Here is a 115,343-nt window from a genome sequence, read left to right as displayed (position 1 = left end):
GGGCTCAAGCCGGTGCAGCGCCGGATCCTGTACATGATGACCGAGATGGGCCTGCGCCCGGATCGCGGACACGTGAAGTCCGCGCGCGTCACCGGTGAGGTCATGGGCAAGCTCCATCCGCACGGCGACTCGTCGATCTACGACGCGATGGTGCGCCTCACCCAGAACTTCATCATGCGCGTGCCGCTCATCGACGGTCACGGCAACTTCGGTTCGCTCGATGACGGGGCGGCCGCCGCGCGGTACACCGAAGCACGCCTTGCTCCCCCGGCGATGGCACTGACCGAGAACCTCGACGAAGACGTCGTGGACTTCGTGCCGAACTACGACAACCAGCTGACGCAACCGGATGTCCTGCCCGCCGCCTTCCCGAACCTGCTCGTCAACGGGGCCAGCGGCATCGCCGTGGGCATGGCGACCAACATGCCGCCCCACAACCTCGTCGAGGTGGTCGGGGCAGCCAGGCACCTGCTGGAGAACCCGGGCGCCTCGCTCGACGAGCTCATGGCGTACGTGCCCGGTCCGGACCTGCCCACCGGGGGCACGATCATCGGCTTGGCGGGGATCCGCGACGCGTACGAGTCCGGTCGCGGGGCCTTTCGCACCCGGGCGAGAGTGTCGATCGAGAGCATCACCGCGCGCAAGAACGGCCTGATCATCACGGAGTTGCCGTTCATGGTCGGCACCGAGAAGGTCATCGAGAAGATCAAGGACGGGGTGAACTCCAAGAAGCTCAGCGGGATCACCGATGTCACGGACCTGACCGATCGGAAGCACGGCGTTCGGCTCGTCGTCGGCATCAAGACCGGGTTCAGCCCGGAGGCCGTGCTCGAGCAGCTCTACAAGCACACACCACTCGAGGACTCCTTCAACATCAACAACGTCGCGCTCGTGGACGGACGGCCGAAGACCCTGGGCCTGCGCGAACTGCTGCAGGTCTATGTCGACCACCGCATCCAGGTCGTCACGCGGCGCAGTGCCTACCGCCTCGCCCGGCGCAAGGAACGGCTGCACCTCGTCGAGGGACTCCTGATCGCGATCCTCGACATCGACGAGGTCATCCAGGTCATTCGCTCCAGCGACGACTCGGAGCAGGCCAGGACGCGCCTGCGCGAGGTGTTCGACCTGAGCGAGTTGCAGGCCGAATACATCCTCGAGCTGCGGCTGCGGCGGCTCACGAAGTTCAGTCGGATCGAGCTGGAGACGGAGCGCGACCAGTTGCTCGCCGAGATCGCTGAGCTCGAGGCGCTGCTGGCCGACCCGGCGAAGCTGCGCGAACGGGTCTCGGACGAGCTCGCGGAGGTCGCGGAGCGCTTCGGCACTCCGCGACGCACGCTTCTCACCGAAGCCTCACCGTCGCTGGCGACATCCTCGGCCTCCTCCAGGAAGGCCGCTCCCGTACTCGAGATCGCGGACACGCCCTGCAGGGTCTATCTGTCCACCACCGGGCGCGCCATCCGCGTCGACACGAGCGACGAGAGCACCACATCGGGCGTGGCTCGCCGTCGCACGAAGCACGATGCGATCCTCTCGGCCCTCGACACGACGAGCCGCACGGAGATCGGGGCCGTCACCAACCGCGGCAGGCTCATCCGCTTCACCGCGGTCGACCTGCCCAGCGTGCCGGGCAATTCCATCCAGCTCGCCGCAGGGGCGAAGATCGTCGACTACCTCGCTCTCGCCGACAAGAAGGAACGCGTCCTCGGACTCGTCTCTCTGGAGTCGGATCGTCCGATCGTGCTCGGCACAGCGCATGGCGTGGTCAAGCGGGTCTCCCCCGGATACGCCTCCAAGCCGAGCCTCGACATCATCTCGCTCAAGCCGGGCGACGAGGTGGTCGGCGTCGGGCAGGGATCGGACGACGACGAACTGGTGTTCCTCACCTCTGACGCCAGGCTGCTCCGGTTCACAGCCTCCTCCGTGCGGCCGCAGGGTGCCTCCGCGGGAGGAATGGCCGGAATCACCCTGTCGGCCGATGCGAGTGTCATCTTCTTCGGAAACGTGGACGGCCCGAGCGATGCGGTCGTCGCGACCGTGTCCTCGTCGAGCCAGACCATCGCCGGTACGGATCCCGGGCGCGCAAAGGTGTCACAGTTCTCCGAGTTCCCGGCCAAGGGGCGCGCGACCGGCGGTGTGCGCGCTCACGCCTTCCTCAAGGGGGAAGACGTGCTCGCGCTCGCCTGGGTCGGCGCCTCCCCGGCCGTGGCCAGCGGTGCGGACGGGTCGGTCCGCACGCTGCCGGATGCCGGAGCCAGGCGCGATGCGTCCGGTACGCCACTCGAGGCGGTCATCGGGTCGATCGGCGCCGCGCTCGGCTCGGAGTGATCACGACGCGGTGGTCTACGCATCCCGTCGCTTCAGGAGCAGTGCCGCGCCCGCCAAACTCACCACGACCCAGGCGAGGATGACGAGCACGTCCTGCCAGGGCTCGAGTCCGCTCGTCCCTTCGCCGGGGCGCGTACCGTACAGGTGGTTGCCGGCATTAGAAAGCAGGTAGCCGAAGGCGTCCCGTGCCCAGTCCCAGGGAATCAGGCTCCACAGCGTGGGCAGAAGCAGGATGACGCCCAACGCGGCCGCGATGCCGCCGGCGCTGTTGCGCAGGATGGCTCCAATGCCCAGCGAGAACACGGCGAGTACGGCCAGGTAGAACGCGCTGCCGAGCAGCACGAGATACACGCGCGGATCGAACAGCTTCGCCTCGACGCCGTCGGGGGCAAAGATCGCGAGCGAAGCAAAGAACGCCAGAACGGTGCTCACGACACCGATCACGAAGGTCGCGATGAACAGCACGACGGCCTTGGCCCAGAGCGCGGGCAGCCGTCTGGGCACCGCGGTGAGCGTTGACCGGATCATGCCCGTGGAGTATTCACCGCTGATGACGAGGACGCCGAGCACGGCGACCACCAGCTGTCCGAAGGTGAGCCCAACCGTCGATGACTGGGCCAGAAGGCTTGCCTGACCTGCTGCGTCGAGCTGATCCGCTCCGGTGTGTGGAGTCGACGCCATGAGCGCGGACAGGCCGACGGCCATCACGATGACGATGAGGTACGACCAGACGGTCGAACGCAGCGTGCGGAGCTTGATCCACTCGGAGCGGACGACGCGATGAAATGCCAGACGCGGTGCGGACGCGGGGAGAGTCTGCTGGGGCGCGGTCGCGCTCATCGGGTCGCCTCCGTCTTGTACTCGATATCGTCCTGTGTGAGAGCCATGTAGGCCTCTTCGAGAGATGCGCCGACGGGTGTGAGCTCGTGCAGCACGATTCCTGCCCTGGCCGCGGCTTCGCCGACCCGCGGTGAGTCGAGGCCGACGACCTGCAGCAGATCTTCCTCCTCGAGCGTGACCGTGACGTCCGGGCTCGCGACGAGACGCATCAGGTCTTGGGCCTGCGGCGTGCGCACGCGGACCACGGTTCCCGTCGCCGCAGCGAGGATCTCTCCCACCGGAGCGTCGGCGATGATGCGACCGCGCCCGAGCACGATGATGTGGTCGGCCGTCTGGGCCATCTCACTCATCAGGTGCGAGGAGAGAAAGACCGTGCGGCCCTCCGAGGCGAGGCCTCTCACGAGCTTGCGGACCCAGAGCACGCCCTCGGGGTCGAGTCCATTGACAGGTTCGTCGAGGATGAGCGTTGCCGGGTCCCCGAGCATCGCAGCGGCGATTCCAAGCCGTTGCCCCATGCCGAGTGAGAAGCCGCCGACGCGCTTGCCCGCGACCGACTCGAGGCCGGTCATCGAGATGACCTCGCGCACGCGTTTCGCGCCGATCCCGTGGGTCGCAGCCATGGCGAGCAGATGGTTGTACGCCGAGCGACCGGTGTGGATCGCTTTGGCGTCAAGAAGCACGCCGACCTCGTGCAGCGGGGCACGGTGATCCGCGTAGCGCTTCCCGTTGACGGTGACCGCGCCGGAGGTCGGCCGATCGAGACCCACCACAGTGCGCATCGTCGTGGACTTGCCCGCGCCGTTCGGGCCCAGGAATCCCGTCACTCGACCCGGCTCGATCGTGCAGCTGATGTCGTCGACGGCGATCTTCGCGCCGTACCTCTTCGTGAGTTGTTCGATCCGGATCATCTTTAGAGCCTAGGGACGACGGAGTGATATTGCGTCATCCTCGCGGCCCGTTCCCGACTTCGTTTTGTCATACCGCGGTATGACAGCACGGCCGTCAGATGTCGATGCGTTCCCGCGCAAGCCCGTCGGAGCCGGCGATGATGAACTCCTTGCGGGGAGCGACGTCGTTGCCCATGAGCAGTTCGAACACGTGGTCGGCTTTGGCCGCATCCGTGATCTGCACTCGCCTGAGCGTGCGATGCTTGCGGTCCATGGTGGTGGTCGCGAGCTGGTCCGCGTCCATCTCGCCGAGTCCCTTGTAGCGCTGGATCGGATCCTGGTACCGCTTGTTCGACCGCTTGAGCGCGGTGAGTACGCCGTTCAGCTCTGCCTCGGAGTAGGTGTAGATCGTCTCGTTCGGTTTGCTGCCGGGGTTCACCACGATCACTCTGTGGAGGGGGGGGACGGCTGCGTAGATGCGACCGTCCCTGATCATGTCGGGCATGTAGCGGAAGAACAGTGTGAGCAGAAGGGTGCGGATGTGCGCACCGTCGACATCCGCGTCACTCATGATGATGACCTTGCCGTAACGGGCGACGGAGAGATCAAAGCTCCGGCCGGACCCCGCACCGATCACCTGGATGATCGAGGCGCACTCCGCGTTCGACAGCATGTCGGCGACGGACGCCTTCTGCACGTTGAGGATCTTGCCTCGAATCGGAAGCAGCGCCTGGTATTCGCTGTCACGCGCGAGCTTGGCGGTTCCCAGTGCGGAATCTCCCTCGACGATGAACAGCTCGCTGTTCGCGACATCGCTGCTGCGACAGTCGACGAGCTTCGCCGGGAGCGAGGAGTTCTCGAGCGCGTTCTTGCGGCGCTGCGTCTCCTTGTGGGCGCGAGCAGAGACACGCGACTTCATCTCCGCTACGATCTTGTCGAGCAGCAGCGAGACCTGCGTCTTGTCGTCGCGCTTGCTCGAGGAGAACCGCTCCCCCAGACACTTCGCAACCACGCTCGCGACGATGTTCTTCACTGCCGGGGTTCCGAGGATCTCCTTGGTCTGGCCCTCGAACTGCGGCTCGGGCAGACGCACCGTCAGCACGGCGGTGAGGCCGGCCAGGATGTCGTCTTTGTCGAGTTTGTCGTTGCCGACCTTGAGCCTCCGGGCGTTCTGCTCGATCTGTGCCCGCAGGAACTTCATCATGCCCTGCTCGAAGCCGGTCTGGTGCGTGCCACCCTTCGGCGTTGCAATGATGTTCACGTAGCTTCTGAACACGGTGTCGTACCCGGTGCCCCAGCGCAGCGCGATGTCGACATGGCACTCGCGGCTGAGCTCCGTCGGCACCATCGCTCCGTGCTCCGAGAGCACGGGGACGGTCTCGGTGAAGGTTCCGGATCCGGTCATGCGCCAGGTGTCGGTCAGCGCGGTGTCCGGGGCGAGGAAGTCGACGTACTCCGAGATGCCCCCGTCGAAGCGGAACACCTCGCGGGTGGGCTCCTCCGGACGGTTGTCGGCGATGTCCAGGGCGAGACCGCGCACGAGGAAAGCGGTCTGTCGCGCCCGGACAGTCAGTTCCTCGGTCTGGAAGGTCGCACCGCGCGTGAAGATCTGTGGGTCCGCCCAGTAGCGCACGCGGGTGCCCGTGACGGACTTGCCAACCTTGCCGACCACCCGGAGTTCGCTCTTCTTGTCGAACGGCGTGAACGGGGCATCCGGTCGTGGCTCACCGTCGTCGGCGAAGCTCCCGGGCTCACCGCGATGGAACGACATCGCCCAGGTCTTGCCGTCGCGGTCGACCTCGACGTCGAGCCGCTCGGAAAGAGCGTTGACCACGGAGGCACCGACGCCGTGCAGGCCGCCGGACGCGGAGTACGAACCGCTGCCGAACTTGCCACCGGCGTGCAGCTTCGTGAACACGACCTCCACACCGGACAGACCCGTCTTGGGCTCTATGTCAACCGGAACGCCGCGGGCGCGATCCCGCACCTCGACGCTGTTGTCCGGATGCAGGATGACGCTGATCTCATTGCCGTAACCGCCGAGTGCCTCATCGACAGAGTTGTCGATGATCTCCCAGAGACAGTGCATGAGGCCGCGGGAGTCGGTGGAACCGATATACATACCAGGGCGCTTGCGCACCGCCTCAAGACCCTCGAGCACCGAGAGATGTCTGGCCGAGTAGTCCGAGCTGGCCACTGTGGTCTCCGTTCGTGCGCCCTTGCTCGTGGTGCGAAAGTGCTGTGTGGAAGGGCCGCGTTCAAGCCTAGCCAGCGGATGCGTCCACCCGGCGCTTCGACACTCATGGTCCGTACGGCGTACGCGTTGAGCGAAATACGGGCTCTCTGCGCCCGTCGATGGTGCTCGGCATGTTTGTATAGAGACATCGACGAAATGCCGTCGCCGTACCTGTAGGGAGCATCGGATGTCTCAGAGCGCACCACTAACGACAGCAGTCGACGAGCGACCCCACGAATTGACGGCGTCGGATCGGTGCGACAGCTGCGGCGCCCAGGCGTACATTCGTGTCTCGATCGGGAGCAGCGAGTTGCTGTTCTGCGCTCACCACGGCAAGAAATACCAGGAGAAGCTCTCCGCGCTGGCCACGGAGTGGCACGACGAGTCGAGCAGGTTGCTCGATCACGACCAGGCCTGAGGCCCGCGCCGAGGCTGACGCTCGCTAGTTCTCTCCGAGATAGCGTCGCGGCAGTTCGTGGAGCCGCGTGACGATCTCCTCGCCGATGGTGCCCGTGGCGTCCGCCCACTGCTGGAGCGTCCATTCTCCGCTCGCGCCCGAGCCGAACAGGACCGCCTCTGTCCCGGGGCGGACGGGTTCGCCCACGACGATCATGCGATCCGGCTCCAGTTCGCCAATCAGGCGAAGTGCGCCGTCGACCAAGACGCTCACTCTGCCTGTCGCGCGGCTCGAGATGCCGTCACCAAAACCGAGCGGGATGACCGCGGTCCCGTCATCTGTCGCGAGCACTTTCGAGCGCAGCGACATCACGGGTTCCAGTCCGAGCTCCGCAGCGGTGACTCCGCCTCCGGGCGAGATCCCGTAACCGAACGCGCCGAAACGTACGAGATCGAACCTGCAATCAGCGCGCTCGAAGCCGGCGGCGCTGGCCGCGAGATGGCGCAGGGTGAATGTGGCGCCGAGGGACTCAGCGGCAGTGATGGCGTTCGTGAAACGTCGGATGGCCGCACTGTCTTCCTCATATGAGGCCTCGGCGATGTGCGTCCACACACCATAGAGTTCGATGGTGCCGTCGCTCTCCAGCTCGAGTGCGCGACGCACGAGACCGGGCCAGTCCTGGACGGATGCGCCATTGCGGTGTAGCCCCGTGTCGATCTTGAGATGCACCCTGGCTGTCGTGGACGCGTGCGACCGTGCGATTCCCTCGAGCTGGTCGAGGGTGGACACTCCGAGATCGATCGCGGAGTCGATGACGGCCCGATAATCCTCGTCTGGCGCGAGATGCCAGGCAAAGACCCCGGTCGTGGAGTCGATGCCAGCAGCGCGCAGCTCACGAGCCGTGTCCGTGTCGAGGGCTCCGAGCCAGCCGATCCCGGCATCCACTGCGGCCTTCGCAATCGGGAGAAGACCGTGCCCATAGGCGTCGGCCTTCACCACGGCCATCACCTGCGATGGCGTAATTCTTGTGCACAGGAGCGCGAGATTCCTCCGGTACGCGCGGAGGTCGATGACCAGCTCGCTCACCGGAGCCGCGACGTCGGTGATGCCGGGCGTCACGCGTAGATCCTGTGAAGAGAGCGGCCGAAGTTCGTGACGGCCTCGTCTTCGGAGATGCCGAGCGCAGTGGACCACTCGTTCGCGGAAGGCTCTCCCGCCGTTCCGAAGAGCACTGCCTCGTCGCCCGGAGCGACAGAGTGCTGCCCGATCTCCACCACGGCAGCGTTCATGGCGACGCGACCAACGATCGGCCGAGCTTCTCCGGCGAGAAGCATAGAGGCGACATTGCCCGCGGCGCGGTCGAGGCCGTCCGCGTAGCCGATTGCGACCATCGCCACCCCGGTTCTGGCCGGTGCACGGTAGGTGTAGCCGTAGGAGACACCGTCACCCCGTTCGATCTCCTTGACGATGAGAACACGAGCGCTCACTCGCATTGCGGCCGTGAGACCGAGCTCTCTCGCGGGCGAGCCGAGCCCGTACAGGGCGATTCCCGGCTCGTAGAATTGCGGCAGTGCGTGGCCTGAGTCCCGGAAGGTCACGCCGAGGGACTCGGCCAGTGCGCCATCGGACTCATGCAACGAGACGAGAATCGGGGCGCGAATGCCCGCGTCGCGCAGCGGCACAGTATCTCGAGTGGTGCGAACCGACAGCCACGCTGCACCAGCGTCGAGGGCGATGAGGGCCGTCTGGACAGCGCCGTGACCGTGACCATCCGCCCGCACGTCGGCGACCAGCGCTCTGCGCCCCGCGGCGCTCACGAGTGCACGTGTATTGCTCGCGATGGCCTCGGTGTCGATTCTCGCGGCGCACATCCCCGATTCAGACAGGGTCAACACCTCGCAGCGTTCGAACGACGGAATGCGCGCATATCTCGTGGTCAGTCATGCGGCTCTCGAAAACTATATGCGCGAAAACACGTGGTCGGCGTGATCGACGATCACCTCGCGCGCCTTGAGCGCGTAGTGGTCGAGGTCTGCATGCGCTGCGCCCACGACGTAGTCGATACCGAGCCGGTCCACAACGGAGCGGATGATCGCGTCCGTGAGCGCTGGATTCAGCGGGAGGATGGGCCCACCCACCTGGGTCGCAACGGAGTTTGCCACGCGCACGCCCTCCTGCTTGCTGTCGCTGTTGCCGTTGCCCGCGACGAGCCGCCCGAGGGGATGAGCTCCGGCGTCGAGATGCCAGAGCGAGGCATTGTCCTCGAATCCGGCAAGCTGCCCGAACTCCGAGTCGACGATCGTGTAGCCGACCCTGTGGCGCTCAATGCGTACGGTGGTGAACGGGAAAAGGCGCACTCCGGCGAGCTCGGCGCCGTCGAGGAGCCGAATGGAGCGCCCGAGGAGTTCGGCGCCGGCTCCGTAGGCGAAGAACGGAACTCCAGCGTCACTCAGGGAGCGGAGCGCGCCAGCGTTCGAGAGAAGATCGGCATGGATGTTGCGGATCGCGGACACCGGACCGCTCCCCACGACAACGAGGTCGACGTCGTTCGGCAGCGCGTCACCGGCGGTGTGCTGCACAACTGAGGTCTGCACACCCGCACGGTTCAGCCTGGCGGTGATCGCCATGACGTTCCCGCGATCCCCGGCGACACCGAGCTCGTTCGGATACAGCTGGAGCAGCTTCACGGGGCCCGTCATCGCTGGTTCTCCAATTCGAGGAAGCCGATCTGCTTGCGCGCGAGCATCATGATCTCGTAGTTGACGATCCAGGTCTTCATGCCGGAGGCGGGCGCGGGAAGTGCCCGCATGAGATCGATCGCCTTCCTCAGGTCAGGCTCGACGGCACCGATACGCATTCCCTCGTGTTCCAGCCGCGCCGCGAGCTGCCAGGCCTTTGCACCGGTGATGACGTCGATGTGGTCCACGGCCGAGAAGTCGATGTCGTAGACCCAGGAGATATCCGGCGTGCCCTCGTCGATGGCGAGGAGCACCTGCTCGGGTGGCTCGGGGATGGCATCCAGGTTCAGCTGCAGGCTCGCCGCGTTCTTGAACATCACGAACTCGACCAGTTCGTCGCCGAAGTCGAGCAGCTCGCCGCGACCGTAGGCCGGCTTCATGCCGGCAAACGCCGCGATCGCAGAGTCGGCGGAGAAGTCTTCGCCGAGGATGACCGCGGCGCTCGCCAGCGCGGCCGCAGCGTCAATGCCGTAGTGCAGACCCTTCGCCGGAAGGACTATGTCGATCTTCGTACCGGCGACAAAGACCGAGGCACCCGTCCGGTCGGTGCCGACGAGTTCCGCCAGCGCGGTATGTGCTGCCTCCGGGGCGTCAGCGTCGCGGTAGTCCGCGGCGTTGAAGAGCCCATGCGGCGAGCTCGCGATCACCTCGTCCGAGGCACCGAAGTAGGTGATGTCGGGACCCTGCGCGGCATCCCCCGCCGCGTAGCGGCTCGCAATCTTGCTGAGGTACGGATCCTCGCGGTTCGTCACGATGTGAGTACTCGCCCGCATCGCGGTGTCGAGCATCATGTCGGCGACACGCTCGGTCTCGTAGAAGCGATAGAGCTGGTCCACCTGGGTATTGAGCACGAGCACGGTCGACGGTGGAACGGTCGCGGCGAACTCCAGCGCGAAGGCCTCATCCACCTCGAGCACGCCGATGTCCGCATCCAGCTTTCCCAGCAGGGACGACTCCCCCAGAATCGACGATGCGATCCCCTGGGGAAGGTTTGCCCCGGAGGGATTCGTGAACACGCGAAGTCCGTGAGCCCGCAACACCTCGGTGAGCATGTGCGTCGTCGTGGACTTGCCGTTGGACCCGAGCACGTACACGATGCCGTGGGCGAACTGTGCCGTCACGTCTTCGAGGAACCGAGGCGCGAGCTTCGTCGTCACATACCCGGGGAAGGCCGATCCTCCGCCGCGCACGCGCGCAAGCACCCGAACCAGCTTCCCCAGGGCGACGGGAAAGAAGTACTTCAGTCCGAACGGCTTACTCAAGGTAATCGCGCAGCGACTGGGACCGGGACGGGTGACGAAGTTTCGCCATGGTCTTGGACTCAATCTGGCGGATGCGCTCGCGAGTGACCCCGAAGGTGTCGCCGATCTGGTCGAGCGTCTTCGGCATTCCGTCACCCAGCCCGAAGCGCATCCGGATGACACCGGCTTCGCGCTCGGACAGCGAGTCGAGCAGGCTCTCGAGTTGCTTCTGCAGCATGGTGAAACCGACCGCATCGGCGGGGACCACGGCCTCGGTGTCCTCGATCAGGTCACCGAACTCGCTGTCTCCGTCTTCACCGAGCGGCGTGTGCAGGGAGATGGGCTCTCGCCCGTACTTCTGGACCTCGACGACCTTCTCGGGTGTCATGTCCAGCTCGCGACTGAGCTCCTCAGGGGTTGGCTCGCGACCCAGGTCCTGGAGCATCTGGCGCTGCACGCGGGCCAGCTTGTTGATGACCTCGACCATGTGCACCGGGATGCGGATGGTGCGGGCCTGGTCTGCCATCGCGCGGGTGATCGCCTGCCGAATCCACCAGGTGGCGTAGGTGGAGAACTTGAAGCCCTTCGTGTAGTCGAACTTCTCGACCGCACGGATGAGCCCCAGGTTTCCCTCCTGGATCAGGTCGAGGAACTGCATGCCCCGGCCCGTGTAACGCTTTGCCAGCGAGACGACCAGACGAAGGTTTGCGCCGAGCAGGTGACTCTTGGCACGCTGTCCGTCCTTGGCGACCCAGCGAAGTTCGCGCTCGGCCTCCTTGGAGAGGTTGGTCGTGGTGGCCAGCTTGTCTTCTGCAAAGAGCCCGGCTTCGATGCGCATCGCGAGCTCGACTTCTTCGGCCGCGTTCAGAAGCGCGACCTTCCCGATCTGCTTGAGGTAGTCCTTGACGGGGTCGGCGGTCGCACCGGTGATCGCTGACGAATAGACGGGAACCTCGTCTTCGTCATCGACCAGGGACAGCACAAGGGCACCGCTGGGAAGCACTTCGTCCTTGGTGGAACTCGTGCCCTCGTCGTCGTCGTCCTTTGCACCGGTGGCGGTGTTGCTCGTGTCGTCATCGTCGACGACTTCCTCGACCTCGACGTCTTCGTCTACGATCTCGTCGTCATCGACCTTCTTGGCCTTCGCGCCGCGCTTCACCGCGGCAGCAGTCTCCGTTGTCGTGGCCTTCTTCTTTGCAGCGGCCTTCTTCACCGGGGCGGTCTTCTTGGCGGCGGCGGTCTTCGTCGCCGTCGCGGTCTTTGTCTTGGGCGAACTCTTCGTCGTGCGCACTGCGGCGAGATCCGCTTCGATCGCGTCATCCTTGGCTGTCGCCGTGGATGCTGCCTTGCTTCGGGTAACCATTGGGCACCTTTCAATTGGGAACGAGCCGTCCGACCGGTCTTGGATGCCGTTCAGCCCCGTGGCGTGGAGCCGACCCAGGCCTTTCCGGGCAGCACTAAGACCCATGTCAAGTCCGGTACGTTCGCGCACTGAAGCGCGACCGATCCGTGAACATCGAACGGGTCTTGGAACTAATTATTGCATGCTTTCATGAGCACTCTTGCCAACATCACGTCGCACTGCTATGGATCACGCCGCGTCCGGCGTCAGGGTATGTTGCGACCGTATGCGCCGTACAACCGAAGCCTTACCCCATATATTCCGCGGGTACACGGCTTCACCGCTGTGGGTCGTCTTCTCCGTTGCGCCGGATGGCCAGGAAGTTCTCCAGTTCGGCGGCGATCTCGTCGGCCGTCGGCAGTGCGCCGCCCTCATCGGTCAGTGGAGACCGCAGCGGATTGCCCGCCATGTAGGAATCGTGCCTCTCCTCCAGCGCCCCGACGAGGCGGGCCAGTTCCTGGTTGGTCTCGACCTGGGCGTCGATCTTCGTGATGAACTCCCTGCCCTCTTCGCGCAGCGCGTCGGTGGGGAAGATCAGTCCGGTCGCAGCGCTGATGACCTCGAGCGCCTTGAGCGCCGCATCCGGGTATTCCGTGTCGCCGAGGTAATGAGGGATGAGCAGCACGAATCCGGTAGTCGGGTGCCCGAGTTCAGACAGCCTGTATTCGACGAGGTGAAGCACGTTGGCCGGTGCCTGGGTGTTCGGCTTCCAGATGGACATCGAATCGATGAGCTCGATGCGGTTGCCGCTCACTGTCACGCCGATGGGCCGCGTGTGCGGTACGGGCATGGGAATCGCGTGCACCCAGGTGGTCGACTTCACCTTGAACCTGTTGATCAGTTGCAGCACCGCTGCGGAGAATGTGTCCCACTTGAAGTCAGGCTCGAACCCCGTGAGCAGGAGGAACTGCTGCCCGATCTCGTCGGTGGCAAGGTACAGCGCGAGCGTCGACGGTGAGTAATCACTGAGGTGATCCTGGTCGAAATGCACGAGCGGCCTGCGGGCGCGGTAGTCGAACAGCGCATCGGTGTCGAAGCGCGCGACGATGCGGTGATCGAGGGTGTCCAGGAGGTAGTCGGTGAACTGAGTCACGGCAGACCCGGAGTCGGAGAAACCGGTCAGCCCGGCAACGAGGTTCAGGCCCTCGGGGACGTCGCCGATGTCGGGGTTGACTTCGTAGAGTTCAGCAGGATCACGCATCAATCCACTCTAACCGCGGCGCGTGCGGCGCACCGGCGAGACCGGGCAGTTCCATGATGCCCAGAGCGAACAGGCCACGATCCGGTGGCGAGGCGCCGAAGATAGCATGGCTGGATGACCGTCCCCCAGCTGCAGATCTCGTCCACTTCACCTCATGCACTCGCCGCCGATGTCCTCGCCTTCGCGGTATCTCACAGCGATGCGGGCCCGGTCCTGTTGGCCGACCCCGGGGTGGCGGCGTCGCTCCTCCCGGGCGGCGGGTCGGCGGCGGTGCTCGCGGCCCTGGGAGTGACCGGCGTGGAGGATGAGGTACTCAGACTGCAATCCAACGGCTTCGCGGCGAAGAGTATTGCCCTCGTCGGCGTGGGAAAGGGCGAGGTGTCGCCGGACTCACTGCGCTATGCGGCAGGGTCGGCGACGCGGCAACTCAGGGGCGTCCAATCGATTGCCTTCGATTTCCCGGCTGCCGACGACGATGCCCTGCTGGCAGTGCTCGAGGGTGCGGCGATCGGTGCCTATGTATACGCGGACTACAGGGTCATGTCGAAAGACCCGTCGCGGTTGCCTGCGACCACCATCACGCTCATCAGTGATCGCACGGATACTGCCGCAATCGTCCATCGCGCGACCGTGACGGCGGAGGCGATCCACCGGGTCCGCGACCTCGTGACGATGCCGGCATCCGACCTGTATCCGGCGACCTTCGCGGATGCGGTGCGCGAGCTCGCGTCGAACGTGCCGGTAGATGTGACCGTCTTCGGCCAAGACGAGCTCGTCGCCGGAGGATTCGGTGGCATCCTGGGCGTCGGCCAGGGATCCGTACGCGGGCCGCGCCTCGTGAAGATCAGCTACAGCCCTCCCACCGCACGGCGGCATCTCGCGCTCGTCGGGAAGGGAATCACCTTCGACACCGGTGGCCTCTCGCTCAAGCAGCCAGCGGGGATGGTCGGAATGAAGTACGACATGACGGGCGCGGCGACCGTCATGGCCGTGACGCTCGCGGCAGCCAGCCTGGGAGTCGACACCCGTATCACGGCCTGGTTGTGCATCGCGGAGAACATGCCCTCGGGATCCGCGACTCGCCCGGGCGACGTCCTCCGCATCCACGGTGGTCGCACCGTCGAGGTTTTGAACACGGACGCGGAGGGGCGCCTCGTCATGGCCGATGGGCTGGCCGCAGCGAGCGAGGAATATCCCGACGCGATCGTCGACGTGGCCACCCTCACCGGTGCGGCACGCGTCGCCCTCGGAAACCGCTACGCGGGACTCATGGGAGACACGGGGCTCGTGGCAAGCATTGCAGACGCCGCACGGCGCACGGGTGAACTGGTCTGGCCGATGCCGCTCCCCGGCGAGTTGCGCGCGTCGATCAACTCCGACATCGCAGACATCGCCAACGCGAAGATCGGGAGCACGGCGGGCGGAATGTTGCTGGCCGGGCTCTTCCTGCAGGAGTTCGTCGGGCCCCGCAGGGACGACAAGAACAGTCGCATTCCGTGGGCCCATCTCGACATCGCCGGGCCAGCGAACAACGCTGCCGGTGGGTACGGGTTCACGGGTAAGGGCGCGACCGGAGTGACCGTGCGGGCACTGCTGCGTCTTGCAGAGGATATTTCCCTCGCGTAGTAAGGTCGTTGTGGCAAGAAAACCTCTCGCCGCAGCGGCCTTTCGCCGATCGAGTGTCCGTGCCACGACACACATCCTGAGAACCTAGGGAGCAAGCCTGGTGTCCGAACAGAACTTTGACATTGTGATTCTCGGAGCAGGGAGTGGTGGCTACGCTGCCGCCCTCCGTGCGAGCCAATTGGGCTTCTCCGTCGGTCTCGTCGAGAAGGGCAAGCTCGGGGGCACCTGCCTCCACGTCGGCTGCATCCCGACCAAGGCCCTCCTGCACTCCGCCGAGGTCGCGGATGTCACGCGCGAGTCCGCGAAGTACGGCGTCACCTCCAGCTTCGATGGCATCGACATCTCCGCGGTGACCACGTATCGCGAGTCGATCGTCTCCAGCAAGTTCAAGGGTCTCGTCGGGCTGATCAAGTCGCGCGGTATCACGGTCATCGAGGGTGAAGGCAAGCTCGTCTCCCCCACGACCGTGCAGGTCGGCGACGACACGATCGTCGGCAAGAACGTCATCCTCGCCACGGGCTCGTACTCGCGCTCGCTGCCCGGTCTCGAGATCGGTGGCCGCGTGATCACCTCGGAGCAGGCCCTCGAGCTCGACTTCGTCCCGAAGAAGGTCGCCGTGCTCGGCGGTGGCGTCATCGGCGTCGAGTTCTCGAGCGTCTGGAAGTCCTGGGGCGCGGATGTCCAGATCATCGAGGCTCTCCCCCACCTGGTCCCGAACGAGGACGAGGCGATCAGCAAGCAGTTCGAGCGTGCCTTCCGCAAGCGAGGCATCAACTTCAGCCTCGGTGTGCGGTTCAAGAGCGTGACGCAGAACGACGACGGCGTCGTCGTGACTCTCGAAGACGGCCAGACGTTCGAGGCCGAGTTGCTGCTCGTTGCTGTCGGGCGCGGCCCGTCGACCGCTAACCTCGGCTTCGAAGAGGTCGGCATCGCGATGGATCGCGGTTTCGTGCTTGCTAACGAGCGCCTCGCTACCAACGTCCCCGGCGTGTACGCCGTCGGCGACATCGTCCCTGGCCTGCAGCTCGCGCACCGCGGCTTCCAGCAGGGCATCTTCGTCGCGGAAGAGATCGCCGGACTGAACCCGCAGGTGATCGCGGATGTCAACATCCCCAAGGTCACGTACTCCGACCCCGAGGTGGCCTCCATCGGTCTCAGCGAGGCGAAGGCCAGGGACCAGTACGGCGAAGACCAGGTCACGAGCTACGACTACAACCTCGCCGGTAACGGCAAGAGCCACATCATCGGCACGTCCGGAATGGTCAAGGTCGTCCGGGTCAACGACGGCCCGGTCGTCGGGGTTCACATGATCGGTGCACGGGTCGGAGAGCTCATCGGTGAGGCACAGCTCGCCGTCAACTGGGAGGCATACCCGGAAGACATCGCCCCGCTCATCCACGCCCACCCCACCCAGGACGAGGCGCTCGGCGAGGCCTTCCTTGCCCTCGCTGGCAAGCCCCTGCACGCCGCCTGAATCGACCCGACTCAACTAAGCTGGAACGACAAGCAAGACTGCTGTAAGGAGCATCACTGATGAGCCAATCCGTCAACCTCCCGGCGCTCGGGGAGAGCGTCACCGAGGGTACGGTCACCCGCTGGTTGAAGCAGGTGGGAGATCGCGTCGAGGTGGACGAGCCTCTGCTCGAAGTGTCAACCGACAAGGTCGACACGGAGATTCCCTCTCCGGTCGCTGGCGTCATCGAGGCGATCCTCGTCGCTGAAGACGAGACCGTCGAGGTGGGCACGGCCCTCGTGACGATCGGCGATGGCTCCGCGCCGCAGGAGGCGCCCGCGGCGCCTGCAGCGGAGGTCCCTGCGGCGGAGGCGTCGGCTGTCGAAGCTCCGGCTGCCGAAACACCCGTCGCCGAGGCTCCGGCGGCAGAGGCGGTTCCCGTGCAGCCCGCACCTGTCGAGCCAGCCCCGGCACAGGAAGCTCCCGCTGCTGCGGCACAGCCGACGACGTCGTTCGCGCCGGCACCCACTGAGGCTCCTGCTCCAGTGCCGGAGGCGCCCCAGCAGGCTGCACCAGTGGAACCTGCACCGGTTCAGGAGGCTCCTGCTCCGGCTGCTCCGCCCGCACCGGCCGCCGCGAACCCGGGTGCGCAGGGCTACGTCACGCCCCTGGTTCGCAAGCTCGCGAACGAGAAGGGGATTGACCTTGCGTCGATCGCCGGTACCGGCGTCGGCGGACGCATCCGCAAGCAGGATGTGCTTTCATCCGGGGCCTCCGCGACGGTCGCCCCGGCGGCCAGCACCACCGTGGCGGCTGCGGCCGAACCGCTCGGAACCTCCCCGCTGCGCGGAACGACCGTACCGATGTCGCGACTGCGCAAGGTCGTCGCTGAGCGCGCCGTGTTCTCGATGCAGACCTCGGCACAGCTGACCTCCGTCGTCGAGGTCGACGTGACGCTCGTCGCCCAGTATCGCGACCGGGTGAAGGCAGAGTTCCAGTCCAAGACGGGGCTCAAGCTCAGCTTCCTCCCGTTCTTCGCGCTAGCTGCTGCCGAGGCGCTACGCGCATACCCCATCATCAATGCGACCATCGACGGCGACAGTGTCGTCTACCCGGGTCACGAAAACATCAGCATCGCGGTCGACACCGAGCGTGGTCTGCTGACGCCGGTGATCCGTGACGCGGGCGACCTCGATATCGCCGGACTCGCGGGCCAGATCGCCGATCTCGCCGTTCGCACTCGCGAGAACAGGCTCAAGCCAGACGAGCTCGCCGGCGGAACCTTCACGCTGACCAACACGGGGTCTCGCGGAGCGCTCTTCGACACCCCCATCGTGTTCCTGCCGCAGTCGGCGATCCTCGGAACGGGCATTGTCACGAAGAAGCCTGTGGTGGTCTCCGACAACGGACTCGATGCGATCGCGATTCGCTCCACCGTGTATCTCGCGCTGTCATACGATCACCGGATCGTCGACGGAGCGGATGCCGCGCGGTTCCTTGTTGCGGTGAAGAACCGCCTCGAGGGTGGCGACTTCGCGCGCAGTCTCGGCATCTGAGCCGCCCACGGGCTCAACGAGGCAGAAAGTCCCTGATCCGCCAACCGGATTTACCCTTCATCACGAGCACGGACTGAGCAGTTTCGCCCGTGGAGGTCTTCGTGGTGAGGAGCGCGGAGTCGCCCAGACGTTCTGTGAGAACGAAGGTCTCGTCGACGAGCGTCGCGTCGCCGGCCGGGGCCGCGCCCTCCTGAAGCGAGCGAATCAGGTGGGAGTCGTTGTCCCAGGAGGATGAGCCGCGCTGGTCTGCACCGTCCAGGCAGGCGATGGAGCGCGTGGCAATGCAGGTGTCACGAGTATGAAGCAGGGGTCGGATCGCGGCAACCGGATCGTCCGCTCTGATGGCTGAACTCTGTGCGCTCTGGGTGGGTGAGGGGGCGTGGACAGGCGGGCTGCCGGATGGGGGTTCAGTGCTGCCGGCACCCGCTGATGGCAATAGCACCACGGCGGCCACGAGAGCGATGAGACCGGCGCCGCCAGCCACCAGGAACGACCTGCGGACGGTCGAGAGCACCGCAACGACCCTGCCCCACAGTGAACGCAGCCTTGTGCCGATGGTACGCAATGTCTCCCCGGGGCGCGGCCACCGCGGTTTCCGACCCGCGGGTTCGGCTGTAACCACCGTCGGCCGGGGAGTTGCACGTGCGCGAGGAACGACCGCACGAACACCGGTCGGTCGGCCCGAGAGGACACCGGGCAGAGCGACGGGAAGTGGCTCGGCGAGATCGAGGAGCCGCTCGCAGAGATCGTGCGCGAACGTCGCAGGTTCTGTGTCCCATTCCGACGCATCCAACCAGTCGAGGAATGCATCGACCGGATGGCTCCCGCGCCCGGGTGACGAACGCCCGAAGAGGACGCCTCCCAAAGCGCGGAGCTGCCGGAGGTCTTCAGCAACCCGGGGCTCGGCGGACCGTCCCGCCGGGCTCACGGATGGCATCCGGCTCTCGTCCTTCGACTCCGCACCACTCAGGCCGCCAGCGAAGGTGGATGCGTGTCCGAACCTGGCGAGCACCGGTGCACCGCTGTCGTCAAAGAACACCGCGCCGGGTGTCACCGCCCCGTGGCAGCACCCCGCATCGTGAAGCTCAGAGACCGCTCGCGCGAGCGGTGCAAGTATGGTCACTGCCTCCCCCGGCGCGAGTGTGGAGCGTTCCGCCAGGAGACGTGCGAGACTTCCACCCAGACGAGGGACGACGAGGCACTGCCGACTGTCCTGCGTGGTTGCAACGTCGTCCAGACGCAACAGGTGCCTGGAACGCCCACGCGAGAGAACTTCGATCTCCTCATCGATACTGCGCCGGCTCACGCCCGGGCGGAAGAGCTTGATGGCCGCGATCCTCCCCCGTGCAGCGCCCGGAGAATCGGCATGCCCGAGGAACACCTCCGCACGCATGCCGGCGCCGAGTCTGCGCACGATTCGGTATCCGCCAATATTCTCCACGTCGAAAGCGTGCCGACAGAGACCCAGCTCCGCGCCTGCTCACTCGTCTTCTGTGGAGGCATCCGCACCTGGGCACGGTGGGGAGGAGGGGAGGCTGACCAAGCTCTGACGAGGCCGTATCCTAGGTAACATGGCACGCGAGAAAACCCCCGCAACAAAGTCCGCGAAGCAGCCCGGCCGTTTGAAGCAGATGTACCAGGTCTTCCAGATGACCAGGCGCAACGATGCGAACGCGATCTGGTGGATGGCGCTCGCCTTCCTCGTCCCCGTCGTGGTGGCGCTCATTCTGGGATTCATCCTCTCGGGAACGAACATGCTGAGCTTCGCGCTCTGGATCGTCACGGGCGTGCTCGGCGGCATCCTCGCGTTTCTCATCGTGCTGGGGCGTCGCGCCGAGAAGGCCGCGTACTCTCAGATCGAAGGTCAGCCCGGTGCGGTCGGTGCCGTGCTCAAGAGTTCCCTCCGCCGCGGCTGGACCGCGAGTGAGATGCCGGTTGCCGTGAGCCCCAGAACGCAGGATGCGGTCTACCGGGCCGTTGGTCCCGGCGGTGTCGTGCTGATCGGAGAGGGCCCGCAGACGCGCACGCAGAAGATGCTGGATGAGGAACGCCGTCGCATCAACCGCGTGCTTCCCAACGTCGTCATCAGTCTCCTGCACGTCGGGCCGGATCCGGAGTCCATCGCCCTGCACAAGCTCGCCGGAAAGATGAGTCGGATCAAGCGCACGCTCTCCAAAGCGGAGGTCTACACCGTGAGCAACAGGCTCAAATCGCTCACGAGCAGCAAGCTCCCGATTCCCAAGGGCATCGACCCGAACAGGGCGAGGGCACAGCGCCGCGCCTGACACGCCCGCGTCTGAGCTCTCGGGCCCTCAGCGGCGGACGAGCACCGTGCCGCTGAACCGGTCGTGCATGCCGCGCTGGTCCCTGTCCCAGATGACCGCGGGGATCACGATGCACAGGAGAAGCGTGCGCAGCAGGGGTCTGCCGAAGCCGACCCAGCCTCCCGTCACGGGGACAACGCGCATCCCGAGGATCAGGTGTCCGATGCTCCCGCTCAAGAGCATGATGAAGAGGTACTGGAGCAGCGCGAAGAGACCGAGCGTGATCCAGACATCGCCATCGAAGAAGGCGTACGAGACGAGATAGACGGGCAACCAGTCAACCAGGAGCGCGGCGACCCTGCGTCCGAAGCGGCCAACCGATCGCGGCCCGGAGCGTGGAAGGCCGAGCCGCTTGCCCGGCCACTCCCCCGTTGCGGTCCGCTGTGCCGACTGGGAAGCTGTCATGTCCCCATCCTAAGATGGGCGTCAGCCGTAACATCCTCGAAACAATAGCGACACCGTGGCGAAATCCCTCACGCCTACCATCGCGAGTGGTTGCGTTCCGCAATTATCCCCGTAGCAAACTCATTTGGAGTTCATTCCATGTTCAGCGATTCATCAGAGGTGCTCAAGTTCATCAAGGACACCGACGTGAAGTTCCTTGATATCCGCTTCACCGATCTTCCCGGTGTTCAGCAGCACTTCAACATTCCGGCATCGACGGTCGACGAGGAGTTCTTCTCCGTCGGCCAGCTGTTCGATGGCTCCTCGATCCGCGGGTTCGCGTCGATCCACGAGTCGGACATGCAGCTGATCCCGGATGTCTCCACCGCGTACATCGACCCATTCCGCATCGAGCGCACGCTGATCATGATCTTCGACATCTACAACCCCCGCAACGGCGAGATCTACGCTCGCGACCCGCGCCAGATCGCCAGGAAGGCCGAGAAGTACCTCGCCTCCACCGGCATCGCCGACACCGCATTCTTCGCCCCCGAGGCCGAGTTCTACATATTCGATGACGTTCGCTACGAGGTGCGCCAGAACGAGAGCTTCTACGCCGTCGACTCCGACGAGGGCGCCTGGAACTCCGGCCGCAAGGAAGAGGGCGGCAACCTCGGCAACAAGACGCCGTTCAAGGGCGGCTACTTCCCGGTGAGTCCCGTCGACAAGCAGGCTGACCTGCGCGACGACATGAGCCTCAAGCTCATCGAGGCCGGACTCGTCCTGGAGCGCGCCCACCACGAGGTCGGCACGGGCGGGCAGGCCGAGATCAACTACCGCTTCGACACCATGGTGCACGCGGCGGATGACCTGCTCAAGTTCAAGTACATCGTCAAGAACACCGCAAGCGAGTGGGGCAAGACAGTCACCTTCATGCCGAAACCGCTGTTCGGCGACAACGGCTCGGGGATGCACACTCACCAGTCGCTGTGGAGCGAGGGCAAGCCGCTGTTCTACGACGAGTCCGGCTACGGCGGGCTGAGCGACATCGCTCGCTGGTACATCGGCGGACTGCTCAAGCACGCTCCGGCCGTGCTCGCGTTCACGAACCCGACACTCAACTCGTATCGCAGGCTGGTTCCGGGCTTCGAGGCGCCGGTCAACCTCGTCTACTCTGCGGGCAACCGCTCGGCGTCCATCCGCATCCCGATCACGGGGACGAACCCGAAGGCGAAGCGCATCGAGTTCCGCGCGCCGGATGCTTCGAGCAACCCGTACCTCGCGTTCGCGGCGCAGCTCATGGCCGGTCTCGACGGAATCAAGAACCGTATCGAGCCGCACGAGCCCGTCGACAAGGACCTGTACGAGCTCCCGCCGGAGGAGGCGAAGAACATCCCCCAGGTTCCCGGATCCCTCGAGGCGGCACTCGATGCGCTGGAGGCCGACAACGACTTCCTCACCGCGGGCAACGTGTTCACTCCCGACCTGATCGAGACCTGGATCGCGTACAAGCGCGAGAAGGAGATCATCCCCAGTGCGCAGCGTCCGCACCCGTTCGAGTATGAACTGTACTTCAGCGTCTGAACGACAGCGCGAAGGGGGCCGCATCCGTGACGGATGCGGCCCCCTTCGCATGTGCGCTCACACGTGTCAGCCGTAGAACCGTTTCTCGAAGACGGCCCGGGCGAGCCGCGTGACGCGAAGGTAGTCGTCGTCCAGTGCGTTGGCCGAACCCGGTGGATAACCCATCAGGCGCGCTATTCCGTCGAGCTGTTGCCGGTCGCCCGGCAGCACGTCGAGGGTCTTCGCCGTCCACAGGGTCACGGCAGACCTGGCCCTCGAGGCGAAGATCCAGGCATCCCGCAGTTTCGCCGCCTCGCCTTCCGGGATGAATCCAGCCTCGACCGCAGCGTCGAGTGCCCGAAGCGTTGAGGTCGTGCGCAATGCCTCGACCTCATGACCGTGCTGCAGTTCGATGAGCTGCACGAACCACTCGACGTCGCTCAGCGACCCGCGGCCGAGCTTGAGATGGCGAGCCGGATCTGCACCCTGGGGAAGACGTTCGGACTCGACCCGAGCCTTGATGCGCTTGACCTCGCGGACGTCGCGCTCCGCTATCTGCTCCGGGAAACGAACCTCGTCTGCCAGTGCCTCGAAGTCGCGCTGGAGCGCGGGATCGCCTGCAACGGCGCGTGCCCGCAGAAGCGCCTGTGCCTCCCAGGTGAGCGACCAGCGCTTGTAGTAGGCGCGGTAGGAGTCGAGCGATCGAGTGACGGCCCCGTTCTTGCCCTCCGGCCTGAGATCGATGTCGAGATCCAGCGGAAGTCGCAGGTCTTCCGTGAGGCGCAGGATTCCGGAGACGATGGCTTCCGCTCTCGTCTGGGCCGCATTGCCGTCCAGCGTCGTCGGCCTGTAGACATAGATCACGTCGGCGTCGGAGCCGAAGCCGAGTTCGGCTCCCCCGTATCGGCCCATGGCGACGATCGCGAACTCGAGTCCGTCGTCCGCCGTGTGCAGGGCCGCGAGGGTGCCGGTGAGCAGCGCCGTGGTCACGTCGGACAGTGAACGTCCGAGCGTCTGGACGTCTATTAAGCCGAGCACGGCCGCGATCGCGAGTCGCAACACCTCTCGGCGACGGGCCGTGCGCAGAGCGGGGGCGGACGCATCCGGGTCAGCGTACCGGGCCACTGTCGCGAGAGCCTCGTCGCGCAGGGCTTCATAGCTGCGAGGCTGGAGTTCTTCCTCGTTCTCGAACCAGGCCGCGGCCTCGGGGATTCGCTCGAGCAACGAGCCGATGAAGCGCGATCCCGCAAGCACGCTCGTGAGACGCTTCGCTGCCCCGGATGAATCGCGAAGCATCCTGAGGAACCAGTACGACTCGCCGAGGTCGTCGCTGAGTCTTCGGAACGCCAGTAGGCCATAGTCGGGGTCTGCTCCCTCCGCAAACCATTGCAGCATGACCGGCAGGAGGTGCCTCTGGATCTCGGCCCGGCGGGACACGCCTGAGGTGAGAGCGGCGATGTGGCTGAGTGCTCCTCGCGCGTCCCGGAACCCGATCGCCGACAGGCGGACGACGGCCTGTTCGCTCGTGAGGGAGAACCCCTCCTCCGGCAGGGCGGCCACCGCGGACAGAAGCGGTCGGTAGAAGAGTCTCTCGTGAAGGCTTCGCACGGCACTCTTCGTGCGGCTCCACAGTTCGGTCAACTCCGCGGCACTCGTCGCCAGGCCGGTCGAACGGGCGAGGACTCGCAGGGACTCCTGGTCACTCGGCATGAGGTGGGTGCGGCGCAGTTCCGTGAGTTGAAGGCGGTGTTCGAGAAGGCGCAGGAACCGGTAGTCCCTGGCGAACTCCGCGGATTCCGCCCGTCCGATGTAGCCGTGTTCGGCCAGGGCGGCCAGGGCTGGCAGCGTGCCCGCCTGGCGGACATCGGGGTCGGTCTGCCCGTGTACGAGCTGCAGGAGCTGCACGGTGAACTCGACGTCACGAAGACCACCGGGACCCAGTTTGAGCTGGAAGTCCAACTCCTCTCTCGGGATGTTCGCTGTCACCCTCTCGCGCATCCTCTGGACGCCCTCAACAAAGTTCTCTCTCGAGGCACTGCTCCACACGCGTGGTGCGATCGCGGCGCAGTATTCCTCGCCCAACTCGAGGTCTCCCGCGAGAGGCCTCGCCTTCAGGAGCGCCTGGAACTCCCAGCTCTTCGCCCAGCGATCGTAGTAGGCGATGTGTGACTCGAGGGTACGTACGAGCGCACCATCCTTGCCCTCCGGACGCAGATTCGCATCGACCTCCCATAGGCCTGGCTCGGTGCCGAAGTCGTGGATGCCGCGCATCGTCAGCTTCGCAAGCTGCGTCGCAATGTCCAGGGCCCGCTCAGTCGCCAACACCGCGGTGCCGCCGGCGACGAAGATCACGTCGACGTCGCTCACGTAGTTCAGTTCCGCAGCACCTGCCTTGCCCATGCCGATGATTGCAAGCCTGGTCTCCACGACTTCGTCGGCGGAGAATGAAACGAGTGAACGGGCTACCGAGAGGGACGCGTCGAGCGCTGCGGCGGCGAGATCAGCGAGAGCCACCGCGACCGTGTCGATTCCCGCAACCGGGTCGGTCTGTTCAAGGTCGAACGAGGTGAGTCTGACCAGGTGCCGTCGGTAGCGCACACGCAGCGCGCCCCACGCGGCGTCCTCGCCGTGCGCCAATTGAGCGAGTGCCGCTGCGGTCATCTCCTCGCGGTACTCGGCGAGGGACAGCGGACGAGGCGTGCCCGACGCGAGGGCAGAGAGCTCCTCCGGGTGTCTCTGAAAGAACTCGCCGAATCCCGACGACGCGCCGAGCACTCGCAGCAGTCGTGCTGCCGCGCTGGGTGAGGCCAGTAGCGCGTGGATTTCCGATGACGCCTGCCTGTGCAGGGCCACGAGGATCCTGAGGGCCTGGTCGGGATTCGCGCACGTCGCGAAGAGGGGCAGCACTGACTCGTCGACCGGGAGACCATCCGTCTCCTCGAGCAGAGCCGAGGCCGTACTGAGTTCAGCGAACCCCAGTCTCGCCAGTTCGGTGAGAGTGGTGCGATGCCTCGTCATGATGCTCCGGCGTGGCCCTAGAGCATCTCCAGATTGCTTCGCAGCTCGAACGGAGTCACCTGGGCCCGGTATTCCTTCCATTCCTGACGCTTGTTGAGCAAGACGTAGTTGAACACCTGCTCACCGAGCGTTGACGCCACGAGTTCTGAGCCCTCCATGATGGATACCGCGTGGTCGAGGCTCGACGGCAGCGAGCTGTACCCGAGGGCACGTCGCTCGGCGTCGCTCAGGCTCCAGACATTGTCTTCGGCCTCCGGCGGCAGTTCGTAGCCCTCTTCGATGCCCTTCAATCCGGCCGCGAGCATGAGCGAGAAGGCGAGATAGGGGTTGGCAGCAGAGTCGATCGCGCGGTACTCCACTCGTGCGCTCTGCCCCTTGTTCGGTTTGTACATCGGGATGCGCACGAGCGCAGAGCGATTGTTGTGGCCCCAGGTGATGAAGCTTGGCGCCTCGTCGCCTCCCCACAGCCGCTTATATGAGTTCACGAACTGGTTGGTCACCGCGGTGATCTCCGGCGCGTGCCGGAGAAGCCCGGCAACGAACTGCCTGCCGATCTTCGAGAGCTGATACTGGGCGCCGGCCTCCGAGAAGGCGTTCGCGTCGCCCTCGAACAGCGACATGTGCGTGTGCATGCCGGAGCCAGGATGCGCGGACATCGGCTTGGGCATGAACGTCGCGTAGACGCCCTGCTCGATCGCCACCTCCTTCACGACGGTGCGGAAGGTCATGATGTTGTCTGCGGTAGTCAGCGCGTCTGCGTAGCGGAGGTCGATCTCGTTCTGACCCGGACCCCCCTCGTGGTGGCTGAACTCGACGGAGATGCCGAGGTCTTCGAGCATCCGCACGGAGCGACGACGGAAGTCATGGGCCGTACCGCCGGGCACGTTGTCGAAGTACCCCGCTGAGTCGACGGGCTGCGGGCCCTTCGCCCCGTACTTGGAGCTCTTCAGGAGGTAGAACTCGATCTCGGGGTGCGTGTAGAAGGTGAAGCCGTGCTCCGCGGCGTGCGCCAGAGTGCGCTTGAGCACGTGGCGAGGATCGGCGACGGCAGGTTGCCCGTCAGGCGTGGTGATGTCGCAGAACATCCTGGCGGTTGGATCGACCTCATTGCGCCACGGCAGGATCTGGAACGTGGTCGGGTCCGGGTGAGCGAGCATGTCCGCCTCGTACGACCGGGTGAGTCCCTCGATGGCGGATCCGTCGAATCCGAGTCCCTCGGAGAACGCACCCTCCACCTCTGCGGGCGCGATCGCCACGGACTTCAGGGTGCCGATGACATCCGTGAACCAGAGCCTGACGAACTTGATTCCGCGCTCCTCGATTGTGCGAAGAACGAAGTCACGCTGCTTGTCCATGGGCTCCTCGGTTTCGAGCACGATACGGCGAATCAATCGGGGCCGAACCCCGCTATTAGGCTAGTGGCTATGCCCCGACTTCGCTTGGCGCTCGCCCAGACAAACCCGATCGTGGGCGACCTCGCAGCCAACTCAGACCAGGTGGTGGCGGCGGCGAGGCGAGCGTTCGACGCCGGAGCCGATCTCATCGCTTTCGGGGAGATGGCGCTCAGCGGCTACCCGATCGAGGATCTGGCGGGCAACGCGGGCTTTCTCGCAGACAACCATGCCGCCGTGCGCGCCCTGGCCAGGCGGCTCGCGGACGCCGGGCTCGGCGAGCTTCCGGTCATCGTCGGTCACGCAGACGGCCCTTTCACCCCTCGACTCATGGGGACGAGCAACGCGCCGACCGCGATCGCCCAGAACCGGGCAAGCGTTTTGCACCGGGGTGAGATCGCCGCGAGCTATACGAAGCACCACCTCCCGAACTACTCGGTCTTCGACGAGTACCGCAACTTCATTCCGGGCGACGAGCTCCTCGTGGTGCGCATCAAGGGCGTCGACGTCGCACTGCTCGTCTGCGAGGACCTGTGGCGCGACGGCGGGCCCGTTGCGAGGGTGCTCGCCGCGGACGCCGGCCTCCTCGTCGTCATCAATGCATCGCCGTTCGAGCGAGACAAAGACGAAGTGCGACTTCCGCTCGTCACGAGGAGGGCGACCGAGACAGACACCATCGTCGCCTACGTGAATCTCGTCGGCGGACAGGACGACCTGGTCTTCGACGGCGACAGCGTTGTCGTCGACGGCAGCGGCGCCATCCTCGCGCGCGCTCCGCAGTTCACAGAGCACCTCCTGATCGTGGACGTCGATCCGGCCGAGGCGACCGATGCGGCGCTTCCAGACCACGTCGTGCGCGTAGCGCTGGATTCCGCGGAGAAGCCGGCCCCACCCATCCCGAGCGACATCGCGCTGCTCCCGGACGACCGTCAACAGCTCTGGGATGCGCTCGTGCTCGGACTCCGTGACTACGTGGGCAAGAACGGATTCCGATCGGTCGTGTTCGGGCTCTCCGGGGGTATCGACTCGGCCGTGTGCGCGGCGCTCGCGGTCGATGCGCTCGGCCCGGACTCCGTGTATGCGGTGTCGCTTCCGAGCCGTTATTCCTCGGACCACTCGCGTTCTGACGCCGACGAACTCGCGGAGCGCGTCGGACTGCACTACAGCGTGGAACCCATTGCCGATCTCGTCCTGCCCTTCGAGCAGCAGCTCGGTCTGGACGGTCTCGCCGCCGAGAACCTGCAGGCGCGGGTGCGGGCCGTCGTACTGATGGGCCTGTCGAACCAGCACGGACACCTGCTTCTCACCACGGGTAACAAGACAGAGATCTCCGTGGGGTACTCGACGATCTACGGTGACTCCGCGGGCGGATTCGCGCCGATCAAGGACGTGCCGAAGACCCTCGTCTGGGAGCTCGCTCGCTGGCGCAACGAGTTCGCCCTGTCGCGCGGCGAGACTCCCCCGATTCCCGTCAACTCGATCGAAAAGCCGCCGAGCGCCGAGTTGCGACCAGACCAGACCGACCAGGATTCACTGCCGCCCTACGAGGTGCTGGACGAGATTCTGGATGCGTACATCACCCGCGCGCTCGGGGCGGGCGAGATCATCGCGGCGGGCTTCGACGCAGACACGGTCGCCCTCGTCACGACGCTCGTCGACCGTTCCGAATGGAAGCGCAGGCAGGGTGCGATCGGTCCGAAGATCAGTGGAATGGCCTTCGGTCGCGACCGCCGTCTTCCGATCACGTCTCATCCGACAAAAGCACACTGACTAGAATCGCTGCATGACTGACCCAGCAGCAGCGGCAGCACAGGCGAATCTCAAGCGGGTTCGCACCAGACACTTCCAGGCCGCGAAAGAGAACGGCATCAAGATCACGGGGCTCACGAGCTACGACCAGCTGAGCGCCGCCATCTTCGACCAGGCGGGCATCGATTTCCTTCTCGTGGGCGACTCGGCGGGCAACAATGTCTTCGGGCACGACACGACGCTTCCCGTGACGGTCGATGAGCTCATCCCGCTCGCCCGAGCCGTCGCGGGGGCCGTGAGCCGTGCCTTCGTGGTCGCGGACATGCCGTTCGGTTCCTACGAATCCGGTCCGGAAGAGGCGCTGCACACGGCGTTCCGATTCATGAAGGAGACACACGCGCACGCGGTGAAGCTGGAAGGCGGTGTGCGCAGCGCCGAGCAGATCCGCAGGATCGTCTCCGCGGGCATCCCGGTCATGGGACACATCGGTTTCACGCCCCAGAGCGAGCACGGACTCGGCGGCCATATCATCCAGGGTCGTGGCTCGGGCGAGGAACAGCTCGTCGCCGACGCACACGCGGTTGAAGGCGCGGGCGCCTTCGCGGTCGTGCTCGAGATGGTGCCTTCGGAGGTCGCGGCACGCGTGACCAGGGAGCTCACGATACCCACAATCGGCGTCGGGGCCGGCCCCCACGTCGACGGCCAACTGCTTGTCTGGACGGACTGGGCAGGCTTCACCACCGGTCGCATCCCCAAGTTCGTCAAGCGCTACGCAAACCTCAGCGGCATACTCACGGACGCGGTCAAGGCCTACCGCGAGGACGTCGCCGACGGGAAATATCCTGCCCCGGAACACGAGTACGAGTAGTCTCTGAATACACAGCCCTCTCACCGTCGCGAGGTGCGCCTTTCCTATTCCCTAGTACGAAAGTTATCCATGCACCCTGCGCTTCCTACTGAAATCCGTGCTGTCTACGAGCGGACGCTGGCGAGAAACCCGGGCGAACCAGAGTTTCACCAGGCCCTTCTCGAGGTGCTGGAGTCCATTGCGCCGGTGCTCGCGAAGCACCCCGAGTACGTCGAGCGCAGTGTCCTCGACCGCCTCGTCGAACCCGAGCGACAGATCATGTTCAGGGTCCCGTGGGTGGATGACCAGGGCACGGTACGGGTCAACCGCGGCTTCAGGGTGCAGTTCAACTCGGCACTCGGGCCGTACAAGGGCGGCCTCCGTTTCCACCCGAGCGTCAACCTCGGAATCATCAAGTTCCTCGGCTTCGAGCAGATCCTCAAGAACGCGCTGACCGGCCAGGGCATCGGAGGAGCCAAAGGCGGCTCGGACTTCGACCCGCACGGCAAGTCCGACTTCGAGATCATGCGTTTCTGCCAGAGCTTCATGAGCGAGCTCTACCGCCACCTCGGCGAGCACACCGACATCCCCGCCGGCGACATCGGCGTCGGCGGTCGTGAGATCGGCTACCTGTTCGGGCAGTACCGTCACCTCACCAACCGGCACGAGTCCGGGATGTTCACGGGCAAGGGCGTGCTCTGGGGCGGCGCGGAGGTGCGCACGGAGGCCACCGGCTACGGTGCGGTCTTCTTCGCCGAGGAGATGCTCGCGACCAAGGGCAACAGCGTCGACGGCAAGACCGCGATCGTGTCCGGTTCGGGCAACGTCGCCATCTACGCGATCGAGAAGATCCAGCAGCTCGGCGGTAGGGCCATCACCGCGTCGGACTCGTCCGGCTATATCGTCGACGAGGCCGGTATCGACGTCGAACTGCTCAAGCAGGTCAAGGAAGTCGAGCGCGCTCGCGTCTCGGAGTACGCCGTTCGCCGCCCGGGCGCACGTTTCATCAATTCCGGTCGGGTGTGGGATGTTCCAGGACAGATCGTGCTTCCGAGCGCGACCCAGAACGAACTCGATGTGGACGACGCTCGCACTCTCGTGAAGAACGGCGCCATTGCCGTCGCTGAGGGCGCAAACATGCCCTGTACTCCGACCGCGGTCGAGGTCTTCCACGAGGCCGGGGTGCTCTTCGGCCCGGGCAAGGCCGCGAACGCCGGCGGCGTCGCGACATCCGCACTCGAGATGAGCCAGAACGCCTCGCGCCAGCGCTGGGGCTTCGATGCGAGTGAGTCCAAGCTGCGCGAGATCATGTGCGACGTGCACAAGGCAGCCTACGAGGCCGCAGAGAAGTACGGTCACCCGGGCGACTACGTCGTCGGCGCCAATGCCGCGGGTTTCGTGCGGGTCGCGGACGCCATGGTCGCGCAGGGACTCATCTAGCAGAAATCAGTCAGACTGCTTGGACTCAGTGAGACGGCCGGGCGTGCCAATCGTCCTGCGCGTCTTCTGCAGCCCACCTGCGGGACCGCTCCGCGATGATCTCGGGCGCGCGGGCCGCATCCTCGCGCGTCGCAAAGGGGCCGTCGAGGTCGGCGGGGAGAGACTGTCGTCCTTCCTCGACCTCGCCGGTGCGGATGTTGTAATACCACTCGGTCATGAGAACCTCCCGACGAACTAGAGTCGATGATATGCCTCGGAACTCAGAAGGACACCTGATACCCGGGCGCGTTTCCCCGCAGAGAGCCGTACCGAAGCATATCGAACGGCCGGAATATGTCGGCAAGGCGGCGCCGTCGCCGCTCCGCGACTCCGACGTGTATGCACCGGAGGCGGTCGAGCGGATCAGGGAGTCCGGGCAGCTCGCGGCGCAGGCAATCGAACTCGTCGGTGCGAGCATCCGACCCGGGATCACGACCGATGAGCTGGATGCGATCGGCCACGACTTCCTGGTTGCGAACGACGCCTACCCATCGACCCTGGGGTACCGCGGCTTTCCCAAGTCGCTGTGCAGTTCCGTCAACGAGGTGATCTGCCACGGCATCCCGGACGACACCGTGATCGAAGACGGCGACATCGTCAACATCGACATCACGGCGTACAAGAACGGCGTGCACGGTGACAGCAATCGCACCTTCCTCGCCGGCACACCGTCCGACGACGCAGTCGCGCTCGTCGAGAGGACGCGAGAGGCGATGAATCGGGGCATCAGGGCGGTCGCGCCCGGCAGGCTCGTCAACGTGATCGGCCGAGCCATCGAGTCGTACGCGCGCCGATTCGGTTATGGAGTGGTGCGGGACTTCACCGGGCACGGCGTCGGCACGTCCTTTCACTCCGGGCTGATCATCCCTCACTATGATTCCCCCGGCTTCGACACGGAGATCCTGCAGGGAATGGTCTTCACGATCGAGCCCATGCTCACTCTCGGGAGCCAGGACTGGGAGATGTGGGACGACGGATGGACGGTCGTCACCCGTGATCGCAGTCTCACCGCGCAATTCGAGCACACACTCGTGGTCACGGAGCGTGGTGCCGAAGTGCTCACCCTTCCCTGACGACAGAATGGACACCATGGGCAACGCAGCAGTGGGCATCGACATCGGCGGCACCGGAATCAAGGGAGCCGTGGTCGACGTAGCGACCGGCGAGTTGCTGAGCGATCGGATCAAGATCCCGACTCCCCAGGGCGGGGAACCTGACGCGATCGTCTCGACGGTGCACAAGCTCATCAAGAAGCTCGGCGGAGCGGCGAAGAAACGGCCCGTGGGCATTTGCTTTCCCGCGATCATCATCAAGGGCAGGACCCTCTCTGCTGCGAACGTCTCGGACAAGTGGATCGGGCTCGAGGCTGAGCAGCTGTTCGTGCACGGACTCAAGCGGGACATCCACTTCGTCAACGACGCGGATGCCGCGGGCTTCGCCGAGAACCAGTACGGCGCAGCGAGGCACGCGACGGGCCTCACCGTCGTGACGACGCTCGGAACCGGCATCGGAACCGCGCTGATCTACAACGGTGTGCTCATTCCGAACGCCGAACTCGGTCACCTCGAGATCGACGGCGTCGACTACGAAACCCGCGCCGCGTACTCGGCCAAAGAACGCGAGAACCTCAGTTGGGCGGAGTGGGCGGAACGCCTGCAGAAGTACTACTCGCGCCTCGAGGCGTATCTCTCACCGGAGTTGTTCGTGGTCGGCGGCGGCGTGTCCAAGCAGTTCGAGGACTTTCTGCCGTTGCTCGATCTCGCCACGCCCATCGTCCCGGCTCAACTCCGCAACAATGCCGGAATCCTGGGCGCCGCAGCACTCGCAACCGGGCGATGACCCGCTGTCCCCACAGACGTGGGCGTCACTGGTGAATGGGCCGACTGATACGCCGGGTTCTGTCCCCATCTTGCGATGCTGGACGGTCATCTATCTACGATGTACGTTGCCGCACACCTCTAGCGGTCTACCCGAAGACTGGGCGAGCAACCCGTAACGCCTTCTGTCTGACCTTGCTCCGGACGAGGTTTACCTAGCCGACTCGCTCACACGAACCGCTGGTGGTCTCTTACACCACCGTTTCACCCTTACCGCCGTGTGTCTCCTCTCGGAAACAGCACAGTGGCGGTCTGCTTTCTGTTGCACTTTCTCGCGGGTCACCCCGGGTGGGCGTTACCCACCATCCTGCTCTGCGGAGCCCGGACGTTCCTCGGCGCCGCACCCTCACCAGGAGAACTACGGCGACGCGACCGTCTTGCCGGCCCATTCGTCTCCAGTCTAGAGGTGCCGCAGGCTAGAGTCCCGATTCGTTTGTGCGTACCAGGATCGCGTTGCTGTCGGGGCAGATCAACACGTCGTCGGGGGCCGCAGCGCGCACCGTCGCCATGTCACTCTCGTTGAGCTTGACGCCGCTCGCGCTCGAGACACCACCGCGCAACAGGGAGGCGCCGAAGCCGTACCGCTCGCGTTGCCGCTCGTACAAGGCCAGCAGTTCCTCCGGCAGCCCCGCGGCGATCGTCGACCGGTTCGCTACAGTGTGGGCGCGTTCGCCGCTGACTGTCTGAAGTGCGGCATCCCGTTCGGCCTCGACCTCCGCGACCCTGGCCCGCGTCTCGTCGAGACTCTGCCGAACGCCATCCGCGGCGAGTTGCAGGTCTTCGACTCGCTGCATGACCTCGAGCTCCGTCTCTTCGAGTTCGAGCTGGCGTCTGCGGAGACCCGCGAGTTCCGCTTCAAAGCCTGCGACATCCTTCAGGGATGACGTCGCCTGCATCCGCTCGGTGTCTCTCGCGATCCTGCCCTCGACCACAGCGACATCCGACTCGATCCTGGAGAGCTCGAGCCGCGCATCCTCGAGGGCGCCCGTGGCCGTCATGAAGTCCTGCTTGAGCGCCTCGGAGTCGGTCGCGAGCACCGCGAGCACCGCGAGCTCGGGCAGCGACTTCGCCTTGTGATCGAGTTGCTGCAGGCGCGTGTCGAGCGTCTGGAGTTCGAGCAGGTGCGCCTGGTCGTCTGGATTGGCTTTCATCGGCATGACACCCTCGCTAGCTGGTTCGTCTACTGGACAACGCTGAAGTCCCACGGATCGGTTCTGGTCTCGCTGACTGTCACCCGCAGTTCCGGCAGAGCGTCACTGAGCTCGGCCGCGGCCGTTTCGAGCCACAGCCATTCGCTCGCCCAGTGGGAGATGTCGATGAGGGCCGGGCCGCCGCGCAGGCGTGCGTTCTCTCGTGCCTCGGAGGCCGGGTGATGCCGCAGGTCTGAGGTGATGTACACGTCGGCGGCGAGGACGGCGGGTTCCGCCAGCAAAGAGTCCCCCGCCCCGCCACACAGGGCGATCGACTGCACGAGTCGGTCGTAGTCTCCGGACACGCGGATCCCGGATGCGGTCGCGGGCAGCAGTTCCGCCAATTGCCTCGCGAGTCTGCCGAGTGTGGTCGGTTCGGCGAGGCGCCCGGTGCGTCCGATGCCTCTGGTCGGGGTCTCGCCCGCCGTGATCGGCGCGAGATCGCGCAGGCCGAGTCGCTCTGCCAGGACGGCCGATATCCCGGTCTCCACGACATCCGCGTTCGTGTGAGCGGCGATCAGCGCACAGCCGCCTCGGATCAGCGATCCGAGTACGGCTCCCTTGTACCTGTCCTCAGCCACTGAGGTGACGCCACGGAGCAGGAGCGGGTGATGGGCGATGATGAGGTCGGCACCCAGGTCGAGGGCCTCGGACACGACGTCCCAGACGACGTCGACCGTGAGCAGGATATGGCTCACGGAGGCAGCGGGATCGCCGGAGAGAAGGCCCGGCGCGTCCCAAACCTCAGCGCCGGTCAGCGGCCACAGGCGCTGGGCGACGGCATCGACCTCCGCGACGGTGTAAGGCATCTGCACAGTCTACTTTCCCGCGAGTGGAGCGAATCGAAGGTTCGCCTCAGTCCACGGCGAGCTCCTGCTGGCGCACCGTCGAGATGCCCGCGGCGAGCGGGGTGAGCAGCCCGAGCACGAGCGCGATGAGCACACCGATGTCACTCGTCGCGACCGCGCCTCCGAGCGGGAAACCGAAGAGAACGAGACCGTAGCCCTGCCACGACAACCAGGCGACATGTGCTGTGGTGAAGCCGAAACCGATGACGGATGCGACGACCAGCATCGCGAGGTTGACCCAGTTCACGCCTGGATAGATGCCGCCGGGGCGCAGCAATGACTCCTCGTGGAATCCCTTCCGGCGGATCATGACCTCAGCCCCGAAAATGCCCGCCCAGGCCGCGATCGGCACCGCGAGGCTGGTCGTGAGATCCCTGAAGACATCCGAGACGCCCGCGCCGGACAGGATCATCAGAAGCGTCGCAGCGAACACGACAACGGCCATGACCACGACAGAGAGATGCCGAGACAGGCTCATGCCGATGGCACGCAGCGCGAATCCACCGGAGTAGAGGCTGAGTGCGACGCCGGCCAGAAGGCTCAGCGCCGTCACGGCGAGAAGCGGAACCGGGTACCAGCCGGGAATCATCGACGCGATGGTCTCGACGGGGTTCGCCACGAGCCCCCGAGCGGCGTCGGGACTCGATGCGGCGAGCAGCGCGCCATAGGCGATGAGCAAGAACGCGGGAAGAGTGGCGCCGAATGACGCCCACAGGGACGCGGATGCGCCGGAACTCGAAGTGCGCTGGTATCGTGCAAGGTCGCCACTGGCATTGGCCCAGACCAGTCCGACAAAGCTGAACACGAGGACCGTGCCCGTGACCACGAGAATCCAGGGGCCGTCGCCCACGGTGAGCGCCGACCGGAAGTCGATCCGTTGCCAGGTGATCGCAAAGAGTCCGAGAATCAGCACTCCGGAGACGATGCTGAGCACGAGTTGCACGCGAGCAAACAGCTGGTAGCCGAAGAAGGCGATCACGAAAGCGAGTGCGACCGCCACGGTCGCCACGATGTAGCCCACCTGAGTTTCATCCAGCGCGCCGCTGAGGGATGCACCCACGAGGATGCGCGCGGTACACATGGCAAGCAGCCACAGCAGCACAGCTCCCCAGAACAGCCTCGTGACGAGAGCGAGGATCGCGGGGACGATGTTCCCCACCACGCCGAAAGTGGCTCGAGAGACCACGATGGTTGGCTGGCCACTCCACTTGCCCGCGAGCGTGCCGAGACCGAGCGGCAGGAATGAGATCGCGACACCGATGAACGCCGCCAGGATCGCCTGGCGCAGGCTCATCCCGAGGCCCAGGAGCGCGGCGCCGAAGGCTATCGAAACCGCGGAGGAATTTGTCGCAAACCACAGCCAGAACATCCGCGCAGCATGCCCGGCACGGAGCGCGACCGGCGTGGCCTCCTCTGCGCTCAACTCGATGCTGAATACCCGAGCTTTCGCCCGCTCCTCACCCGGGGCGCCCGGCTCCTGTTCCTCTGTGCGCGCCCGCTCTCCCGCGGCGACTGGCGTGGGCATCGAGGTGTCTGCGGGAGAGGGCTCGATAGGAGGAACCAATGGCAGCGAGTTCTCGGAAGAAGGTTCGGGCTCATTGCCACCCGCAAGGAGTGTGTCGAACGCATCGGGCACCCGTTCCGTCGGCTGCTCGGCCAGTTGTTCCGCCGGTGGCCCTGCGAGTCCCTCAGCGGGTTGTTCAGAGGGTTGTTCAGCGGGTTGTTCAGCGGGTTCGCCTGCCGACGGCTCTGCTGGGGCGTCTTCGGAGTCGACCGGCGCAGGCTGCGCCACCGCCGACTCTGTGGACCGCGGATCCACAAGTTCATAGACGATCGGAGCGGCTGGCCCAGCGTGCGGGGCAGACGCATCCAATGGTGCGGGTTCGCTCGCGTCGACTGGCGCATCCGGCCCGAGCACATCGTCCGAAGCGGGGTCGGCGTCATCCGGAGCGACGTCGGTTGCGTCCGGCGTGATGTCGGTCGTCTCGCCCGGCGCAGGCTGTGGTGCGGAGTCCGCTTCCGACCCGGTCCCGGCCAACCACGGCGGTACGAACACGATGTGGTCGCTCAGATTCGGTTCACGTTCCGAGGGAACCTCCACGCGCTCCTCCGCGCGAGGAGGTGGGAACTGCTCCGGATGCACGAACGCGTGCGGCGGGGTCGCCTCGGACTCCGGCTGCTGAGCCTGTTCCGCCTGCTGCTGTCCGACCGGAATGATCGGGATCACCCCTGTGAACTCCGGAACCACCTCGGCAATGGTCTCGAGTGCCTCGGGAGTGCCGATCGCTCGCATCCGCTGCTCCCAGGCAGAGAACTCCTGTGCCTCCTTGTCGCGCAACTGCAGTTCTGCCTGCAGCTGTTCGATGGCGCTCAGGGTGTGTGCGGGCTCCTGGATCTCGATGCTGAGCGTACGGACCAGCTCGTCGTCCTGCAGCGATCGCCTCCGCGGTGGATCGGGCAATTCGGCGGCCGGCGCCTCAGTCTCCGCGGGTGATCCCGCGTCGGAGACGGGCGCGATGTCGGCGTGCGGCTCAGAGGCGGGCTCGACGATGGGTTCTGGCGCCGGCTCAGCGTGCTCTTCCGAAGCAGGCGCATCCGTGCGGCCGAACAATGGCGGGTAGTCACCGGTCGGCGGGGTATAGGTCGAGCGCCTCGGTCCGGTCGGAATGTACGGCGTGTCAGCGGAGTCTTCGCCGCTCACCTCGTCGTTATCTGCCATGCCCCAAATGATAGGGGGGTTCAGCGCGGTTTTTCCGCTGACGGGCCGGGAAACCGGCGTCTTGCCGGGCGACACATCCCGACACAGTATTTGTTCAGCAACTTTACTAAAGCGGCGCGGGCGGACGATAATACGCTGGAGTCCACGCGAACCCATTGAAAGGCGACGAGTTGAGCCCCACGAACAACGAACCCGTTCTGAGTAACCTGATGCGCGAGCAGCGTCGGTTCCCTCCGACAGCAGAATTTGCGGCCCAAGCCAACGTGACGGGAACCGCGTACGAGGAGGCGGACGACGACAGGCTCGCGTTCTGGGACAGGCAGGCCGAACGTCTCGACTGGCACACGCACTGGGACCAGACTCTCGACTGGAGCAATCCGCCCTTCGCGAAGTGGTTCGTCGGCGGCAAGCTGAACGTGGCGGTCAACTGTCTCGACCGTCATGTCGCGGCCGGCCGCGGCGACACGGTCGCGTACTACTTCGAGGGCGAACCCGGTGACTCCAGAGAGATCACCTACGCTCAACTGACCGACCAGGTCTGCCAGGCTGCGAACACCCTCATCGATCTCGGCGTGAAGGCGGGCGACCGTGTCGCCATCTACATGCCGGTGATCCCGGAGACCATTGTTGCGATGCTCGCCTGCGCTCGCATCGGCGCCCCGCACACGGTCGTGTTCGGCGGATTCTCGTCTGAGGCGCTGCGCAGCAGAATTCATGACTGCGAGGCAAAAGTCGTCATCACCGCGGACGGAGGGTACCGCAAGGGCAAGCCCTCCGCGCTCAAGCCCGCCGTCGACGAGGCACTCCTGGAGTGCCCGGACGTGCACACCGTGCTCGTCGTGAGGCGCACCGGCCAGGAGATCGAGTGGACCGACGGTCGTGACAAGTGGTGGCATGACACAGTCGAGCGGGCGAGCACCGCTCACGAGCCCGAATTCTTCGACTCCGAGCACCCGCTCTACGTCATGTACACCTCGGGCACGACGGGCAAGCCGAAGGGAATCCTGCACACCTCCGGCGGATACCTCGTCGAGTGCGCGTACACGCAGTGGGCTGTCTTCGACCTCAAGCCGGAGACGGATGTCTACTGGACGGCCGCGGACGTCGGCTGGGTCACCGGCCACAGTTACATCGTCTACGGGCCGCTTGCCAACGGCACCACCTCCGTCATCTACGAGGGAACGCCGGACACGCCTCACCAGGGGCGTTGGTGGGAGATCATCGACAAGTACAAGGTGACGATCCTGTACTGCGCGCCCACGGCCATCCGCACCTACATGAAATGGGGTGCTGAGATCCCCGCGCGCTACGACCTCTCGACACTGCGTGTGATCGGCTCTGTCGGAGAACCGATCAATCCCGAGGCGTACATCTGGTACCGACACCACATCGGCCACGATCGCACGCCGGTCGTGGACACCTGGTGGCAGACCGAGACCGGCTCTGTCATGATCAGCTCGCTGCCCGGCGTGACCAACGCGAAGCCGGGAGCGGCCATGACTCCCCTGCCGGGCATCGCCGCGGATGTCGTGGACGAGTCTGGTGCATCCGTTCCGAACGGCTCGGGTGGCTACCTCGTGCTCACGGAGCCGTGGCCGTCGATGCTACGTACCGTGTGGGGCGACGACAAGCGCTATGTGGACACCTACTGGTCGAAGTTCCCCGGAAGGTACTTCGCCGGAGACGGTGCCAAGCGAGACGAGGACGGCGACATCTGGCTCCTCGGTCGGGTCGACGATGTCATGAACGTCTCAGGCCACCGCCTCTCCACGACGGAGATCGAGTCCGCACTCGTCTCCAACGCCAAGGTCGCTGAAGCCGCCGTCGTGGGCGCGTCAGACCCGGTGTCCGGGCAGGCCGTGGTCGCGTTCGTCATTCTTCGCAGCGAGGCCGGTGACGGTGGAGAGCACGTCGTGCGCGAGTTGCGCGAGCACGTAGCGAACCAGATCGGCAAGATCGCGCAACCGCGGCAGATCATGGTGGTTGCCGAACTCCCCAAGACGCGCTCGGGCAAGATCATGCGGCGACTGCTGCGCGATGTCGCCGAGAACCGTCCCGACGGGGACGTCACAACGCTCGCCGACTCCGGTGTCATGGACCTCATCCGCAGTGGGATGACCTCGGCGACGAGCGCAGAGGACTGACGCCGGGCACTCAGGCCGCTCTGATATTCTCTGGGCTTCACGGACCCCTCCGCGGAACGACTTCACTGCCCAACCACTGTGAGCCCCATTTCTCGTCATCGTTCGTCACCCCGCACGCCGGTGCGGGGTGTTCGTGCACCTCGAAACCTTCGGGCCAAGCGTAAGAAGGTTCCGGTGCTCGCCGCGACAGGGGCGTTCATGCTCATCGCACTCTTCGCTGTCGCTCCTCCGTCGCCTCCGACCGCTGCCGAGCTTCTCGAGGCACAGCTCTCCGTGCACGCACAGTCACTCACCGTGTCGGCCCGTGCCGCTGGCGATCGCGCGAAGCGTGACCACTATTCGGCGACGGCTGGCCCGGCCAGCCTCGCCGCGAAGGGCACGAACTACGCGTGGGCGGCCCTCGTTCTCGTGGACGGCAAGTGGCCCGTCACCGAGAACAACATCACCGTGTTCGTCCGGTGGATGCGGCAGGAGAATGGCGCGAACAACTGGTGGAACCGCAACAACCCGATGAACAACGGCTATGGTTCAGGCGGGGGCGGCGGCACGGGCAGCTATGCCAACCTCACGATCGCCGCGCAGAAGGCGGCAGAGAACCTGAAACGCAATCCGGGGTTCAGCGGGATCGTCGCTGCGCTCGCGTCTTCCGCACCGATGGAAGTCACGGAACAGGCCATCTGGGCGTCACCCTGGGCGAGCGGCCACTACGGCAACGGTTCTCGCTGGCACCGCACCCCGGTCGCCGAAGTCACAGCACCCGCAAGCGCCTGGTAGCACGAAGGCCCCCGTCGCAATGACGAGGGCCTTCGACACGGAGTTCGAGGATCAGGCGAGTTCGAGGATCAGGCCTCGCTCATTGCCGCCTTCTCGGCCTGACCCTTGGCCGCGTAGTACGCGGCGCGAGCGGCGATGCGCCTGGCCTGCTCCGCCTGGCCGGCGTCGAGCACGTCCTGCGGCACCTCGACGTTCGGGACGCGGCTCACGCCGTTGTACTTCGCGATGTAGGCGTCAAGCTCTGGGCCGGACTCCCACGACGTGATGAGGCAATAGCGCGGCTCCGGGCTGTTGAGCGTGGTCGCGTGCCACAGGCGCTGCGTGTCCACGATGAGCTGGGCACCCGCGGGAAGCGCGATCCGGTACTCAACGCTCGGGTCCGTGCGGTTGTCGCGGAGCACGAAGTAGCTGTCTGCGTCATCCGTGAGGTTGAAAAAGCCGCGAACGACCCATCCGGTGCCATCGGGGTTCAGACGGTTGTTGTCGTCCTGGTGAAGGTTGTAGAGGCAGTCAGCATAACTGTTCGGCTGCAACTCGATCACGCGACAGCGACCGACATTTGCTCCGGGCTCCTGAGCACGGCGGGTGAGGTTCGGCGCCTTCTCGACCTGGGACGGGATCCACACGCCGTCCTTGTCCGTGCGCGGTGGTTTGTGGTTCCAGAAGCCATTGACCTCGATCTCACCCTTCGCGCTCGCGAGCGGCGCAAAGCGCGTCTCCCCCGAGGACTTCCAGTCGACGTATTCGATGTCGAGCCATTCCTTGGGATCGAGCGCCTGGTTGTAGCGATCCAAGACGACATAGCCGGTCTCTTCGAGAGCGGCGGACTTGATATAACCCATGATGCGAGTCATGCCCTTTCGTAACGACCAGCACGTTTTAACTGGTCTAGGTAAGGCGAGCCTAACATTTGACTTCGTGCCTTCAGGGACACACGCCCGTGCACCCATACACTGGATGCGCCGACACAGCATTACAGGAGATCACGCAGAACATGGGCACAGCCACGAACATCGACGCGACGGCCGTCAACACGATCGAGTGGCTCTCGGCGGCGGAGCACACGATCGTCGTACCGGTGTATCAACGACAGTATCGCTGGGACATCGGCGGATGCGAACAACTGCTGGCGGACATCCGCGCCGTAGCCGACGCCGCCGACGGCCACATGCACTTCATCGGCTCGATCCTGTCGACCTTGAGCGCCCAAGACGGCGCCCGCGAACTCGTGCTCATCGACGGCCAGCAGCGCATCACGACCCTCATGCTGCTCGTCGCGGCCCTGCACCACAGCGCGAAGCTCACCGACCCCGAACTGGCAGCGGAACTCGAGCGCGTCCTCGTGCTCGCCGATGATCGACACCGAACGAAGCTGCGCCCCCACCACGCCTGGGCGACGGTATTCGAAGACGTCGTTCTCGACCGCCGTGGAGAGCAAGGCGCCCTTCCCGATTCCCGATTCGATGACAACTACGCGTTCTTCCGGAGTCAGGTCCCCGCTGCGGAGGTTCCCCGAATCTGGCGTGGCGTGCAGCGCCTGGAGCACGTGGCCATCACCCTGCGCGCCGACGCGAACGCCCAGCAGATCTTCGAGAGTCTCAATTCGACGGGTGAACCGCTTCGCGATCACGAGCTGATCCACAACTACGTGCTCATGGGGCTCACACACGCGCAGCAGAGCGAGATCGAAGACACCTTCTGGCTCCCGATCGAGCAGAACACGGGCGACGCGATCGGCACCTTCTGGCGTCACTACCTCGTCATGATGACCGGGCGAGAGATCGCGGCGGCGGGCGACCGCGGGGTCTATGACGCGTTCCGTCAGCAGTTTCCCCGGCTCGACTTCGCCACGCTGCGCGAGCACGCGGGCCAGTGGCGGGACTATTCGGAGATCTACCGGATTCTGCTCCAGCCGTCGCTTGCCCCGGATGCCGAGGTCGCCCGCCAACTCGACTACGTCAACACCTTCGGTCGAGGAATGTATCCGCTCGTCATGCGCGCCTATCACGACTACGCCGTCGGCGTCTCAAGCGTCAAGGACCTGGTCGACACGATCGAACAGGTGCAATCGTTGCTACTGCGGCGCACGGTCGTCGCCCTCAGCAACAAGCGGTTGGTCGCGAGACTGTGTCGCGCACGAGAACGAGGCGCGGATGCCCTCGTGCGCGCCATCGTGCGCATCACTCCGTCGGATGAGCGGGTGCGCGTGGGCCTCAAATATGCGGAACTCCCCCACGCCGCCTACGTCCTCGGGCGTCTCTCCGGCGTCACGAGTATGGACGGCCTCGATGTCGAACATGTCTTTCCGCTTGCACCGGCCGACTCCTGGACCGGCGACGGTGAACGAGTCTGGGCCGACTACAGCGAAGACGAGCAGAACAGCCATCGGGCGCTCGCCGAGACTCTCGGCAACCTCGCACTCCTCGAACAATCACTCGCGGAGCGCGCCTTCGACGCCTCGTATCCCGAGAAGCGCGAGCTCTATGCGAAGAGCGCCATCGCCGCGACCAGGCAACTCGACGCCGACGCCTGGGGAACCGCGGCGATCGCCGAGAGGACAGCACGCCTGACCGACGCCTTCCTCGGTATCTGGACACGCAGTGCGATCGCCGCCATCGACGACGACGACCTCACGCCGATTCTCGACGCGCAGAAGCGACGCGGATGGCCGCGCGGCTGGGAACGCGAGTTCGAGTACGTCGAGTACCGCGGCGAGCACTGGGACGTGTTCGACGTGAAATACCTGTTCAACCGCATCTTCAAACGGCTCTGGGCGGATGCGCGTGCGGACGTCGAAACATTCAGTGCCACCCGAGGCGGGCCGATCTTCGAGACGCAGGCCTGGAACGGCCAGTGGGACGCGCTCGACGAGACGCACTTCCTCTACATGGGCTGGGATTCCAAGTACATGCTCACCGCAGTCCAAGGCGTTCTCGACGAAGCGGGGATCGCCTCCGAGATCTTCGTGAAGTACTCCTACATCGGCGCCATCATGTAGCACCGGGCAGCAGAGTTCAGCCCTGCGCCGACACCCAGACGAGGCCCGCGAGGGCGATCGCGACGGCCCAGCTGACCAGGCTGCCCACCAGGAAGTACTCCGCCTTCGAGCCGCCCGCGCTGTCGCGCGAGATCTCCGGGAACCGCACGATCCCCTTTGCTGCCACGAGGGCCGCGACGATGGCGAAGGAGCCGGACAGGGTAAGAGCGGCGATGAGCAGGCGCTCCACCGGGCCGATGAGGCGTCCTCCGCGAAGATCGACGGTGGTGAGGTCCTGCTCCGCGGACCCGGTGTCGGTGTGCCGTCGCATCCCGACGCGGGGGTGCAGTGCCGCCCGCACCACGATGTTGCCGCTCGCGACGAGGAACAGGGCGACCGAGACGCCGAGCAGCAGCGTGGGCAGCGGGACCGCCCGAACGGCGTCGAGGGCGGCATCCGCGTGCCAGTCCACGAGGAATCCCGACAGCGACAGCGCGCTGCGGTCGAACGCGAGGAATGCGAGCACGACGACGCCGAGGCCCACGACGGGCAGGAGGCTGGCCCGGTGCCCGCGGTGCTCGAGCGACGTGGTCGAGACGAGCCAGAGTCCGGCAATAACCAGACAGATCACCGGACCCCAGAACGGGATGCCGAGTCCGGCGGTTGCGACGACGACCGCGGCAATCCACACCACCGCAATCGCGATGAAGGAGGCGATCCTTCCGCGGCCAGATCGGGCAAGATCTGCGGAACCGATCAGGAACAGTGTGAGAGAGGCGAGCATCAGGGACCTCCCTGCCTGAGAACGTCGAGCGTTGCGACGAGGCTAGCGCCCCCCGAGCGTCGCAACGACTGCGACACTGCGGACTGGGAGATGCGTTCCTCTGCGGCCAGCTCCTGTTGGGAGCGACCGATCATGGACCCGAGGGTGATCCGCCTGCTGCGATCGGTCATCGATCCGATGATCTGGTCGCGTGAGAGGAGGTATGCGTTGACGAGAGGCTCCGTGAGCTCACTGTCGACGGTATTGCCATCTTTCCGAAACCAGCTCCGCACGGACGGCGTGCGCGAGTCCTGTCGCTCGTGGGCCTCGTCGATGGCCTCACGCGCGAGCCACCAGGCCGAACCGTCCTGCAGCAGTCCGGCGGCACCGGAACCAATGGTGACGGCGTTGCCAAGGCCGAGTCCGAAGCGGCAGTCAACACCCCCAGGAAGCCCGAGCCGTGCGAGCATCGTGGCCTCGAGCGCCTGTGTGACCGTCGCGTACACGGCCTGGAACTCATCCCCGATCGTTGCCTCGATGGGCTGCTCGTGGTCGATGAGATCGTTCACCCGGGCAAAGGACTGCTCGATTGCCTCCTGGGCGGACGCGCGAGACGGCAACTGGCGAGAATCGACCAGGTCGATGATCACCGCGACGCGAAATTCGTCCATGACATAAGCCTAGAACTTATTTATCTGAAATATAAGCTCTTTCACGGAAAACCCGTCAGCGAGCGAGATCGCGGCGCCGGAAGCCGACGAACCCGATCACGAGAAAGAACCCCGTGACAACGGTGATCCAGACCAGGCCCGTCCAGTCCGCATCCGAGACCGTGACGTTGGGGATGTGCCAGAACGGACTGATCGCCAGAATCCAGTCCCACAGTTTGAATGTCGGTCCGAGCAGGGTGAGGACGAACGAGACCAGAACTCCCAGCCAGGCAGCCAGGGAGACCGCAGGCCGCGCGCCGACGACGGCGACTGACACGGCGATCACGGTCCAGACCGCCGGGATCGTCGCGGCGCCCTGGAGCAGAGCGTCGCCGAATTCGACGCCGATGTCCGCGCTCGACGCCAGGGTCGCGATGACGGTGCCCGCAATCACGATGTAGAGCGCCGGAGCACCGAGCGCGAGGATGACGTTGCTGGCGTAGTACCGAGGCCTGCGAACCTTCGTCGCCATGAGCGGTTCGACGCGATCCTCCAGTTCCTCCGTGCGCAGCTTGAGCATGGTCTGCACGCCGGGGACGGCAGCGATGATACCGACGAGGCTGAGCACCGTGACGAGGAACGCGGAAACGAGCGCATCCGGTGTCGTCGCCCCGGCGGCAAGAACCTGCTTGACGGCGCTGTCGGAACCGAGGATGTCGGTGATGGAGGTGGTGAAATAGCCGAACACCACGCCCAGGGCGAGAAAGGCGATGGTCCAGGTGATGAGCGGCCCACGATTCAGCCGCACCACCAGCTTCCAGGTCGACCGGTCCTTTCCTCGCGCGGGTCCGGGCCGTGGGGCGATGGCGCCCACGCCGAAGTCGCGGCGAGCCTGCAGCGCGAATGCCACACCCAAAAGCACGATTGTGAACGCGAGCGCGTACCAGAGCGGCCACCAATGGTTCCCGGTCGCGGGCCGAGTCTCGGTCATCCATCCGAGCGGATTGATCCAGATGGTCCATTCGGGAGCTGTCACAGAGTACGCGAGACCCCGCAGAATGAACATAACCCCGAGCGCACCCACCGCGATGGAGTTGGCGGTGCGGGAGTCCGACCCGATCTGGGCCGCGACCGCGGCGACCGACGCGAACATCCACCCGGTCGCCGTGAACGTCGAGCCCAGCAGCAGGGACGGTTCCCATTCGCCACCGCACAGGCCGGTGACGACGGCGGCGACGACACCGAGCAGAACCGAGCCGACGAAGGCGAGGCCGACGCCGGCGAGAAGTCGGCTGGCCCGCCCCAAGACGCCGGAGGCGAGCAGTTCGGCCTGGCCGGAGTCCTCCTGGCCGCGAGTGGCCCGGGTGACTGCGAAGATGACGCCGAGGGCAGCCAGAAATCCGCCGAGGGCAAGACTGCGCCAGGCGTTGAACCCGTCGACGGTCGAGAGATCGAAAGCTGGCCCGAAGATCAACCCGATCGCCGGGTTTGCTCCGACCGCCGTTGCGAGCCCCGCGCGATCCTGCTGGTCGGGGAAGATCCACGGATATACCAGAACCGAGGATGCCGACAGAGCGGTCGCGATGACGATCCATGGCGCAAAACCGCGTCCGTCATGCTTCACCGAGGCGCGAAGCAGCGGAATCGTGCCAGCGAGGGCGCTGCTCATCGCGTCGCGTCCGTTGCGGCATCAGAGGAGGCGCCCGTACCGGTGTCCACGTCATAGAGGCGGAGGAACAGGCTCTCCAGCGACGGCGGCTCCACCGTCAACGCGGCGATTCCATAGGGGGTGAGCATGCTCATCGCCTCGCCGATACGGTTCGAGTCGACCGTCGCGCTCAGCCGGTCGCCGTCGAGGTGTACATCGTGGAAGTTCGCGAGTTCCGCTGACGAGGGCAGCCGGTCGAGCACGGCCCGAATCGAGGTGCGGGTGTGCCCGCGCAGCTCGGCCAGTGTGCCATTCTCGACGATCCGTCCATCGCGGATGATGCTCAACCGATCCGCGAGCGACTCCACCTCGGCCAGGATGTGACTGGACAGGAGCACGGTCGTGCCGCGCCGCTTGGCTTCCCCGATCACATCCTGGAAGACGCTCTCCATCAGCGGGTCGAGGCCGCTCGTCGGCTCGTCGAGAATCAACAGTTCCACGTCGGAGGCCAGCGCAGCCACGATCGCCACCTTCTGCCTGTTGCCCTTCGAGTACTGTCTTCCCCGCTTGCTCGGATCCAGTTCGAACCGTTCGAGCAGCTCAGTGCGGCGCTTCTCATCGAGTCCGCCGCGCAGGGCTCCGAGCAGGTCGATCGCCTCGCCGCCGGTCATGCCCGGCCACAAGGAGACATCCCCGGGAACATACGCCAGCCGACGATGCAGGTCGACGACGTCTCGCCACGGATCACCGCCGAGCAGCCGTGCCGTGCCCCCGTCGGCCCGCAGGAGGCCGAGCAACACCCGAACGGTCGTGGACTTGCCTGCCCCGTTCGGGCCGAGGAAGCCGTGCACCTCCCCTCGCTCTACCCGAAGATCGAGGCCCCTCAGCGCCTGGAACCTGCCGTAGGACTTGGTGAGCCCCTCGATCTCAATCACCGCGGTTTCGCCCATCGACTTGTCCCTTCCCGCTGGAGTGCGTGCCATTGCAGCAAACTCTACGCCTGAGGAAATCCTCGTGCGTAGAGTATATTTGCGAGCGTGACCGGAGTCGAGACATCTCGCAAACGACCCACCGGACGTCGCACAGGCGACAGCGGTACCCGCGACGCGATCCTCGACGCCGCCCGCGACCTCTTTGCCGAGCGCGGCTTCGACGGCACCTCCGTGCGCGCGATCGCCGCGGCCGCCGGTGTCGACCCTGCGCTCATCCGTCACTTCTTCGGAGACAAGGACACGCTCTTCACGACGACTGTCGCCGACCGCACGAACATTCCCCGACACCTCGCCGAGTCCCTGGCCGGCGATCCGGCGACCCTTGGCGAACGCGTGACAGACACCTACCTCCGGATGTGGGAGGAGCCGGATTCTCAGCCGATCCTGATGTCTCTCGTGCGTTCGGCCGTGACCTCGGAACACGCGGCGGACATGTTGAAAGAGATGCTCATCTCGCGAGTCCGAAACGACGAGGCCATCGGTCCGGTCGATGACGAACGGATGCGTCGGATCTCGCTTGCCGTCTCACATCTGCTGGGTGTTGCGTTCGCGCGCTTCATCATCAAGATCCCCGCGATCGCAGATCTCAGTCACCAGACGATCGTCGCCGAGGTCGCGCCAGCGGTCCAGCGTTACCTCACCGAAGCGCACGAGAATCACGCGGTCGACAGAGACGGCAGTCACCCCGTCTCGTAGGCTTGTTTGATAGACCACGGACGGGAGGCCCGGATGCCCGAGGCGACGGTGGCGGAGGTTCTGGACGAACTGGCCGCGCTCGACAACCCGAAGGTTCGCGCGGTCAATGACCGGCATGGCGACGACCATGGAGTGAATCTCAGCGAGCTGCGCGCCCTCGCCAAGCGATTGCGGACTCAGCAGGCGCTGGCGCGTGAGCTGTGGGCGACCGGCGATACCGCTGCGCGGCTGGTGGCCATTCTGATCTGCGTTCCCAAGTCATTCGACGCAGACGAACTCGATGCGATGCTGCGGCAGGCGCGAGTTCCCAAGGTGCACGACTGGCTTGTGAACTACGTGGTCAAGAAGAATCCGCACGCGGAAGAGCTTCGTCTGCGCTGGTTCGACGACCCGGATCCGGTGGTTGCGAGTGCAGGCTGGTCGCTCACGACGGACCGCGTGGCAAAGAAACCGGAAGGATTGGATCTCTCGAAGCTGCTCGACATCATCGAGGCGGAGATGCGGGATGCCCCGGATCGCCTGCAATGGGCCATGAACATGTGCCTGGGCACCGTCGGCATCCAGCACCGCAACTATCGCGCGCGTGCGATCGAGATCGGCGAACGCCTGGAGGTCCTGAAGGATTACCCGACGCCACCGAACTGCACTTCGCCGTACGTGCCGCTCTGGATCGCCGAGATGGCGAGGCGAGAGAGCGCCTGAACTGGAGTATCTGGTGGGCCCTACCGGGATCGAACCGATGACATCCACGGTGTAAACGTGGCGCTCTACCAGCTGAGCTAAAGGCCCGCGCATTCGAACGCGTGACGCGTCGAAATAGCGTTTCCACAGCTTACAGGGCAGTCGGTCATACACTGACCGGCATGAGCAACTCTTCCTCAAAAATCGGCCTGGACTGGCACTCCCAGCACAAGGCCGGACTGCGGCGCGGCGACAAGGCTGCTGATGTGGTTCGCAATGGCATGGGCAGTTGGGCGTTCGTCGGTTCGTTCCTGCTGTTCATGGCCGTGTGGGCCTTCGTGAACAGCCTGCATGGCGTGGCGTGGGACCCGTACCCGTTCATCCTTCTGAACCTGTTCCTCAGCCTCCTCGCCGGTTTGCAGGGCGCCATCCTGTTGATCGCCGCGAAACGACAGGACGGCATCGCCGCCGCACTGTCACAGCACGACTACGAGACGAACGTGGCAGCGAAGAAGGACATCGAGAGCCTCATGGAGATCAACAAGCAACAGCTGGTGATCATTCAGGAACTGCAAAAGGTGATTCACCGGCTCGATCCGGAGGCCGAGGCGACGAAGAGCTAAACCGCCGCGGGCGCGAGTTCTGCGAGAGCCGCCTTATAGGCCTCGATCGAGCGGGCTTCGCCCGGTGCGGTGATGAAGCTCGCTCGAATCACCCCGGCGCGATCGATGAGGAAGCTTGCCCGATTCGCGAAGCCCTTGTGCTCCAGGAACACGCCATACTCCTTCGCGACGGCGCCGTGCGGCCAGAAGTCGGCGAGAAGGGTGAAGTCGTACCCCTCCGCCTCAGCGAAGGCACGAAGCGTGGCCTTGGAGTCGACGGAGACCGCGAGCAGCTCGACGTCTGTGTCGCGGAAGAGCGCGAGGTTGTCGCGCAGTTCGCACAGCTCCCCCGTGCACGTACTCGAAAATGCGAGGGGGAAGAAGACCAGTGCCACCGGCTTCTTGCCTCGAAAGTCACTCAGCCGCACGTGCTCGCCGAACTGGTTCGCAAGCTCAAAGTCCGGAGCTGTCGTGTCGTTTTCCAGAGCCATTCTGTCGCTTCCCTTCGGCCACGAGGGCCGTAACGAACCGGGCGGTATCGCCCGGCAAACACGAGTGGCCATGTTACGCCAGAACGCGCGAAATCGCTGGACCGTGGTATTGACGTGCACGACGCGGCGCCCGAGCGCTCACCCCTGTCGCACACGGGACAACTAGAATTGTGCGGGCTTCGCCCTGAGAACGCTGGTCGTAATCCGATCGCGGGCTCGCGAAGCTCTGTCTGTCCGCCAACAAGAGCGAGGTCAAGCATGACGGTCAATGATCAGGATCCCTACTCGGCGCATCACGCTGACCAGGACCCGGGGGAGACTGCCGAATGGCAGGAATCCCTGGACGGACTGGTCGCGACACACGGGCGGCAACGCGCCAGGGAGATCATGCTCAGCCTGCTGAAGCGCTCGAAGGAACTTCAGCTCGGTGTTCCGATGGTGCCGACCACTGACTACATCAACACGATCGCACCGGAGAACGAGCCGGCCTTCCCCGGCGATGAAGACATCGAACGCCGCTATCGCGCCTGGCTCCGGTGGAATGCGGCGATCATGGTGCACCGCGCCCAGCGCCCCGGTATCAGCGTCGGAGGCCACATCTCGACCTATGCGGGTTCCGCAACCCTCTACGAGGTGGGCAGCAACCACTTCTTCCGCGGCCAGGACCACCCGAGCGGCGGAGATCAGGTCTTTTACCAGGGCCACGCCTCCCCCGGCATGTACGCACGGGCCTTCCTCGAGGGTCGGCTCAGCGAGAACCAGCTCGACGGCTTCCGTCAGGAGAAGTCCCACGCGAGCGGCGGCCTCTCCTCATACCCACACCCGCACCTCATGTCGAACTTCTGGCAGTTCCCCACGGTGTCCATGGGCATCGGCCCGATCAACGCGATATATCAAGCCCAGGCCAACCGCTACCTCACCAACCGCGGGATCAAGGATGTCTCCGACAGCCACGTCTGGGCATTCCTCGGCGACGGCGAGATGGATGAGGTGGAAAGTCGTGGCGCCCTGCAATGGGCCGCGAACGACAATCTCGACAACCTGACCTTCGTCATCAACTGCAACCTGCAGCGCCTCGACGGCCCCGTCCGCGGCAACGGCAAGATCATCCAGGAACTGGAGAGCTTCTTCCGCGGAGCGGGCTGGAACGTCATCAAGGTCATCTGGGGTCGCGAGTGGGACAGCCTGCTCTCCCGCGACCACGACGGAGCCCTCGTCAACCTCATGAACGTCACCCCCGACGGTGACTACCAGACCTACAAGGCCGAGAGCGGCGCGTACGTGCGCGAGAACTTCTTCGGCCGAGACCCGCGAGTCGCCGAGATGGTCAAGGACTACACCGACGACGAGCTCTGGAACCTCAAGCGCGGCGGCCACGACTATCGCAAGGTCTATGCGGCATTCAAGGCGGCGACGGAACACAAGGGCCAGCCCACCGTGATCCTTACCAAGACGGTCAAGGGCTATGGCCTCGGACCATCGTTCGAGGGTCGCAACGCGACCCACCAGATGAAGAAGCTCACGCTCGACAACCTCAAGCAGTTCCGTGACGTCATGAACATCCCCGTAACGGATGCGGTGCTCGAGGCCGACCCGTACCGCCCGCCGTTCTACCACCCCGGCCAGAACGACGAGGCCATCCAGTACCTGCAGGAGCGCCGCCGCGAACTGGGCGGATACCTCCCGGAACGCCGCACGAAGTACACGCAGATCGCCCTTCCAGACGAGAGCGCATACGAGGTCGCACGCCGCGGTTCCGGCAAGCAGGAGATCGCCACGACCATGGCGTTCGCCCGGCTGCTGAAGGATCTGCTCCGCTCCAAGGACTTCGGCCACCGCATCGTGCCGATCATTCCGGATGAGGCCCGCACCTTCGGCATGGACGCCTACTTCCCGACGGCGAAGATCTACAACCCCAACGGGCAGCACTACACCTCGGTGGACCGCGAGCTCCTCCTGGCCTACCAGGAGAGCGCGCAAGGACAGATCATCCACGTAGGAATCAATGAGGCCGGCGCGTTCTCGGCCTTCACCGCCGCGGGAACCTCGTACTCCACCCATGGCGAGCCGCTCATCCCCGTCTACATCTTCTACTCGATGTTCGGCTTCCAGCGCACCGGAGACGCCATGTGGGCGGCCGGCGACCAGATGGCGCGCGGCTTCGTCATGGGGGCCACCGCGGGCCGTACCACGCTCACGGGCGAGGGACTGCAGCACGCTGACGGCCACTCTCCGCTGCTCGCGTCCACGAATCCGTCGGTCGTCTCCTATGACCCGGCGTACGGCTACGAGCTCGGCCACATCGTCAAGGCCGGTCTGGAGCGCATGTATGGAGGGTCGCATCCGCACCCGGACGTCATGTACTACATCACCGTCTACAACGAGCCGATGAAGCAGCCGGCCGAGCCGGAGAGCCTGGACCTGAACGGCCTGCTCAAGGGGATCTACCTGCTCAAGCGCGCAGAGAACCTGGGTCCGAAGGCCCAGCTGCTCGCCTCCGGGGTGGCCGTTCCGTGGGCACTCGAAGCACAGCAGCTGCTCGCGGACGATTGGAACGTCGCTGCGGACGTGTGGTCGGTGACCTCGTGGGGCGAGCTCCGCCGGGACGGACTGGAGGCGAACGAGCACAACTTCCTCAATCCGAGCCTCGAGCCGCGCGTGCCCTATCTCACGCGGGTGCTCTCTGGTGCCGAGGGGCCTTTTGTCGCGGTGAGCGATTACATGCACGCCGTACCGGACCAGATCCGACAGTTCGTGCCCGGCGATTACGCAACGCTCGGCGCCGACGGCTACGGATTCTCCGACACCCGGGCAGCGGCGAGGCGGTTCTTCAAGATCGATGGCCCGTCGCTCGTCGTACGCACGCTCGAGTCTCTCGTGGCTCGTGGCCAACTCGACCCGAGTATCCCGCAACAGGCGATAGAGCGGTATCGACTCCACGACGTGACGGCCGGAACCACCGGCTCGGCCGGCGGCGAGAGCTAGTCGGGCGCGTTCGATGGCAGAGGCGAAACGGAGTAAAGAGCAGACGCTCGCGTGGCTCAAGGCCGTCTCGGGCGAGCTGGCGACAGCAACACTCAAGCGGCTCGATGACACCCTGCCTTGGTACGGCGACATGCCTCCGGGGCGGCGCTCCGCAGTCGGTCTTGTCGCACAGGCCGGTATCACCTCATTCATCCACTGGTTCGACGACCCGACCTCGACACCGTGGATCGCTGCGGATGTCTTCGGTGCCGCCCCGAGGGAACTCCTGCGCTCCGTGAGCCTCACCCAGACCCTCCAGCTCATCAAGGTCACGGTCGAGGTCGTCGAGGATCGGGTCAAGGGCCGGGATGAGTCCCTGCGCGAAGCGATCCTGCTCTACTCGCGCGAGATCGCCTTTGCCGCGGCGGACGTCTACGCGCGGGCCGCGGAGGCACGGGGGCTCTGGGATGCGCGCCTGGAGGCCCTCGTCGTCGACTCGATTCTCAGCGGAGAATACGACGACGAACTTCCCTCGCGCATCGCGGCACTGGGCTGGCACGGTCACGGCGAGGTCTCCGTGCTCGTGGGCACTGCTCCCAAGATGCTCGACGTCGACATGCTGCGCCGCACGGCGAGGCATCTGGATGCCGACGTCCTGATCGGCGTGCAGGGCAATCGACTCGTTCTCGTCATCGGTCGCGCAACTCCCTACGATGCGGAGCGCGTCGACAGCACCACGGAGTCCATGGTGTCGTTCCTCGAGATCGCGCGTGCGCTGGAGCCCGGCTTCGGCGACGGCTTTCTCGTGCTCGGACACGAGGTTCCAAGCCTGGTCGACGCGGCAAAGAGTGCGAAGGCAGCGCTTGCCGGCTTCGCTGTCGCCCGGTCCTGCCGTAATGCGACCAGGCCGATGCTCGCCGACGACCTGCTTCCCGAGCGCGCACTCGCCGGCGACGCGCTCGCCAGGGCCACCCTCGTCAACCGCATCTATCGCCCGCTCCAGGCACACTCCATCGAGCTGTTGGCGACCCTGTGGTGCTACCTCGACAACGGGCGGTCACTCGAAGCGACCGCGCGTGAGCTGTTCGTGCACCCCAACACAGTGCGATACCGCCTCAAGCGGATCTCGGAGGTGATCGGATGGGATGCGACAGGGGCGCGCGAGTCACTCATTCTCCAGGCCGCGCTCATCCTCGGCTCCATCGCGGAACCGGACGGACCTCTGCGGCACCGCTAGCACCCTGCCACGGTCACAACGAGCCTGGCGCTGTAGACACACACCAAAGACAGAGGCGTTTATTAGGCACAGTCCCACCACACCCCCATCAAATCCGCAGAGGAGACTTGACCAGTGATAGTTGTCGTATGCCCGGGCCAGGGCTCTCAGACCCCTGGTTTTCTCCAGCCGTGGCTTGCCGAGCCCCGCTTCAAGGAGCACCTCGAAGCCCTCTCAGACGCCGCCGGAATCGATCTCGTCGCGCACGGTACCGTGTCGGATGCCGACACCATCCGCGACACCGCAGTCGCCCAGCCGCTCATCGTCGCCGCTGGCCTCATGACACTCTCCGCGGTGCGTGACGGACGATCAGACCGCATCGGCGGGGTGGCCGGGCACTCGGTCGGCGAGCTGACCGCCGCCGCAGCCGCGGGTATCCTCAGCGAGGCCGACGCCATGACGCTCGTGCGCGAACGCGGCGTCGCAATGGCCCAGGCCGCGGCCCGTGCCGAGACCGGGATGAGCGCGGTGCTCGGCGCCGACGAAGACGAGCTCCTCGCGAAGCTCGTCGAACTCGGACTCCAACCCGCAAACTTCAACGGCGGCGGCCAGATCGTCGTTGCAGGGGCGGTCGATGCTCTCGCCACGCTCAAGGAGAATCCGCCGAGCGGTGCGCGCATCATTCCGCTGCAGGTCGCGGGAGCATTCCACACGCGGTATATGAACTCGGCGGTCGAGCACCTCCGCGAGGTCGCGGCGACACTCGAACAGCACGATCCGTCGCTCCCCATCTGGACCAACCATGACGGCACGGTCGTCACCTCGGGGAGCCGGTTCGTCGAACTGCTCGTCGGTCAGGTGTCGTCCCCGGTACGGTGGGATAGAACAATGGATGCTCTGGCCGCGTCCGGCGTCACGGGTGTGATCGAGGTCGCGCCCGCAGGTGCCCTCGTCGGACTGGCCAGGCGCGGACTCAAGTCAGTGCCCACCGTGGCCATCAAGAGCCCGGACGATCTGGCTGCGGCCCACGAACTGATTGACAGCGAACGATGACCACCCCAACACTCCAGCAGGCACAGGGATCGCAGTACACGCGCATCTACAGCTACGGCGCAGCGCGCGGCGACCTTGTGGTCCCCAACGATGACCTCGTCGGGCCGATTGACTCGAGTGACGAGTGGATTCGCCAGCGCACCGGAATCATCACTCGCACCCGGGCATCTGTCGGCGTGCTCGCCGTCGACCTCGCCACCGAGGCGGCCCGCGAAGCCATCGAGAAGTCAGGCGTCGCGCCGGAAAAGATCGACCTCGTGATCGTCGCGACGGTGAGCAATGTGCAGCAGACGCCGTCCATTGCTGCCGTGGTGGCGGATCGGGTCGGAGCGAACCCCGCTGCCGCCTACGATGCGAATGCCGCGTGTGCCGGCTTCAGCTACGGCGTCACCCAGGCAGACGCACTCATCCGCAGCGGCGCTGCGCACTACGCCCTCGTGATCGGCGCGGAGAAGCTCTCCGACATCGTGGACCCGACGGAGCGCTCAATCTCCTTCCTACTCGGCGATGGCGCTGGGGCCGTGGTGATCGGCCCGAGCGACACGCCCGGCATCGCCGCCCCGGTGTGGGGTTCGGACGGCTCGAAAGCGGATGCCGTGGGCATGAATGCGACCCTCGTCGACTTCCGCGACGGCAAGGCCCCGTGGCCCACCCTGCGCCAGGAGGGCCAGACGGTATTCCGCTGGGCCGTGTGGGACATGGCGAAGGTCGCCAAGAAGGCTCTCGAGGTTGCGGGCATCACCGCAGACGATCTCGCCGCGTTCGTCCCCCACCAGGCCAATATGCGCATCATCGACGAGTTCGCCAAACAACTCGGCCTCCCGCCGACGGTGGCCATTGCGAGAGACATCGCGACGACGGGCAACACCTCGGCGGCGTCCATCCCGCTGGCGACCCACCGGCTGCTCGCCGAGCATCCGGAACTCAGCGGCGGACTCGCACTGCAGATCGGCTTCGGCGCAGGTCTCGTCTTCGGCGCGCAGGTGGTCGTGCTGCCCTAGTGGCCAGCCGAGAGAGCCACCTACCCTAAACTTATTCACGGTCAAACGACACCCCAAGGAGAATCACTATGGCACTGTCCACCGAAGAAGTACTGGCCGGTCTGGCAGAACTCATCAACGACGAGACCGGTATCGCAACCGACACGGTCGAGCTCGGCAAGTCCTTCACCGATGACCTCGACATCGACTCGATCTCGATGATGACCATTGTGGTCAACGCCGAGGAGAAGTTCGACGTGAAGATCCCTGACGAAGAGGTCAAGAACCTGAAGACCGTCGGCGACGCCGTGAACTTCATCACCTCGGCACAGGCCTAAGTACCCGTTCGCCGGCATGACCGGCGTACGCCTTTCAGCCCACGCGCAGAACCCTGTGCTGGACTGCGCAGTTTCATCCATGAGAGAGATGCCATGACCACCAAGAAGATCGTCGTCACCGGGTTGGGAACATCGTCCCCTCTCGGCGGCACCGTCGAAGACACTTGGCGCGCGCTGCTTGCCGGTGAGACGGGAGTCCACACCCTCGAGCACGACTGGGTCGAGCAGTACGGCCTTCCCGTGACGTTCGCCGCAGAAGCGCGCGTTCGCCCGGAAGAGGTGCTGGAGCGGCCCGAGGCCAAGCGACTCGATCCCTCCTCGCAGCTCGCGCTCATCTCTGCGCGTGAGGCGTGGGCGGATGCGGGCAGCCCCGACGTCGCTCCCGAGCGTCTCGGAGTGGATTACGCCACGGGCATCGGCGGTCTCTGGAGCCTGCTCAACGCCTGGGACACACTGCGTGAGAAGGGCCCGCGCCGGGTTCTGCCGATGACGGTGCCGATGCTTATGCCGAACGCGGCATCTGCGGCCATCTCGATGAGCTTCCACGCTCGCGCGTTTGCCCGCACCGTCGCGTCGGCCTGTGCCTCGAGCACGGAGTCGATTGTCAATGCCTACGAGCATCTCCAGCTCGGGCTCGCGGATGTCGTGATCGCGGGAGGCACCGAGTCGGCGATCCACCCCATCACCCTTGCGGCGTTCTCCTCGATGCAGGCATTGTCCAGGCGCAATGACTCGCCGGAGACGGCGTCACGCCCGTACAACGTCGATCGCGATGGCTTCGTGATGGGCGAGGGCGCGGCGAGCATCGTCATGGAGACCGAGGAGCATGCGCTCGCTCGCGGGGCGCGGATCTACGCGGAGGTCGCCGGTGGCGGCGTCACCGCGGACTCGTACCACATCACAGCCAACGATCCGGAGGGAATGGGCGCCTCGCGCGCGATCGCCCTTGCCCTGGAGCACGCAGGCGCCAGCCCCGATGATGTCGCTCACATCAACGCGCACGCGACCAGCACGCCGGTCGGCGACATCGCGGAATATGCGGCGTTGAAGGTCGCGTTCGGCGATCGGCTGCACGACATCCCGGTGTCGGCCACAAAGGGCGCAACCGGCCACCTTCTGGGCGGTACCGGCGCCTTGGAGGCCATCTTCACGATCCTCGCGCTGCGCGACCGCACCGCACCTCCGACGATCAACCTCACCGACCAGGATCCCGAGATCCCGCTGGATGTCGTGACCTCGCCTCGCGCGCTCGGAGACGGCCCGCTGCTGGCGATCAGCAACTCGTTCGGTTTCGGCGGCCACAATGCCGTCGCCGCGTTCAGGAGTGTCTGAGCCGGTAGTACTGGCTTCTCCTCATGCGCATTGCCATCGTCAGCGACTATTTTCTCGACTACGTCGGGGGTGCCCAGACCTCGATGCGCCAGCAGCAGCTCGCGCTCGAGGAGGCGGGGAACACGGTCTTCATGGTGTCCGCGTCTCGCGGAATCTGGTTCGGCGGTACGCGCGTCGTCGGCGACGGCATCCAACTGCATCCCAACTTCACGATCCCGGGCCTGCAGCTGCCCATCATTCCCAACAATCGCCGCACCCGCTCAGCGCTCAGGCGCTTCTTTCGCGAGCAGGCGATCGATGTCGTACACCTGCAGACCGAGTTCTCTCTCGCGCATGCAGCAACGGCGGTCGCCCGCGAACTCGGCATCCGGGTGGTGCACACGGTGCACACCTTCTATTGGGCCAGCGAGGGCGGTCCCCAGGCCTCTATCGCATGGTTTCTGCGCTGGGCCCTCGAACTCGTCTGCAAGACGACGTTTCCGCGCAAGAGCTTCACACCCCGTGCCGCGGACAACCTGCTGCGCAACCTCACGCTGGGGATGACACTCATGGTCGACGAGGTCGTGTCGCCGTCCGCGCACCAGGCGAGGGACCTGGCGGCGGCCGGGGTCACGGGAGAGATCGCCCTCGTGCCGAACCCCGTCACGACCTCGCAGCGGCCATCCCTGCCCCTCTCGCTGGCTGACGGCCGGAAGCCGAACTTTCTCTGGGTTGCGCGCTGCGAACCCGTCAAGCGGCCGCTCGTCTTTGCTCGCGCGGCACTCACGGCGCTCGAGCGCACCGAGAACGGCTTCTCCGTGGACTTCGTCGGCGACGGCGCGGAACTCGCGGAGCTGACCGAGCTCGTCGCCGGTCATCCGGAGATCAGGGTGAACGGCGCACTCCCCCACGAGGCCGTACTCGACCTGATGGATGCATCATCTGCCGTTGTGCTGACGTCCGTGGGCTTCGACAACCAGCCGATGACGATCGCTGAAGCGGTGAGCCGCGAACGCGGCGTGCTCTACTGTGATCCCAAGCTGCGCGAGGGGCTGCTCAACGCGGGATACCTCTCCGAGACGCCGGATGCGGCTGGCCTCGCCGACGCACTCGTCACCCTCGTCACAGAGCCGGAGCGACTGCTCGCGATCTCCCACGGCGCGGCCATCGACCGCACTGCCTTTGCCCCCCAGAGCTACGTTGAACGCATCCTCGCGGTCTACCGGGGCTAGCGGCCGGCGTCAGCCGACCTTGTGGAGCCAGACAACCTGGCTGTCATCGCTCGCGTGCCTGAACGCCTCGAGTTCGTCATCCCAGGCCTGGCCGAGAGCGAGGCGCAGTTCACGGTGCAGTTCGAAGGCATCTGAACCGGCGATCTCCATGGCGTAGCGCACGCGGTCCTCGGAGATCACGACATTGCCCGAGGTGTCTGTCTGCGCGAAGAAGATTCCGAGATCGGGGGTGTGCATCCAACGTCCGCCGTCACTGCCCGGCGTCGGGTCCTCGGTGACCTCGTAGCGCAGGTGCTCCCAGCCGCGCAGAGCCGACGCAAGCGCCGCACCTGTTCCCTGTGCGCCCTCCCAGTAGAACTCCGTGCGCATGGAACCCTTGAGCACCGGCTGGGCAGCCCAAGTGAAGTTGACGGCACGCCCAAGGGCGCGCCCCGCTGCCCACTCAATGTGCGGGCAGAGTGCGCGAGGCGAGGAGTGGACGTACAGCACTCCCCGAGCAGTTGGTGCAGCCACAATAACTCCATTCCGTTGAGGTGCGACTTCCCCATCGACCTCGGAATGTTCTGTGCCTGCGCCAGATACCACGTATTCAGTTAGGCGGCTGACCGCTATGTGAATTATCGCCGATAACACCCCCAAATCACAACCATGTGATTCGCGTGCCGTCAGATGAGACTCTCTCGCCGTATACTCAGTAGAGCTTTCGAGGATGGAGTTGCGGTGTCGGTTCGGGACGGCGTGCTCGCGATCCTGACCCTCGGCCCGGCCTATGGACTGCAGCTCCACGCGGAACTCGCGGCCCGCGCGCCACACCGCAAGCCCGTGAACGTCGGGCAGATCTACGGGACCCTCGAACGACTCGCCAAGCAGGACCTCGTCGCAGCGGCAGGGTCAACGCACGACGGCCTTCCGCTCTATGCGCTCACGCCCACGGGAGACGATGCCGCACGCGCATGGATGCGCACGCCGGCGACCGACGCACTGCCCGAATGGACCGAGATGCTCGACCAGGTGCTCATCACGAGTTCGCTGGATGCCGCCGCAGCGACCGCGGTCGCCCGCGACTTCAGGCGATGGTGGGACGGCGACCTCGGTGCCACTCGCCTCAGCCTCCGGGACGGCGCGCTCAGACATGACCAACGTCTCGCACTCGTGGCGCGGGAGGCCCTTGCTGTTGCAGCTCTCGCCTGGATCGGCGCGGTCACGGCAACACTCTCGGACGGCGACTCACCCCGCGGCTATGCGGAGGTGCGCCCGCGCAGGGGCAGGCGTCCGAAGCGCTGACCCGATGTTATTTCGCCTGACTGTAGTCGTCCACGATGGCGACGCTCAGCGGGAACTCGACTGGCATCGTGCCAAAGAGCAGGCGGCCCGCTGCGGCTGCGGATTCCCGCGCGATTCGCTCGACGTCCTGTGCCACCTCCGCCGGACAGTGGATGACCAGTTCATCGTGCATGAAGAAGACGAGATGCGGTGCGCGCGTGATCCAGGTCGACCCTGAACTCGCACGGAGCGACCGGCGCAGGGTGGCCATCCAACACAGTGCCCACTCCGCCGCGCTGCCCTGGACGACGAAATTGCGCGTGAAGCGTCCCCAGCCACGCGCCTGCGTTCTGGCACGCGTGCGCTCCGCATCGCTCGCTCCTTCGCCATAGGCCTCGGACTGCGCCTCACGCCACTGCTCGCCCGGTCTCGGGGAGCTTCGGCCGAGCCTGGTCGTTACGATCTCGCCGCGCTCGCCCGCGCGTGCCGCCACCTCCACGAAGGCGATTGCTCGCGGGTACGCGCGCGTGAGTTTCGGCATGAGCCGAGCGCTCTCCCCCGTGGTTGCGCCGTACATCGCGCCGAGCATCGCGACCTTCGCCTGGTCGCGACTCGTGACGGCACCGCTTGCCACGATCGCCGCGTACATATCCTTCGAGCGCCCGGCCTCCGCCATCGCGAGATCGCCGGAGAGGGCCGCGAGGATGCGCGGCTCCAGCTGCGAGGCATCAGCCACCACGAGCTTCCAGCCGGGGTCCGCGACCACCGCCCCCCTGATCTGCTTGGGAAGCTGCAGCGCGCCTCCGCCACCCGTGCTCGCCCAGCGCCCTGTGACGACGCCACCGGGAACGTACTCCGGGCGAAAGCGGCCATCGTGCACGTTGGTGTCGAGCCAGTGCCAGCCGTTTGCGCTGAGGAGTCTCGAAAGCTTCTTGTACTCGAGAACGGGCGCGATGGCCGGATGGTCGATCTCCTTGAGCTCCCGCGATCTCGTCGACGTCGCCGCGATTCCCGCGTGCGCAAAGGCCTTCAGGAGCTCCGTCGGGGAGTCGACGTTGAGCTCGGGCGCGCCGAGCGCGGCGCGAACGCGCTCCAGTGCTGCAGCGAGCAGGCGCGGCCGCGCCCCGTTGCTCGGCCGCGGTCCGAGATGGCGGGTGAGGAGTTCGTCATGCAGATCCTCGCGCCAGGGAAGCCCCGCATAGTGAATCTCGGCCGCCACGAGTGCACCGGCCGACTCCGCGGCGAGGAGCAGGCCGATGCGCCCGGGGTCGATCGACGACTCGATGGTGCGACGCTGCATCCGAAATTCGTCGAGCGGGTCCTCTCGTGCGCTCTCGATCGGCACGTCGACCTCGAACAGCGCGTTGTCAGCGGCCACGGCAAGCTCGACCGCGCCGTGGTCCCATGGCCCGGCATCTGCCGCGGCCAACTCAGAGGACGCCGTCAGTTCGGAGGACCGCAGAATGGCGTGACAGAGCCGAAGGTCGACGCAGCGCTCGACACGAACTTCGGCTTCGAGCAATGGCGGGTACCAGCGAGTCGTGTCGTCCCAGACCCAGCGCGGATGCTCGGACTCGAGTCGCGCCACCACCGCGGGCAACTCCGCGCGCGCGAGCACCTGATCCTCTGTGACGACGCCGCTGTCGTCCAGTCGGCTGAGGACGACGCTCCGGTCGGGACCGGAGCTCAGCGCGATGTACACCATTCCAGTCTGCCGCCCCGAGACTCCCGCTCGCTTACTCGTGCAGCAGTCGCCCGTTCTTGTCGAGGGCGTTCTTCTCTCCGGCCTCGATCGGCACCGAGAACCGGTTCTGCTTGGGAGGCATCGGGCAGTTGAATGCGTACGAGAACCCACACGGCGGCACGACTGCCCGGTTGAAGTCCAGGGTGATCGTCCCGTCCGCATTGGGCGCGACGAAGAGGAATCGGCCGACGCTGTAGGTGGTGTCGCCATTGGTCGCGTCTGCGAAGACGAGCTGGAGCGCTCGGCCAGACTTGAACGCGGCAAGGTTGTAGTCGATGCCGTCCTTGGTGAAGGTGATCTCCCCGGGGATCACCATCTCACGCGTCTTGCCGTCGTCCTTGAGGTGCTCGAATCCCAGCACCGTGCCACCGTCGACCTCGGTGAACTTCGCGGTGATCACCCACTCTGGGTTGTACGGGAACACGTCGATGCCGCCGAAGGCCTGGATACCCTCGGACTCCGCGTCCCACACGCGCAGGGCATAGCTGCCGCCCTCGCTCGCGATGACGAAGCCGCTGACCGTATCGCTGAACGTGATCTCGCCCGGTTCCGCAGAGTCCTTGCCCGCGATCGTGACGGTGCCATCGACGAGTTCACCATTCACCCTGATGCCTTCGGACGCCGTCGCCGTGACGCGGAGTCCGGACTCGCCGTTCGGGAGCGGAGCCCAGATCCCCGGCACTCCGTAGATCGTCTGCTCACTGTCAACCCACTGTGTGTTGACGAGTGCAAGGTTGCCCTTGGGCTGCACGACGGCGAGGTTCCTCCGTTCGTGGAATACGGCGAACTGGCCCTCGGGCGTCGTGGTGTCTGCTGAGTTGGTCATGGACGTCATCCTTGTCAAGATCACTGCTGTGGTCGGTTCACGCCGACCTATTATGCAACCAGCCCTGGATCAAATAAATTGCCCGGCCGGCACTCAGGGCTTCCAGACCATGAGCACGACAACGAGCAGGAGCAGAAGAGACGCGATGCCCGAACCAGCCGAGATCTGGGGGTAGCGTGCGGTCTTGCCGCCACCGTCGTTGCCGACCTCCGCGCCCGCCTTCTTCAGTGCGGGCACGACCAGCAGCAGGTTGATCAGCAGCGCGATGGCATAGGCGACGGTGGAGATCCAGATCCACGAGGTCGTAAACGACAGGTTGTACTTCGGGTCGCTCATACCGAGTGCCCCGAAGCCGAAAATGACGACGACAAGCGACACCCAACTGAAGATCTGGACCGAGGTGGCGAGGGTCTTCACCTGGCCGTCATTGCCAGCGCGAATGGCCCGGAGGCCGGTCATGGGCAGGATTGCCATGGGCCCGATGATGAACACTGCAGTTGCCACGTGAAGAACGCTGAAGAGGGTATCCATGGCTAACAGGCTAAGCGATCTTCCGCGCGAAACTGCTCAGGCTCGTCGTACGCCGCAGATACGAAAGAACAGACACGAAAGAGCCGACCCCCGCGGTGCGGAGATCGGCTCTTCTCGGTCAAAGCTGATTACAGCGGACGAATGTTCTCCGCCTGAGGACCCTTGGGGCCCTGCGCCAGGTCGAACTCGACCTTCTGGTTCTCGTCGAGGGACTTGTACCCGCTGGTTGCAATAGCCGAGTAGTGCGCGAACACATCGGGGCTACCGTCCTCGGGGGCGATGAAGCCAAAGCCCTTCTCTGCGTTAAACCACTTTACGGTTCCAACTGCCATTTCATTTCTCCTTCAGGAGGTCTTCGCGTAGCCCCGACTGCCGAGGCCACTCGTCGCGGTGTTCATCGTCCGCTCCCGAAAGAAACATGCGCCGTAAGGCGACAAGCATTCAAGATCTGCGAGGTACAGCAACTGCACGTGCAAGCGTAGCTCATTGTCACGTATTTGGGGGATATTTCCTTGAATGACCGAAATTGCGCGATTATGGGCGGTTCTGAGCGCGCACGCGATCAGCAGCGAGAGGTATCACTCTGCCGCGGCCTCATCCGATATCACCCGAATCGCGGCGCCTCCCGTGAGTCGTCTCAACTCATCGAAAGTCGTCGGAAAGACAGCGTGCGGATGTCCTGCCGCCGCCCAGATCTCGTCGTAGTCGGCCAGCGACACATCGACGACCGTACGAATCTGCTTCGGGTGCCCGATCGGGGCAACGCCGCCGATGGTCTGTCCGGTCGCCTCTTTCACGACGCCTGCGGATGCCCTGCCGAGCGTTCCGCCCAGCTCGGCACCGACGAGCTCTGTGTCGACCCGGTGAACACCGGAAACGAGGACCAGGAGTGGCTCGCCATCCAACAGGAACACGAGGGACTTGACGATCGCACCGAGCGGCGCGCCGAGAGCATCGGCGGCCTGGACCGCGGTTGACGTCGAGTCATCGAACCACCGTGTCCTGGGCTCGATACCGTGCGCAGTGAGAACCTGTTCGACCGCGCTGACCGCGGGGTGAGTCGCTTCATTCATGTCGCGTCCAGTGTATGGCGCCGGCACTGCCCGCGGTCGCCGGTCAGGAGAAGTCGAACAGTGGTGGCACGACTACGACGACGACGGCGACCCAGACGACGAAGACCGGGAGGAAACCGGTCTGCCACCGCTCGAGTCGATGCACGGCAGCACGGCCAGCAATCATCCGGATGGAGATCCACGCGGTGACCACGAGGTTCACGACGAGAATGAGGTTCAGTCCGAGCGCTGCGACTCGATTGGGTGTGAGGCCGAACTCGCCGACGCGCGTCAGCATCGAGACCAGCACGAGCAGATCGAGGATGAGCGCGGCGACGATCGCGACGAGCCTCATGACATCGAGGATCCCCGCTGGCCTCCCCCTGTCGCGCGCGGACAGGGCGTAGAGCACGAGCCCAAAGACGACGATCATGAGCAGGTCGAAGACGGTGACGAGATCGCGGTCGAAGTCGCGCCCGATTCCGCCCGTGGCATAGACCACGACAGCCACGATGAGCATGGCGGCGAACAGGGGCGTGAACACCGCCGCCAATACGGGCGCGATGTTCTCGATGACACTCTTCTTCGCCTCGACCAGCCACGCCGCGACGATGGTGGCCGCGGCAGCGCCGGACGGCAGCACCCAGATCATGACTTCGCCGATGGCGTCCGGTGCGATCGGCTGGAGGATCAGGGTGGTCAGCCCCATGAGCACTCCCCCACCAAGCGCGAGCAGTACCCAGTAGATGACCCACTCACCCGTGAACCGCACGAACTCCATGCGACGACGCCACGTCGCGTCGGCATCGCTGAGGTAGGCCGCTCCGACCGCGAACCAGAGCAGCACGGGGAAATGGATGGCAACCTGCACGAGCGTCTGGCCGTCGGGCGCGAAGGGGTACAGATTGACGATGAGGGCCGCGACGACGACGACAGCGGCAAGGCCCAAGAGGATGCGCCGCGGCATCCGCCTGGACCAGACGAAGTAGGCGATGAGCACGGGGATGACGAACAGGCCGGCGTCGACGAGGAACCAGTTGGGTGGCCCGGAGGTCGGCATCCCGGAATCGCGTATCCCCGCACAGAGCCGCCCAACCTGGATGGCAATTGCCGCTACACCGGCGAACACGATCATTCCGAGGACAGAGTGACTCCGCTCCGCAGGGCTCACCGGCGCCGCGGGTGCGAGCTGTTTCCACAACCGTTCGCCGTGCTCACGGGCGAACTCCGCGGTGAGACGATCCACTCGGCCCAAACGCTGCACGGCGATCTGGAAGGCCTCTGGCCGGGTGAGTCCCGCATCCGCCAGTTCGGCCAGTTGCTCCCGGAGGTGTTCTTCGAGTTCGTCGGCGTCCGCGGCATCCACGGCCGAGTCACGCAGGACTGCGGCGCGCCACCGGGCGATGTCGGTCTCCACCTGGTCCATGCTCACGCCCCCGCCCAGCCCAGGGACGAGGAATTGCGCCAGAGGCCGCCTAGGGTGCGGGTCGCCGCTTCCCACTGGGTGCGCTGGTTCGCCAGCTCCGCCCTTCCCGCGTCGGTGATCTCGTAGTACCGGCGGCGGCGTCCTTCCGGCGAGGAACCCCAGTCCGCCCGGAGATAGCCGAGCCGATCCAGGCGATGGAGCAGCGGGTACAACATCCCGTCTGTCCACTCGAGATCGCCTGCGGAGAGCTCGCGAACGCGCTTGTGGATCGCATAGCCGTAGCTGCGGCCTTCGGCCAGAATCGCCAGCACGAGCGGCGTCGCCATTGCTGCCACCAGGTCTTTGTCGATATTCATCACACCTCCATACCTGATAGCACTATACATTGCACTGCAATGTATAGTGCTACATCGTGAAGGACATCAGCCGCCGAGGGTGTCGAGTTTCTGCAGTGATGGCTGGAGATCCTCCAGCACGTAGGCGAGTTGCGTTTCGGTGAAGAGCCCCGGATGACGAATGGCAACCTTCCCGTTCGGATCGAGGATCACAGTGAAGGGCAGGTCTGCCACCTGGAACGATCCGCTCACCTTCCCGGTCGCATCGTTGCCGACGGGATAGTCGATGCCCGTCGTGGCCGCGAGCTTCCGGCCCAGAGCGGCATTGTCTGCGACATCGACGCCCAGGAAGTCGACGGCGTTCCCATACATCGCGTGAACGGCCTCGAATCCGGGAAGTTCCGTGATGCACGCGGTGCAACTGCTCGACCAGAAATTGAGCACCGTGTAGTGCTTCGGGTCCGCGGCGGTCGAGACCGATCCCGAGGTCATTAGCGCCGGGACCGACATCGGTGCGGGAGACGATCCGAGCCCGCCGCTCACCTCCGCCGGCGGACCGGACGTTCCGCCCACCGCGAATCGCTCCGATCGCGGCAGGAGGGACGCCGCGAGCTGTGCCATGTCGTGCCCGTAGATCTCCGAATTTGCGGAGGTGTTGCCGAACCCGCCGATCCCCGCTTCACGGCCCTGGGGGTCGATGTAGAACACCTCGGCGCCGTGCTCCACCGTCTTCGCCTGGCCATCGTGTGTGATGGGCACTTCGTACGCGTCTGCGGCATCGCCCAGCTGCTTCGGCGTTCCTGTGCCGAAGTACCAATTGGCCGTGTGGGTCAGGCCGTGGCTGTTCGTCCAGGCCTTGACGTCCGAGACCTTCGGATAGTACGAGTTCGCGTTGATCGAAACGAAGGCGACCTTGTTCTGGTGCGCGCCGAGGTCGTGATTCGCCGCGACGACGCTCTCGGCCAGAAGCGTGCAGAGATCTTCGCAGCGATCGTCGTTGAAGGTGAGCACCACGGCACGTCCCCTGAACTCCGCGAGGCTCATGGGTCTCCCGCGCTGGTCCGTGAGGTGGAACTCCGGCATGGCCTGGCCGGATGCGGAGAGCGGGCTGAGCTCGAGCATCGAGGTCACGGAGGCGCTGGCATGGAGTCCGGACACCGCGGAGTTCCCGGCCGCACCCGACGGTGAGTTGCCCGAGAACAGCACGGCGGCGAGAGCCACGACCAGCGCGATCGCGCTCGCCCCATACGCGATCCACATACCGCGGGAGGTCGCGGGCGACTTCCGCGGTGCAGGTGGAGTCGCGCGCGTTCCTACCGGGTCAGGTTCCTGCATCGATCGTGCCCTTCTTGTTGCGATTTCGTGTCGTGCGGCTGACGATCGCGACTGCCGCTGTCGCTGCGACGACCGCGACGCCCAGTATTGCGCCGAGCATCCTCGCGTTGCCGTCGATCATTCCCTGGATGCCGGAGAGCCAGCCATCGATTCCGCTCGACATCGCGGACGCGATGGCGGGGTCGAGCCAGACGCTACCCCAATAGACCACCAGGTATCCGCCGACGAGTATCCCGATGCTGCCGGCCACGATCGGGAAGTACCGAGTCACCCGAGAGAGTCGGCGCAGCACTCCCGTTCCGGCGATGCTCGCGAGCACACTGGCCGCTGTCGTGAACACGCCCATCCCGAGCGCGTATGCACCAAAGGCACCCAGGCCTGCGGCGAACCCGCCACGGGTGAACGCGCCCGCGATTCCCGCGAGGAAGATCGGGAGGGAGCAGCTCAGGGAGCCGACCGCGTATGCGGCGCCGAATCCAAGCATGGCGACGGGGCCATGACCTTCGGCGAACCGCATCACCGGCAGCGGCAGCCGCACCGTTCTACCCGCGACCTCGAGAATGCCCACGGCGAGCAATCCGAGTCCGAACAGGATCATGAACTCGGCCACCCACGGCGCGACAACGGCAGCACCGGCGGCGGCAAGCAGTGCCGCGACCGCGAACACCGCCACGAATCCGACGGTGATCCAGAATCCCGCAGCGAGGGCGCGACCTATTCGAACGACAACGCCGTCCTCGGCTGGACGAAGGAACGACGCGAGGAGCGCGGGAAACAGGGGGAAACCGCAGGGATTGAGGAGAGCGACGAGGCCGAGCGCAAAGGCATACCCCACGACGTCGCTCATCGTATTTGCCGGCCGCCACCATCGCCTGGAACATCGCACACTCGCATCAGGGCACATGCTACGCCGCGATTGCAGAGAACTCGGTGTGAGTGTTCCCCGCCACAGCGGCCCGAGTGCGAGTGGGGCGGACGGGACTTGAACCCGTGACCGACGGATTATGAGAACGGAATTGAACCCCTGCCGACCTACCGCAGAGCCCGCCGCTTAGCGCCGAGTAGGCCCGCTCTACCCAGGCTTTTCGGGCCAACCTGACCCTCCGGCGCAAGGCAGCCCGGTCACCCCCGGTACACCGCGGATCGGCTCGGTCAGGCGTGGTCGGAGTGCTTTCGGAGTGTCACACCAACGGGAGGACTGCGGCTTCGTTCTCGAAGAAGGCCTGCTCCTCGGAATCGAGAAACCACTCTGCCGAGACGAGGATGTAGGCGATCTGGTACGCGTAGACAGCCCCCGTTAGTTGGGTTCCGTCAGAGTACGCGGGTGTCTCGGGTATCCCGATGTAGTGAAGCAATCCTTCTTGGTGTCCAGCCGAGATTATCGCTGCATGCGCCTCAAGCGCTGCGACGCTCCGACCGATACGGAATGAAACGCCTGGACAGCGAGAACTGCCGTTGAGGAAGTCAGCCAGAGCTGGGGGTACAGGTAGGCCCTGCGTCGCGAGCATGCACCCAAGTTGCTTTCCAAAGTATCGAGCGAGCGAGATCGTCTGATTGCGCCATTCGGAGCCGTAGACGCTCGTCCACTCGATCTGATCCAGCGCCCAGACCGTGCAGATATTGGCCTGCACGTACTCAGAGAATCGGTCGTACGCCCGATCGAACGGCTGACTTCGGTGCCCGTTGCACGTCGCACACAAATTCATGCCCCACTTCACCTCGTCACCGCGCTTCAGACTGCGGAGAGAGTCCTCGTAGTAAGGGCTCGACTTGAACACTTCAGATGGAGTTCCACTCGCCCCATTTGCTGTTGAAATGCGGCGAAGTTCGCTGGCCTTGTACTTATGTTCGCGAGTAGTCGCAGTGTCGCCACACCACCAGCAGGCTGCTGACGGAGCGACTCGAAGCGAATCGATCGCGGAGTCACGATACTCAGGCACATTGCCAGTGTGCCCGACATCGACCGCCGCGTCGAACCGGAGGTCGCGCTGGCGACCGTCGCGTGACATGTCGACCGCCCACCATGCCGAACGTGCGGCGGGCGGTCGCTGTCTACGGAGTAGGGAGCGGGTCGTACTCCGCCAGCACCTCCGCGACTGTTGCGAGACAGTCATCGACCTCGGCAGGTGCGGGAGTCCAGCCGGCATGCGCCGCCTTGTTCCGTGGCCCAGCGATCTTGTCGGCAACTCGGCTTACCAGGCTTCGCGAACTCGGAGGCACAAGCTTCTCCATGAGCCTGAGTTTCTCTGCGATACCAGTGAACGGTCGCAGGGTAGCCTCGATCTGATCTGTCGAGAGGTGATGATTACTGAAGAACCGAAAGAGCGCTCGCTCAACAGCGACCTCCGCTGCGGTCGCGGCGTCAATCACTTTCTGCCTGCCGTTGGTCCAAGGCAGGCCACGTGCCCGTCTCAGCATGTCCCAGGACAGTGAGGGGCTCTGGCGACGATTCGCGAAGTCGGCGGCAGCGCGGAGCAGGTCCGAGGAGGCATACGGCCCGGACGTACCATCGCCACGGTGCTCATGCAGAACACCCCAATTGCCCCAGCCGTAGTGCTGCCCAGGTTCGAACTCGCCTCTTCCCTGCGTGCGAATGCCCGTACTCGGCCATTGGTGCTGATTGAGACCCTGGGTCGTCCAGAGTTCAAGCCAGGAGTAAAGCCGCGAGTACCACTGGTCAAATGCGTGACCGAATCTCGCACCGGCGACGTTCATTTCGTGACGGCTCGGACCTGTCGGATTCCACACAATGACGATTTTGTGAATGGCCATGCTGATGACACGGTCGTCGTGGGTCATGCGGTGGGTGCAGGCCCAGGGGTCACGAGGATCCCAAGGCAGGCTCTGCAGGGAAGCGGCAGCCGAAGGATGGGGCAGGAAAACGGCGCTGTTGGGTCGGCCATCAGGAACAGGGAAGCCGATTACGTAGGCCTCACCGTCAATATTCGCCTCGATCTCGATCCCTAGACATTCCGGCTCAACCTCTAGCGCTGGAATAAGTCGGACACTGACTTCGGGTGCGGGCATCGTGAGTCCATTCTGCTCCGAGGATCGCGCGAGGTGGAGTGTTTTCGCTTCTGGACTCTCCAGCCATACACCCAAACTCGCCCGAAATCATTGGTGGGGCGGACGGGACTTGAACCCGTGACCGACGGATTATGAGTCCGCTGCTCTAACCAGCTGAGCTACCGCCCCGTGTCGCGCGTGGAGTCAGGAGACCTGTCAGGAGGCCTGCTCGTCGAGAGACACGTCGGTGACGGGATCCGTCACCGACTCACCACGATACAGGCTCTCGAAGATGCTGATCGTGCGCTGGATGTCGTGTGCCGCGATGTATTTGAGGCTCGACTTCTTCATGCGCTGGAGTTCATCTTCCGGCAGCGTCAGAACGTCCGTGAGTCTGGCAGACAGGTCGCTCGCGTCGCCGGGTTCGAAGAGGTACCCGTTCTCGCCGTGGTGCACCAGGTGCGGCAGTGCCATCGCGTTCGCGGCGACAACGGGAAGCGCAGACGCCATCGCCTCCATTGTCGCGATCGACTGCAGCTCGGCAATCGACGGGATGGCGAAGACGGTCGCGCGCGTGAGCTCCGCGCGGAGCTCCTCATCGGGGACGTGGCCGAGGAAATCAACCCGATCGGCGATGCCGAGCTCCCGCGCGAGCTGCTTGAGCTGGTTCATCAGATCGCCGCCGCCAACGATGTCGAGCTTTGCGTCAAGCTTCGGGTCGAGCGTCGCAAAAGCGCGAAGCAGCACGTCGATGTGCTTCTCCCCCGTCACGCGGCCGACGAAAACCACGCGATTCTCGGTGCGCTTCGCAAAGTTCGGCGTGTAGAGACTCGCGTCGATGCCGCAGGAGATGGCGTGCACCCCGCGAAGGCTGGTCTCGGCCTCGAGGAAGTCCGCTGCCTTGCGGCTCGGGGAGGTCACGGCGTCACACAGCGCAAAGGTCTTCGCCGCGTCGTTCCAGGCGATCTGAATCGCCTTGCGCCTCAGGAACCGGGGAAGCAGGGTGTGCTCAATCATGTTCTCGGGCATGAAGTGGTTCGTCCCGATGACCCGGATCCCGCGCTTGGCCGCCTGGCGTGCGAGGCCCCTGCCCACGACGATATGCGATTGGATGTGCACGACATCCGGCTTGATCGCATCCAGAAGTCGGGCAGCGTGTGCCTGACTGCGCCACGGAAGTACAAACCTCAGCCAGTCGTGAGGAAACCAGCGCCAGGAGTAGATGCGATGCACAGTGAGAGTCGCACCATCGTGCTGCTCCTGAAAGTCGCCGTGGAAGCGATTGAACGCGGGCGCCTCGACGTGAACGTCGTGACCGCGCTCTGTCAGTCCTGCGGCGAGCCGCGATGCAAAGTTCGCGGCACCGTTCACATCCGGTGGAAAAGTATCGGCACCGATCAGTACGCGCAAGGGCTTCGACGACGTCGAAGCGGCACTCTGCGGGGATTCAGGCAAATTCGTGAGTTCCCTTGACGTGGTTGGTTATGGGGGGGGTGAGGTCGAAATTGACTCTCGTCAGTTTAGCCGCGCGACTGGGGATGATGTTTGGCCAACTGGAAAACCCCGTACACGGCGATTGCTCCGGAGACGATGAAAGCCAGGATTGCCCAGAGCGGCGCACCGGCAGCCTCCTGCAGCACCACGACGCCGATGCACACGGCCACGATCGGATCGATCACCGTGAGGCCCGCAATCACGAGATCGGGCGGCCCGGAGGCGTAGGCGCTCTGTACGAAGTATCCGCCGAGTGCGGTCGCAGCCAGGAGCGCAACGATGCAGATCATCGTGAGCCATTCGAAGCCGCCGGCATCGGACCCGAAGACCAGGAGCGTCTTGATCCGGTCGATGACGACCTTGGCGAGCGTCGCGACGAATCCGTAGAGCACGCCCGCGCCGACGATGTAGATGATTGCTTTGAAGCGCTTCCGCAGGAAGCCGAATGCCGCACCGAATGCAATGGTGACCACTCCGAGGATGACCAGGATGATGACGAGCTGGCTCTCGCTCACCGGGCTGGACGTCGCGGTGAATGCCGCAATCGTCACGAACAACGCCACGCCCGCGACACAGAAGGTGATGGCTCGGATGGCCGCCCAGGTGAGCGGGATGTCCGATACCCGCGAGTTCACCATCGCGGTGATCACGAGTGCGGCGGCACCGAGTGGCTGCACGACGATGAGCGGCGCAAGGATCAGGCTGCTGAGCTGGAACACGATCGCCAGGCCGAGCAACAGGGTGCCCATGACCCAGGAGGGACGTTTCAGCAACTGCAGCATCTGGTGGAGACTCAGCGCGTTCGATGCGCCCGCAGCCTCGTTGTGCGCACCGACCTTGCCGACGCCGCGGTGCTGGAACTGGGCACCCAACGACAGGAACATCGCACCGACGAGAGCGATTGGAATACCCAGGGCCTGGTTGGGCGTGAGCGACACCGCGTGGGTCAGCTCCATGAGGTCAGGCGGCACCCAACGACCCTATCGCTGTCGTCACGATAATCTTGGCGAATGGCCGTTCTTCCCATTGTTATCACGGGCGACCCCGTGTTGCACTCGCCCGCTGCCAGGGTCACCGATTTCGGCAAGAGCCTGGTCACTCTCGTCTCGGACATGTACCAGACCATGGCCGCGGCCCCCGGCGTCGGCGTCGCTGCGCCGCAGGTCGGCGTCCCGCTGCGCGTCTTCGTCTACGACTGGACCGACGACAACGACGTGAGGTGGCGCGGAGCCGCCATCAACCCGGAACTCTGGGTGACTCCACCGTCGATCGACGAGCTGGACGAGGAGAGCGAGTCAGAGGGCTGTCTCTCGATCCCGGGCGAACGCTTTGCCCTTCGACGCTCGGATCTCGCCATCCTCCGTGCGGTCGACCTGGATCAGAATCCGTTCGAAATCGAGGCCAGTGGGTGGCTCGCGCGCATCTTCCAGCACGAGTTCGACCACCTCGACGGGCTGTTGTTTGCCGACCGGCTCGCTCCGGCCGAGGCCAAGGCCGCCAACAAGGTGATCCGCAAGAGCGGTTGGGGCGTCCCCGGCCTGAGCTGGCTGCCCGGAGTCGATCACCCCGAGGGCTAGCCCTACACGAACGCCCGGATCAGCGCGGCAGTCGCGGCCGCGGCGATCACCACGAGGATGAACGGCACCCGCAGGGCGAACAGGCCCGCCGCGACGAGAAGCGCGGGGATCCGCGCGTCGACGGCCAGACCCCGACCCTGGCCGAAGGTCTGCACTCCGATGAGCGCCGCGAGCAACGCGACGGTCAGAAGATTCGCCACGCGTGAGGTCACCGGTCGCTCGAGCACGGTCTTTGGTACGAGGTAGCCGCTCACCTTCAGTGCCAGACAGGCGAGCGATGCGATGATCACGATCTGCCACAGGGTCATGGCGCGTCCCCTCCCGCGTGGCTGGCGGGTGCCGGCGCGATGTGCGGCGGGTCGTTCCGGGCGTCGGGAACCTCGTCCGCACGACCGAACCAGTTGAAGATGCCGACCAGGATCGCGACAACGCTCGCGACGAGCACGGGGAGACCGGGCATGAGCACTGGCGTGAGCACAACGGCAATGACGGCGGCTGCCGCCGCGACCGCGATCGGCTGGAGTTGCCGCAGCCGTGGCCACAGCAGGCCGAGGAAGGCGGCCGCGGCAGCGGCATCCAGACCGTATTGCCGCACGTCTCCGAGGGCATCGCCGATCAGCCCGCCGATGAGCGAAGTGAGGTTCCAGCCGACGAAGACCGCGACGGCCGTGACCCAGAATCCGATTCGCTGTGTCCTGAGTGTTGTCTGCGAACTGGCTACCGCTGTCGACTCGTCGATCGTCACCCAGGCTGCCGCCAGCCGCCTCCACCACCGCCCACCGATGATCGGCGCGATCCGGACGCCGTAGATCCCGTTGCGGATGCCGAGGATGGCTGCGCTCGCGATCGCCGCCGGACCAGCGGCCACGCCGCCGGTCGCGATCACCCCGACGAGCGCGAACTGCGATCCCCCGGTGAACATCAGCAGGCTCATCACGCAGGTCTGCCAGATGTCGAGCCCTGCACCCACCGCAAGCGCGCCGTAGGATACACCGTATGCCGCGGCCGCGAGGCCCACGGCGAGGCCGGCACGGATCGCCGCGGCATCCTCTCTACTTCGCGTCACGACCGTGCACGATCGGGAGAGCGGATGCGTCCGGTCGCACTCAGCGCTCCAACTTGACGCCGTGAACGCCATTGTCATAGCGCAGCGCGGGGAACACCGCGGAGACCGAGAATCCGACGCCGGGCACGGAGTAGGCCTTGAAGATGCCGCCGTAGAGCTCTGCACGCTCGCGCATCTCGGTCATACCGGGTCCCGTGATGACCTCTGTGAGCGCGTTGAGGTCCTCTTCGAAGGTGTAGCTGCGCTGTTGTGCGAGAGCGTTGGGGTCGACCCCCTGACGTCTGGCCTCCGCACGAACTCCGTCGTCGTCGACGAGCAGCTGGAGGCCCTGTTCCGTCCAGGTGAACGAGACCTTGACCTCGGTGCCCTCTCCCCCGTATTTGAGCGCGTTGGAGAGCGCCTCCTGCAGGATGCGGTAGACCGCGAGCTCTGCTCCGGCCTGAAGGTCGAACCGGTCACCGCTCTCGACGAAGGTGAGCACGAGACCCGCATCGCGCATAGTCCGGAAGAGTTCCCGAACGGACTTGAGGCGCGGCTGGGGCGAAACATCCGCTTCGCCCTCGCGCACGACGGTCATCACGCGCCGGAGATCGGCGAGGGTACCCCTGGCGGTCTCGGCGATCGTGGCGGCCGTGCGGGCCGCGGCGCTGGGATCGGAGGTCGCGGCGTACCGCGCACCATCGGCCTGCCGGATGATGACGGAGATCGAGTGCACTGCCACTTCGTTGAGCTCGCGCACTATGCGCAGCCGCCCGAGCTGCTCCTGCAGCGCGATCTCGGCGTCGGTCAGTTCGTCTTCGGTGTCGAGGTGGTCGGACCTCAGGTTTCTGCGCCGTTTGCCCGAGAGCAGCCACAGCACGAGAAAGAGCACGGCCAGCACGAGAAGCACCGCCGCAATCGACGCAAACGTCACGGTGAGGAACAGCGAGTTGTCGCGCAACCAGTTGTCCACGCTCTTCCCCTCCCTGAGCGCCGACGGCCGCAGACGCGCCTGTAGAGGATATCGCGAAACGGTGGCACCGGAGGATTCGGGTGCCACCGTCTGCGCTGCCTGTGAGCTAGGCGACAGGAGGCCGCTGCGGGTTGTTCGCCCTGAGCACCTCAAGGCGAGCACGGTATTCCTTCTCGTCGATGTCGCCCTGTGCAAAGCGCTCCGCGAGGGTGGCCTCGGCGGAATGGCTTGGCGTGCCCCAGGCACCAGGATGGCCAAAGCCTCCCATGGCGTTCCAACGCGCTCGACGCCAGCGACGGCCGAAGATGCTGAACAGGACGACGAAGACGATGATCCAGAAGAGCGGGATGAGCAAGAACAGGAATCCGGGTCCACCGCCCCAGGGGCCGCCCCAGTGGGCCATGGTGTCGGCGAAAGCTGCCGCGGGCTGAGTGAGTGACGAAAGCACGATGATTCCTTTCCTTCGCGGTTCCGGCGGAACCTGCACTCATAGCCTCGCGTCAGTGGGCAATCCCGGAATCTGCCCAGGGGAGTCTCATGGCTACGCCGACGGGAGCATCCTGGCGAGGTTCGCTACTCCTGGTAGCCCGCCCGCACGAGCCCCGTCTCGTAGGCGATGACAACGAGCTGCACCCGGTCTCGCGCTGCGAGCTTCGCCATGATGCGCGACACGTGAGTCTTCGCGGTCAGCGGGCTCAGGAACAGGGTACGGCCGATCTCCTCGTTGGTGAGGCCACGACCGACAAGGCCGAGCACCTCCTGCTCACGCTCGGTCAGCACGCCCAGCTGGCTCGCATCCGGTGCCTCCTTGAGTGCGCCCGCGACACGCTCCAGCAGGCGCCTCGTGACGCCCGGCGACAGCAGGGCTTCCCCCGCCGCCACAACGCGGACGGCGCGGATGAGTTCGACCGGCTCTGTGTCTTTGACCAGGAATCCGCTCGCGCCGGCCCTGATCGCTTGCCCGACGTACTCGTCGAGCTCGAAGGTCGTGACGATGACGATGTGGGTGCCGACGAGTGATGCATCGGCGACGATCCGCTCCGTGGCCCACAGCCCGTCCCCGTCCGGCATGCGGATGTCCATGAGTACGACATCCGGCTTCTCGCGCGTCACGAGGGCAAGCGCCTCGGTTCCCGTCCCGGCCTCGCCGACCACCCGGATGTCCGGCTCGGCCTCGAGCAGCGAGCGGAAGCCGCCGCGGATCAGCTGCTGGTCGTCGGCGATCGCGACACGGATCATTGGACTTCCCCCGTCGTGGACACCGGTATCTGGGCGAGCACGCGAAAGCCGCCGCCGGGAACAGGCCCGGCTTCGAGCGTGCCGCCGAGCAGTTCTGCCCGCTCGCGCATGCCGAGCACTCCCCTGCCGCCGGAGTCGTGCTTCGGGGCGGTCGGACCGACGCCATCGTCCTGTACGGCAAGCTCGTAGACGCCGTCTTTCTCGGTCAGTGTGACAGTGGCAGACGACGCGGAGGCGTGGCGCAACACGTTGGTGAGCGATTCCTGGGCAATCCGATACAGGGCCAGCTGCATCGCCGCAGGCGGTGGAGAGGCCAGGTGGTTCCGAACATCCACGCGCGGCCCCTGAGCGGTGACGGATGCCGCCAGTGCGGCGAGTCGAGCGAGGTCGGGCTCCGGAACGAGCGGCGCACTCGGGTCTGCACCGCCTTCCGCGCGCAACACCCCGAGCACCGCGCGCACCTCGTCGAGCGCTGTCTTGCTCGACTCCTTGATGCTCGCGAGTGCCTCTGCTGCCTTTTCCGGCTGCTTGTCCATGAGATGCAGTCCGACTCCGGCCTGCACGTTGATCTGGCTGAGTGAGTGAGCGAGCACGTCGTGCAGCTCGCGCGCGATTCGCACGCGCTCCGCCTGGACCTCGGACTGCTTGCGCCGGGCTATGCGCGCGGAGATCTCGGCGAAGCGTTCTCGCCGGCTTCTGATGCCCTCGCCGATGCCCATCACGAGGAGCACGCCCAGGGTGACCCCGACCATTCGCACCGGCTGCCACGTCACGCCGATGAGCAGGCCGAGTCCGAGCGTGGCCACCCCACCGACCGAGACGGCGATCCAGGCCCAGATCCTCGCCCCGCGCACGATCGCGGACACCAGTGCGAAGGCCAGTGCGATGTACGGGGGCCCGTCACTGCCGAAGTGCACCAGGAGGTCCGCGGATGCCGCAGCAGTGACGAAGGCTACAACGGGGCCGGGGAAGCGGCGCGCGGCGGTGAGCGCGAGCGGGCCGACCACCGCGATGAGCAGGCCGAGGGTCAGCTGAGGCAGGGCGAGATGCGCGAGCACAGGGTGTCGTCCGGCCACACGCCAGACGAAGAACGCGGCGGGCACCTGCACGAGGAACGACACAATGACCGGAAGCCAGAGCCTCGCCGCCCTGGAGAATCGGCCCCGATGCCGTGGTCGCTCGAGGTAGTGTTCCAGCCAGGGATCGCCGTGCCAGTCGTGGCCTCCGCGAGCATCGTCGAGGTACTCACCGTGGCTGGGCATGAGTCGATCGTAATGGCGGGCCTCGCGCGCGGCATCCGCTTCACGGGGTCGTGAGCGTACTCCCGTGGGAGTAGCGACTTCCGCCGAATTTCGCGGGACCACCGGGAACAAGAAAGGTACTTGCTCCCCGACTTGGACTCGAACCAAGAACCTGCCGGTTAACAGCCGGCTGCTCTGCCAATTGAGCTATCGAGGATTGCTTTAACAGCTCTGCTACTTTACCAAAGGTTGCGACCGGCCCAAACCCACCGGCGCCACGATCAGCTCGCTGGCAACAAATAGGTCGGGGTCGGAACCACCTCGGGCGAGCCTACCGGAGTCGGGATGCCCGTGCTGACGTCGACGCGAAAACTCGTCACAGTGCTCGAACGTTCGTTGGCCACGTAGAGCATGTCACCGACGATGCACAGATTGCGCGGCCAGTCGCCGCCGCAGTCGATCGCGGCAATCGGACTGAGCGTGGCGACATCCACGATCGCGATGCGGTTGGAGCCGCGCAGACCGGTGTACAGGTACTTGCCCGAGTGGTGAATGACGAGCCCGGCCCAGTGGTCGCCATCGACTCCCTCGACAACCGACGGCCCGGAGCGCACGGTGCTGCCGTCGTCGGCGAGCTCAAAGATCTCACCGCTCAGCTCGCCGATCAGGTAGATGCGACCGTCGGGTGCGACGACGAAGTCGCGCGGCCCCGTGCCCGGAGGGAACGACACCGAGGCGATGCGGTCGAGCGACCCGCCCTCCCAGCGCTGCACGTGCACCTGGTCCGTGCCGAGGTCAGCACTGAGCACCACGGATGCCGTGACGAGCGTCGAGTGGGCGTGCGGCCCGTCCTGCGCGGGGTGCGGTCCGCTCCCGCTGCCGGCGAGACTCTGGTGGATCGGCCCGATCGTGCCGTCCTCCGCGAGCGGAAAGACATCGACCGTGCCGCTGAAGTAGTTCGCGACGTACAGCCAGTCGTCCGTCGCGCTGATCTGGCAGGGCAGCTCACCACTGGTCGGCTGGCCGCCGAGAGTGACGAGGTCATCGCCTTCGCGCCGAAACGCGTTCACCGCGGCGCCCGCCTCATCCGTGGCATAGACGAGACCGGCGCGAGTGCCGTTCGTGACGAAAGACGGGCAGGAGGTACGTGCCGCAAGCCCGAGGTACTCGAGGCTGCCATCGCTGGAACGTGGCGCGAGTCGCCCGATGCCCTCGCTCGCTCCGTCCATCTCCGCCGTGTATGACCCGGCCCAGAACAGACCTTCTCGTTCGGTGGACATCAGTAGCCTTCCTTGGGGTCGACCACACCGACGAAGCGGCCGTCGCCGAGGAACGCTTCGACGTTGGCACGAATGCGCTCGGCCAACAGCGGCGCTGTCATCTCGGGCGTGTCTGCGCTGTGCGGCGTGATGATGAGGTTGGGGGCATCCCAGAGCGGATGGCCGTCGGGGAGGGGTTCCGGATCGGTGACGTCGAGGCCGGCGCCCGCGATCGTGCCGGACTGGAGCGCGGCGACCAGGGCATCCGTGTCGACGAGGCCACCGCGGGCGATGTTGACGAGCACTGCGGTCGGCTTCATTGCGGCGAACTGATCCGCGCCGATGAGCTGTGCCGTGCCTGGCGTGAAGGCCGCGGCAACAACGACCACATCCGCCTCGGGCAGCACCTCGAGAAGGTGGTCGCTTGTGAGCGTACGCTCGGCACCCGGCATCGGCTCCGCGCTGCGCCGCACGACGGTCACGTGCACGCCGAATGGTTCGAGCAGCCGCAGGAGTTCGACCGTGATGCCGCCCGCACCGATGATGATGACGTTCAGTCCGAAGAGCGAGATGCCCTCCTTGACCGGTGCCCAGCTCCGGGCGACCACGTGCTTCGGAAAGCCCCGCAGGAGCGCGATGGCGAGCCCCAGTGCGTGCTCGGCCACCGGCTGTGAGTACGCCCCCTTCGCGCTGGTCCAGAGCGGGAGATCCCGGCCCGCGTACGAGGAGAGCACCCCGGCAAAGGCATCGACCCCCGCCCACGGCAGTTGCACCCAGCCGATGCCTGGGTGCTCATCGAGAAGGGTTACGAGATCCGTAGCGCTCTTCGAGGAGAGCCAGATGACACCACGCGTCTCGTCGGAGAGCTCCGACACCTCTCCCCCGCCCGCCCGCACCGCATCCGCGAAGACATCCTTGGGTCTCGGGAGCACCGCGATTGGCCCTGGAGCGGGTCTGCGCTCCTCGGCAACGGGGTGGACTGCCGTCCCAAGGACGGCGTGATGCTGTTGATTAGTCGACAAATGAGGCTTTCCTTTTCGCTTCGTCGGGCCGCTGCTCCGTCAGCGCCTGGAGATATGGATGATGCGGACCACCTAGCACTTCGCGCGCTGTGCCCAGTCCCACGATAATGCCCGACTGCATCACGGCGAGCTTCGAGGAGAGTCGCCCGATGTCCGAAAGCGAACTGCTCACGATCACCGCGGCCATCCCGCGCTCCACGCGCCAGCTCTCGAGCGCCTCGAACACTCCGGCACGCACAGCCGGGTCGACGCCGCGAGCGGGTTCGTCTGCGATGAGGAGCTTCGGCTCGAGCACAAGGGCGCGCGCGAGTGCAACTCTCTGGCGCTGCCCGCTGCTCAGCTCGTATGGGAGCTTCTGCATGAGGCCGAGCGACAGGCGCATGGCGTCGACCGCAGCCGCGACCGCGGCGGCAGCCTCCCTGCTGGAGAAGTGCCTGTCTCTCGAAAAGATCGGCTCGGCGACGTTCTCGGCGACGGTCAGCGCGGGGCTGAGCCTCTCCGCGCCGTCCTGCGGCAGATAGCCGATGTTGATCGTGAGCCGGTCGCGCCTGCGTGTCGAGACGTGCCGCAGAGGGGTTCCAAGCACGGTGAGCGATCCGCCGCTGATCCCAGGTGTGCCCTCGCCGTGACGTCCTCCGTGGGCGCGACCGGCGAGGGTCATCGCGAGAGTCGACTTGCCGGATCCCGATTCCCCGATCAGCCCGAGAAACTCACCCTTGGCGACGGTGAAGCTCACGCCGCGCACCGCGACGAAGAGCGACGGGATGCCGTTGGAACGATAGTGAATGGACAGGTCGCGCGCCGCGACGGCGGGTTCGACTCGGGCCACGACGTACCTCCCTAGTCGGCTTCACGCAGCAGGCGGAGCGCCTCGCGGCGCTTCGCCTGCTCTCGAGGGTCCGGAACCGGCAGCGAGGCCAGCAGTCGCTTCGTGTACGGATGCTGGGGGTTGCCGAGCACGTTTGCTCCCGTACCCTCCTCCACCAACTCGCCGTGGTACAGCACCGCGATACGGTCGGCGAGCAGGTCGACGACCGCGAGGTCGTGGCTGATGAACAGCGCAGCGAATCCGAGCTCCTTCTGGAGCTCGGCGAACAGCTCGAGCACCTTGGCCTGCACCGAGACGTCGAGCGCGCTCGTCGGCTCGTCCGCGATCAGGAGCTTCGGCTTCAGCGCGAGCGCCCTCGCGAGGGAGGCGCGCTGCCGCTGTCCGCCGCTCAACTCGTGCGGAAAGCGATCGCCGAAGCTCTTCGGAAGCTGTACAGCCTCGAGCAGTTCATCCACCCTTGCGCGGGCGCCCAGGGCATCCCCGGCCTGGCCGTGCACGAGCAGCGGCTCAGCAACGCACTCTGCGATCGTCAACAGGGGGTTGAAGCTCGTCGCCGGGTCCTGGAACACGAAGCCGATCTGGCTGCGCACCGGGGTGAAGTCGCGTTCGCGGAATCCCCGCATCTCGTGGCCGAGCACGGTCAGGGACCCACCCGTGACCTTCGTGAGTCCGGCGATCGCACGACCGATAGTGGTCTTGCCCGAGCCGCTCTCTCCGACCAGGCCGAGCACCTCGCGCTCCCCGATCTGAAAGTCCACGCCGTTCACGGCCCGGAAGCCACCACGTCCGAGCCTGCCGGGGTACTCGATCTCGAGGCCCCGTGCGGACACGAGGATCTTTGACTCAGTGAGAGCCCGCTGGGCCGCACGCTCCTGGGTGCGTGCGGTGCCTGAGCCGAGATACGGAACCGCGGCGAGCAGGCGCTTGGTGTAGTCGTGCTTCGGGGCGGTGAAGAGACTTTCGGCATCCGCCTCTTCGACGAGTTTGCCCTGGTACATCACCGCGACCCTGTCTGCGAGGTCTGCCACGACGCCCATGTTGTGGGTGATGAGAACGATCGCGGTGTCGAACTCATCACGACAGCGGCGCAGCAGGTCGAGGATCTCCGCCTGCACGGTCACGTCGAGCGCGGTGGTCGGCTCGTCCGCGACGATGAGTTCAGGGTCGAGCACGAGTGCCATGGCGATGACGACGCGCTGCTTCTGTCCACCCGAGAACTGGTGCGGGTAGTAGTCGACGCGCGTGGCCGCATCCGGAACGCCGACCTTGTCGAGCATGTCGATCGCCTTGGCCCTGGCCTCAGCACGCGAATACCTGCCGTGTGCGCGCAGGCCCTCCGCGATCTGCCAGCCGACCGTGTAGACCGGGTTAAGTGCGGTGGACGGCTCCTGGAACACCATCGCGGCGCCGGTGCCACGAATCTCGCGCAGCCGCTTGTGGCCGATCGTGACGACGTTGTCCTTGCCGAAGAACACGGCGCCGGATGCCGTCGCCGTCTCCGGGAGCAGGCCCAGGATCGTCTTCGCGGTCACGGTCTTGCCGCTTCCGCTCTCGCCGACGATGGCGAGGACCTCGCCGGCCCTGACCGCGAGACTCACGCCATCGACGGCGCGGACATCACCGCCGTCGGTCGCAAACGTGACGGAGAGGTCGTCGATCTCGACGGCGAGATCGCCCTTCGTGAGGTTGCTCATGCCCGCGTCTCCAACTCGTCGTTCTCCAACTCGTCGCTTTCGAGCGCGTCGATCGTGCCGGGCGCGCTCGTGGCTGCCGCCCGCCTGCGGGTTCGCAGTCGTGGATCCGCGAGGTCGTTGAGGCTCTCACCGACCAGGGTCATGCCGAGCACGATCAGCACGATCGCGAGCCCGGGGAAGACGGAGGTCCACCATATCCCCGCGGTGACGTCGGAGATCGATTTGTTGAGGTCAAAACCCCACTCCGCCGCCGAGGTCGGTTCGATACCGAAGCCGAGGAACCCGAGACCCGCGAGAGTGAGGATCGCCTCGGATGCGTTGAGCGTGAAGATCAGCGGAAGGGTCCTGGTCGAGTTACGCAGCACGTGCCGGAACATGACCCGCGCGGAACTGGACCCGATGACCTTCGCAGACTCGACGAAGGCCTCCGACTTGATCCTGACCACTTCCGAGCGCACGACCCTGAAGTACTGCGGGATGAAGACGACCGTGATCGAGATCGCCGCAGCGAGGATGCCGCCGAACAGGTTCGACTGCCCACCCGAGATCACGATCGACATCACGATCGCGAGCAGCAGGGACGGGAATGCGTAGACCGCGTCACAGACGACGACGAGCACGCGATCCAGCCAGCCGCCGAAATATCCCGAGACGAGTCCGAGCAGTACACCGGCGAAGATCGAGAGCACGACGGCGACCACGATCACGAGAGCCGCGGTCTGCGCCCCCCAGATCACGCGGGAGAGCACGTCATAGCCTCCGACGGTCGTCCCGAGCAGATGGTGCTCGGACGGCGGCACCTGGGCGCCGAACTGGTGTCCGTTGGCATCCACGAGCTGGTTGAAACTGTACGGGGCAAGCAGGGGCGCGAAGATCGCGGCAATCAGGAAGACGCTGCAGATCACGAGGCCCGTGACGAGCATCCCGCGCTGCAGCCCAACGCTCTGCTGCAGCTGGTGCACGACGGGAAGCCTCGACCAGAGGCTGCGCCTGGGCGTGAGAGTGGTCGCCGTCATCTCAGTACCTCACTCTCGGGTCGATGAGCGCGGCTATGACGTCCACGATGAAGTTGGTCACCGCGACGATCACCGCCAGGAGTGCGACGATGCCCTGCACCGCGACGAAGTCCCGAGCGTTGAGGTACTGCACGAGCATGAAGCCGAGACCCTTCCACTCGAACACCGTCTCGGTGAGCACCGCGCCTCCGAGGAGCAGGGCGACCTGGAGACCGATCACCGTGATGATCGGGACGAGGGCGGGCTTGTAGGCGTGCTTGCGCACGAGCCGCAGCTCGCCTACGCCACGCGAGCGGGCGGCATCCACGTAGTCCATCGAGAGAGTGCCGATCATGTTGAGTCGCACCAGGCGCAGGAACACGCCCGCGGTCAACAGCCCCAACGCGATCCCGGGCAGAACGGCATGGATGAGCACGTCTCCGACGTCGTTCATGTTGCCCGAGTTGATGGCGTCGATGAGATGGATACCCGTGGGGTGCGGGAGAAGTTGGAGATCGAGCTCTGTTCGAGTGGAGGCTCGTCCCGCAACGGGGAGCCAGTCCAGCCAGACTGCGAAGACGAGTTTGAGCAGCAGCCCGGCGAAGAAGACCGGGGTGGCGTAGAACAGGATCGCCAGGACACGCAGCACGGCATCGGGCCACCTGTCGCGAAGGTAGGCGGCAAGCATCCCGAGCGGAATGCCGACGATGAACGCCACGATGAGGGCGTAGAACGCGAGCTCGAGCGTCGCGCCGCCGTAGGTCAGGAGGATCTCGGAGACGGGACGATGATCGCTCAACGTCGTGCCGAAGTTGCCCGTGAAAACCTTGCCGATGTACTCGAAGTACTGGATGAAGATCGGCCGGTCATAGCCTGCCGCATGGATGCGCGCCTGCAGCTGGTCCGGGCTGAGCCGGCCACCGAGCGCGGCGGTGATCGGGTCACCGATCAGGTGCATCAGGAGGAACACCATCGAGACGAGGATGAACACCGTCGGGATGATCAGAACGAGTCGTACGAGGATGTATCGCCCGAGCCTGCCACCCCCCGCGCCGGACTTCGTGCCCTTGCGTCTGGGCCGGACCGCTGCGGGCGGGTCCTGGGTCACGGGTGCAGTCATGGTTGCCAATCTTCAGATGGTGGGCCCGACGAAAGGGGCGATCCGCGTTTCCGTGGACCGCCCCTTCCTCGCAACGGCCACAGTGATTGTAGCCGGTGCTCTTTGAACGGTTACTTGCTCAGGACTCCGAAACGGAACTTGAAGGATGCGTCGAGTGTCTTGTCCACGCCCTTCACGTCCTTGCCGGACACCGCAACCTGCGCGCCCTGCAGCATCGGGAGCGTGGACAGCTGGGCCGCCACCTTCTCCTGGATCTGCTTGAGCTCATCCAGTCGCTTGGCATTGTCCGTCTCGACGGCCTCCTGCTTGATCAGCGTCTCAACTGCCGGGTCGTCGTAGTGGTTCTTCAGGAAGTTGTCCTTGAGGAAGAACGGCGACAGGTAGTTGTCTGCGTCGGAGTAGTCCGGGAACCAGCCGAGCTGGTACATCGGGTACACGTCGGCCGAGCGGTCCTTGGAGTACTGCACCCACTCGGTGGACTGCAGGTTAACCGTGAACAGCTTGCTCGCCTCGAGCTGCGACTTGATCTGCGCGTACTCGTCACCCGAGGATGCACCGTAGTGGTCCGGGTTGTACTGCAGGTTCAGGGTGACCGGGGTGGTGACTCCGGCATCCTTCAGCGCCGCGGTTGCCTTGTCGAGGCTCGGACCGCCGTTGCCATCGCCGTACAGCGACTTCAGGGGCTCGGCCGCTCCGGGCAGACCCTGGGGAACGTAGGAGTAGAGCGGCAGGTAGGTGTCCTTGTAGACCTGCTTGGCGATCGCGTCACGGTCGATCAGGTCGGCCATGGCCTGGCGCACGGCAAGAGCCTTGGCCGGGTCGGCATCCGGAGTCGTCGCACCGTACGGCATCGTGTTGAAGTTGAACACGATGTAACGGATCTCGCCACCGGGGCCGGTGTGGACCTTCACCTTGTCGTCCTTGCTCAGGCTTTCGATGTCGGTCGCCGACAGGCTGCGGGTTGCGACGTCGATGCCGCCCTGCTGCACCTCCAGCTTCATGTTCGACTGGTCCTGGAAGTACTTCAGGTTGACCGTTGAGGTCTTCGGCGTGCCGAGGACGCCCTTATAGCCGTCGAAAGACTTGAACTGCACGAGCTCGTTGAACTTGTAGCTCGCGATCGTGTACGGCCCGGCGAACGCCTTGTCCTTGACGATCGTGGCGTCGCTCGTCACGGAGTCAGGCGAGAACGACTGCTCGTCGACGATCGGGCCGGCGGGGCTGGACAGGATTTGCGGCCAGATCTGGTCGTTCGCCTGCTTGAGGTGGAACACGACAGTGGTCGGGTTCTTCGCCTCGGTGCTGTCGAGGTTGTAGAGCAGGCTCGACGGGCCGTTGTCTGCGGCGATCTTGAGCTGGCGGTCGAAGGAGAACTTGACGTCCGACGAGGTCAGGTCGTGGCCGTTGGCGAACTTCAGGCCCTTCTTCAACACGACGGTGTACTCGGTGGGCGAGGTGAATTTCGCCGACACGGCGATGTCGGGCTCGACCTCTGCGCTGCCGGGCTTCGAGTTCATGAGGAACGGGAAGACGTTGTTCATGATGAAGAACGAGCCGTTGTCGTACGAACCGGCTGGATCGAGCGTCGTCACCTTGTCGGTGGTACCGACGACGAGCGATCCATTCGAGCTGGTGCCGCCGGAATTACCACCGGCGGAGCAACCGGACAGGACGAGCGTCGCGACGGCGACACCTCCCAGAACGGTAAGCGCTCGCTTACGGATTGTGGATGCGGATGTCATATCTGCCTCTCTGATGAATGCGAAGACCACCGCGGCGCACGAAAAAATCGTGCGCCGTGTCGTGCTGTATGAATCCTTGGTAACACAAAGAAGCTTCACTCGGCGAATCCCACGCGATTCCGTTGTGCAATGTTTATGAGCGTCTAGCACACATCTCGCGGAAAAATAGTGCATGTGCGTCGCTTTGCGCGCGCAGATCCACCATCTGGAGTGCCCGGACTGACCGGCGTCACTCCGAGCGCAGGGCGCGGCGTTCGGTCTCGATACGGACCAGCTCACGCTGGATCTCGCGGTACCGCTCGGCGTCGGCCACGGCATCCGTTCGCTGCAGGCGCCCGAGCATCTCCGCCTTTCGCCGAAGGAGGTCCCTGCTGATCAGGTCGGTCGTGACGCCCTGGCAGTAGATCTCGAGCTCGCGGCCGTCACGCTCAGGCAGCGGCGCGACGCCGAGTTCCTTCACGAGGGTCGCGAATGGGCCGGGCACCTCGGAGATCACGCGGTCAAGCCAGCCCGCACTGTCAACGACCTCCATGCTCGCGACGATCGCGTCGCGGACAACGGCGAGCGATGGATTCGCATATGCGACCTGGCCAGCACGGTCGATGAGTTCGCGCCCCACGGCTGCGGGTTGCTGCAGGATGGCCATGGTGGCGTCCCGCTCCAGGCGCGTCACCGGATCGGTCGGCAACTGCATGAGAGACGGGCCGGCTTCGTGGACCGCCTCGGCCTCGGGCGCGCCATCGCGGGCCCAGGACTGCTCGGTGGTGAAGTGCTCCGGCACCTGGCGCTCACCTTGACTGCCGCGCCTTCCCTGCCCTGCCTGCGCCGAGGACCTCGCGGCGGAGACCGCCCGCGACACCTCTGCCGGATCCATGCCGAGCCATCCGGCGAGGTTGCGTACGTAGCCGACGTTCAACGCCTGGTCGCGGATGCCCGCAACCACGGGAGCAGCCGCGCGCAGCGCCGCCACCCTGCCCTCCACTGTGTCGAGATCGTGGTCCGCGAGAAGCCGCCGCACCATGAACTCGAACATCGGCCGCTTGCTCCTGATCAGGCGGCGAACCGCGTCGTCTCCGCGGTGGAGCCTGAGGTCGCAGGGGTCAAGCCCGTCGGGGGCAACGGCCACGAAGGTCTGCGCGGCAAAGCGCTGCTCCTCGCTGAAGGCGCGGCTCGCGGCCTTCTGGCCCGCGGCATCCGGGTCGAAGGTGAAGACGACCTCGCCTGTGCCGGTCGTGTCCGAGTTGGCCACGTCGCCGAGCACGCGGCGGATCACCTTGATGTGGTCCACGCCGAACGCGGTGCCGCAGGTGGCGACCGCGGTGGTGACGCCGGCGAGATGGCAGGCCATGACATCCGTGTAGCCCTCGACCACGACCGCCTGGCGGCCGCGGGAGATGTCACGCTTGGCGAGATCGAGCCCGTAGAGCACCTGCGACTTGTGATAGATCGCGGTCTCCGGGGTGTTGAGATACTTCGGGCCCTTGTCGTCGTCGAGGAGCCTACGCGCCCCGAAGCCGAGGGTCTGCCCGGTGACGTCGCGGATCGGCCAGATGAGCCGACCGCGGAAGCGATCGTACGGACCGCGATCGCCCTCGCCCGTGAGGCCCGCGGCGAGCAGCTCCGCATCAGTGAAGCCGAGGGCACGCAGGTGCTTGCTGAGCGCGTCGTAGCTCTTCGGCGCGAAGCCGATGCCGAAGCGTTTCGCCGCGGACGGATCGAAACCGCGCTCCCCCAGGAAGACGCGACCGGGCTCTGCATCGGGCGTCGCGAGCTGGGCGACGAAGAACTCGGCCGCGGCCTGGTTCGCGGCCAGGAGCCTCGCCCGATTGCCGTGGTCCGCATTGGCCTGGCCGCCATCTTCGTAGTGGAGCTCGAAGCCGATGCGAGCGGCCATCCGCTCAACGGCCTCCGTGAAGGTCATGTGGTCCATCTTCTGCAGGAAGCTGAACACATCGCCGTCTTCTCCACATCCGAAGCAGTGGTACCTGCCCACCTGGGGTCGCACGTGAAAACTCGGGCTTCGCTCGTCGTGGAACGGACAGAGCCCCTTCATGGACCCGACGCCCGCGCCCTTGAGCGTGACGTAGTCCCCGACGATGTCGACGATGTTGACACGCGCCCGCACCTCATCGATGTCGCTTCTGCGAATGAGTCCGGGCATGCTCCGATTCTAGGTTGCCAGGCCCCGCCGCCTCCGTCTGTGCACACCCTCCGGCCGGTCCAGCGCATGCTTTCGGAAATTCAGGACTTTGGTTGCCTGCTGGGCACGGAAGGCCCGACGTCACCGCGGCCGGAGAGTGGGCACCCCGCCACTGTCCTGAATTTCCGAAAGCGCGAGCAGACCGAACGGCAGGCGGGGGTCAGCCGAGCAGTCGGGTGTGCCATGCGATCGCAGACTGGTCCGTCAGGCTCGCGACCTGATCGACGACCGCGCGCTTGCGACCCGCATCCGTCGTTGCCTCGTGCCAGTCCTGCGCAAAACCGGGGTCGAGGGCATCCGGGCCGCGATCGAGCAGCACGTCCGCAAGCCCGGTGAGGATGTCCCTCTGGTTTGCGTAGATCGGCTGGCGGGTGTTCCGCGACATCACGAAGGCCGCGACGATGCCCTTGAGCACCGCGATCTCGGCCCTGATCTCCTGCGGCACCACGATGTGGGCCCCGAAGCGGATGAATGGCCCGCCCTCGTATGTCGCCCGCGTCGCTTCCACCGCGGCACCCGCGAATCGCCCGATGAGCTGGCTGGTCAGGTTCTTCAACCTGCCCTGCGACTGCCTGGTACCGTCCCATTCGTCGATCCAGACCCTGAGCGAGTCGAGCCGGTCGAACGCCGCGATCAATTCATCGTGGCTCAGCTCGCCACCGATCCAGTCGAACATCGAGTCGACCAGTTCGCCGTGGTCGACCCGCGCGCCGAGCGAAGCGACGCTGATGTATCCCGTGGCGATCGCGTCCTCGAAGTCGTGCACCGAATAGGCGATGTCGTCGGAGAGGTCCATCACCTGTGCCTCGATGCACAACGTGCGGTCGGGCGCGCCATCGCGCAGCCACCGGAACGCATCGATATCGTCTTCGTAGAAGCCGAACTTCGCGCGTCCGCTCGGATCGCCGACCGCAGAGCGCGCCGGCCACGGATACTTGCAGCTCGCGTCCAGGCTCGCCCTCGTGAGGTTGAGCCCGTAGGGGCGGCCATCGTCGCCGAAGACCTTCGGCTCGATCCTGGTGAGAAGACGTAGGGTCTGCGCGTTGCCCTCGAATCCGCCGATGTCCGACGCCCAGGCACTGAGCGCGCGTTCCCCGTTGTGACCGAAGGGTGGATGCCCGAGGTCGTGGGCGAGGCAGGCGGTGTCCACGACATCCGGGTCGAGTCCCAACCGCGTGGCCAGCTCGCGGCCCACCTGCGCGACCTCGAGCGAGTGGGTCAGCCGGTTGCGGGCGAAGTCGAACCCGGCGGTGGGACTGAGCACCTGAGTCTTCGCGGCAAGCCGGCGCAGGGCGCTGGAATGCAGCAGCCTCGCGCGATCGCGCGCAAAATCACTCCGTCTGCTGGAATGCTCCTCGGGGAACCATCTGGCAACGTCGCGCTCGTCGTAACCCGACGGCACGACGTCGAAGTCAGCCTCCACTGCTGTCGATCTCTGCGTCGGCCAATTCGACGCGATGGACGTCGCCGAGCTCGTGGCTGTCGAGCCAGTGCTCCGGCAGTGCAGGACGCTTGGGGGTGCCCGCACGCCCGCGCGGCCCCTCCGCCGCCTCGCCCGGATATTCCTGCGACCAGTCGAGTTGCCCGAGAAGGTCGTCCATCTGCTGCAGGCTCTCGACCGTGGCGAGGCTCGCGCGCAGGTCACCACCGACCGGATAGCCCTTGAAATACCACGACACGTGCTTGCGGATGTCTCGGCAGGCCCTGTCTTCGTCACCGTCGAAGAACTCGACGAGCAGCTCGGTGTGCCTCCGGAGGGTCGCGGCGACGGTGCCGAGGCTCGGACGGGCGATATCGGTCTCGCCACGGAACGCAGCGGCAAGGTCACCGAACAGCCATGGGCGCCCGAGGCAACCGCGCCCGACGACGACCCCGTCGCATCCGGTCTCCTCCATCATCCGCACCCCGTCGGCGCCGGACCAGATGTCGCCGTTGCCGAGTACCGGGACGCTCGTGATCGTCTCCTTGAGCTTCGCGATCGCCGACCAGTCCGAGTGGCCGCTGTAGAACTCGGACGCAGTGCGAGCGTGTAGTGCGATCGCGGAGACGCCCGCGCCCTCGGCGGCCTTAGCGGCCTCGAGGTAGGTGAGGTGATCGGAGTCGATGCCCTTGCGCATCTTGATCGTGAGCGGGAGCGGACCCGCGGCCTGCACCGCTCGCTCGACGATCTCGCGGAACAGCCCGAGCTTCCACGGGAGCGCAGCGCCGCCACCCTTGCGCGTAACCTTGGGGACGGGGCATCCGAAGTTCAGGTCGATGTGGTCGGCGCGGTCCTCCGCGACCAGCATCGTCACCGCCTCGGCCACGGTCTTCGGGTCGACCCCATAGAGCTGGATGCTCCGCGTCGTCTCAGACTCGTGATGGCCGATGAGACGCATGGAGATCGCCGTGCGCTCGACCAGGGCGCGGCTCGTGATCATCTCGCTGACGTAGAGGCCCGCGCCGAATTCCCGGCACAGCCGCCGATAGGCCGTGTTCGTGATCCCCGCCATGGGCGCCAGGACGACCGGGACGCTGAGCGGAATCGGTCCGATCTGTAGTCTGGAGTCGGTGGCGGTAATCGGTGTCACTTGTTGATTCTCCCAGAAAGTGACGGTGTTCCGTGTCGGATGCTCCCCGCCAGGCCGAGTCCTCCGCGGCGTCCGGGTCTTCTGGGCTCTTCGGACACGAACGCATGCTCGCCGATGCGGCGGCACGCGGTATCGAGGTGTCGGTCGTCGCCAGGCCTGCCGCCGAATCGCTCGAGGCCGCAGCGGCGCTTCTTGGCATCACGCCAGGGGACATCGCGAAGTCGCTCGTGGTGAAGCGTCACGATGGGACCTTCCTGTTCGCCATCGTGCCGGGCGACAGGCAGATCTCGTGGTCGAAGCTGCGCGCTGTGGTCGGCGTGAACAGGCTCCAACTGCCGTCCGCAGACCTCGCACTCGAGGCCACGGGTTACGAACGCGGTACGATCACGCCGCTGGGGAGCAGCACGGCGTGGCCGGTCTTCGTCGACTCCAGGCTCTCCGGGAGGATCGCGATGGGCGCGGGCGAGCAGGGCTACAGCGCGTTCATGGATGCCCAGGCGTTTGTCGCCGGGGCGGGTGCGACCGTCGCGGACATCAGCGACTGAGCGCTCGGGTCGGGCTACTTTCGGCGGGCCGCCCTTCGGCGGGCTGCACTTCGGCGGGCTGCACCAAAGCACCCGGGATCAGGCAGGCGTCACCCCCACAGGCTGCCGCAGCCGGGTCGCCGACCATCGTGAACGGAGCCGTGGTCGCATCCGTCACTGTGCCGCCACCCTTTCGTCGCGTACCTGGGTGAGCACGCTGGTGAAAGTATCGGCTTCCTGTGCGCCGGAGACACCATACTTGCCGTCGATGACGAAGAACGGAACACCCTGGATGCCGTATTCGCTGGCCTGGGCGACATCCGCCTTCACGTCCGCGAGGTACTCGTTCGACTCGAGGGCGCGCACCACGTCTGCGCGGTCGAGTCCGATCTCGGCCGCAAGATCTGCGAGCTCCTCGACGCGCCCCACGTGGCGGCCATCGATGAAGTACGCCTTGAGCAGGCGCTCCTTCATGTCGAGCTGACGACCATGGGCCTTCGCGTAGTGGATGAGTTCGTGCGCCTTCACCGTGTTGGTCTGGTGCATGTGGTCATAGTCGTAGTCGAGGCCGACGCTCGCGGCGATGCTCGATACGCGCGCGATCATCTGCTGCGCCTGGTCGAGCGGAACTCCCTTGTGGCGGCTGAGGTAGTCGACCGGGGTTCCGTCGAAGTCGACGGGGGTGTCTGGGGCCAGCTCGAACGAGTGGTATTCGATCTCTACCTCGCCGTCGAACGCCTTTGCGCCCGCCTCGAACTTGCGTTTGCCGATGTAGCACCAGGGGCACTGCACGTCTGACCAGATGTCTACTTTGATGGGCTCGCTCACGCTGGGTAGAACGCGCCTCGGGCCGAACTATTCCCAACTTCCGGTGCCGCCGCGCCCTCAGCCCTGCTGCCGTCTCCCCTCCCACCCGGTTTCCGCCGCGACGTGGGTTTCGGAAATTCAGGACTTCGGCGCGATCTCCTTCGCCGTCGCAGCGCAGCTCCGGGGATCTTCGGCGGAACACAGGTCCCGCGTCCTGAATTTTCGAGGAGTGGCGCGCGCACGTGCATCGAGATCGCGGTCTCGATCGCCAGGATGACCGCATCCCACTCGTAGAACACCATTCGGGCGGTCGGCCTGAACGAGTAGAACTTCTCGATGGTGATGTTCGCATCCTTGTGCCGGTCACGCTCGAAACGAGTCAGGTGGAACTTCTCGCCGTCGACCTCGACAGCGACGCAGCCGTCGACTAGGAGATCGATCTGTTCCTCGGTCTTGAGCGTCACCTGGCTGACGACCATGTGTCCGCGTAATCGCACCCTCGTACGCGAAAGGCTTTCGGGCAGAGAATCGCACAGGAGATCCACCCAGAATCGGATGCACTGAAAGTCCTGAGGCAGCCGGCGAATAAGTGCCTCGAAGCTGTATTCGTCGAGTACACCAGTTCTCAGCGCCCAGTCGAGCGCGGCCACCGCTGTTTCAAGGTCCTCGTCGAGGATGACGCGGTACAACGCGTCGCTCAGCCCGACAGATGCTGCGGTCCCTCGCTCGCTCAGTTCTGCAGCATCCCAATGCAATACCACTCCGCCCGGGGCAGCCACAGTCAATCGAACGTGGCGGTTGTGCTGCGACCGCAAACGAGCCGCGTTGTCTCGGACCGAGACGTGCAGGGGGTGATCCCCCAAGACCCACCCACCGGCCTCGATGATCGCCGAGATTCCCGTCAGCCTCCCGCCGACGCGCACGGCGCGCACGCGCGGATCACTGGCTGGCAGCGTGGTATACCAGCCCTGTCTGGCCCTGCTCACCTCTCCACTTCTCACCGCCCTCGTCAGATCCAGGTCGCGCGCACCCCGAGCGACCAGCTGCTGCTTCTGGGCGAAACCGCCCAGAGAATCCACGATCTCAGCGATGTTCGGCACGGTGACAGTGTTGCCACCCCGCCCGACGCCGTGTCGCTGTCGAGACAGACTGTGGACTTCACCCCGGAATCCGACCCTGTGCAGGACGCCTCAAGGCTCGCACTTTCGGAAATTCAGGACAATGGCGCGCGAGAGATCGTCGTTCTCCCGTAACAGCGCGGCGCGCTTGCAGCAATGGTGGCCAAAGTCCTGAATTTCCGAAAGCAGTGGGCGATCTTGGGTAACGACAACCGGGGATGCGCGTGGCCGCGCGCCGTCTGAGGAATCAGGCGCCGAGCAGTTGCTCCGCGAGATAACCGCGGACGCGGTCGAGCGAGACGCGCTCCTGCGCCATGCTGTCGCGCTCGCGCACCGTGACAGCATTGTCTTCGAGGGTGTCGAAGTCGACCGTGATCGCGAACGGCGTGCCGATTTCGTCCTGCCTGCGATAGCGGCGGCCGATGGCTCCCGCATCGTCGAAGTCGATGTTCCAGTACGTGCGGAGGTCCGCCGCGAGAGCCTTCGCAACCGGCGAGAGCTGCTCGTTACGCGAGAGCGGAAGCACAGCCACCTTGACGGGCGCCAGCCTGCGATCGAGGCGCAACACCGTGCGCTTGTCGACCCCGCCTTTCGTGTTGGGCGCCTCATCCTCGTGGTACGCGTCCACCAGGAACGCCATGAGTGCGCGCGTCAGGCCGAACGCCGGCTCGATCACATACGGGATCCAGCGCTCGTTCTTGGCCTGGTCGAAGTATGACAGGTCCGCGCCGGATGCCTCGGAGTGCGTCTTCAGGTCGAAGTCAGTGCGGTTCGCGACGCCCATCAGCTCTCCCCACTCGCTGCCGGCGAAACGGAAGCGGTACTCGACATCCACGGTGCGCTTCGAGTAGTGGCTGAGCTTCTCCTTGGGATGCTCGTACAGCCGCAGGTTCTCGGGGTTCACGCCGAGATCGGTGTACCACTTGAGGGACGCGTCGATCCAGTACTGGTGCCATTCTTCGTCGGTGCCCGGCTCGACGAAGAATTCCATCTCCATCTGCTCGAACTCGCGCGTGCGGAAGATGAAGTTGCCCGGCGTGATCTCGTTACGGAAACTCTTGCCGATCTGTGCAATGCCGAACGGCGGCTTCATCCGCGAGGCACCGAGCACGTTGGCAAAATTGACGAAGATTCCCTGTGCGGTCTCGGGACGGAGGTAGTTCAGCCCCTCCTCGTTGTCGACAGGGCCGAGATAGGTCTTGAGCAGGCCGGAGAAGTTCTGCGGCTCCGTCCACGCGCCGGGTTGCCCTGTGTCAGGGTCCTTGATGTCCGCGAGGCCGTTGACCGGCGGATGCCCGTGCTTCTCCTCGTAGGCCTCGAGCAGGTGATCGGCACGGTAGCGCTTGTGCGTGTGCAGGGACTCGACCAGCGGATCCGTGAACACCTCGACGTGACCGGAGGCCTCCCACACCTTGCGCGGCAGGATCACCGAGGAATCAAGCCCGACGATGTCTTCGCGGCCCTGCACCATGAACTGCCACCACTGGCGCTTGATGTTCTCTTTGAGAGCGGTGCCGAGAGGCCCGTAATCCCACGCGGAGCGCGAGCCGCCATAGATCTCACCGGCCTGGAACACGAACCCACGCCGCTTGGCGAGGTTGATGACGGGATCGAGCGATGACGGTGTGCCTGCCACAGAAACTCCAAAGGTCAGCCGCGCTGGGTGCACGGTCGAAAGGTAGACCCCCAGCCTATCTGCGGTGCACCCTTCGGAATTTCAGGACAACGGTCTCACTCGGCCGCGCTGAGGACCTTTCTCGCCCTGGAAGATGACCACAGTCCTGAATTTCCGAAAACAACCCGGGAGAGGGGCGGAGGGGCGGCGACGAGTGCCTCAGCGGAGGGCGGCCATGACGGCCGCGACGTCCGACTCGTCGTTCCAGAGGTGGAAGGATGCGCGGAGCCTGCCGGCGCGACCGGAGACCCGGATGCCGGCGGCATTCAGCTTGTGCAGGTCGGTGCCGTCGACATCCGGCCAGGTCACGATCGCCTGGTGCTGCTCCGGGACCCCGAGCGCATCGCACAGCAGGTCGCCGAGCCCGCTCGTGCGCGCCCAGACCTCGGCGATGTCGAGCTCGGAGAACATCTTGATCGCGGGTTCGGCACCAACCCACGCGGGCCACGCAGGCGACACGTCGAAACGTCGCGCGGTTGCAGCAAGTTTCATGTTCGGCGCGTAGCAGGAGCCCCACACGTCCTCACCGGCGTACCACCCCGCCTGAAGCGGCCTCATGAGCTCCTGGAAGCGCTCGCTCACGGTCATGAACGCGACACCCCTCGGGCTGCACAGCCATTTGTACGCGTGGCATACCGTGACGTCGAATAGCGATGCATTCACCGGATGAACCCCGGCAGACTGGGTGAAGTCGCACAGGGTATGGGTGCCGTGCACGGCCGCGGCGGCCGCGATCGCGGGCAGGTCCGCCAGTTCCCCCGACGACGACTGGGCGTGCGAGAACGCGACGAGCCAGGTGTCGTCGGTGATGGCGTCCGCAAGCTCGGATACGGCGACGTAGCGGATGCGAACACCCCACTGCAGGAACGGGAACACGATCGACGAGAACTCGCCATTCACGCACAGCACCTCGGCCCCGTCAGGAACCGCCGCTGCGACGAGGCTCGCCATGACCGAGGTCTGCGAGCCGGTGGCCACACGCTCCGGCGAGACGCCGACGAGCGCTGCGTAGTAGCCGCGCGTGCGCTCGAGGACAGCGTCGTAGTCCATGGGGTCACGGTTGGCTGAAGACCAGAGGTCGAGATCGTGCTTCTGGGCGGCGATCGAGGCGGCGGTGGGCAGGCCGATCGATGCGACGGCGAGGAAGCCTCGTGGTGCTTCAAAACTGTCGATAGCCCGCTGCAGTGAGGGAGATATGGCACGGCTTGTGGCCGAGAGTGCGGTAGTCATCTCTCCAGCATGGCCCCGGCTTACACATGCGACAAGGGCATCCTTTGCATACGATCCATAACTCTGAATTATGCTTTTGAGTATGAACCACGACAGTGACGTCGACCTCGATCTGCACTCCATTCGCATCGTGCGAGCTATCGCCGAAACCGGCACCATCACCGGCGCCGCACGAGCGCTCGGCTACAGCCAGCCCGCGATCAGCCAGCACCTGCAACGCGCAGAGACGAGGCTCTCGCTCCCCCTCGTCACGAGGGTCGGCAGATCGGTGCGGCTGACTGAGGCCGGACAGGTTCTTGCGCGACACGCGCTCACGATCACCTCGGCGCTGGATGCGGCATCCGGCGACCTCGCAGATCTCGCCGGCCTGCGCACCGGCACCGTTCGCCTCGCGGCCTTCCCCACGGCGTCCTCGACGATCGTGCCCAGGCTCTTTGCCTCGATGGCGAAGACGCACCCCGGCATCCAGCTCAGCTACCTCGAGACGGAACCTCCGGAGGCCGTCGGCCTGCTTCGAGATGGCAGCGTCGACCTTGCCGTGACCTTCAGCTACCTGCACGACCGTGCCGATCCGCACCGTGAGAGCGCGAACGGCCTGGGGGTCGAGACGCTCTTCACCGAAGAGATGGTGGTGGTCATCCCTGCAGATCATCCGCTGGCGGAGCTGCCCGTTGTCGACGTCGAAGCCCTGCGGGACGAGCGATGGATCGCCGGATGTCCGCGCTGCCGCGGTCACCTGATGGCCGTGTGCCAGGTGGCCGGATTCGAGCCCACGATCAGTTACGAAACCGACAACGCGAGTGCGGTGCTCAACATTGTGGCCAACGGCCTTGGCGTTGCCATGCTGCCTCGACTCGCCCTCGCGACGACCGCGATACCCGCAGGAGCGGTGACCCGCCCGCACACCCCGAAGAGCACGCGCAGCGTTCACGTCGTGAGCAACCAGGGTGCGGAGCGCGTGCCGAGCATCGCCGCGACCCTCGCGAGGCTGCGCACGCTTGACGGCGCGGACTGGGGACTCACGGCAGCCACGCGTTCACGGTAGCGCAGCACGACGGTGCGGTGCGGATAGGAGAGACGGCCGGCATGCAGCCAGAGTACCGAGACGGTTCGGCGCCTCAGCCGCGACTGGCAGCACCGACGGCGCGCACCGCGAGCACGGCCTCACGCAGGCTCTCGGCCACCTCGTGCAATTGTTCAGCCGTGGTTGTGGCATCGAAGCTGAAGCGCACGGCCGTCTGCGCGACCGCGGGCTCGAACCCCATTGCGATGAGCACGTGAGACGGGTCGTCCCTGCCCGCCGCACAGGCCGATCCACTCGAGCAGACTATGTCGTGCTGCTCCAGCTGCAGCAGCACGGCCTCGCCGCTCGTGCCGGGGAAGCAGAATGACGCGTTGCCGGGAAGCCGCTGCGTGCGGTGTCCCGTGAGAACGGCATCCGGCACAGTAGCAAGCACCTCGTCGATGAACGCGTCTCGGATGCTCGCGAGACCAGCCGCATCCGCCTCACGAACGCGCTCGCCCAGCACGAGTGCCGCCGCGAGCCCCACTGCGCCGGCCACGTTCTCCGTGCCGGACCTGCGACCGCGCTCCTGCCCCCCGCCGTGCAGCACCGCCTCGATCGGCACCGCCCCGCGAAGGAACAGCGCACCGACGCCCTTGGGGGCGCCGAGCTTGTGCCCTGAAATGCTGAGCGCATCGACGCCGAGTGCCGAGACATCCAGCGGCAGCGCACCGGCGGCCTGCACGGCGTCGCTGTGCATCCGCGCTCCGGCCCCGCGCGCGACCTCCGCGATGCGCGCGATCGGCTGGATCGTGCCGACCTCGTTGTTCGCGTACATGACCGAGACCAGTGTCGTATCGGCGCGGATGACGGACTCCAGTTCCACCGGATCGACGAGCCCCTCGCGATCGACGCTGAGCATCGTCACCTCGAAGCCGTGATGGCGCTCGAGGTAGGCGCAAGACTCGAGCACCGCCTCGTGCTCGATCGGCGTGGTGATGATGTGTCGACCGCGCGGGGAGGCAAGCGCCATCCCCTTGATCGCGAGATTGTCTGACTCGGTTCCGCCCGAGGTGAAGATGACCTCGGACGCCCGGCAGCCCAGCCATTTCGCCACGGTCGAGCGGGCCGCGGCCAGCGCATTCGCCGCGGACTCGCCGAGCGGATGATGACTCGACGGATTGCCGAACTCCCCGGTGAGGTAGGGCCACATGGCCTCGATCACCTCGCGCCGAATGGCGGTGGTCGCCGCGGAGTCGAGGTAGATCATGGCCGTGTCGCCTCGCTGTCGTCTGTCTCGATGCCGTCCAGCCGCACGTCGAGCCCGAAATCGAGCGCACGAACGCTGTGGGTGAGGGCGCCGACAGAGATGATGTCGACACCTGTCTCCGCGATGGCGCGGATGGTGTCGAGGGTGACGTTGCCGCTGGCCTCGACGAGTGCGCGCCCGGCGACGAGTGCCACTCCCTCTCGGAGTTCGTCGAGGGAGAAATTGTCGAGCATGATGGTGTCGATTCCGGCGGAGATCACCGGTTCGATCTGGTCGATCCGATCGACCTCGACCTCGAAATGGGTCGTGTGTGAAAGGCGGGCGCGCGCGTCCCGTAGTGCCCCGGTGAGGTCCTGGCCGCCCGCGACGAGCACCGCGAGATGGTTGTCCTTGGCGAGAACGGCATCGGAGAGCGAGAAGCGATGGTTGTGACCGCCACCGCTGCGCACGGCATGGCGCTCGAGCGCGCGAAGGCCGGGCGTGGTCTTGCGGGTGTCCACCACGCGAGCCGCGGTGCCCCGCACCTCCGCGACGTAGCGGCCGGTGAGGGTGGCGATTCCGCTCATCCGCTGCACCAGGTTCAGTGCCACACGTTCCGCGCGCAGAATCGAGCGCGCGTTACCCGTCACTGTGCCCAGCGTCGCGCCCGTCTCGAAGATCTCGCCGTCAGCTCGCGTGAGAGAGATCGAGAGTGCGGGGTCGACAGCAGTCATCGTTGCGGCGAACACCGTGCCGCCGCTGAACACGCCCGGCTCGCGCGCGGAGAGAACTGCGGTAGCGGTCGCGTCCGCGGGGATCAGGAGCTCGCTCGTCACGTCGCCCCACGGAGCGTCTTCGGCCAGGGCGGGCTCGACGACGGCGCGAATGGCCTGCGGTGTCAGCATGGTGTTTGTCAGCATGGAACAGTGACCTTTCGTGCCCAGGACACGTGACGCTCCTGCGCGGGGTCGGGTGCGGGAAAGTCGGATCGAAAGTGGGCTCCGCGCGACTCGTGACGCGCGCGGGCGGCCGCGACGACGACGCGGGCGATGTCGAGCAGGTTGCCGGTCTCGTGATCGCCGACAGAGGCGGATGCTGCGCTCCAGCCCGCGAGCCTGTCCGCGGCAGCGCCCAGTTCGGCTTCGTTGCGGTACAGGCCAGCCGCACTCCACATGAGTGACTGCAGCTCGCCGCGCCGCACAGGAACCGTGACATCCGCGTGTGGCATGGGGACATCACGCACGGTCTCCGCGTCCACCACGAGTTCCTGCCTCGGCTCATCGAGGGCGCGCACGCTTCGCGCGGCGAACACGAGGGACTCGAGGAGCGAATTGGAGGCGAGACGATTCGCGCCGTGCACGCCCGTGTTGGCGACCTCGCCGACGGCGACGAGGCCGGGCAGCGAGGTGCGCCCCCATTCGTCCGTGCGCACGCCGCCCATCCAGTAGTGCGCCGCGGGCGTCACGGGAACGGGCTCTGTGGTCCAGTCGAAGCCGTGCGCCTCGCACGCCCGGGTGATGCCGGGGAAGCGCTCGCGCAGCACCTCGGCACCGAGTCCCGTCGCGTCGAGGTGCACAGGGGATCCGCCCTGCGCGGCCATCGCGGCCGCTATGCCCCTGGCGACGACGTCCCGGGGCGCGAGTTCGGCATCCGGATGCACGTCTGTCATGAAGCGGCGCCCGGCGTCATCGAGAAGCACGGCACCCTCGCCGCGTACGGCTTCGGAGACGAGGAAGTTGCCTGGCACGGCGAGCGAGGTGGGGTGGAACTGGTAGAACTCGACGTCGCCGAGCACTGCCCCGGCGCGAAGGGCTGCGGCAATACCGTCCCCGGTCGCGACGAGTGGATTGGTGGTGTGCGAGTACAGCTGCCCGGCTCCCCCGCTCGCGAGCATCACGACGTCCGCGGACAGGATGCGCGTGGCGCCGAGCGAATCGAGCACCTCGACGCCCGTGACGCGTCCCTCGGAGACGACGAGATCCGTGACGAAGCTGTGCTCCAGGGTCGCGATGCGCCCCGCATCGATGCGCGAAGCCAGCGCCGCCTCGATCGCCGCGCCCGTGGCATCTCCCCCCGCGTGCAGCACCCGAGCGCGCGAGTGGGCGGCCTCTCGTCCGCTTGCGAGTCTGTCGCCCTCGCGGTCGAACTCCACTCCGAGCCCGATGAGGTCGCGGATGCGATCCGGACCCTCCTCACAGAGAATCTGCACCATCCGCGGATCGGCGAGACCCGCGCTCGCGCGAAGGGTGTCTGCGCCGTGCTCCTCGGCGCTGTCGCTCGGGAACATCGCGGCGGCGATGCCACCCTGCGCGTAGCGGGTGTTGCTCTCGGTGAGCTCCGCCTTGGTCACGAGGGTCACCTCGTGGGTGCGGCTCGCCTCGATCGCGGCGATGAGCCCCGCGATTCCCGTGCCGACGATGATGACGTGGCTCATGGGCGTGCGGCCAGCATCCTCTCCAGGGCGACCTTCGCGGTGGCTGCGACGTCTGCCGGAACCGAGATCTGGTTGATGACCTCTCCGCGCACGAGACCCTCCAGGATCCAGGCGAGGTAGCCGGGGTGGATGCGGTACATCGTCGAGCACGGGCAGACGACCGGGTCGAGGCAGAACACCGTGTGCTCCGGGTGCTCGTTCGCGAGCCGGTTCACCATGTTCACCTCGGTGCCGATCGCGAAGGTCGTGGGCTCCGTGGCCTCGGCGACCGCTCGGCGGATGTACTCGGTCGAGCCGGCCTCGTCGGCCGCGTCGACGACCGGCATGGGGCACTCCGGATGCACGATGACCCGCACGCCGGGGAACTCACGGCGGGCAAGCTCGATCTGGTCGACGCTGAAGCGCTTGTGCACGGAGCAGAAGCCATGCCACAGGATGACCTTCGCGTCCTCCAGGGTCGCGGTGTCGTTTCCGCCGAGAGGGCTGCGCGGGTTCCACATCGGCATCTCGTCGAGCGAGACCCCCATGGCCTTGGCTGTGTTGCGCCCGAGGTGCTGGTCGGGGAAGAACAGCACCCGCTGGCCGCGCTCGAAGGCCCAGGTCAGCACGGCCTGGGCGTTCGAGGAGGTGCAGACGATTCCGCCGTGTTCACCGCAGAAGCCCTTGAGCGCGGCGGAGGAGTTCATATAGGTGACCGGGATCACGGGGACCCGGCCATCGGCATCCGGTGCCGTTCCGTAGAGCTCCTCGAGCTGCTCCCAGCACTCGGTCACCGAGTCGATGTCCGCCATATCAGCCATCGAGCAGCCGGCCGCGAGGTTCGGCAGGATCACCGACTGGCCGTCCCGCGCGAGGATGTCGGCCGTCTCCGCCATGAAATTGACGCCACAGAAGACGATGGCTTCGGCATCCGGCACCGTCTGCGCCGCGTTGGCGAGCTGGAAGGAGTCTCCGACGAAATCCGCGTGCTGCACTACCTCGTCGCGCTGATAGTGATGGCCGAGCACGACGACCCTGGAGCCGAGCGTGCGTTTCGCCGCCCGGATGCGCTCGTGCAGTTCGTCGTTGGAGGCGCGCTGGTACTCGAACGGGAGCACCCCCTGGCGGGGCGCATCCGTGGGAATGATGTCACCCATGGATGCCCCGGGCCCGTAGCCGGGTTCGGGCAGTGCGTCGAACACCCACGGGCCGTCCGCGAGCTCTGGGGCGCAGGTGGACCCCTTGCCGGTGGCGCGGATGAACTGGATCGTTGCGTCAACTGATGACACGGGTACTCCCTAGTGTTTCTTCTTGTCCGGCTCTCTCACTGCCGAGCGGTCCATTGTCGACGAGTTCCATCGTCTCGTCGTAGCGGTAGAGGCGTGGGGGGCGGTGGCGTCCGCCGACAACGACATCGTCCGTGGGAACGAGGGTCTTGGAGGCGGCCACGAGCCGACGGAAATTGGCAGGGTCGAGCTGGCGCTGCAGCACGGCCTCGTGCACGATGCGCAGCTCGCTCAGCGTGAAGGTCTCGCCGAGGAAGGCGCGGGCGATGCGCGAGTACTCCATCTTGGTGCGCAGGCGCCAGAGCGCGTATTCCACGATGAGGTTGTGGTCGAACGCGAGCGACGGCAACTCGTCGGCGGGGAACCAGCGCACGTTGTCGCCCTCCGATGCCCGTTCGGCCTCCTCCTGGCGCACGAGCGCCCAGTAGACGATCGATACGACGCGGCGCCCGGGCGACCGGTCGACATCCCCGAAGGCATAGAGCTGCTCGAGGTAGGTCGGCGCGAGGGATGTCGTCTCGAGCAGGTTGCGGGCAGCGGCGTCGGCGAGGCTCTCCTCCGCCGTTGCCCAGCCCCCGGGCAGCGCCCAGAGCCGATCGAACGGGTCTCGGATGCGGCGCACGAGCGGGATCCACACGGTGCTGAGCCCGGTCTCCGGATGCGGGCGCAGGGCGAAGATCACGGTGGAGACGGCGAGGGAGATTCCCTGCCGGTCGTGCTGTGCCGCGTCCACAGTGCCCTTCTCAGTAAGAGTCATTCTGACTTGAACTGATTTTAGCACTTCGGGTCTCTATGACCTAAACAGTGTGTCGCTCACTGTCCGCCCGCACGGGCGCGCCCTTTCGGAAATTCAGGACTATGGCGCACTGCTCGTTCGACCAGAGCCGACAACACGGCTGAACATCCGGACACCACGAACCACAGTCCTGAATTTCCGAAAGGGACCGGATGTGCGGGGCGGGGCGGGGCGAGATCAGGCGGAGGGGGTGTCCACGGCACCGCCGAAGCGACGATTGCGGGACGCGTAGAGCTCGATCGCCTGCCAGAGCTGTTCGCGGCTGAAGTCCGGCCAGTAGGTGTCGAGGAACACCATCTCGGCGTACGCGCTCTGCCAGAGCATGAAGTTGCTCGTGCGCTGCTCCCCCGAGCTGCGCACGAACAGGTCGACGTCGGGCAGATCCGGTGTGTACAGGTGCCGCTGGATGGCCTTTTCGGTGATGCCGGACGGCTTCAGCCTGCCCGCCGCCACCTCCTCTGCCAGCGCGCGCACCGCATCCGCGATCTCTGTGCGCCCGCCATAGTTGACGCACATCGTGAGAGTGAGCACCGAGTTGTGGGCGGTGAGCCGTTCGGCGAACTGCAGTTCCTTGATGACGGATGCCCACAGGCGAGGCTTCCGCCCCGCCCAGCGCACCCGCACCCCCCAGTCGTTGAGCTGGTCGCGGCGGCGGTGCAGCACGTCACGGTTGAAGCCCATGAGGAACTTCACTTCCTCGGGCGAACGCTTCCAGTTCTCGGTGGAGAACGCGTAGACGCTGAGATGTTTCACGCCCGCCTGGATCGCACCCGCGACGACATCGAGCAGGGCCGCCTCCCCCGCCCGGTGCCCCTCGATGCGGGTGAGACCGCGCGCGTTGGCCCAGCGGCCGTTGCCGTCCATGACGATTGCGACGTGCTCCGGCACCGAGCCGCGAGCGAACCTCGGCGGGTACAGGCCGGTCCAGTCGACGGGCCTGAAGTCGACCGCGTCCTTGTGGGTCTTGGCTACGGGGCTCATTGGTCCGGGTTCAGGCAATCGTTCGATCGACGTGCGAGAGCGAGCGAAGCCCGCGCTCGAGGTGGAACTGCGTATACGCCGCGACGACCCCGCTCGCCTGGCTGCGGTGGCGCTCCTCCGAGCCTTCCGCGCTGGCCCAGTCTCCGCTGAGCAGCGCGCCGAGGAGCGAGAGGGTAGCCGGGTCGAGGCGCGGCGACCCGGGAGGGGCCACCTCGTCGGCGACGACGCCTCCCATCTGCACCACGAACATCGTGTGCGGACCTGGGGCTCCCGTGACGGCACAGTCCACGAAACTCGGCGCCCATCCGGCGATCGACAGCGCGCGCAGCAGATAGGAATCGAGGGTCAGGGTCGACGGATGCTCGCGGCGAGCGAGCGAGCGCAGGGCACCCACCAGCAGGAGGTATTGCTGCAGGCTGCCGTCATCATCCGTGAGCTTGTCGGCCGTCTCGACCATGACGCTCGCGGCGGTGTAACTGCCGTAGTCGCTCGTGATCTCGGCCCCGTAGGAGCCGAGCGACTCGGCCTGGGTGATGATGTCGAGGCTTCGCCCCTCGTAGCACTGCACATCGGCGACCATGAAGGGCTCGAGCCTCGCACCGAACTTCGAGGCGGTGCGGCGAACCCCCTTCGCGACCGCGCGGATCTTGCCGTGCTGCCTGCTCAGCATGGTGACGATGCGGTCGGCCTCACCCAGCTTGTGGGTTCTGAGCACAACGGCTTCATCACGATAGAGCGGCACACCCCATTATCGGCTGCAAACCCGCACGGATGCCGTGACGACAGGCTGGAGGGACGGAACGCCGTCCGTTCAGGCGCGCCGTGGCCTCGCGATCAGTGCCCGATCGATGAGACGGTTGAGGAGTTCGGTGTACCCGACGCCGGAGGCCTGCCAGATGCTGGGGAACTGGCTGAGTGCCGTCATGCCCGGCATCGTGTTGACCTCGTTGATCGCCACGCTTCCGTCGGCGGAGAGGAAGAAGTCCACCCGGGCGAGACCCTCGCAGTCGAGGACGTGGAAGGCCGAGAGCGCGAGGCTCTCCAGTCTCGCGCGCAGCTCATCCGGGATCTTCGCGGGGATCTCGAACTCGTGCCCGCCGTCGGTGTACTTCGCCGCGTAGTCGAAGAAGGCGCTGCCCTGGGCAGTGAGAATGTGCAACGGCTCCCCCACGACGAGTTCGCCGTCTGTGCGCTGCAGCACACCGAGGTCGATCTCCTCGGCCACCATGAGGGGCTGAAGGAGAGCCGTGCTGTCGGCGGCGAGAGCGGTGTCGAGCGCGGCGTCCAGCTCTGCGGGACCGTTGACCCTGCTCACCCCGACGCTCGAGCCCGCACGGTTCGGCTTCACGAACAGGGGATAGCCGAGGCCCGCCGCGGCGTCCGCCGCGGTCTCCCGCGTGGCCGAAGTCACACCGATCGAGGTGACCGTCGGGAGCCCGGATGCGGCCAGAACCCTCTGGGCCATGAGCTTGTCCATCGCGAGGGCGCTCGAGAGCACCCCGCAGCCGACATAGGGAATGCCGACGAGTTCGAGGAGCCCCTGGACGGTGCCGTCTTCGCCGAGGCGTCCGTGGAGCACCGGCAGGACGACGTCGATGTTGCCGAGCTCAGGCAGCGTCGCACCGCCGGTCACCTCGTCATCGACGCCGTTGACCCGGTTCCACAGGCCATCGCGGCCGATCTTGAGCAAGACAACGTCGAAACGTGAGCGGTCGAGATTGGCGACGACCCCGTGGGCCGAGGAGCACGACACCTCGTGCTCGCTGTTCGCACCGCCGAAGACGATTCCTACCGTGGTCTTAGTCGCTTCGCTGGTCACAGTGCGTTCACATGCCTTCTCGAGATCCTGTTGCCGAGCCCGGTCAGGATCTCGTGAGAGAGCGTGCTGGCGAGCCTCGCCCATTCTGCCGCATCCGGCTCGCCGACGGCCGCATTGCCGAGCAGCACGACCTCGTCGCCGAGGGCCACGGGAGCGTCCCCGACGTCGACGGTGATCTGGTCCATCGAGATCGCACCCACCATGGGGTAGCGAACTCCCCCGATCATCACCTCGGCCAGGCCGCCGAGCAGTCTGGGAACGCCGTCCGCATAGCCGACAGGCAGCAGCGCGATGGTGGTCTCGCGCGGCGTGACGTAGCGGTGGTTGTAACCGACCCCCGTGCCCGCGGGAACCCGGCGCAGCTGGGTCACCCTCGTGATGAGCCTGAGTGCCGCCTCGAGGCCGTGGTCTTCCCCGTCGACGGTCTCTATGCCATACAGCGATGCGCCACAGCGCACCATGGTCAGCGCGGCCTCGGGGTGCGCGAGCGTGGCCGCCGAGTTCGCCAGATGCACGTCATCCGGGGTGAGCCCCGCAGATCGAGCAACGGTCACGCCATGCTCGAATGCGGCCGAGGCCTGCGCAATGCTGGCGGGCGACGGATCGGAGGCCAGGGCGAAGTGGGACCACACCCCGGTCACGCGCACGGTGCCCTCGGCCTCCGCGGCAGCCGCGGCCGCACACAGGTCGGCCCAGTCCGCACCGGTCGCACCGGCCCTCGCCATCCCCGTGTCGAGCTCGAGCTGCACGTCCGCGGTGACGCCGGTGCGTGCGGCAATCGCGGCGACCGCGCCGAGTGTCTGGATGTTCGCGCAGGAGAGGGTGACATACGCCGCAACCGCCGCAGCGAGATTGCACCACGGGTCGATGAGCCACACCAGGATCGGCGCGGTGATGCCAGACTGCCTGAGCTCCAGCGCTTCTTCGATCGTCGCGACGCCGAGCCATTCCGCCCCGGCCGCGATCACGGTGTGTGCGGTCTCGATTGCCCCGTGGCCGAAGGCCCCGGCTTTCACGACGGCCATGAACTTTGCGTCGTTCGTCGACCGAAGCCGCGCGAGATTGCGCACGATGGCGGCATGGTCGATGATGCTCTCTGCGAGCGGGCGGGACACGGCGTACTCATCCGCGGCGGCCGAGGCAGACGGGTCTGAAATGACGGTTGCAGAACCGGATTCGCTGCTCGTCATGCCTCGACGCTACTACGGAAGATGTCGGCTCCTACGCGTTCACGAGCTCGCGCTCGCCCGTGTTCGTGCGCACGGCACGGTTCACCGCGGAGACGACCGCCTTGAGGGATGCCGTGGAGATATCCGCGTCGATTCCGACACCCCAGAGGCGCACGCCATTGACGTCCAGGTCGACGTAGGCCGCGGCAAGCGCGTCACCGCTCGCACTGAGTGCGTGCTCGACGTAGTCGAACAGCTTCACGTGCACGTTCTGCTCGGCCATGATGTTGAGGAACGCCGCGATGGGGCCATTGCCGGTCGCTCCGGTCGCGATCACGCTCTCGCCGACCCGCAGGTCGATCTGAAGCGTGACCTCGCCCGACAGATCGCTCGACGTGCTCGTGCGGGTGAGCTCGAACTGTCCCCACTTGTCGTCGTCGATGGGTGCGGGCAGGTACTCGTCGGTGAAGATCTCCCAGATCTCGTCGCTCGTCACCTCGCCGCCCTCGGCATCGGTCTTGGCCTGCACGACACCGCTGAACTCGATCTGCAGCTTGCGCGGCAGGTCGAGCGCGTGGTCCGTCTTCAGCAGGTACGCGACACCTCCCTTGCCCGACTGCGAGTTGACGCGGATGACCGCTTCGTAGCTGCGGCCCAGATCCTTCGGGTCGACGGGCAGGTATGGCACGGCCCAGACCAGCTCGTCCACGGACTTGCCCTGCGCGGCCGCGTCGGCATCCATCGCCTCGAAGCCCTTTTTGATCGCGTCCTGGTGCGAACCGCTGAAGGCCGTGTAGACGAGATCGCCGGCCCAGGGGCTGCGCTCGTGCACCTTGAGTTGGTTGCAATATTCCGCGGTGCGCTTCACGGAATCGAGGTCGCTGAAGTCGATCTGCGGGTCGATTCCCTGCGTGAACAGGTTGATGCCGAGCGCGACCAGGTCGACGTTGCCGGTGCGCTCACCGTTGCCGAACAGGCAGCCCTCGATGCGATCGGCGCCGGCCATGTAGCCGAGCTCAGCCGCGGCGATCGCGGTGCCGCGGTCGTTGTGCGGGTGCAGGCTCAGGATGACGTTCTCGCGATGGTTCAGGTGCCGCGACATCCACTCGATCGAGTCGGCGTACACGTTCGGGGTCGCGGACTCGACGGTCGCCGGCAGGTTGATGATGACCTTGCGCTCCGGGGTCGGCTCGAACACCTCGAGCACCTGGTTGCAGATGTCGAGCGCGAACTCGAGCTCTGTACCGGTGTAGCTCTCCGGCGAGTACTCGTAGTAGATCTCCGTGCCGGGTACCAGCGCCTCGGCCTTCTTGCAGAGCCTCGCACCCTCGAGCGCGATGTCGATGATGCCCTGCTTGTCTGTGCGGAACACCACGTCGCGCTGCAGCACACTCGTGGAGTTGTACAGGTGCATGATGGCCCGCTTCGCGCCCTTGAGGGACTCGAAGGTGCGGTTGATGAGGGCTTCGCGCGCCTGGGTCAGCACCTGGATCGTGACATCGTCGGGAATCAGGTCTTCTTCGATGAGGCTGCGGACGAAATCGAAGTCGGTTTGGCTCGCCGACGGGAAGCCGACCTCGATCTCTTTGTAGCCCATCCGCACCAGCAGGTCGAACATGGTGCGCTTGCGTTCGGGGCTCATCGGATCGATGAGCGCCTGGTTGCCGTCGCGCAGGTCGACAGCGCACCAGCGCGGCGCCGTCGTGATGTGTGCGTCTGGCCAAGTGCGATCCGGCAGCTCGACGGTAAGCGTCTCGTGGTACGGACGGTACTTGTGAATCGGCATCGCCGATGGTGATTGCGTGTTCTTCATGGTCTCTGCTCCTCGTGCGAGTTAATGGTCAGCCAACGACGTATTTCGAGAACGCCAGACTCCGCGACGAGGGAGGCCTGGGTTAGGACTCGTCGCGGCAGCTAAGGAGGAGCAGACCGAACAACACAGGTTCAGGTTACCACCGCTGGACCGCAGGGCAGCACATCCTTGTCAACCGAGGCTTCGAACGAAGCGGATGCTCTGCTTGAGCGACATGGACGGCAGATAGGCCCGAGCGAGCGCGAACCCGATCGCCGGCAGCGCGAGCGGGTCTGGGTAGACCATCAACAGCCGGCGGAACTCCGGCTGGAACTTCTGCTTGAAGACGAGCAGTGACGCGAAGCCGTAGACGGGCTCGAGGGTGCGCGCGAGGAAGCCGAGCAGCCGCTGCATCCTGCCGTCGTCGGTGACCACGTCTTCGCTCATCGCGAGCGGGGCAGCGGACAGGCTCATCGTCTCTATGCCGTGCTGCTGCATTCTGAGGGCCGCGGACGCGATCAGGAATTCCATGACGCCGTTCATGCTGTCGGGGCGGCGGCGCATGAAGTCGAGGGTCCACCCGACCACGTCGCCATCCCGGTAGCTCGGCATCCAGCTCGTCACGGCCTGGATCGTGTCGTCGTCGTCGATGGCGATGAGCAGCGCCACCTCGGGATCGCGCAACTCGTCGAGACCCCCGAGGGTGAATCCGAGCTCAGGCAGGTTCTTCTCCGCGACCCACGACTCCGAGATGCTCTCGAGCTGCGCGGTCGCTGTGACGGGCAGGGACCGATAGCTCGTCCATTCCGCCCGCACGCCCGACCGCGCTGCACGGTTGATCGAGCTGCGCACGTCCTGCCACGCCTTGCCCTGCATCGACCAGCCTTCCGGGCGCACCACGGTCTCCTCCCCCACGACCATGGAGGACCAGCCCATCGACTCGAACAGTGGTGCCAGGGTCTCGTGCACGCTGTAGAAGACGGGGGTCCAGCCGTTGTCATCGCAGAAGGTGGCAAAGTCGCGCACGGCCCTCTCGAGCTCTGTCGGCGGCCCGATCGGATCGGAGGTTGTGATCGCGACGCCCGAATAGACCCGGTATGCGATTGCCGCGCCCCGATCCGGGGAGAACCAGTAGCTGTTGCCGTTCCAGGTCGACATTCGGCCCAGGGTCCCGCCACCGCCCGCTTTCAACAGTTCGATCACACGCTCCCGTTCCGCGGAGCTCGTGCGATTCCTCTCGGAGAAGAACATCGGAATCACCGCGACCAGGAGCACGATCCAGAACGCCGGGCCGATCCACTCGTACACGAGGCGGGAGAGAGGCGCAACGGGAACGAAGGTGAGGTGCTCGAGCCTGAGGAACCCGACGGGAACGAATCGTTCGGGCAGGTCGAGCAGGAGGTCGCCCGGCGTGGCGACGGGCCGGAACTGCCGGGGAAACATCAGGCCGACCCCCACGTAGAGCGCGCAGAGCACGACGAACGCGGCACCGACCCTGATCACGAAGTCCTTCACCACACTGTGCTGGGTGCGCACGGTGAAATGTCGCAGATTCATGGCGATGAGCACGGCGATGACGAGCGGAACCAGCACGGAGACCGCCAATCGAACCGCCGACTCCGTGCCGGAGGCGTTGTCGATGTCGATCGGATTGCTGCCGAAGGCGGGAAGGAAGCCGTAATAGAAGCTCGCGAGGACGGCGAGGAGCACGTTGACCGCGATCGCGATCCACGCCGCGCTCCTGCGCCCGCGAATCATGCCGAGCCCGGCGACCAGGAGCACGACGAGCGGAAGGGGCGCAAGCAGCACGGGCCCTGGCCCGTTGAGCCGAGCCAGCGCGAGATCGAGGTTGCACCCCGCGCTGGCCAGGTGGTGCGCGCAGAGGTGCTGCACGTTGTTCAGGCGCGGAAGCGCGTCCCGAAACAACAGGCCGAGCGGATGCAGGGGTCCGTACCTGGCCGGAGTGAAGATGCTGACAAATGGTCCGACCGCCGTGATCATGAGGGCCGCAGCGAGCAGGCCGCGTGCCTCGTGGTGGGAACTGCGGGTCCAGCGCAGTGCAGGACGCACCCGCTTCATGAGCAGCCCGAGAAGCAGCCCAGCCGTGGCCGCGATGAGCCGGAACAGGTCGGAGGGCTGCCCCGAATACAGGAAGACGACGATCAGCGCAGTGAAGCCGAGGACGCGCACTCGGCGTCGCCAGAGCGGTCCGGCCCAGGCACTCGCGGTCATCACGATGCCGGAGATCGCGGTAAACGGATCCAGGACGACGAATTCGCGGATGCGCACCGCCCAGATCTCGCGCGCGAGCAGCCCCGCGGCCTGCAGCAGCATCCCGACGACCGCGCCCACGTACGCGGTGGTGACGAACGCGATCAGCGTTCGCCACCATCCCATGAGCCGCTCAGCAGCACCGACCAGGAACACGAGAGCGGCCAGGGACACGAGCAATTCGAGGAGATCGCTCGCAAAGAAGACGGAGGTCAGTGGCGAGAGCAGGTTGTGGCTCTCGTTGAAGACGTCGAGTCCCGTACCGACACGCGGACGCAGCCCCGGACCGGGACCGCGCAACAGCGACCCTGTCACGAACGCGAGAACCAGCATCACCGCTGCGAGTGACAGGCTCACCCGCCGCGAACGGACCCAGTCACTCATTTCAGGCCCCACTCAGCGCCGAACAAGGGGAACGCGCGGACGAGTGCATATTGCACCGTGTGCCAGTCGTGTGCGGTACCGGGTGAAATCAGCCTGTGCACGTCCATTCCCGCCGCAGCAGCGGCGCGCGCCACTACCGCGGCTCCCGGTGCAAACTTCGTGTCCCTGGCACCCACGGCGAAGATCGCGAGGGTGTGCCGTGGATAGGGCGCCCCCGCCGCAAGCAGGGACAGCGGGCGCGCCTGCTCATAGCCGGCCTGGGAACCGGCGAAAGCATCCCGCACCGTGGCAGCGATCGAGCCCCGGTGTGGCGCGACCTGCCCCGAAATGTCGAGGATGTCGCCAAAGAGCTCCGGATGGGCGGCCCCCAGTTGGATGGAACAGGTGCCGCCCTGCGAGAAGCCTCCGATCGCCCAACCGCTCGGGCCACCGAGAACGTGCAGGTGCGATCGGATCCACCGGGGAACGTCGACGGTGAGGTAGGTGGCTGAGTTTCCCAGCGGCGAGTCGACGCACATCGGATTGGCGTCGGTAGCACCGAGCTGGTCCGGAATCACCACGATCGGCGCCAGTCCCCGATGTGCTCTTGCGTACCCGTCCGCGATGGAAGGCAGTGCGGCCGAGGTCGCGACGTTCGACGGCGCTCCCGGTTGCCCTGACAACATGATGAGAATCGGCAGGACCGGCGCGTGTGCGGCGAGTGCCGCCGGCGGCAGGTAGACGATCGCCGGGCGGGCGGCGAAATGCGAAACCGTGCCGGGGATGTCGACGGTACCCACACGGCCCTTCATCCTGAGGTTCGCGGGCGGCGTCCACTCCGCCGCGGTGCCCTGCGCTTGAAGCGTCGCGAGGAACCGGGTGCTCAGGGGCGGAATGATGGTCTTCCCGAACACCTGCCCGAGCGCCGGGAACTCGCCGATATCCGCGTTGATCCCCACACCGCCCATGAGAACGAAGATCACCACGGACAGCGCCGCGACGACATTGCGCCACCAGGGTCGCGCCCCCAAACCTACGAGCGCCACGAAGACAAGCGCGACGGTGGCCGTGAACCAGAGGCGCGTCGGCACGCTGAGCGCCACGCCGAAGCTGTCCCACACATCGCTCACCAGCCACGTGATGACCCAGCCGAGTGCGGCTCCGCAGGCGGCGGCGATCACGCTGACGAGAAGCCGTCGCAGCGGGCGCCGTGCCAGCAGCACGACCATGGCGATGCCGGCGAGCAGATAGATGATGATCGGCACGGGGCCGTCGATCAACCTCAGATGCCACAGTCCATCGAGCACTTCGTACGCTCCTCCGCGCATCCAGAAGTCCATTATCTGGAACGCGGTGGGCCTGGAGAGACCGTCGCGGTCATCCTGAGGGAATCTTCAGCGGTACACGAGAATCGCCCAGCGCGCTCACAGTGCGACGACTACTCCGTGAGGCCGTGCTCGAAGGCGAAGACGACGAGCTGCACTCGATCGCGCAGACCCAGTTTGGCCAGGATGCGGCTGATGTGGGTCTTCACCGTCGCCTCGCTCAGGAACTCACCACTCGCGATCTCCGCGTTGCTCAGGCCGCGCGCAGCGAGCCTGAAGATCTCCCTTTCGCGCGCGGTGAGCGCCGCGAACGCCTCGGGCTCAGCCCGTCTCGTCTGGGCACCGTCGAAGTGCTCGAACAGCTCGCGGGTCGCCGCAGCAGCGATGACGGCGTTGCCCGCATGCACCGTGCGGATGGAGGCCAGCAGGAACTCCGGGTCTGCGTCCTTCAACAGGAAACCGCTCGCTCCGCCGCGGATGGCCCTGGTGGCCGCCTCGTCGAGGTCGAACGTCGTGAGCACGATGATGCGAGGGAGCGCCTCGCCGCGCTGCTCGGCCGCGGCGAGAATGGCGACGGTCGCGCCGATACCGTCGAGCACGGGCATCCGGATGTCCATGAGAATGACGTCCGGTCTGGTGGCGGCGGCCATGGCGATGGCTTCCTGCCCGTCCCCTGCCTCGCCCACGAACTCGAGGTCGGCCTGGGAGGTCACGAGCATGCGGATGCCCGTGCGAAACAGTGCCTGATCGTCGACGAGCGCGACCCGGATCGGCGCCCCCGTCATGCGTCCTCCGCGGAATCCTGGACAGCGATCGGCAGCACCACTCGTACACCGTACGTCTGCCCGATGCGCCCGGCCGCGAAGGTGCCGCCCCAGAGCTTCGCGCGTTCGCTCATGCCCGCGAGACCGTGCGACAGGCGTGGGTCATCGGCTACGACCGATTCGCCGACTGCGGGCGTCACAGCGTTCGACACCTCGATGGTGACCGACTCGGCGCTCCAGTCGAGGCTCACACTGACCTCCTCCGACGCATCCCCGTGCCGGAGAGCGTTAGTGAGCGCCTCCTGCACGATTCGATAGACCGCGAGCTGCTGGCCCGCGGTAAGCGAGACGACATCGCCAGTCTCGGAGAAGGTCACGGTGAGGCCCGAGGCGCGCAGTTGCTGGAACAGCGGTTGCAGATCGGCCACCGTCGGTTGCGGGGCATCTCCCTGGTTGTGCCGCAGCTGCCCGAGAAGCACGCGCACCTCGCCAAGGGCCTGCCGAGCGGTACGTGAGATCGCGACCAGGGCGGCATCTACTGCCCCCGGTTCCTTCGCCCCGGCGTAGCGAGCGCCGTCCGCCTGTGCGATCACGACGGCGAGCGAGTGGGCGACGACATCGTGCATGTCCCGGGCGATGCGAGTGCGCTCCTGCTCGATCGCGACATCCCGCTGGGCAGCGAGGCGTTCCCGCTGCTCTACCGCGACGGCCTCGCTGTTCTCCCGTGCGCGCCGCCAGGTCTTCGCGAGCAGGCCGAAGGTCCAGCTGAGTACGAAGACCACAAGAGCGAAGAAGAACACGATGAACAGTGAGGTCACCGATTCACGGATTTGCCCCTCGAAACCGCACACGCTGGTGCGCCCTGTGGTGCAGGCGAAAGCGTGCACCACGGCGCCGAGCGAGTTGTAGAGGGCGATGACGGTCGCACCGAGGATTGCCGACGCGAGCCCGGACCACTTGACCACGGGCATCCCGAAGCGAGCGGTGCAATACAGCACGGGCAGGATGGCGAGGTTGGCGACATCCGGATGCAGCCCGGCCGACACCTGCAGGATCGCACCGGCCCAGGCGACAGCGAGCGCGATCGCGGGGCTCACTCGACGCAAACCCAGCGCAGCCGCCATCGCGATGACGACGAACAGCATCCACGCCTCGCCGATCCCGATCAGGAAGCGAAGCAGGAGGCACACCGACGCGACTATGACGTCGAACATGAGGTCGACGCGCGTCATGGGGCGGAACATGGCTTCTACGCTACGGGCTCATCCCGGTCGCGATCCGGATATCACTCTCTCGTCGCGCAAGATCATCCTGTCGATGTAGGCAGAGTCGGTCGCTTGGTCTCGATACACGTCCTCCTCCGTCGGTCGCACTCGACCCACAGAAAAAATCAGAAGCCCAGGCGTCCGAGCTGCTTGGGGTCGCGCTGCCAGTCCT

101 protein-coding genes, 3 tRNA genes and 1 other RNA gene (2 of these 105 running past the window's edge) are annotated in these 115,343 nt (G+C 65.7%); 29 read left to right on the top strand and 76 right to left on the bottom strand.

Annotated elements, in window-relative coordinates:
- Positions 1-2,325 carry the 3' portion of a DNA gyrase/topoisomerase IV subunit A gene (locus ABUA28_RS05890; RefSeq protein ID WP_349903019.1) on the top strand. The gene continues 156 nt to the left of window position 1, outside the view, so 2,325 of the gene's 2,481 nt are visible here — the last part of the coding sequence; the start codon falls outside the window, past its left edge; its stop codon occupies positions 2,323-2,325.
- 15 nt (positions 2,326-2,340) lie between these two features.
- Here the strand turns inward: ABUA28_RS05890 and ABUA28_RS05885 are convergent, their stop codons facing one another.
- The 3 genes from ABUA28_RS05885 to ABUA28_RS05875 form a co-directional block, all read right to left on the bottom strand.
- Complete coding sequence (locus ABUA28_RS05885) at positions 2,341-3,165, bottom strand: ABC transporter permease subunit (RefSeq protein ID WP_349903018.1); 825 nt, start codon at positions 3,163-3,165, stop codon at positions 2,341-2,343.
- The gene (locus ABUA28_RS05880) at positions 3,162-4,073 is read right to left on the bottom strand and encodes an ABC transporter ATP-binding protein (RefSeq protein ID WP_349903016.1); all 912 of its coding nucleotides are present in this window, start codon (positions 4,071-4,073) and stop codon (positions 3,162-3,164) included. Before ABUA28_RS05880 ends, ABUA28_RS05885 begins: the two co-directional genes overlap by 4 nt.
- Before the next feature lie 94 nt (positions 4,074-4,167).
- A complete protein-coding gene (locus tag ABUA28_RS05875; protein ID WP_349903014.1) occupies positions 4,168-6,249 on the bottom strand; it encodes a DNA gyrase/topoisomerase IV subunit B in 2,082 nt (693 codons plus the stop codon).
- 226 nt (positions 6,250-6,475) lie between these two features.
- Here ABUA28_RS05875 and ABUA28_RS05870 point away from each other — a divergent pair, with 226 nt between their 5' ends.
- Positions 6,476-6,706, top strand: coding sequence for a DUF7455 domain-containing protein (locus ABUA28_RS05870; RefSeq protein WP_349903013.1), 231 nt, complete (start codon positions 6,476-6,478; stop codon positions 6,704-6,706).
- Positions 6,707-6,730: 24 nt separating this feature from the next.
- On the opposite strand, the gene ABUA28_RS05865 is transcribed toward ABUA28_RS05870, so the two are convergent.
- From ABUA28_RS05865 to ABUA28_RS05840, 6 genes are all read right to left on the bottom strand, one after another.
- Positions 6,731-7,804 (bottom strand): alanine racemase, encoded by a 1,074-nt coding sequence (locus ABUA28_RS05865; protein WP_349903011.1) that lies wholly within the window; start codon positions 7,802-7,804, stop codon positions 6,731-6,733.
- Entirely contained in the window at positions 7,801-8,580 is a 780-nt protein-coding gene (locus ABUA28_RS05860) for an alanine racemase (RefSeq protein ID WP_349903010.1), read from the bottom strand. Before ABUA28_RS05860 ends, ABUA28_RS05865 begins: the two co-directional genes overlap by 4 nt.
- A gap of 63 nt (positions 8,581-8,643) precedes the next feature.
- Positions 8,644-9,384, bottom strand: a complete 741-nt coding sequence (locus tag ABUA28_RS05855; protein WP_349903009.1) for a type 1 glutamine amidotransferase — start codon at positions 9,382-9,384, stop codon at positions 8,644-8,646.
- Positions 9,381-10,685: a MurT ligase domain-containing protein gene (locus tag ABUA28_RS05850; protein WP_349903008.1), complete on the bottom strand. Its 1,305-nt coding sequence runs from the start codon at positions 10,683-10,685 to the stop codon at positions 9,381-9,383. The genes ABUA28_RS05855 and ABUA28_RS05850 overlap by 4 nt, the downstream gene beginning before the upstream one ends.
- Complete coding sequence (locus tag ABUA28_RS05845; protein ID WP_349903006.1) at positions 10,678-12,027, bottom strand: RNA polymerase sigma factor; 1,350 nt, start codon at positions 12,025-12,027, stop codon at positions 10,678-10,680. The genes ABUA28_RS05850 and ABUA28_RS05845 overlap by 8 nt, the downstream gene beginning before the upstream one ends.
- A gap of 316 nt (positions 12,028-12,343) precedes the next feature.
- The gene (locus tag ABUA28_RS05840) at positions 12,344-13,267 is read right to left on the bottom strand and encodes a proteasome assembly chaperone family protein (protein WP_349903005.1); all 924 of its coding nucleotides are present in this window, start codon (positions 13,265-13,267) and stop codon (positions 12,344-12,346) included.
- Positions 13,268-13,381: 114 nt separating this feature from the next.
- Here ABUA28_RS05840 and ABUA28_RS05835 point away from each other — a divergent pair, with 114 nt between their 5' ends.
- From ABUA28_RS05835 to sucB, 3 genes are all read left to right on the top strand, one after another.
- The gene (locus tag ABUA28_RS05835; RefSeq protein WP_349903003.1) at positions 13,382-14,893 is read left to right on the top strand and encodes a leucyl aminopeptidase; all 1,512 of its coding nucleotides are present in this window, start codon (positions 13,382-13,384) and stop codon (positions 14,891-14,893) included.
- Between the two features lie 100 nt (positions 14,894-14,993).
- Complete coding sequence (gene lpdA / locus ABUA28_RS05830) at positions 14,994-16,367, top strand: dihydrolipoyl dehydrogenase (RefSeq protein ID WP_349903001.1); 1,374 nt, start codon at positions 14,994-14,996, stop codon at positions 16,365-16,367.
- A gap of 59 nt (positions 16,368-16,426) precedes the next feature.
- Entirely contained in the window at positions 16,427-17,902 is a 1,476-nt protein-coding gene (gene sucB / locus ABUA28_RS05825) for a 2-oxoglutarate dehydrogenase, E2 component, dihydrolipoamide succinyltransferase (protein ID WP_349903000.1), read from the top strand.
- A 13-nt stretch (positions 17,903-17,915) separates the two neighbouring features.
- Here sucB and ABUA28_RS05820 read toward each other — a convergent pair whose 3' ends face one another.
- Positions 17,916-19,343 carry a protein kinase domain-containing protein gene (locus tag ABUA28_RS05820; protein ID WP_349902998.1) on the bottom strand — a complete coding sequence of 476 codons (1,428 nt, stop codon included), beginning with the start codon at positions 19,341-19,343 and terminating at the stop codon, positions 17,916-17,918.
- A gap of 130 nt (positions 19,344-19,473) precedes the next feature.
- Between ABUA28_RS05820 and ABUA28_RS05815 the strand changes: the two genes are divergently transcribed.
- Complete coding sequence (locus ABUA28_RS05815) at positions 19,474-20,187, top strand: DUF4191 domain-containing protein (protein ID WP_349902996.1); 714 nt, start codon at positions 19,474-19,476, stop codon at positions 20,185-20,187.
- Positions 20,188-20,214: 27 nt separating this feature from the next.
- On the opposite strand, the gene ABUA28_RS05810 is transcribed toward ABUA28_RS05815, so the two are convergent.
- Positions 20,215-20,631, bottom strand: coding sequence for an RDD family protein (locus ABUA28_RS05810; protein WP_349902995.1), 417 nt, complete (start codon positions 20,629-20,631; stop codon positions 20,215-20,217).
- A gap of 138 nt (positions 20,632-20,769) precedes the next feature.
- On the opposite strand from ABUA28_RS05810, the gene glnA reads away from it, so the two are divergent.
- Positions 20,770-22,194 carry a type I glutamate--ammonia ligase gene (gene glnA / locus ABUA28_RS05805; RefSeq protein WP_349902994.1) on the top strand — a complete coding sequence of 475 codons (1,425 nt, stop codon included), beginning with the start codon at positions 20,770-20,772 and terminating at the stop codon, positions 22,192-22,194.
- A 66-nt stretch (positions 22,195-22,260) separates the two neighbouring features.
- On the opposite strand, the gene ABUA28_RS05800 is transcribed toward glnA, so the two are convergent.
- Both ABUA28_RS05800 and ABUA28_RS05795 read right to left on the bottom strand, forming a co-directional pair.
- Complete coding sequence (locus tag ABUA28_RS05800; RefSeq protein ID WP_349902993.1) at positions 22,261-25,191, bottom strand: bifunctional [glutamine synthetase] adenylyltransferase/[glutamine synthetase]-adenylyl-L-tyrosine phosphorylase; 2,931 nt, start codon at positions 25,189-25,191, stop codon at positions 22,261-22,263.
- Positions 25,192-25,208: 17 nt separating this feature from the next.
- Complete coding sequence (locus ABUA28_RS05795; protein ID WP_349902992.1) at positions 25,209-26,546, bottom strand: glutamine synthetase family protein; 1,338 nt, start codon at positions 26,544-26,546, stop codon at positions 25,209-25,211.
- 69 nt (positions 26,547-26,615) lie between these two features.
- Between ABUA28_RS05795 and ABUA28_RS05790 the strand changes: the two genes are divergently transcribed.
- The 3 genes from ABUA28_RS05790 to gdhA all read left to right on the top strand — a co-directional run bounded on the left by ABUA28_RS05790 (position 26,616) and on the right by gdhA (position 30,618).
- Complete coding sequence (locus tag ABUA28_RS05790; RefSeq protein WP_349902991.1) at positions 26,616-28,352, top strand: NAD+ synthase; 1,737 nt, start codon at positions 26,616-26,618, stop codon at positions 28,350-28,352.
- Positions 28,353-28,365: 13 nt separating this feature from the next.
- Complete coding sequence (gene panB, locus ABUA28_RS05785) at positions 28,366-29,199, top strand: 3-methyl-2-oxobutanoate hydroxymethyltransferase (protein WP_349902990.1); 834 nt, start codon at positions 28,366-28,368, stop codon at positions 29,197-29,199.
- Positions 29,200-29,268: 69 nt separating this feature from the next.
- Positions 29,269-30,618: an NADP-specific glutamate dehydrogenase gene (gdhA, locus tag ABUA28_RS05780; RefSeq protein ID WP_349902989.1), complete on the top strand. Its 1,350-nt coding sequence runs from the start codon at positions 29,269-29,271 to the stop codon at positions 30,616-30,618.
- A 25-nt stretch (positions 30,619-30,643) separates the two neighbouring features.
- Here gdhA and ABUA28_RS05775 read toward each other — a convergent pair whose 3' ends face one another.
- Entirely contained in the window at positions 30,644-30,835 is a 192-nt protein-coding gene (locus tag ABUA28_RS05775; RefSeq protein ID WP_349902988.1) for a hypothetical protein, read from the bottom strand.
- A 31-nt stretch (positions 30,836-30,866) separates the two neighbouring features.
- Here ABUA28_RS05775 and map point away from each other — a divergent pair, with 31 nt between their 5' ends.
- On the top strand, positions 30,867-31,730 hold the full coding sequence (gene map / locus ABUA28_RS05770) for a type I methionyl aminopeptidase (RefSeq protein WP_349902987.1): 864 nt from the start codon (positions 30,867-30,869) through the stop codon (positions 31,728-31,730).
- Positions 31,731-31,737: 7 nt separating this feature from the next.
- On the top strand, positions 31,738-32,496 hold the full coding sequence (ppgK, locus tag ABUA28_RS05765) for a polyphosphate--glucose phosphotransferase (RefSeq protein WP_407075417.1): 759 nt from the start codon (positions 31,738-31,740) through the stop codon (positions 32,494-32,496).
- 32 nt (positions 32,497-32,528) lie between these two features.
- Here ppgK and rnpB read toward each other — a convergent pair.
- The 4 genes from rnpB to ABUA28_RS05745 all read right to left on the bottom strand — a co-directional run bounded on the left by rnpB (position 32,529) and on the right by ABUA28_RS05745 (position 37,291).
- An RNA gene (gene rnpB / locus ABUA28_RS05760) (RNase P RNA component class A) lies at positions 32,529-32,922 on the bottom strand.
- Positions 32,923-32,950: 28 nt separating this feature from the next.
- Positions 32,951-33,691, bottom strand: a complete 741-nt coding sequence (locus ABUA28_RS05755; RefSeq protein ID WP_349902985.1) for a zinc ribbon domain-containing protein — start codon at positions 33,689-33,691, stop codon at positions 32,951-32,953.
- A gap of 23 nt (positions 33,692-33,714) precedes the next feature.
- Complete coding sequence (locus tag ABUA28_RS05750) at positions 33,715-34,533, bottom strand: Nif3-like dinuclear metal center hexameric protein (RefSeq protein WP_349902984.1); 819 nt, start codon at positions 34,531-34,533, stop codon at positions 33,715-33,717.
- A 46-nt stretch (positions 34,534-34,579) separates the two neighbouring features.
- Positions 34,580-37,291: a purine-cytosine permease family protein gene (locus ABUA28_RS05745; RefSeq protein ID WP_349902983.1), complete on the bottom strand. Its 2,712-nt coding sequence runs from the start codon at positions 37,289-37,291 to the stop codon at positions 34,580-34,582.
- Positions 37,292-37,500: 209 nt separating this feature from the next.
- Here ABUA28_RS05745 and acs point away from each other — a divergent pair, with 209 nt between their 5' ends.
- Together acs and ABUA28_RS05735 are read left to right on the top strand one after the other, a co-directional pair.
- Positions 37,501-39,435, top strand: a complete 1,935-nt coding sequence (acs, locus tag ABUA28_RS05740; RefSeq protein WP_349902982.1) for an acetate--CoA ligase — start codon at positions 37,501-37,503, stop codon at positions 39,433-39,435.
- Positions 39,436-39,609: 174 nt separating this feature from the next.
- Positions 39,610-40,209 carry a hypothetical protein gene (locus ABUA28_RS05735; protein WP_349902981.1) on the top strand — a complete coding sequence of 200 codons (600 nt, stop codon included), beginning with the start codon at positions 39,610-39,612 and terminating at the stop codon, positions 40,207-40,209.
- A 68-nt stretch (positions 40,210-40,277) separates the two neighbouring features.
- On the opposite strand, the gene ABUA28_RS05730 is transcribed toward ABUA28_RS05735, so the two are convergent.
- Entirely contained in the window at positions 40,278-41,051 is a 774-nt protein-coding gene (locus ABUA28_RS05730; RefSeq protein ID WP_349903288.1) for a hypothetical protein, read from the bottom strand.
- A gap of 152 nt (positions 41,052-41,203) precedes the next feature.
- Between ABUA28_RS05730 and ABUA28_RS05725 the strand changes: the two genes are divergently transcribed.
- Positions 41,204-43,207, top strand: coding sequence for a DUF262 domain-containing protein (locus ABUA28_RS05725; protein WP_349902980.1), 2,004 nt, complete (start codon positions 41,204-41,206; stop codon positions 43,205-43,207).
- 16 nt (positions 43,208-43,223) lie between these two features.
- Here the strand turns inward: ABUA28_RS05725 and ABUA28_RS05720 are convergent, their stop codons facing one another.
- From ABUA28_RS05720 to ABUA28_RS05705, 4 genes are read right to left on the bottom strand one after another with little or no spacing between them, the layout of a single operon-like run.
- Entirely contained in the window at positions 43,224-43,970 is a 747-nt protein-coding gene (locus tag ABUA28_RS05720) for a hypothetical protein (RefSeq protein ID WP_349902979.1), read from the bottom strand.
- On the bottom strand, positions 43,970-44,620 hold the full coding sequence (locus ABUA28_RS05715) for a SatD family protein (RefSeq protein WP_349902978.1): 651 nt from the start codon (positions 44,618-44,620) through the stop codon (positions 43,970-43,972). Before ABUA28_RS05715 ends, ABUA28_RS05720 begins: the two co-directional genes overlap by 1 nt.
- Positions 44,621-44,675: 55 nt before the next feature.
- Positions 44,676-46,268: an ABC transporter permease gene (locus ABUA28_RS05710; RefSeq protein WP_349902977.1), complete on the bottom strand. Its 1,593-nt coding sequence runs from the start codon at positions 46,266-46,268 to the stop codon at positions 44,676-44,678.
- On the bottom strand, positions 46,265-47,230 hold the full coding sequence (locus ABUA28_RS05705; protein ID WP_407075416.1) for an ABC transporter ATP-binding protein: 966 nt from the start codon (positions 47,228-47,230) through the stop codon (positions 46,265-46,267). The genes ABUA28_RS05710 and ABUA28_RS05705 overlap by 4 nt, the downstream gene beginning before the upstream one ends.
- A 54-nt stretch (positions 47,231-47,284) precedes the next feature.
- Here ABUA28_RS05705 and ABUA28_RS05700 point away from each other — a divergent pair, with 54 nt between their 5' ends.
- Positions 47,285-47,935, top strand: coding sequence for a TetR/AcrR family transcriptional regulator (locus ABUA28_RS05700; protein WP_349902976.1), 651 nt, complete (start codon positions 47,285-47,287; stop codon positions 47,933-47,935).
- Positions 47,936-47,968: 33 nt separating this feature from the next.
- The gene (locus ABUA28_RS05695) at positions 47,969-48,637 is read left to right on the top strand and encodes a DNA alkylation repair protein (protein WP_349902975.1); all 669 of its coding nucleotides are present in this window, start codon (positions 47,969-47,971) and stop codon (positions 48,635-48,637) included.
- 11 nt (positions 48,638-48,648) lie between these two features.
- Here ABUA28_RS05695 and ABUA28_RS05690 read toward each other — a convergent pair.
- Positions 48,649-48,724 (bottom strand) — tRNA-Val (locus ABUA28_RS05690).
- A gap of 74 nt (positions 48,725-48,798) precedes the next feature.
- On the opposite strand from ABUA28_RS05690, the gene ABUA28_RS05685 reads away from it, so the two are divergent.
- Complete coding sequence (locus ABUA28_RS05685) at positions 48,799-49,239, top strand: DUF1003 domain-containing protein (protein ID WP_349902974.1); 441 nt, start codon at positions 48,799-48,801, stop codon at positions 49,237-49,239.
- Here the strand turns inward: ABUA28_RS05685 and ABUA28_RS05680 are convergent.
- A complete protein-coding gene (locus tag ABUA28_RS05680; protein ID WP_349902973.1) occupies positions 49,236-49,709 on the bottom strand; it encodes a peroxiredoxin in 474 nt (157 codons plus the stop codon). The two genes, ABUA28_RS05685 and ABUA28_RS05680, sit on opposite strands and share 4 nt — an antisense overlap.
- A gap of 258 nt (positions 49,710-49,967) precedes the next feature.
- On the opposite strand from ABUA28_RS05680, the gene aceE reads away from it, so the two are divergent.
- From aceE to ABUA28_RS05645, 7 genes are all read left to right on the top strand, one after another.
- Positions 49,968-52,694, top strand: a complete 2,727-nt coding sequence (gene aceE / locus ABUA28_RS05675) for a pyruvate dehydrogenase (acetyl-transferring), homodimeric type (RefSeq protein ID WP_349902972.1) — start codon at positions 49,968-49,970, stop codon at positions 52,692-52,694.
- 13 nt (positions 52,695-52,707) lie between these two features.
- Positions 52,708-53,910, top strand: coding sequence for a PucR family transcriptional regulator (locus tag ABUA28_RS05670; RefSeq protein WP_349902971.1), 1,203 nt, complete (start codon positions 52,708-52,710; stop codon positions 53,908-53,910).
- A gap of 114 nt (positions 53,911-54,024) precedes the next feature.
- The gene (locus ABUA28_RS05665) at positions 54,025-54,942 is read left to right on the top strand and encodes an ACP S-malonyltransferase (protein WP_349902970.1); all 918 of its coding nucleotides are present in this window, start codon (positions 54,025-54,027) and stop codon (positions 54,940-54,942) included.
- Positions 54,939-55,943: a beta-ketoacyl-ACP synthase III gene (locus ABUA28_RS05660; RefSeq protein WP_349902969.1), complete on the top strand. Its 1,005-nt coding sequence runs from the start codon at positions 54,939-54,941 to the stop codon at positions 55,941-55,943. Before ABUA28_RS05665 ends, ABUA28_RS05660 begins: the two co-directional genes overlap by 4 nt.
- Positions 55,944-56,011: 68 nt before the next feature.
- Positions 56,012-56,260 carry an acyl carrier protein gene (locus tag ABUA28_RS05655; protein WP_349902968.1) on the top strand — a complete coding sequence of 83 codons (249 nt, stop codon included), beginning with the start codon at positions 56,012-56,014 and terminating at the stop codon, positions 56,258-56,260.
- Between the two features lie 93 nt (positions 56,261-56,353).
- On the top strand, positions 56,354-57,592 hold the full coding sequence (locus ABUA28_RS05650) for a beta-ketoacyl-[acyl-carrier-protein] synthase family protein (protein WP_349902967.1): 1,239 nt from the start codon (positions 56,354-56,356) through the stop codon (positions 57,590-57,592).
- Between the two features lie 23 nt (positions 57,593-57,615).
- A complete protein-coding gene (locus ABUA28_RS05645) occupies positions 57,616-58,803 on the top strand; it encodes a glycosyltransferase family 4 protein (protein WP_349902966.1) in 1,188 nt (395 codons plus the stop codon).
- A gap of 9 nt (positions 58,804-58,812) precedes the next feature.
- Here the strand turns inward: ABUA28_RS05645 and ABUA28_RS05640 are convergent, their stop codons facing one another.
- Positions 58,813-59,316, bottom strand: coding sequence for a DUF3145 domain-containing protein (locus ABUA28_RS05640; protein ID WP_349902965.1), 504 nt, complete (start codon positions 59,314-59,316; stop codon positions 58,813-58,815).
- Positions 59,317-59,523: 207 nt separating this feature from the next.
- Here ABUA28_RS05640 and ABUA28_RS05635 point away from each other — a divergent pair, with 207 nt between their 5' ends.
- Positions 59,524-60,087, top strand: coding sequence for a PadR family transcriptional regulator (locus tag ABUA28_RS05635; RefSeq protein WP_349902964.1), 564 nt, complete (start codon positions 59,524-59,526; stop codon positions 60,085-60,087).
- A gap of 7 nt (positions 60,088-60,094) precedes the next feature.
- Here ABUA28_RS05635 and ABUA28_RS05630 read toward each other — a convergent pair whose 3' ends face one another.
- From ABUA28_RS05630 to ABUA28_RS05565, 14 genes are all read right to left on the bottom strand, one after another.
- Positions 60,095-61,771 carry a bifunctional 3'-5' exonuclease/DNA polymerase gene (locus ABUA28_RS05630; protein WP_349902963.1) on the bottom strand — a complete coding sequence of 559 codons (1,677 nt, stop codon included), beginning with the start codon at positions 61,769-61,771 and terminating at the stop codon, positions 60,095-60,097.
- Positions 61,772-61,802: 31 nt separating this feature from the next.
- Complete coding sequence (locus ABUA28_RS05625) at positions 61,803-62,636, bottom strand: DUF1684 domain-containing protein (protein ID WP_349902962.1); 834 nt, start codon at positions 62,634-62,636, stop codon at positions 61,803-61,805.
- 93 nt (positions 62,637-62,729) lie between these two features.
- Positions 62,730-63,167, bottom strand: coding sequence for a DUF2269 family protein (locus ABUA28_RS05620; RefSeq protein WP_349902961.1), 438 nt, complete (start codon positions 63,165-63,167; stop codon positions 62,730-62,732).
- 128 nt (positions 63,168-63,295) lie between these two features.
- Entirely contained in the window at positions 63,296-63,499 is a 204-nt protein-coding gene (locus ABUA28_RS05615; protein WP_325517862.1) for a cold-shock protein, read from the bottom strand.
- Positions 63,500-63,745: 246 nt separating this feature from the next.
- Positions 63,746-64,240, bottom strand: a complete 495-nt coding sequence (locus tag ABUA28_RS05610) for a YbaK/EbsC family protein (protein WP_349902960.1) — start codon at positions 64,238-64,240, stop codon at positions 63,746-63,748.
- Positions 64,241-64,283: 43 nt separating this feature from the next.
- Entirely contained in the window at positions 64,284-65,645 is a 1,362-nt protein-coding gene (locus ABUA28_RS05605) for a permease prefix domain 1-containing protein (protein ID WP_349903286.1), read from the bottom strand.
- Between the two features lie 2 nt (positions 65,646-65,647).
- Complete coding sequence (locus ABUA28_RS05600; RefSeq protein WP_349902959.1) at positions 65,648-66,001, bottom strand: PadR family transcriptional regulator; 354 nt, start codon at positions 65,999-66,001, stop codon at positions 65,648-65,650.
- A gap of 66 nt (positions 66,002-66,067) precedes the next feature.
- The gene (locus tag ABUA28_RS05595) at positions 66,068-67,315 is read right to left on the bottom strand and encodes a redoxin domain-containing protein (RefSeq protein WP_349902958.1); all 1,248 of its coding nucleotides are present in this window, start codon (positions 67,313-67,315) and stop codon (positions 66,068-66,070) included.
- Positions 67,302-68,162 carry a cytochrome c biogenesis CcdA family protein gene (locus ABUA28_RS05590; RefSeq protein ID WP_349902957.1) on the bottom strand — a complete coding sequence of 287 codons (861 nt, stop codon included), beginning with the start codon at positions 68,160-68,162 and terminating at the stop codon, positions 67,302-67,304. Before ABUA28_RS05590 ends, ABUA28_RS05595 begins: the two co-directional genes overlap by 14 nt.
- A gap of 334 nt (positions 68,163-68,496) precedes the next feature.
- Positions 68,497-69,324, bottom strand: a complete 828-nt coding sequence (locus ABUA28_RS05585) for a hypothetical protein (RefSeq protein WP_349902956.1) — start codon at positions 69,322-69,324, stop codon at positions 68,497-68,499.
- A gap of 43 nt (positions 69,325-69,367) precedes the next feature.
- A complete protein-coding gene (locus ABUA28_RS05580; protein WP_349902955.1) occupies positions 69,368-70,342 on the bottom strand; it encodes a hypothetical protein in 975 nt (324 codons plus the stop codon).
- A 91-nt stretch (positions 70,343-70,433) separates the two neighbouring features.
- Positions 70,434-70,510: transfer RNA gene (locus ABUA28_RS05575), tRNA-Ile, on the bottom strand.
- A gap of 27 nt (positions 70,511-70,537) precedes the next feature.
- Positions 70,538-71,776: a glycosyltransferase gene (locus ABUA28_RS05570; protein WP_349902954.1), complete on the bottom strand. Its 1,239-nt coding sequence runs from the start codon at positions 71,774-71,776 to the stop codon at positions 70,538-70,540.
- A 65-nt stretch (positions 71,777-71,841) separates the two neighbouring features.
- The gene (locus ABUA28_RS05565; protein ID WP_407075415.1) at positions 71,842-72,786 is read right to left on the bottom strand and encodes a DMT family transporter; all 945 of its coding nucleotides are present in this window, start codon (positions 72,784-72,786) and stop codon (positions 71,842-71,844) included.
- Between the two features lie 39 nt (positions 72,787-72,825).
- Here ABUA28_RS05565 and def point away from each other — a divergent pair, with 39 nt between their 5' ends.
- Complete coding sequence (def, locus tag ABUA28_RS05560; protein WP_349902953.1) at positions 72,826-73,392, top strand: peptide deformylase; 567 nt, start codon at positions 72,826-72,828, stop codon at positions 73,390-73,392.
- Between the two features lie 2 nt (positions 73,393-73,394).
- On the opposite strand, the gene ABUA28_RS05555 is transcribed toward def, so the two are convergent.
- The 17 genes from ABUA28_RS05555 to dusB all read right to left on the bottom strand — a co-directional run bounded on the left by ABUA28_RS05555 (position 73,395) and on the right by dusB (position 91,321).
- The gene (locus ABUA28_RS05555) at positions 73,395-73,700 is read right to left on the bottom strand and encodes an AzlD domain-containing protein (protein WP_349902952.1); all 306 of its coding nucleotides are present in this window, start codon (positions 73,698-73,700) and stop codon (positions 73,395-73,397) included.
- A complete protein-coding gene (locus ABUA28_RS05550) occupies positions 73,697-74,458 on the bottom strand; it encodes an AzlC family ABC transporter permease (protein ID WP_349902951.1) in 762 nt (253 codons plus the stop codon). The genes ABUA28_RS05555 and ABUA28_RS05550 overlap by 4 nt, the downstream gene beginning before the upstream one ends.
- A gap of 40 nt (positions 74,459-74,498) precedes the next feature.
- Complete coding sequence (locus ABUA28_RS05545) at positions 74,499-75,410, bottom strand: sensor histidine kinase (protein WP_349902950.1); 912 nt, start codon at positions 75,408-75,410, stop codon at positions 74,499-74,501.
- Positions 75,411-75,516: 106 nt separating this feature from the next.
- On the bottom strand, positions 75,517-75,858 hold the full coding sequence (locus ABUA28_RS05540) for an SHOCT domain-containing protein (protein ID WP_349902949.1): 342 nt from the start codon (positions 75,856-75,858) through the stop codon (positions 75,517-75,519).
- A gap of 125 nt (positions 75,859-75,983) precedes the next feature.
- Complete coding sequence (locus tag ABUA28_RS05535) at positions 75,984-76,649, bottom strand: response regulator transcription factor (RefSeq protein ID WP_349902948.1); 666 nt, start codon at positions 76,647-76,649, stop codon at positions 75,984-75,986.
- Positions 76,646-77,911 carry a sensor histidine kinase gene (locus ABUA28_RS05530; protein WP_349902947.1) on the bottom strand — a complete coding sequence of 422 codons (1,266 nt, stop codon included), beginning with the start codon at positions 77,909-77,911 and terminating at the stop codon, positions 76,646-76,648. Before ABUA28_RS05530 ends, ABUA28_RS05535 begins: the two co-directional genes overlap by 4 nt.
- 123 nt (positions 77,912-78,034) lie before the next feature.
- Positions 78,035-78,107 (bottom strand) — tRNA-Asn (locus tag ABUA28_RS05525).
- A 64-nt stretch (positions 78,108-78,171) separates the two neighbouring features.
- The gene (locus tag ABUA28_RS05520; RefSeq protein WP_349902946.1) at positions 78,172-79,170 is read right to left on the bottom strand and encodes a lactonase family protein; all 999 of its coding nucleotides are present in this window, start codon (positions 79,168-79,170) and stop codon (positions 78,172-78,174) included.
- Positions 79,170-80,081, bottom strand: coding sequence for a D-isomer specific 2-hydroxyacid dehydrogenase family protein (locus ABUA28_RS05515; protein ID WP_349902945.1), 912 nt, complete (start codon positions 80,079-80,081; stop codon positions 79,170-79,172). Before ABUA28_RS05515 ends, ABUA28_RS05520 begins: the two co-directional genes overlap by 1 nt.
- A 79-nt stretch (positions 80,082-80,160) precedes the next feature.
- Positions 80,161-81,000, bottom strand: coding sequence for an ATP-binding cassette domain-containing protein (locus ABUA28_RS05510; protein ID WP_349902944.1), 840 nt, complete (start codon positions 80,998-81,000; stop codon positions 80,161-80,163).
- Positions 81,001-81,011: 11 nt separating this feature from the next.
- Positions 81,012-82,694 (bottom strand): ABC transporter ATP-binding protein, encoded by a 1,683-nt coding sequence (locus ABUA28_RS05505; RefSeq protein WP_349902943.1) that lies wholly within the window; start codon positions 82,692-82,694, stop codon positions 81,012-81,014.
- Positions 82,691-83,710, bottom strand: a complete 1,020-nt coding sequence (locus tag ABUA28_RS05500) for an ABC transporter permease (protein ID WP_349902942.1) — start codon at positions 83,708-83,710, stop codon at positions 82,691-82,693. Before ABUA28_RS05500 ends, ABUA28_RS05505 begins: the two co-directional genes overlap by 4 nt.
- Before the next feature lies 1 nt (position 83,711).
- Entirely contained in the window at positions 83,712-84,809 is a 1,098-nt protein-coding gene (locus tag ABUA28_RS05495; RefSeq protein ID WP_349902941.1) for an ABC transporter permease, read from the bottom strand.
- 110 nt (positions 84,810-84,919) lie between these two features.
- Complete coding sequence (locus tag ABUA28_RS05490; protein ID WP_349902940.1) at positions 84,920-86,551, bottom strand: ABC transporter substrate-binding protein; 1,632 nt, start codon at positions 86,549-86,551, stop codon at positions 84,920-84,922.
- A 229-nt stretch (positions 86,552-86,780) separates the two neighbouring features.
- Positions 86,781-88,712 carry a DNA primase gene (gene dnaG, locus ABUA28_RS05485; protein WP_349902939.1) on the bottom strand — a complete coding sequence of 644 codons (1,932 nt, stop codon included), beginning with the start codon at positions 88,710-88,712 and terminating at the stop codon, positions 86,781-86,783.
- A 199-nt stretch (positions 88,713-88,911) separates the two neighbouring features.
- Positions 88,912-90,174 (bottom strand): deoxyguanosinetriphosphate triphosphohydrolase, encoded by a 1,263-nt coding sequence (locus ABUA28_RS05480; protein ID WP_349902938.1) that lies wholly within the window; start codon positions 90,172-90,174, stop codon positions 88,912-88,914.
- The gene (gene dusB, locus ABUA28_RS05475) at positions 90,164-91,321 is read right to left on the bottom strand and encodes a tRNA dihydrouridine synthase DusB (RefSeq protein ID WP_349902937.1); all 1,158 of its coding nucleotides are present in this window, start codon (positions 91,319-91,321) and stop codon (positions 90,164-90,166) included. The genes ABUA28_RS05480 and dusB overlap by 11 nt, the downstream gene beginning before the upstream one ends.
- A 104-nt stretch (positions 91,322-91,425) precedes the next feature.
- Between dusB and ABUA28_RS05470 the strand changes: the two genes are divergently transcribed.
- The gene (locus ABUA28_RS05470) at positions 91,426-91,866 is read left to right on the top strand and encodes an aminoacyl-tRNA deacylase (RefSeq protein ID WP_349903284.1); all 441 of its coding nucleotides are present in this window, start codon (positions 91,426-91,428) and stop codon (positions 91,864-91,866) included.
- Positions 91,867-92,019: 153 nt separating this feature from the next.
- Here the strand turns inward: ABUA28_RS05470 and ABUA28_RS05465 are convergent, their stop codons facing one another.
- The 4 genes from ABUA28_RS05465 to ABUA28_RS05450 all read right to left on the bottom strand — a co-directional run bounded on the left by ABUA28_RS05465 (position 92,020) and on the right by ABUA28_RS05450 (position 96,675).
- Positions 92,020-92,673, bottom strand: a complete 654-nt coding sequence (locus ABUA28_RS05465; RefSeq protein WP_349902936.1) for a DsbA family oxidoreductase — start codon at positions 92,671-92,673, stop codon at positions 92,020-92,022.
- On the bottom strand, positions 92,670-93,752 hold the full coding sequence (locus ABUA28_RS05460; protein WP_349902935.1) for a hypothetical protein: 1,083 nt from the start codon (positions 93,750-93,752) through the stop codon (positions 92,670-92,672). Before ABUA28_RS05460 ends, ABUA28_RS05465 begins: the two co-directional genes overlap by 4 nt.
- Positions 93,753-94,017: 265 nt before the next feature.
- Complete coding sequence (locus tag ABUA28_RS05455; protein WP_349902934.1) at positions 94,018-95,406, bottom strand: glycine--tRNA ligase; 1,389 nt, start codon at positions 95,404-95,406, stop codon at positions 94,018-94,020.
- 198 nt (positions 95,407-95,604) lie between these two features.
- A complete protein-coding gene (locus ABUA28_RS05450; protein WP_349902933.1) occupies positions 95,605-96,675 on the bottom strand; it encodes an aminotransferase class V-fold PLP-dependent enzyme in 1,071 nt (356 codons plus the stop codon).
- An 82-nt stretch (positions 96,676-96,757) separates the two neighbouring features.
- Between ABUA28_RS05450 and ABUA28_RS05445 the strand changes: the two genes are divergently transcribed.
- Complete coding sequence (locus ABUA28_RS05445; RefSeq protein WP_349902932.1) at positions 96,758-97,720, top strand: LysR family transcriptional regulator; 963 nt, start codon at positions 96,758-96,760, stop codon at positions 97,718-97,720.
- Positions 97,721-97,793: 73 nt separating this feature from the next.
- Here ABUA28_RS05445 and ABUA28_RS05440 read toward each other — a convergent pair whose 3' ends face one another.
- The 15 genes from ABUA28_RS05440 to era form a co-directional block, all read right to left on the bottom strand.
- Positions 97,794-98,948 carry a cysteine desulfurase family protein gene (locus ABUA28_RS05440; RefSeq protein WP_349902931.1) on the bottom strand — a complete coding sequence of 385 codons (1,155 nt, stop codon included), beginning with the start codon at positions 98,946-98,948 and terminating at the stop codon, positions 97,794-97,796.
- On the bottom strand, positions 98,945-99,832 hold the full coding sequence (nadC, locus tag ABUA28_RS05435) for a carboxylating nicotinate-nucleotide diphosphorylase (RefSeq protein ID WP_349903283.1): 888 nt from the start codon (positions 99,830-99,832) through the stop codon (positions 98,945-98,947). The genes ABUA28_RS05440 and nadC overlap by 4 nt, the downstream gene beginning before the upstream one ends.
- 8 nt (positions 99,833-99,840) lie before the next feature.
- Positions 99,841-101,361, bottom strand: a complete 1,521-nt coding sequence (nadB, locus tag ABUA28_RS05430) for an L-aspartate oxidase (protein ID WP_349902930.1) — start codon at positions 101,359-101,361, stop codon at positions 99,841-99,843.
- Positions 101,358-102,629: a quinolinate synthase NadA gene (nadA, locus tag ABUA28_RS05425; RefSeq protein ID WP_349902929.1), complete on the bottom strand. Its 1,272-nt coding sequence runs from the start codon at positions 102,627-102,629 to the stop codon at positions 101,358-101,360. The genes nadB and nadA overlap by 4 nt, the downstream gene beginning before the upstream one ends.
- Positions 102,616-103,383 carry an NUDIX hydrolase gene (locus tag ABUA28_RS05420; protein WP_349902928.1) on the bottom strand — a complete coding sequence of 256 codons (768 nt, stop codon included), beginning with the start codon at positions 103,381-103,383 and terminating at the stop codon, positions 102,616-102,618. The genes nadA and ABUA28_RS05420 overlap by 14 nt, the downstream gene beginning before the upstream one ends.
- Positions 103,384-103,599: 216 nt before the next feature.
- Positions 103,600-104,403, bottom strand: a complete 804-nt coding sequence (locus ABUA28_RS05415) for an isoprenyl transferase (protein ID WP_349902927.1) — start codon at positions 104,401-104,403, stop codon at positions 103,600-103,602.
- 10 nt (positions 104,404-104,413) lie between these two features.
- Complete coding sequence (gene recO, locus ABUA28_RS05410; RefSeq protein WP_349902926.1) at positions 104,414-105,145, bottom strand: DNA repair protein RecO; 732 nt, start codon at positions 105,143-105,145, stop codon at positions 104,414-104,416.
- Positions 105,146-105,214: 69 nt separating this feature from the next.
- A complete protein-coding gene (locus ABUA28_RS05405) occupies positions 105,215-106,222 on the bottom strand; it encodes a D-alanine--D-alanine ligase family protein (RefSeq protein WP_349902925.1) in 1,008 nt (335 codons plus the stop codon).
- Positions 106,219-107,412 carry an alanine racemase gene (alr, locus tag ABUA28_RS05400; RefSeq protein ID WP_349902924.1) on the bottom strand — a complete coding sequence of 398 codons (1,194 nt, stop codon included), beginning with the start codon at positions 107,410-107,412 and terminating at the stop codon, positions 106,219-106,221. Before alr ends, ABUA28_RS05405 begins: the two co-directional genes overlap by 4 nt.
- Before the next feature lie 31 nt (positions 107,413-107,443).
- The gene (leuA, locus tag ABUA28_RS05395; protein WP_349902923.1) at positions 107,444-109,204 is read right to left on the bottom strand and encodes a 2-isopropylmalate synthase; all 1,761 of its coding nucleotides are present in this window, start codon (positions 109,202-109,204) and stop codon (positions 107,444-107,446) included.
- Between the two features lie 171 nt (positions 109,205-109,375).
- Positions 109,376-111,838 (bottom strand): bifunctional lysylphosphatidylglycerol flippase/synthetase MprF, encoded by a 2,463-nt coding sequence (locus ABUA28_RS05390; RefSeq protein ID WP_349902922.1) that lies wholly within the window; start codon positions 111,836-111,838, stop codon positions 109,376-109,378.
- Positions 111,835-113,124: an alpha/beta hydrolase gene (locus ABUA28_RS05385; RefSeq protein ID WP_349902921.1), complete on the bottom strand. Its 1,290-nt coding sequence runs from the start codon at positions 113,122-113,124 to the stop codon at positions 111,835-111,837. The genes ABUA28_RS05390 and ABUA28_RS05385 overlap by 4 nt, the downstream gene beginning before the upstream one ends.
- Positions 113,125-113,255: 131 nt before the next feature.
- Positions 113,256-113,927, bottom strand: a complete 672-nt coding sequence (locus ABUA28_RS05380) for a response regulator transcription factor (RefSeq protein ID WP_349902920.1) — start codon at positions 113,925-113,927, stop codon at positions 113,256-113,258.
- On the bottom strand, positions 113,924-115,150 hold the full coding sequence (locus tag ABUA28_RS05375; protein ID WP_349902919.1) for a sensor histidine kinase: 1,227 nt from the start codon (positions 115,148-115,150) through the stop codon (positions 113,924-113,926). Before ABUA28_RS05375 ends, ABUA28_RS05380 begins: the two co-directional genes overlap by 4 nt.
- A 146-nt stretch (positions 115,151-115,296) precedes the next feature.
- A protein-coding gene (gene era, locus ABUA28_RS05370) for a GTPase Era (protein ID WP_349902918.1) crosses the window boundary here: on the bottom strand, positions 115,297-115,343 show its 3' end. It continues 865 nt past the right edge of the window; only the last 47 of its 912 coding nucleotides appear in the window; its start codon lies beyond the right edge, outside the window — the gene reads right to left on this strand; the stop codon is at positions 115,297-115,299.

It is taken from the genome of Parafrigoribacterium humi (assembly GCF_040227205.1).
Lineage (GTDB): Bacteria > Actinomycetota > Actinomycetes > Actinomycetales > Microbacteriaceae > Parafrigoribacterium_A > Parafrigoribacterium_A humi.
The sequence above is the reverse complement of the archived record's forward strand: the minus strand, read 5'-3'. Positions and strand labels throughout refer to the sequence as shown.

What these genes read in the sequence shown, in the direction of transcription:
- ABUA28_RS05795 (WP_349902992.1), bottom strand. Translation starts at nt 26,546, where the DNA reads ATGGACAAGCAGCGTGACTTCGTTCTTCGCACAATCGAGGAGCGCGGA.
- ABUA28_RS05520 (WP_349902946.1), bottom strand. Translation starts at nt 79,170, where the DNA reads ATGTCCACCGAACGAGAAGGTCTGTTCTGGGCCGGGTCATACACGGCG.
- ABUA28_RS05535 (WP_349902948.1), bottom strand. Translation starts at nt 76,649, where the DNA reads ATGATCCGTGTCGCGATCGCCGACGACCAGCAGCTGATCCGCGGCGGC.
- ABUA28_RS05750 (WP_349902984.1), bottom strand. Translation starts at nt 34,533, where the DNA reads ATGCCTTACACCGTCGCGGAGGTCGATGCCGTCGCCCAGCGCCTGTGG.
- ABUA28_RS05870 (WP_349903013.1), top strand. Translation starts at nt 6,476, where the DNA reads ATGTCTCAGAGCGCACCACTAACGACAGCAGTCGACGAGCGACCCCAC.
- ABUA28_RS05585 (WP_349902956.1), bottom strand. Translation starts at nt 69,324, where the DNA reads ATGTCACGCGACGGTCGCCAGCGCGACCTCCGGTTCGACGCGGCGGTC.
- ABUA28_RS05755 (WP_349902985.1), bottom strand. Translation starts at nt 33,691, where the DNA reads ATGCCGATGAAAGCCAATCCAGACGACCAGGCGCACCTGCTCGAACTC.
- ABUA28_RS05470 (WP_349903284.1), top strand. Translation starts at nt 91,426, where the DNA reads ATGCTCGCCGATGCGGCGGCACGCGGTATCGAGGTGTCGGTCGTCGCC.
- ABUA28_RS05670 (WP_349902971.1), top strand. Translation starts at nt 52,708, where the DNA reads ATGGCAGAGGCGAAACGGAGTAAAGAGCAGACGCTCGCGTGGCTCAAG.
- def (WP_349902953.1), top strand. Translation starts at nt 72,826, where the DNA reads ATGGCCGTTCTTCCCATTGTTATCACGGGCGACCCCGTGTTGCACTCG.
- ABUA28_RS05440 (WP_349902931.1), bottom strand. Translation starts at nt 98,948, where the DNA reads ATGATCTACCTCGACTCCGCGGCGACCACCGCCATTCGGCGCGAGGTG.
- ABUA28_RS05500 (WP_349902942.1), bottom strand. Translation starts at nt 83,710, where the DNA reads ATGACGGCGACCACTCTCACGCCCAGGCGCAGCCTCTGGTCGAGGCTT.
- ABUA28_RS05645 (WP_349902966.1), top strand. Translation starts at nt 57,616, where the DNA reads ATGCGCATTGCCATCGTCAGCGACTATTTTCTCGACTACGTCGGGGGT.
- ppgK (WP_407075417.1), top strand. Translation starts at nt 31,738, where the DNA reads ATGGACACCATGGGCAACGCAGCAGTGGGCATCGACATCGGCGGCACC.
- ABUA28_RS05505 (WP_349902943.1), bottom strand. Translation starts at nt 82,694, where the DNA reads ATGAGCAACCTCACGAAGGGCGATCTCGCCGTCGAGATCGACGACCTC.
- ABUA28_RS05840 (WP_349903005.1), bottom strand. Translation starts at nt 13,267, where the DNA reads ATGCGTGATCCTGCTGAACTCTACGAAGTCAACCCCGACATCGGCGAC.
- leuA (WP_349902923.1), bottom strand. Translation starts at nt 109,204, where the DNA reads ATGAAGAACACGCAATCACCATCGGCGATGCCGATTCACAAGTACCGT.
- ABUA28_RS05415 (WP_349902927.1), bottom strand. Translation starts at nt 104,403, where the DNA reads ATGAGCCCCGTAGCCAAGACCCACAAGGACGCGGTCGACTTCAGGCCC.
- ABUA28_RS05595 (WP_349902958.1), bottom strand. Translation starts at nt 67,315, where the DNA reads ATGCAGGAACCTGACCCGGTAGGAACGCGCGCGACTCCACCTGCACCG.
- panB (WP_349902990.1), top strand. Translation starts at nt 28,366, where the DNA reads ATGACTGACCCAGCAGCAGCGGCAGCACAGGCGAATCTCAAGCGGGTT.
- ABUA28_RS05710 (WP_349902977.1), bottom strand. Translation starts at nt 46,268, where the DNA reads ATGAGCAGCGCCCTCGCTGGCACGATTCCGCTGCTTCGCGCCTCGGTG.
- ABUA28_RS05620 (WP_349902961.1), bottom strand. Translation starts at nt 63,167, where the DNA reads ATGGATACCCTCTTCAGCGTTCTTCACGTGGCAACTGCAGTGTTCATC.
- ABUA28_RS05490 (WP_349902940.1), bottom strand. Translation starts at nt 86,551, where the DNA reads ATGACATCCGCATCCACAATCCGTAAGCGAGCGCTTACCGTTCTGGGA.
- ABUA28_RS05810 (WP_349902995.1), bottom strand. Translation starts at nt 20,631, where the DNA reads ATGACAGCTTCCCAGTCGGCACAGCGGACCGCAACGGGGGAGTGGCCG.
- ABUA28_RS05790 (WP_349902991.1), top strand. Translation starts at nt 26,616, where the DNA reads ATGCCCCGACTTCGCTTGGCGCTCGCCCAGACAAACCCGATCGTGGGC.
- ABUA28_RS05655 (WP_349902968.1), top strand. Translation starts at nt 56,012, where the DNA reads ATGGCACTGTCCACCGAAGAAGTACTGGCCGGTCTGGCAGAACTCATC.
- ABUA28_RS05450 (WP_349902933.1), bottom strand. Translation starts at nt 96,675, where the DNA reads ATGACTACCGCACTCTCGGCCACAAGCCGTGCCATATCTCCCTCACTG.
- ABUA28_RS05745 (WP_349902983.1), bottom strand. Translation starts at nt 37,291, where the DNA reads ATGGCAGATAACGACGAGGTGAGCGGCGAAGACTCCGCTGACACGCCG.
- ABUA28_RS05695 (WP_349902975.1), top strand. Translation starts at nt 47,969, where the DNA reads ATGCCCGAGGCGACGGTGGCGGAGGTTCTGGACGAACTGGCCGCGCTC.
- ABUA28_RS05590 (WP_349902957.1), bottom strand. Translation starts at nt 68,162, where the DNA reads ATGAGCGACGTCGTGGGGTATGCCTTTGCGCTCGGCCTCGTCGCTCTC.
- ABUA28_RS05600 (WP_349902959.1), bottom strand. Translation starts at nt 66,001, where the DNA reads ATGAATATCGACAAAGACCTGGTGGCAGCAATGGCGACGCCGCTCGTG.
- ABUA28_RS05625 (WP_349902962.1), bottom strand. Translation starts at nt 62,636, where the DNA reads ATGACCAACTCAGCAGACACCACGACGCCCGAGGGCCAGTTCGCCGTA.
- ABUA28_RS05555 (WP_349902952.1), bottom strand. Translation starts at nt 73,700, where the DNA reads ATGACCCTGTGGCAGATCGTGATCATCGCATCGCTCGCCTGTCTGGCA.
- sucB (WP_349903000.1), top strand. Translation starts at nt 16,427, where the DNA reads ATGAGCCAATCCGTCAACCTCCCGGCGCTCGGGGAGAGCGTCACCGAG.
- ABUA28_RS05685 (WP_349902974.1), top strand. Translation starts at nt 48,799, where the DNA reads ATGAGCAACTCTTCCTCAAAAATCGGCCTGGACTGGCACTCCCAGCAC.
- ABUA28_RS05800 (WP_349902993.1), bottom strand. Translation starts at nt 25,191, where the DNA reads ATGACGAGGCATCGCACCACTCTCACCGAACTGGCGAGACTGGGGTTC.
- ABUA28_RS05880 (WP_349903016.1), bottom strand. Translation starts at nt 4,073, where the DNA reads ATGATCCGGATCGAACAACTCACGAAGAGGTACGGCGCGAAGATCGCC.
- ABUA28_RS05855 (WP_349903009.1), bottom strand. Translation starts at nt 9,384, where the DNA reads ATGACGGGCCCCGTGAAGCTGCTCCAGCTGTATCCGAACGAGCTCGGT.
- ABUA28_RS05730 (WP_349903288.1), bottom strand. Translation starts at nt 41,051, where the DNA reads ATGGGTTATATCAAGTCCGCCGCTCTCGAAGAGACCGGCTATGTCGTC.
- ABUA28_RS05680 (WP_349902973.1), bottom strand. Translation starts at nt 49,709, where the DNA reads ATGGCTCTGGAAAACGACACGACAGCTCCGGACTTTGAGCTTGCGAAC.
- ABUA28_RS05775 (WP_349902988.1), bottom strand. Translation starts at nt 30,835, where the DNA reads ATGACCGAGTGGTATTACAACATCCGCACCGGCGAGGTCGAGGAAGGA.
- ABUA28_RS05705 (WP_407075416.1), bottom strand. Translation starts at nt 47,230, where the DNA reads ATGGCACGCACTCCAGCGGGAAGGGACAAGTCGATGGGCGAAACCGCG.
- ABUA28_RS05835 (WP_349903003.1), top strand. Translation starts at nt 13,382, where the DNA reads ATGACCGTCCCCCAGCTGCAGATCTCGTCCACTTCACCTCATGCACTC.
- ABUA28_RS05380 (WP_349902920.1), bottom strand. Translation starts at nt 113,927, where the DNA reads ATGACGGGGGCGCCGATCCGGGTCGCGCTCGTCGACGATCAGGCACTG.
- ABUA28_RS05445 (WP_349902932.1), top strand. Translation starts at nt 96,758, where the DNA reads ATGAACCACGACAGTGACGTCGACCTCGATCTGCACTCCATTCGCATC.
- ABUA28_RS05885 (WP_349903018.1), bottom strand. Translation starts at nt 3,165, where the DNA reads ATGAGCGCGACCGCGCCCCAGCAGACTCTCCCCGCGTCCGCACCGCGT.
- ABUA28_RS05390 (WP_349902922.1), bottom strand. Translation starts at nt 111,838, where the DNA reads ATGAGTGACTGGGTCCGTTCGCGGCGGGTGAGCCTGTCACTCGCAGCG.
- ABUA28_RS05660 (WP_349902969.1), top strand. Translation starts at nt 54,939, where the DNA reads ATGACCACCCCAACACTCCAGCAGGCACAGGGATCGCAGTACACGCGC.
- ABUA28_RS05605 (WP_349903286.1), bottom strand. Translation starts at nt 65,645, where the DNA reads ATGGACCAGGTGGAGACCGACATCGCCCGGTGGCGCGCCGCAGTCCTG.
- ABUA28_RS05420 (WP_349902928.1), bottom strand. Translation starts at nt 103,383, where the DNA reads ATGACTCTTACTGAGAAGGGCACTGTGGACGCGGCACAGCACGACCGG.
- ABUA28_RS05720 (WP_349902979.1), bottom strand. Translation starts at nt 43,970, where the DNA reads ATGCTCGCCTCTCTCACACTGTTCCTGATCGGTTCCGCAGATCTTGCC.
- ABUA28_RS05845 (WP_349903006.1), bottom strand. Translation starts at nt 12,027, where the DNA reads ATGGTTACCCGAAGCAAGGCAGCATCCACGGCGACAGCCAAGGATGAC.
- glnA (WP_349902994.1), top strand. Translation starts at nt 20,770, where the DNA reads ATGTTCAGCGATTCATCAGAGGTGCTCAAGTTCATCAAGGACACCGAC.
- gdhA (WP_349902989.1), top strand. Translation starts at nt 29,269, where the DNA reads ATGCACCCTGCGCTTCCTACTGAAATCCGTGCTGTCTACGAGCGGACG.
- ABUA28_RS05715 (WP_349902978.1), bottom strand. Translation starts at nt 44,620, where the DNA reads ATGGACGAATTTCGCGTCGCGGTGATCATCGACCTGGTCGATTCTCGC.
- ABUA28_RS05530 (WP_349902947.1), bottom strand. Translation starts at nt 77,911, where the DNA reads ATGCCCAGCCACGGTGAGTACCTCGACGATGCTCGCGGAGGCCACGAC.
- ABUA28_RS05495 (WP_349902941.1), bottom strand. Translation starts at nt 84,809, where the DNA reads ATGACTGCACCCGTGACCCAGGACCCGCCCGCAGCGGTCCGGCCCAGA.
- ABUA28_RS05650 (WP_349902967.1), top strand. Translation starts at nt 56,354, where the DNA reads ATGACCACCAAGAAGATCGTCGTCACCGGGTTGGGAACATCGTCCCCT.
- ABUA28_RS05610 (WP_349902960.1), bottom strand. Translation starts at nt 64,240, where the DNA reads ATGAATGAAGCGACTCACCCCGCGGTCAGCGCGGTCGAACAGGTTCTC.
- nadB (WP_349902930.1), bottom strand. Translation starts at nt 101,361, where the DNA reads ATGAGCCACGTCATCATCGTCGGCACGGGAATCGCGGGGCTCATCGCC.
- alr (WP_349902924.1), bottom strand. Translation starts at nt 107,412, where the DNA reads ATGACGAGCAGCGAATCCGGTTCTGCAACCGTCATTTCAGACCCGTCT.
- ABUA28_RS05630 (WP_349902963.1), bottom strand. Translation starts at nt 61,771, where the DNA reads ATGGTGTACATCGCGCTGAGCTCCGGTCCCGACCGGAGCGTCGTCCTC.
- aceE (WP_349902972.1), top strand. Translation starts at nt 49,968, where the DNA reads ATGACGGTCAATGATCAGGATCCCTACTCGGCGCATCACGCTGACCAG.
- ABUA28_RS05375 (WP_349902919.1), bottom strand. Translation starts at nt 115,150, where the DNA reads ATGTTCCGCCCCATGACGCGCGTCGACCTCATGTTCGACGTCATAGTC.
- dnaG (WP_349902939.1), bottom strand. Translation starts at nt 88,712, where the DNA reads ATGCCCGGACTCATTCGCAGAAGCGACATCGATGAGGTGCGGGCGCGT.
- acs (WP_349902982.1), top strand. Translation starts at nt 37,501, where the DNA reads ATGCGCGAGCAGCGTCGGTTCCCTCCGACAGCAGAATTTGCGGCCCAA.
- nadC (WP_349903283.1), bottom strand. Translation starts at nt 99,832, where the DNA reads ATGCTGACACCGCAGGCCATTCGCGCCGTCGTCGAGCCCGCCCTGGCC.
- ABUA28_RS05725 (WP_349902980.1), top strand. Translation starts at nt 41,204, where the DNA reads ATGGGCACAGCCACGAACATCGACGCGACGGCCGTCAACACGATCGAG.
- ABUA28_RS05815 (WP_349902996.1), top strand. Translation starts at nt 19,474, where the DNA reads ATGGCACGCGAGAAAACCCCCGCAACAAAGTCCGCGAAGCAGCCCGGC.
- ABUA28_RS05580 (WP_349902955.1), bottom strand. Translation starts at nt 70,342, where the DNA reads ATGCCCGCACCCGAAGTCAGTGTCCGACTTATTCCAGCGCTAGAGGTT.
- map (WP_349902987.1), top strand. Translation starts at nt 30,867, where the DNA reads ATGCCTCGGAACTCAGAAGGACACCTGATACCCGGGCGCGTTTCCCCG.
- ABUA28_RS05615 (WP_325517862.1), bottom strand. Translation starts at nt 63,499, where the DNA reads ATGGCAGTTGGAACCGTAAAGTGGTTTAACGCAGAGAAGGGCTTTGGC.